Below are 95934 nucleotides of genomic sequence, written 5' to 3'. Positions count from 1 at the left end.
TTGCTCACTTGAAATCCTCCGTGCTGGCGTGGTGTGTTGACGGCCCCACACCACAAGTACCCCGGAAAACGCCGGCGGTTACGCGTTTTTTTCGTGACGCGGCGCCACAGAGGATTCTGGCTATGCTTGTTTAAGGACTAGGGAGCGGGGGTCGCCGGCAAACGGTTCCTGTCCCCAAGGAATGAGAAGTTTCTCTGGTACGTCAAGGACCCGGATGATTACTGCTTCAATCTGGATGCGATCCGTGACCCGGACGTGAAATACCCGTATCAAAAGAAAAACGGCAAACTGCGGTGCAATACGATTGGCAAAAACCCTTCCGACGTTTGGCAAATCGCGAAAGTAACGTCGGGCGAGAACCGGTCGTCGCGGGAGCGCGCGCCGCACCCGGCTCAATTCCCCATAGACCTGACAAAACGGATCCTTCTCGGCTTCTCCGACGAAGGCGATTTGGTGTTCGACCCATTTCTCGGATCGGGCACGACTGCCGAAGCGTGCATTCGCAATAGGCGTCAGGTCATCGGCTTTGAGCTCAGGCGCGACTATTGCCGATTCGTGGCGAAACGCCTCCGACTGGCATCCGACGCGTCTCGCTCAGTCCTCTTCGAAACGTGAATCGCGCAACTCCATTGCGTAGTCCCCGAGCGCCGCCGCGCGAATGCTCGCTAGTTTTGGCGGCAAGTTCTCGTTGCATCTCAGCAGATCACCGATGGTGCGAATCGCCAGCACTTCCGGAGCCGACGCGGCGCTGGGTCCAACGCCGTGAAGCAATTGAACGGGGGCCAACAGGCGGTATCGACCAGGGAAAGAGTCGTAGACCAAAGCCTTTCCCAAGTCACTTCCGCAACCTCGAGAATCGTGGCCGCTTTGAGTGGATGCCGTGCAAGAAGTCGTCGGGTGATCTTCGGCCAATCGGTCTCCGGCCGACCTTGGTAGGGATTCTTGACCGCGCTCATTCCGCCCTCTCGAAGAGGGCCGACGTGGGAACATCGAGCGCCGCAGCGATGCGTAGGATGTTTTTCAGCCCGACGTTTCTCTCGCCGCGTTCCACTCCGCCGATGTATGTGCGGTGAATGCCAGCGCGGGCCGCCAAGGCCTCTTGGCTCAAACCCGCTTGCTCGCGCAATGCTCGAACGCGTGCGCCAAACTCCCTGAGGCCAGGATTCACCATGCCGGGCACGGTAAAAAACAAGATGCCTATGGGTCTACAGCCAATCAGTAGCACAACGGAGGATCTGCCGGGGCGCGACAGTGCATGAGGCCCGGCTGCGCGACTCGAATCATGAGGGAACGTGGCAGAGATTCAGCCGTTAGGTGGCAACTCGCTCTTGCTCCAGACCGCGAACTCCGGGCTGCACCACCCCACGACGCAGTCGAGCAAATCGGCGATTCGCTCTTAGCTGTGTTCGTCGTTTGTTTCTTGGTACATCGATTCAAGCGTCGACTGGACGTCGTCGGCTTCGATGCCCCGCTCCCTGAGCGAACGAAGGATTCGCCAATTGGTCTCGAATGGGACCGCTGCGTTTAAAACCCTGCGCAATTCGTTTCTAAGGTCGATGCTCATAGAGAGCATTCTAGCGGAACACTGCATTCTACCGGAACTGATACACCGGGTTCGACGCGTCGAAATCGCGGTCGGTGAAGCCGTTGTTGAGCTTCAGGTCGAGATAGGTGTATTCCTCCAACAGCGGCGGCTCGCCGCCGGCCTCGCGCGGCCAATCGTAAGCTTCATACCGCACGGGCACGTTGTGCTGGCTGTCGACGTAAATCTTCGCCTTGTGAAAGAGGAACTCCTTGCGCGGCAGCGGATGCAGCACCTGCAAACAGACGCACTCGCGGCCGTTGATCTTCGTGTTGGGGAAGGCCTGCACCTCGCACTCGCCGAACTGCGCGTCGTGCTCGCCCACCTCGATCAGCCGCTCGGTGAGACGCTTGATGCCCATCTCGGTGATCGGGTAGCGGTTGCCGGCCATGGCCAGCATGCTGTCGGGCTTGAGCGAGACGGTGCCGAAGATTTTCCGCATGCCGTTGGCGTGACCCAGCAGGTTGCCTTCGTTGCGGCCCTGGACGAAAAGAGCCTCCTGCCCTTTGACGCGGGCAGGTCCAAGGAACGAGACGTAAACGCTGAACGGCTCATGTCGCACCTTCACAAACATGTATTCGTAGTCCGAAAGCGTGCCGTCGATCCGCTCTCGCTTGACCATCTTGGCCGAGTAGTCTTGGACCGTCTCCATTTTCTGCATGCAGAGCTTGGCCCAGCGCACCGCCGGCAGCAGCTTGTGCTCGCCGGGCGCCGCGCTGTTGAGCTGCAAGGCGATCTGCTGACTGGCGTTTGTGGATGCATCGATGGTCTTGGGCGGTTCGACGCCGGCGATGGGGGCCGGGAAAAAGGCCGGCACGACTCTGCCGGCCACCGAGGTCGGCGTCGGCACGGCGCGCTGGACCGCCGGTTGCGCTCGGCTCGTCGTTCGCGGAGGGCCAGACGGCGCCTGCGAAAGATACCCCCGCGCGCGGCGCGGGCGACCGATGCCGCGCTCGACAGACTTGCCCGCCTGACTGGTCGGCAGCCGGCGCGGCTCGGCGGGCATTGCTTTGGCGGCGGGCCGCCGATCATAGACGGAACGGCCCGGCGTGCTTGACTCTTGCGCGAAGACCGGTGCCCGCCACAATCCACTACAGGCCAGCGCCAGGGCGATGGCGCGACGCGCGCTTGAAGTTTTTGTCCGCATCGGTCGATCCTCCTTTATCTTCTTCTGCTCGCGCGCTTCCCGTCGAGCGCGAGTTTGTCCCCGTCCACCGATCGCCGCTTTCGCGTCCCTTTTTACGGCACAAAGCAAGCCGCGTGCCCTAGGCGCACCTCGCTCCCGGTGTCGGCAACACCGATCGCGCCGAACTGCCGCTTGCGGCAAGCAGTTAGAGCGAGCGGGTCCGGTCGTCGCGGCACAACTTTTGTTGCGATGGCATTGGTATCTATCGCCAGCGTGCTGGGTGGAATTTACAATACCCGCCATGTCGCCGCTTTTGACGGCAGCAGTTACGGACGTCCTAAACTACCTAACATCCGCCTCGGCGCGGAGAGCAATTCATGCATTCCGATAAGTTTCAACTCGCGACCGTGGTCTCCAGGCCCTTTGACGAGAATACCTATATTGCCTGGCTGAAGGGCCGGCACGATTGCCTGATCGTCGATCCCGGATTCGAACCCGATTCGGTGTTCGACGTTATCGGGCAGAACGGGCTGACGCCGGCCGCGATTCTCAATACGCACGGGCACGCCGATCACATATCGGGCAACGAGGCCATGAAGCAGCGTTGGCCCGATTGCCCGTTGGCCATCGGCCACGGAGACGCGCCGAAGTTGACCGATGCCGCCCTCAACCTCTCGGCCAGGTATTGTCTGCCGCTGACCAGCCCGCCGGCCGACATCGAGCTGCGCGAAGGGAAGCAGTTCGAGGCGGCCGGCTTTGTGTTGGACGTTTACGAGATCCCCGGCCACTCCATCGGCCACGTGGTGTTGGTTTGGAAGGCATCTAAGCCGATGTATGTGTTCGGGGGCGACGTGCTGTTTGCGGGAAGTGTGGGTCGCACCGATTTTCCGGACGGGAGTTTCGCCGAGTTGGCCGGCGGCATCCACCGCAAGCTGTTTACGCAGCCCGACGACGCGGTCGTGCTTTCGGGCCACGGCCCCCCGACCACGATCGGCCAAGAGAAAGAGACGAACCCGTTCGTCGGCCGGCCCGCGGGCTGGCAGCCGGGTTGAGGGGAGCGGCATAGCCCGCTCGATCCGTTTTCCGAGGACGTTCCGCGGCTGCGACCGATCTGGAATCGAAACCGGCCGGCAGTGGCGCCCGGCGAGGGTTGCATTCTCGCTTGGCGAGGAGCGCGACCCTCTTGATGCCGCGCTCGTCCGCGTCGGCGATAACGCGCAGGCCGCGCGTTATCGCGAAGTGCCGCCCTCACGTCTGCAGGTTCTTGCGCCGTCGCGGTGGAGAAAACGCGCAGGCCGCGCGTTATCTGAGCCGCGGCGGGGCGCTTCGTCACGTAAACATCTCACGTCTTGGGAGTCAATCGCATGGCCGTAGTACCAACGACAACGACGAACAACGGTGGGACTGAAGCACCCGCGGAGTCATCCAGGCGGCGTTCGAGGAAGAAGGCGCGGCCTTCGGACAAGAAGCGGACGCGATCCATACCCCGGCGTTGACCCTGTGGGCTTTTCTCTCTCAAATATTGTTTAAAGAAGAACAGCGGTCGTGCGCCGCCGCGGTGGCCCGCGTGATCGTGTCGCTGGTGTCGCTGGGACGGAAGGCGTGTTCGGAGCTTGCCAGAGTTGATTCCGACGGACGAGGTGTCCGCTCCTTGTGACTTGCCGCGTTCGAGCCGGCCGGTGCGCGCGCCGGTTCGGATGGGATCTCCCCGCCTGCCGGATCCGCCGTCAACGCCGGCGATGAAGTAAAGGGAGGCAGGCGACCAAGAATCCTGGCCCAAGGTCTTTGACAATTTGATTCACGCCGACCAGGTCCAATGCCGGTCGCTGGTTTGCTGGACTTCGTCCGGATTGTGACCGAGCGTGGCGACCAGCTCACGAATCTCAGGCAAGCTCAGGGCCGCGCGGAGCGAGGCCTCGAACAACCGCCGCTGATGCTCGTTCGCGCCGGCGGCGTAGGATTCGACGAGCCACCGCACCTGGCGATCGTCCGGCGGCCGCAGCAAATCGCGCACGAAGAGCAAGCCGCCCGGTTGCAACACCCGGCAAGCCTCGGCCAATACCCGCTGTGGGTCAGGTATGTGATGCACGATGCTGTTGGAGATGACGGCCGCGAAGCTCGCCTCGGCATAAGGCAGGGCCTTGGCGTCTACGCGGTCGGGCCGAATCTGGGTCGCGAAACCGGCCGATTCGACGTTTCTTCGCGCCAGCGCGAGCATGCTGTCGGCCAAATCGACGGCCAACACCGAGACGTCGTTTCGCAGGCCAACGAGCTCGATGGGGATTTGCGCGGTTCCCGTGCCGAGATCAAGAATCCGCCCGGCGGCCAACCGGCAGCCGTGGCGATCGGCCGCCGCCAGAAAATCGTCGACAAAGCGGCGGTTGACCTCCGAGTGGTCCATGGAATCGTAATCGCGCGCCTCCCGCGGCGAATCCATGACTTCGGGTTCAAGAACACGAACGAGCATGCACCTATGATGACGGGCAAAACGGTCCAGGTAAATCACCCGCCGGGGCCGCCGACAAAAACCGCGGTGGCTGCTGGAGGATGGCCTTCCCAGGCCGTCCAAGAACCTACGGGACGGCCTGGGAAGGCCATCCTGCAGTTTCTCGACGGCTGTTCTTGCGCCCGCGGTAAGCTACAATCGTAGCTGTCGCCCAACCACCTCCCGTTTGCCGATGTCCGAATCCGAACTCGTCTCCACACCGCCGGTTGCCCGACGGCCTGCGCGAAAGAAGAAGATTCTCGCGGCCCTGTTCTGCGGCGTTTTGCTGCTGACGGCGGGCTATTGGGCGAGCGGCCCCCGCTCCAACGCCAATAGCGTTTCGATCGCTCCGGGCATCGACGATCCCGGCGACCGACCGCCGCCGGTCGATCCCGCCGGAATCGCTTTTGCCGACGTGGCGATCGAGCGCGGAGTGACCTATCGACTTCCCCAACAACCGCGGCCCATGAAGTCGACCGAAGCCTTCGGATCGGGCTGTGCCCTGTTCGACTACGACGGCGACCATTGGCCCGATCTCCTGCTCGTCACCGATCCGCACCCGGTCCTATACCACAATCTCGGCGGCGTGCGGTTCGAGGAGGTCACCGCCGCCTCCGGACTGACGGTGGCGGACGCCAACTGGACCGGCTGTGCCGTGGGCGACTACGACGGCGACGGTTGGCTCGACCTGCTGCTGACCGGCGTCCATCGGCTGGCCTTGTTCCGAAACGCCGAGGGGAAGGGATTCCAGGAGGCGACCGGGCAGGTCGAACTCGATCCGATGAATCACGGCCACTGGGGCGCCAGCGCCGGCTTCATGGACTTGGACAACGACGGCGACTTGGATCTGGTCATCCTGAACTACGTCGTTTTCGGACCCGAGTCGAAACAATACTGCGAGCTGTCGCCGGGCGTGAAATCGGGTTGCCCGCCCAAAGAGTATGAGCCGGAGTTCGGCGAAATCTGGCGCAACAACGGCCCGGCGGGCTTTGAGCGGATTCCGCCGGAAATCTCCGGCATGAAAGACACGCACGGCGTGGGGCTAGTGCTGGCCTTCACCGATTACAACGACGATAACCGCATCGATTTTTACATCGGCAACGACGGCGTGCCGGCCGAGATGATGCACAATCTGGGCGACATGAAATTCAAGAACGTCGGCACGCTCAGCTCCCTGTCCGTCGGCCGCGACTACAGGGCCATGGCCGCCATGGGCGCCGATTGGGCCGACTTCAACCGCGACGGGCTGCTCGACCTGAGCGTGACCGACTTTCAGAAGAACTGCTTCGCGCTGTATCGCAACGAGGGGAACGGTTTCTTCGTGGAGGTCAGCAACATCACGGGGCTTTCGGTCTCCACCTGCGACCGGCTGGGTTTCGGCGTCAAGTGGCTCGACATGGACAACGACCGCTGGCCCGATCTGTCGTTTGTCAACGGGCACGTGTATGACAACGTGGGCGACATCGAAGGCCGGGGCGTGCAGTTCCGCCAGCCGATCATGCTGTTTCACAACCTCAACGGCAAGCGGTTCGTCGATCTCATTCCGGTGCTCGACGAAGCGCTGGCCCGGCCGCTCGTCGGACGCGGCTCGGCAACGGGCGATTTCAACCGCGACGGCCGGACCGACTTGCTGGTCGTCGACTATGAAGGTCCGGCCCTGCTGCTGGAGAATCGCTCCACCACCCGCGGACACTGGCTCACGCTCGAGCTGCGCGCGGCGGCCCCGAACGTGTTCGCTTACGGCGCACGGGCCACGGCGCGCGTGGGCAACGAGCGGTGGGTCGGGGAAGTCGCGCCCGCCTCCAGCTACCTATCGTCGAGCGAACCACAAATCCACTGGGGACTGGGCGAGTTCGACCATCTCGACACGCTGACCATCCGCTGGCCGTCGGGCCGAGAGCAAACGTTCAACGACGTTTCCGCCGATCGTTTCCTGCGGATCGCCGACGGAGATGCGGAGTTGCCGGCCGTCGCGCCGTCGAACGATTGAGCGTCGCTCAGGCGCGGGAGAGGAATTCGCCAGTGCGAGTATCGACTTTCACCAGTTCGCCCTGAGCCAGGTATTCGGGCACGTGGATCATCAGCCCGGTTTCGAGCTTGGCCGGTTTGGTGCGGCCGGTCGCGGAGTTGCCTTTGACGTAGGGATCGCATTCGGCGATTTTGAGCACCACCGTCTGCGGAATGTCGATGCCGACGCATTCGTTGTTGTAGAACAGGGCCGTCACGCCTTCCAACTCCTCGTTCAAATAGCTGGCCTGCTCCTGCAGGTCGGCCGCGGGCAAGGAGTGCTGGTTGAAGTCGGTCTGATCGAGGAAGTGCAAGTAACTCCCGTCGGAGTACATGAACTTGACCGGCCGCTTCTCGAAATCGGCTTCGTCGAGCGACTCGCCGCCCTTGAGCGTGATGTCGACCTTCTGCTTGCTGATCAGATTTCGTGCCCGATATTTGTAGTAAGTGGCCGCTCCCCGCGCCGATGGGCTTTGCACGGCGATCGTCTCGATGATGCACGGCGCGCAGCTGTAGTTGACGATCATGCCACGCTTGATCTCTTTGGCCAGCATTCGTTCAAAATAACACATTGCGCCGGTCCCGTCACGTGTAACGCTTTGGTCACCGTGAGGCCGTGAGGCCGTGAGCCGGTTCTGCTTGCGTCGATTCGGCATTATTGTGAGAATGAGGGCGTCTTTAACCTGCGGTGCGGATCGCCTGTCTGTTTTTCGAGAAACCATCATGTCAAGCGACGGTGTCGTGTCGTATTGTAAATGGCTCTGCGCCGTCGGTGCGCTGACTCTTGTCGCCGGCTGTGGGGTCGAGAGTGACATGCCGTCCACGACTGCGGCGCCGGCCACGGCCACGGTGGCCTCAGCGGGCGGGCCCGCCTCAGAACCATCGACGACTCCGGCAGCCGGTAGCACGCCAACCGCAAGTCCGACAACATCGAGCACTTCGGTGCCTACCCCAAACGCGCCTGCCTCCGGTGCGAGCGCGCCGGGAGCGGCTAATATGCCAGGCATGCAAGCGGGCGGACCCGGCATGCAGCAGGGCGGGCCAGGTATGCAGCAGAGCGGACCACCACCAGGTGCGCAGCAGGGCGGACCACCACCAGGTATGCAGCAGGGCGGGCCAGGTATGCAGCAGAGCGGACCACCACCAGGCGCGCAGCAGGGCGGACCACCACCAGGTATGCAGCAGGGCGGACCAGGTATGCAGCAGGGCGGACCGGGCGCGATGCAAGCCGGCCCCGGCATGGGAGGAAACCAGTCGCCGTTTTCAGGCGCCACGAGCGAGGCGGAACTCCTTGCGCAGAAGTTTTACGACAAGCTGATGGCCGACGAGTTGGACGACATGAGCGACTTGTTCAGCAGCAAGGCGTCGGGCAAGGCCAAGGTCTTTCGCGACGGCAAAGCCAGCGAAAGCATGGTCAGCGACATGAAGGCCGCCTTTGCCAATGTCAAGCTGGCGCCCGGCAAGCAGGTTCAGGGGGTGCATATTGTCCTGCTCGAAGAAGGCAACACCAATCAACCGGTCCAACCTGCCGGTGGAAGAGGACGTCCCAAGAGAAAGCTGGGCAAAACCGTTCAATTCAAAGTTGTGCCGGAGGGCGGCAAGCTGGCCATTCAAGGAATCGATATCCGCGACCACTGACGATGAATCGCCCCGCTCCGCTCGTGCCCCACCATCCACGTTTGTCGCGGCGCTGCCTGATCCAGGCCGGCGCGATCGGCCTGGCGGGGCTGGGCATCAACCACCTCGAAGCGCTGCGGGCAGCGACCGAGGCGGGTAGTTCATCCACTCGCCATCGCGGCAGAGCACGCTCCGCCATCTACATCTTCCTCTCCGGCGGCCTGGCGCAACACGACAGTTTCGACCTGAAACCCGCGGCGCCCGGCAACATTCGCGGCGAGTTCAAGCCGATCGCCACGCGCACGCCGGGCCTGCAAATCTGCGAGCACCTGCCGCGGCTGGCCGCGCGCAGCCATCTGTGGGCGCTCCTGCGTTCGCTCACGCACCACTCCAACGACCACTCGGCCGGGCACCACATCATGCTCACCGGGCGCAGCGACCTTCCGCCCGGCTTCAACCCGACGGCGGCGCGGCCGGCCGACTGGCCTTCGATCGCCGCGGTGGCCGGTTGTGCCACGGCCGGCCGCAACAACCTGCCGCCCGCCATCGTGCTGCCGGAGCGGCTCATTCACAACAGCGGCCGCGCCATTCCCGGCCAGTTCGCCGGCATTCTCGGCCAGCGTTACGAGCCGTGGTTCGTCGAGGCTTCCCCGTTCCACGCCACTTCCTACGGTGCCTATCCGGAGTTTCCCTTCGACCATCAGGAGCGCGGCCACGCCGACAACCGGTTGTTCCAGGCGCCCAACTTGAGTCTGCCGCAGGGCGTCGATCGGGCGCGGTTCGGCAGTCGCGTCGGCATGCTGGCCGAGGTCGAGCGGCAGCGCCGGCAGCTCGAGCGGTTGGCCGAGTCGGTCGAGTTCGATCGCTACCGGCAGGGCGCCATTTCGCTGCTGGCCGACGCCAAGGTGCAGTGGGCCTTCGATGTCACGCGGGCAGACGATCGCACACAAGACCGCTACGGCCGCAACTCGTTCGGCTGGTCGCTGTTGATGGCCCGGCGGCTGGTGGAAGCCGGCGTGAACCTAGTGCAGGTCAACCTGGGGAACAACGAAAGCTGGGACACGCACGGCGAAGCGTTTCCGCACCTGAAAGACAAGCTGCTTCCCCCCACCGACAAAGCGGTTTCGGCCTTGCTCGACGATCTCGATGAAAGCGGCCAGTTGGAATCGACGTTGATCGTGATGGCGGGCGAGTTCGGTCGGACGCCGAAGATCACGCACCTGCCGCAGTTCTACAAGCTGCCCGGCCGCGACCATTGGGGCGCGGTGCAGACGGTCTTTTTCGCTGGCGGCGGGGTGCGCGGCGGCACGGTGATTGGTTCGTCCGACAAGATCGGCGCCTTTCCGGCCAGTCAGCCGCAGCGGCCCGAGAACCTGGCCGCCACGATCTATCGCTCGCTGGGCATTCCCTCCGTCGCGGTCTTTCGCGACGCCCTCGACCGGCCGCACCATATCTATGCCGGCGAGCCGATCGAGGGACTCACGTAGCACTTTCTGAACGCTAGGCACGAGTTGACCGTGCCCCACTTCGCCCAGTCGACTGTTTCCGCTCGAATGGCCGTTACTCCGCCACGGTTTGCAACCGCCGCTTAACGAGCGTAGGTTAAGGCGATGTCTCAGGTGGAACTCCCGTCGGCAAACACCGGTTCACGTCCCAAACAAGTCAGCCGCCGTTTGCGACGGCTGGTGGCGACCCACTTGGCGCTGGCATGTGCTCCCGTAGCGTTCTGCCTGCTACCGGCCGACATCAGGTTCCTGCCGTTGATGTGGGCGCTGGGATCGGTCACGGTCGGCCAAATCATGCTCCTGAGTTTTTGGGCCGGCATGGGCCTTGGCCGAACCCGCGGGCGGCTGGGGATCTCGTTGTTGGGATGCACTTACCTGGCAATCTGGCCCGCGCTCGGCTCGGCATTGTCGGGCCCGGCGACCGAAACAATCTCCATTGCGCACTACCTCAGCGAGTTCAGCACCTGTCTCGTTGGAGTTTTCACGCTCGTTCTGGTTATGACTTCGGCATTCCTGGTCGTTCGGCGCTGGTTCAGCGAACTGCGGTCGGTAGCAGGCGACGAAGGCTCGTCGCCGGGGCGAGTGCAGTATTCGATCTTGAATCTCCTGGTAGTCACAACCGTCGTGGCACTGCTGCTGGGTCTGACGCGCAGCGGGAGTCCGAGCGCAGGTTCCGATTGGCGAAACGTGGCGGCGTCTACCCTGATGGCCGTGTGCATTGTCATCGACGCGTTATGTGCTGTATGGGCCGCGTTGGGCATAGGCGGCGTTCGCTGGCGCCTGTTCCTCGTCTTCCTTGTGGCATCGTTATTGGGCCTCCTTGAGGCGATCGTTGGCGGGGCAGGCGCGGTCGCCTGGTGGCTGGTGCCAAGCTGGATTCTGATTTCGCTTCTGCCCATTGCGATCGTTGTGGCATCGCTGTTGGTCGTCCGTTCGTGCGGCTATCGGCTTGTGCCTAAGCTGACGAAAGCGGAATAAAAAGTTTGAAACGCTCGATGGCGGTTTGGCCGCCAGGTGCGTTATAATTCGTCGCTCTGGTTTCTGAACGTGGAGATGAAGCGATGAAAGTCTGGTTCGTCGGCGCCGGGCCGGGAGACCCCGACCTGCTCACGGTGAAAGGCCGCCGACTCATCGAGCAGGCCGACACCGTGCTGTATGCCGGCAGTCTCATGCCCGATGGAATACCTGCGCTGGCCAAAGCCGGTTCGGCCTGGCATAACACGGCCAAAATGGCGCTCGGTGAATTCATGCCGATCATGGTCGAGGCGGCACGGGCGAGGCAAACCGTGGTCCGCCTGGCCTCCGGCGATCCGGCCATCTACGGCGCGATGGGCGAGATGGTCGATTGGCTCAAGCGCGAAGGGATCGACTATGAAGTGGTGCCGGGCGTCAGCTCGTTCTTGGCCGCGGCGGCAGCGCTGGGGCACGAGCTGACCGTGCCCGACGTGGCCCAGTCGATCATCCTCACGCGCACCGAGGGCCGCACGAAGATGCCCGAACGCGAACAGCTTGCCGACCTGGCCCGCCATCGCACCACGCTGGTGATCTTCCTCAGCACGCAGGTCATCCGCATGATCGTCGACGAGCTGCTCACGGCCTATCCGGCCAAGACGCCGGTGGCGGTGGTGTATCGCGCGTCGTGGCCCGACCAGAAGATCGTGCGCGGCACGCTCGAAACCATTGCCGAGCAGGTGATCGCGGCGGGCATTTCGATGACCGCCATCGTGATCGTCGGCGAGGTGCTGGCCGCCGAAGGACATCGCTCGAAGCTGTACGACGAGACGTTCAGCCACGCCTTCCGGAGGGCCAAGGTATGAGAACGGCATTCAAAGAATGGGCCGTGGTCTGCAAGGCACTGGCTGGCGGCCGGCAGTCGCTCATTTTGCGCAAGGGTGGCATCGTGGAAGAGGGCGGCGAGTTCCGGCCCGACCATCCGGAGTTTCTGCTTTTTCCGACCTTCTCGCACCAGTCGCCCGACAGCGTGGTGCCGGACGCCCGGCCCCTGCTGCGCGACTTGAAAGCGGATGAGCCCGAGGCGGGCACGATCGTGCTGCGGCATTACGCCGTGGTCGCCGATGCGTTGCGGGTGAAGAGTTTGTCTGCGGTGCTGCGGTTGCGCGGCCAGCATATCTGGTCCGATGAAGTCGTGGAGGAGCGTTTCCATCGCTGGCGCGAGTTTGTGTATGCCCTGGTGGTGCGAGTCTACGCTCTGCCGCAAGCGGTCGTGCTGCCGCTGGAAGAAGACTACACGGGTTGCAAGTCGTGGGTCGAGCTGTCGCACGATGTGCCGATTGCCGGATCGGATTCGGTGCTGAGTGATGAGGAGTTTGCTCGCCGCCACGAGGCAATCCGCGGGGCGCTGCGAGAATGACTTCCGTTCAAGAAACGCACGAGCCAGCGACGAGCGGCTCGGCGGTACATCGTACCAACGCCCTGGTCTGGCAGTGGCAAAGCTTTTGGGCCGCGGTGCAGTTCTTGACGCAGATTCCGGTGCCCGCGGTTCTGTTGGCCGACGCACGAGATGAGCGGCCGCGTTTGCAGCTCGCGACCCTTTACTTTCCGCTGGTTGGCTCGCTGATCGGTCTGGTCACCGGCGCGGTTATTTGGCTCGCTTCGCATCTCTGGCCGCTCTGGTTGGCCGTCGGGCTGGGCTTGGTTGTCGAAGCGATTGTCACCGGTGCCTTGCACGAAGACGCGCTGGCCGACTGTTGCGATGCACTGGGCGGTGGTTGGACACGGGCCGACGTACTGCGGATTCTCGACGACAGCCGCCTGGGTACCTACGGCGTTTTGGGACTGACGTTGGCGTTGTTTCTGCGGGCCGGCGCGTTGGCGGCGCTCGAGCCGGGGTCGCTGTTGCCGGTTGTCGTCGCGTCGGCCACGCTCGGCCGCTGGGCCATGGTTTTGGCGATGGCGTTGCTGGCACCGGTGCCCGACCGGCCAAGCCTGACGCAGCAGGTGGGTCGGCAAACGTTCGGCCATGTGCTGGGCGGTGCGGTCTTGGCGGTGGCCGGTTCGCTGCCGCTGGCGATGGCGTCGCCACTGGGGCTCGGGCTGTCGGTCGTGGCGGTACTCGCGGTCACGGCAGGTTTTGTTTTTTATCTGCGGCGGCGAATCGGCGGTCTGACTGGCGACGGCGCGGGCGCGATCTGCTACATTTCGCAAATCGCCGTGCTGTTGTGCTGCACCATGCAACTTGGCGCACGGGTGTAGGGTGGGGCAAGCGAGCTTGCGAGCGCCGGTCCACCGTAATCGACGTCGCTATCGGTGGGCCGGCGCTTGCAAGCTCGCTTGCCCCACCCTACGAACCTTGGCTTTCCATGTCCGACTCACCAAGATCATCCCGACGCATCGTGCTTGTGCGGCATGGCAACGTGGCCGAATGTTACCAGGGAGTCTGCTACGGCCGCAGCGATATCGAGTTGAGCCACGACGGCCAGCAGCAAAGCATCGCCCTGACCGAAGAATTGGCCGCCCTGCCCATCACGCATCTGTACCACAGCGGCCTCAAACGGGCAGCCGTGCTGGCCGAAATGATCGCCCTGCGGACGTCCCTCGTTGCTTCTCTGGCGCCCGCCTTGGCGGAAATCAATTTCGGAGAGTGGGAATTGCGACCCTGGCAAAGCGTGTTCGAAGAAGTGGGCGACGCAATGGCCCAGATCCTGCATGCGCCGGAAAGCTTTCGCCCGCCGGCGGGCGAGACGGTGTTTGAATTGCGCGATCGGGTGCTCGACTGGCATCGCCGCTTGCCGCGTGAGGGCTGCATGGTAGCCATCGCACACGGTGGACCGATCGCCGCCCTGCGCGGCGCGTTGGCAGGGATTCCCGTGTCGCAATGGCCGGGGCTGGTGCCGGCCACGGGACAGTGGATCGAACTCGACGAAACCACCGCTTTACAGGGACTTGAATCGTGAACGATGCCTTGACCAGCCGCACTCAATCGCAGCTCGGCCAGATTCTCTTGTGCCGCGGGTGCTGCTGCGGTCAGACGCAGCGCGGCATGCCTGACGTGCCGGTCGAACGGATCAAGGCCGTCTGGAAGGCGGAAAAGCTGAACCGTTCGATCCAGCTCACGGTTTCCGGTTGCTTGGGTCCGTGCGACCTGCCGAACGTGGTGCTGGTGCTGACGCCCAACGGGGCCGAGTGGTTCGCCAGCTTGTCGGGCGACGCCCTTTATGACACGTTCATCGACTGGGCGCGAGCGTGCCACTCGGAGGGCCGGCTTCTGCCTCTTCCAGCGGCACTGAACGATCATCGCCTGTCGCGGTTCCTCCCTGGCGGGTCGGCAGGATTGGGCGCAAGGTTTGCAGTGTAAAAGTGAATTCGGTCGGTGCTAGGGTTCCCGCCGAAGGGGCATGGGCTGGCAAGGTGAGGCAGAACATGATTCCTGCCGGCCAGGGCGGAAGCGGCAGCGCCGGGGGCCTGCCAATCAGAGGAGGTCAGAATCATGAGACGGCTTAGTATATTGGCGGCCATCGCTGCCGTGGCGATGTGGTGCGGTACGGCCTCGGCCGGGGAGAAGATCAAGCTGCCCACCGGGAAGAGCACAGCGCAGATAACCACCGCAGTGCAGCAGGGGACGGCCCCGATCACCAACGTCAACTGGGCAACCAGGGCCTGGCGACGCGGTTACTACGGCGGCTACTCGCCGTATTACTACTCCTACCGGCCGTATTACGGCTACGGCTACGGATACCCGTATGGCAGCTATTACACGCGCCCCTACTACGGTTACTCATACTATTCCCCGAGGTATTACGGTTGGGGACCCGGCTTCCGCGCCGGTTTCGGGCCGCTCGCCTTCGGAGGCTGGGGCGGCTGGTACTGGTAGTCGACGAGGAAAAGGCAGAGGGCAGAAGGAGGAAGGCAGAAAAAGTTTCTGCCTTCTGCCTTCATCCTTCTGCCTTGACTCCTACGGTGGGCCGGCGCTCGCAAGCTCGCTGGTCCCACCCTACTTGTGCCGTAGCGACGCCCGTCCTTAGCCCGCGCAGCCAGGGCCAAACCAGGTGCGCGTTTTCGGCGAACCAGCGGCTGCGAAAATAGTAGCTCACGAAGCACCGCGTATGCAACTCCGCCACCTGCTCGCTGGTCAGGTGCCGGTATTTCATGACGGGAGTGTAAACGCTGTATTTCGTAAAGTCGAAGTCGGCAATGTCTTGCCGTACCTGGTTGAAGAACTCGGTGCCCGGATAGGGCGTGACGACGTTGAAATTGGCAAACGTCGGCCCCACGGCCTTGGCGTATTTCAGCACCGACTCGATCGACTCGCGGGTGTCTTCGGGGAAGCCGATCATGAAGCCGGCCACCGTCCGCACGCCGAGTGCCCGGCAGAGGGCGACGAACTCGCGTTGCCGGTCGTCCTTGATCGGCGCCCGCTTGTAATTGCGGAGCGTCTCTTCGTTCGGGGTTTCGATGCCCACGGTAACGCTCGTCAGGCCCACTCGCTTCAGTTCCTTGACGACATCCACCTTCAGCAGATCGATCCGCCCTTCGATCGAAAACTGGATTTTGCGCGGCAGCCGGCCAATCAATTCCACCAGCCTGAAGACCCGTTTGCGGTCGAGTCCGAACAGCGGATCGCGGAACTTGAACGAGCGGAAGCCGTAACGGGTCATCCCCTCGCGAATCTCGTCAACGACTCGCTGAGGATCGCGGAACCGCGTCGAGTTCTCGACCACAATATACGGACAGTAATTACACGCGAACGTGCAGCCTCGGCTCTGCTGGATGAGCCCCGTGGGAAACTTCCAGAAATCGTAAGCAATGCGGAAGCGGTGCGGCTCGAACAGCGACCAGTCTGGGAACGGCAGCGCATCGAGGTCGCGCACCGAACCGACGTTGACCACCCCGCGCCCCGCGGCGAGCACCTCGTCGAGCTTCCAGAGAAGCCGCTCCACTTCGCCGCGGACCAGCGTCACATTGAGATCGGCAAACGCTTCGGGCAAAGCGTGCGCCAGAATGCCCGTCACGAGCACCTTGGCCTGGGGTGATTCCCGCAACACCGCTTGGATCGCTTGCCGTTCGAGCTCCAGGGTGATCAGCGACGGATGGAACACGTAAAGATCGGCGCCGGTCGGCGCGCGGTCTTCGCTGTATTCCACGTCATGGCCGAGCTGGCGAAAGATCGCGGCCAGATAGGCGAACGCCAAGGCCACCGGGCGTCGATCGCGTTTGAAAGCATGCCGCACCAGGCGGCCCCGCCAGCCGCCACGGACCGGAAATTGGCCGACGCCATAGCCACCGGCGAAGTCTTTCGCCACATCAAGTTTACGCGTGTCCCATAGAACGACCCGCATCGTAAGTCCCCCCCGAGACCGTGAAACGATTCTCCACGAAGTAGTCGAGATTCGACAATGCCGCGTCACGTCGGCGACATCGGCACCGCAACCGGGGCCGGCGTGCGGCTGTGCGGCACCGCTTTGCGTGCCGACAATTCTTTATCGCAGGCGTGCGCGCCAACTGTGGCGGACACCGACTGCGGATGATTGCCGGTCTGTCGTACCTCGGCAGCACGTCGTTCGACCGACAGGACGCGCCCGCCGCGGCCAAGCCGATAGCGGATACCGCGCCACTCGAGCCGGCTGCCGAAAACCGACGCCAGGATCGCCAGCCAATTGGCCAGCGTCACCAACGGCCCCGCCCAAATATCGAGCCACGCGACGCGCTGCATGAGCGGGCTTGCCTCGCGCACGTATAATCGGCCCAAAACCCACCGCTGATGACCGCGCACCAAGGTGCCGGCGTAATAGGCGGGGCAGACCGCGGCCGGAAGCCACGTCCAGGGCGCACCTTGCCAGAGGCCCACCGCCAGCAAAACCAATCCGCCCCAAAAAGTAACCAACGGCACCGTGCTGCCGGCCAGCGCCAGCAACCACCAGGCAAAGGCGTAGGACCGGGCAATGATGTATTGGCGGCGAATGAACTCCAGAGCCTGCCGCCATCCCACGGCAACCGGCGAAGTGACCATCGAGACCGGCTCGAACTCGACGCGCAGCCCCGCCCGGTGTATGACGCGCGTGGCGACCAGATCGTCGCTCAGCGTGCCGCCCCAGGCATCGCGGAGTCGCAGTCGATCGAACACGTCTCGACGGATGGCCCACGAGCCGCCCCAGATCACATGGTGGCCGCCCGGACCAAACCCCGACGCCACCGTGGTGTTGATGCTGTAAAGAAGGCACTGCGCCGCGCTGGCGGCCGTCGGAACGAACCAGCGATAACCGGTCACGGCCCCGATCCTTGCTTCGGGCAGCCGCGCGATGAGCCGCCGCAGCCAATCGGGGCGCGGGCGCGCGTCGGAATCGACGAAGGCCAGCACCTCCACATCGCCGGGCAATTTGGCGGTTGCCGCACGCAAGTTATGGACCTTTTGGCCGCAGTCGGTGGCGATGCCCGCCACCAACAGCCGAGCATCGACGGTTGGGTGTTTGGCCATCAAGCGCCGCAGGCAGCCGCAGACCGGATCGTCGGCGCTTTCGACGACGAAGGTCAGCGTGTAGTTTGCATACTCTTGCTCCAGCAGCGGCCACAGGTTGTCTTCCAGGCCCACGTCGAACCCTTTGCAGGGCGCGAACAGGGCAACCCGCGGCTCGTGCTCGAGGGGCCAGGCTTTGCGCAGCCGTGCCCGGCCAAAGCGAAAGTTTTCCCAGAGTCCCCAGGTGAGGAAACCGAACTGTAGGGCCGCCAGGGCGGCGGCAAACATCCAGGCGAGGAACCACGGCGCGTGCGTCATTGCTGGCTCGTTGAGTGTGGGCAGATCCGTTGCCTCTTGCCGGCAAAATAGCGTGGCACCTTAATCGCAGACCCGCGGCGGCGTCAATGCCAACAGGAGCCGGAGGATGGCCTTCCTAGGCCGTCCCAAGCCGAGGGTAACGGGCTGGGAAGCCCATCCTCCCAAGTTATCGAACCGAGACGGTCGCAGCTTAGGCCAATCTGCGGCGGTGGTGGCGAGACTGTCAGGCAGGCGGTCCACCTGTGACAAGCATGCACGCGGAACCTGTCATGCTGGTCTTGCCGTGGATGCCGACCGTTCGTAGACTTCCGCCCGGCAGCGTTCGCAAATCTTACCGCTACTTTCGCCAAAGCCGTTATGTCCGCTACGGTCGGAACCGATACCAACGCCGGCAGTCGCTCGAACGGCCGAGCCGGCGGGCACGCGGCCAAGTGCGACGCCGACGCCGAAAAACGGCAGTTTTACCTGAACATGCCTTCGCTGCCGATACCGCTCGACCGCGGCCGGATCGCGAAGGCCTGGCTGCCGGCCAACGCGGAGCTGCTCGACATTGGCTGTAGCGCCGGCTATCACGTGCGGCATCTGGCCCGCAAGGCCAAGCGGGTGGTGGCCATCGACGTCGACCGGATCGCCTTGGAAGTCGCTCGGCGTCGGGTGAAGAGCAGCCGCGTGACGTTCCTCGAATACGACGGGCACACGCTGCCGTTTGCGGATTCGAGCTTCGATTCCATCACGATGCTCGACGTGCTGGAGCACGTCCACGACCGCCCGACGTTGGTCGCCGAGATCGTCCGCGTCTTGCGGCCGGGCGGCACCTGGACGGTGACGGTGCCGTATCGCGGAGCGCTGCGTTGGCTCAGCCCCGAAAACATGGCGGCCGACTATCCTCGCCTGTTCCGCTTTCTGAGCGCGGTCTGTCCGGCGCAAGTCTGGGTCCGTTCGCACAATGCCAGCGCTCGGCGGCACCAGCATTTCTCGGTGGCCGACATGAAGCAGCTCGTCGACGGACGGATGGCGGCCGTGCGGCATTCACGGCGCGGCTCGTTGGCCTACGCGCTGGCTTACCTGGCGCTCTGCTTTCCGCCGCCTGTGGTCGCCCGTGCCTGGAGCACGGCCTGCTTCGCCGCGATGGCGGCCGACTATCAAATCGGCTACGGCCCGTTGGCCTACAACCTGGCGATGCAGTTCCGCAAGCCCGACGTGATGGCAGGCGAGGGAGCGCTCGAAGAGCAGCTCCGCCAGACCGGGGAAGGCGAGACCGAACGGCGTGCCGCCAGGGCGGCGTAGGTTGGGGATACTCAGCCAGGTTCTACGTCGCCGGGCAAGATGGGCTCGAACTCGCGTAGGAAGCCGATCGCTGAGAGTTTGTCGTTGAATTCTCCTCGAATGATTTGGCCGAAACGATGGCCGGGAGAGAGTGCCATTAGCCCTCAACCCACAAGCGGCCCTCTTGCAAAGGCACGCGATGTTTGCGGTTCTTCCATTTCACGTTGCGATCGCGAGTTTGTTCAAAGCGGTGAGGGCCGAAACCGGCCGCTTCCGCCAAGGCCCCCAGCCATGGTATGACCGGCACATAGACGCCGTACGGAGCCGAATCGCCTACCACAAAGCAAACATGCGAGTCACTTGTACACACGCGACGGAGTGACTGCCAGACGAGCGCCAAATCGCGAAAGTAGCAGGCGATCATGAGGTGATATGTCTTTTTGCCGCCCTTCGTCATGCGCACTTCAGCTAGTTTCCGGCAGACTGGCTCGATCTCGGCGCGGATGGGTGCAAGCTCGGCGGACGCCAATACCTCGTCAAGGTCGACAGCCTTTTCGGGCACATGTTGAGAACAAGACCGCACCAGATAACGCCTGACCTTGTCCTGCAGGTCGCCCCACCCGCTCACTTCACGCATGAACGACATCTCGAGCCGTGTGGCATCAGCGTAGTCGTAGTTGTTCGGGTACGGAGGTGAAGTCACGACAAGATTGGCCCAGCGATCGGGCACCGGCCCGCACGAGCGCGCATCGGCCTCTTCAAAGCAGGCACGGCTGCCAATGAGTGATTCGCCGACGAGCATGTCACTGTGGAATGTGCGCACGCACTGATCGAAGGCCGAAAAAGCGTCTTGTGGCGACCGCTTTTGTTTCTTGGGCAACACATACTGCCACTGTGCGGTGCCGGCTTTTGACGTGGGCCGCAGGATCGAGACCAGCGTCAGCCAGGCCAGCCTGGAAGCCGGCGATGCATCGAGCACTTCCGAATAGGCGCGCCGGAGGCAGTCAAGGTCGGCCAGTGTCGATTCGTCATAGCACTTGTAGATCAACGGAGGATAGCCGGAGACGTCCGGTTTCGTCTTTTTTGCGATCCGACGCATCTCGTGAGTCTTCTCGCGATAGGCGTCCGACGACGAACGCCAGTCAAGCTTTGCGCGTGCGATCTGGGCGACGAAGGGGTGCGCGTCGATGCCTCGGCACTCCACGCGCTGCATTTCCGCAGCCAAGAGTGTGGTAGCGGATCCGGCAAAGGGGTCGAAAACTCGCAAGGCCTTCCTGCCCTTGAACTCTCTGATCAACGCTGCGGCCCATTCTGCGGAAAAGCCGGCGCTGTAGCGAAACCAGCGATGCACCGGGAGCCGCATATTGCTGACGAACGTCGAGGCCGAGGCATCTGCTACGGCGGGTCCGGCAGTTTCAGGAAAAAGCAGCGATTGCGTCCGCCTCATTTCGCCATCACTCAGGCCTCAACGATTGAACACGCCCGGCGGCGACGTCCGCCAAGCCGGCCTCATTGCCGGCCACCACTTCCTCTCGATCCCGTCGCAACAGAGCCAATGCGTGGGCGATGACCGGGTCACGGTCTGGGAAGCGACCGCTCTCGACCTCTGGTCGGACAAATTGCTCAAGATCGGGCGAAATCGTTGACATGGCAAACAACCTCGTTTTTTAAGCTGACAACCGTATTGTTGAATGGCCTCTGGTCGGCGTCAACCGTTCCTCTACGCTTACCGGCGTGACTGAGCTCGCACGCCGACTCTGGGCTGCATGCCGGCATATTCGCCGGCCGCGTGACGGCGGCGAACGATCGTGCTGACGCGAAGGGCACGGGTGATCTCCGCGGTCAGGTCGGCCGCAAGCGGTTCGCGAAACTCGGTCTGGCCGGTCTGCTGCACCGCCACGAGCCGGCCGTCGATGAGGGCCAGCGCGCCGCGGGTCTTGGCCGTCACGCGAGGGCCGGAAGTGAGGATGCTCGCCAGGTTCAAGGGATCGGCGGCCGAAATCACCGTCCACTTCTGCGAGGGGCCGGCGTCGCGCAGGCGGCGGAGCTCCTCGACCGCGTCCGGCAGGGCATACTGTTCGCCCGCCACGCCCGACACAAACCGCCCGCCCCGCACCCGGCCTTGGGCCTCCCAGCGGCGATAGACGCCCGCCAGTTCGCCCCAGGCGGGAGCGGCGCCCTCGCGGGCCAACAGATCGCGAAACATCACGCCGTAGCGCCATAGCAAGAGCTTGGCCCAATGCTCGGCGCGCTGCGCGGGCTCGACGCGCGGCAACGAGCCGGGAAAGAGCGACCAGCGGCCGCCGCCCGGATAGGCCGCGGAGCCGTTGCGCGAGCGTCGGCCGCGCCGGCCTTGCTGGTGTTGTTCGCGCGTGACGAGCGAGCGAATCGCCGAGTAGCCGTCGGCGGTCACAAGGCCCAACGCGGCCAGCTCGCCCAACACTTCGTCGAGCTGCGTCGCCAACAGACCGGTGAGCGGCATCAAGTCGGCACGGAACAATGCCCCGCGCGACGAGAGTGTTTCGAGCACCTGCCGCGCATTGCCGCTGGCCAGTTCGATCGCCTCGGCCCGGTCGATCGGCAGCAGCCACTCCAAGTTGGTCCGCGAAACGATGGCAATCGGCACCGCACGGTGCAGCACGCGCGGACGCGGCTTGCGGTCGTCGCCGACGCGCGGTGGCTGCAAGCGGCCCCACGACACCTCGCCGCCCAGCGATAGCTCGTCGAGCCAGGCCGGGTCGTAGTCGAGCAGCCGGCCCGGCAGCAGATCGCGCTCCCACGCGCCGGCCGGAGTCTGAAAGCCCTGCAACTGACCGATCGCCTCGCGCAAGCCGAACCGGCTGCGCAGGTTCTTGTCGGCCAACACGTGCTGGTGCGCCAGCAGAAAGCGCCAGAAAACGGCCGGCTCGACCGGCTGCACTCGCTCGCGGGCACTCGTCAGAGTCAGGCGATGAATGCGGGCCAGCAACCGACGATCGCACCATTCATGGCCGTCGCCGTCGGGCGTAAAACGTCCGCGCAAGACCGCGCCTTCTCCTTCAAGCGCTTCCAACGCCGCGGCGATTCGTTCGATCGGCAGGCCCAAGCGTTTCGCGATTGTCTCGGCCGTCACCGGACCGCGGCAAGCGACCTGTCCCCGCACAAGCTCCACGGAAGCCGCCGCCGATTCGTGTTCGGTTCGCATAGCATCGGGCAGGTTCAATGCCGGATCCGGCACGGCATCGGGCAGAACGGCCTTCACAAGCGACCAGCGTTCGGCCGCGACCCAAAGTTCCAAGGTAGCTCCGACACTCCGTGGCGGAGAATGGCCGTTGCCCTCGGCAACGGCCGCGTTCGCGTCATGAAGTGCCGGGCTTGTTTGCTCCCCGTCAGGGAGTGCCGCGGCTGTATTTCGCACCGCACGTGTGGCACGTCCGGCGGCCACCAGTTCGTCGAACCAGTGCCGCCACGGCTCGCCGTCGGCCGCCGGCCAAGCGGCGTGCGAGAGCAGGCAGTCGTGCAATTCGTCGGCATCGCGCACCACGGGCCAGGCTTCGGCCTTCACTCGCTCGATCGCATCGGGATCGAGCCGGCCAAGATCGCTCCAATCGCCTTTTTCCAGCGTCCGCCGCGTGGCGACGGCACGTGCCCGACGTTCTTCCAGCGGAGCGTCGTCGAGGAACGCATAAGGATTGGCGTTGAGAATCTCGTGACTGAACGGCGAAGGCTCGTAAGTGTCTTTGGCGACAAGTTGCGTCCGGCCCGCCTCGATCTCGCCCAGCAGATCCAGCCAGCGGTCGAAATCCATCGCCTCGTGCAGGCAATCGTAAACCGTCTGATTGACCAGCGGATGATCGGGCACTTCGATGTCGCCGGTCACGTTTTCCTGACACGCCGTCTGGGCCGGAAAGACGGCCGTCAGCAGGTCATCGGCACGGAACCGCTGCAACGGCGGAGGCACCTTCTTGCCGCCTCGTTGCCGCAGCACGGCCAAAGCCCGCGTGGCGTTCCAACGCCAGCGGATGCGGAACATCGGCACCGCCAGCAGGGCCTGCACTAGCATCTGCTCGGCGTTTTGCTGATTGAGCATCTTGAACAATTGCTCAATGGCAAAACTGTGCTGGGGACCAAGCGAGAGGACGATGCCGTTGTCGTCGGCGCTGGCCTGCAACTCGAAATCGAAGCTGCGGCAAAAACGCTTTCGCAGGGCCAGGCCCCAGGCCCGGTTGATTCGGGCACCGTAGGGCGAATGGATGACCAACTGCATGCCGCCCGACTCGTCGAAGAACCGCTCGAAGACGATCTGGCGTTGCGTGGGCACCATTCCCACGGCCGTCAACTGGGCATCCACGTAGGCCGCGGCCTGCTCGGCGGCGTGCCGGCTGGCGCCGCAGGCGGCCTCCAGCCAGGCAACGGCGTCCTCCTTGGCGGAAACACCGTCTGCGTCCGCCGCCACTCTGTAGGGAACGCCCTCTGTGGCGTTCCGCGAGGCGGGGCTTGGGAGATCGTTCGGTTCGCCAGGAACGCCACGGAGGGCGTTCCCTACAGAGTCGTCGTAGGGTGGGGCAAGCGCTCCGTCGTAGGGTGGGACCAGCGAGCTGGCGAGCGCCGGCCCACCGTTGGCGACGTCGATTACGGTGGGCCGGCGCTCGCAAGCTCGCTGGTCCCACCCTACATCCTCACGCCTCCCGCTCGCCTCATTCGTGCCTGCCAGCCGCCGCGCCAACTCTTCGCGCAACGACGAAATCTCCGCCGACAACTCAATCGTGCGGCCCGGCGCCTCGCCCAGCCAGAAGGGAATCGTGGCCGGCGCGGCGTGTGCGTCTTCCACCACCACTTCACCGCTGCGAACGTATACGATCCGCCACGACGTATTGCCCAGCAGAAAAACGTCGCCGCGCAGGCTTTCGATGGCGAAGTCTTCGTTCACCGTGCCCACGAACGTTCGGTCTTCGGCGGTCACCACCCGATAGTCGGCCGTTTCGGGAATCGCCCCGCCGGAGGTGATCGCCGCCAGCCGCGCCGAGCGTCGGGCACGCAGGCGGCCGTGAACCCGGTCGCGGTGCAGGTAGGCCCCCTGCCGAGATCCGCGACCGATGCCTTCGCTCAACATCTCGACCACCGCGTCGAACTCTTGACGCGTCAGATCATGATAGGGCCATGCTCTCCGACATAACTCGAACAACTCGTTTTCGCCATATTCCTCGGCAGCCACCGTGGCCACGATCTGCTGGGCCAGAATATCGAGCGGGGCTCGTGGGATTTCGATCTGGTCGAGCCGTCGCTCGCGTACCGCGCGCACCAAGGCACAACACTCCATCAATTCGTCTCGCGTGAGCGGAAAGAGCCGGCCGCGAGGCGTGCCGCGGAGGGAGTGCCCGGCCCGTCCTACCCGTTGCAGAAAGGTGGCGATCGAGCGCGGCGAGCCGATCTGGCAGACCAGGTCGATATAGCCCACGTCGATGCCCAGTTCGAGCGAGGCCGTGGCGACGATGGCTTTGAGCTGCCCGGTTTGCAGCTTCTTTTCGGCCGCCAGTCGGGTTTCTTTGGCGAGACTGCCGTGATGACTGGCCACCGCTTCCTCGCCGAGCAGCTCGCGCAGGCGGAACGACACGCGCTCGGCCATGCGCCGCGTGTTGACGAACACCAGCGTGCTGCGGTGCGTGCCGACCAACTCGGCCAGCCGCCGGTAGATTTCATCCCAGGTTTCGTGCGAGCAGACGGCCGAAAGATCGCTCGGCGGCACCTCGATGCCCAGATCGAGCGAGCGTAGGTGCCCGGCGTCGATAATCTGACAGGCCGGTCGGCCGTCGCTCAATGCCGAGGCGGCTTCCACGTTCCGGGTGCCGACCAGGAAACGGGCAATCTCATCGATCGGGCGTTGCGTGGCCGAGAGGCCGATTCGCGTGGGCGGTTGCGGACAAAGGGCCGCCAATCGCTCCAGCGACAGTGCCAGATGCGAGCCGCGTTTGTCGCGGGCCAAGGCGTGGATTTCATCGACGATCACCGTCCGCACGCTGCGCAGCATCTCGCGACCTTTGGCCGATGTCAGCAACAGATACAGCGATTCGGGCGTGGTCACGACGATGTGTGGCGGACGCCGCACCATTGCCTGCCGGGCACTGGCCGGGGTATCACCCGTGCGCACCATGACCCGCAAGGGGGGCAGTTCGATTCCCGCCGCCCGCGCGCGGGCCATGATCTCGGCCAGCGGCACTTCCAGGTTGCGGTGGATATCATTCGACAGGGCCTTGAGCGGCGAGATGTAGACCACCTGGGTCTCGTCGGCCAGCGTCCCCTCGGCCGCCTGCCGCACCAAGCGGTCGATGCAGACCAGAAACGCGGCCAGCGTCTTGCCCGAACCGGTGGGGGCGGCGATGAGCGTATGTCGGCCGGCCACAATTTCCGGCCAGCCGAGCCGCTGGGCCTCGGTTGGCTCGCCAAAACGGCCGGCAAACCATTCGGCCGTGAGCGGGTGAAAGAGCGTCGACAGGAAGGTCATAAAGGCGTCGGGCGACAGGTGCGAAGGCGCTACATCTGAAGGATAGGGTCCGCGGGGTCGGATTCCAAGTGGGGAGAAGAAGGTTCAGGGTTCAGGGTTCAGGGTTCAGGGTTCAGGGTTCAGGGTTCAGGGTTCAGGGTTCAGGGTTCAGGGTTCAGAACCCTTCTGCCCTGTCAAACTTTACCGGATTTGCCCGGTGCGCGTGGGTCGGGTGGAATGGAAAAACTAGGGGAGCACGATTCTCCGATAGAAAGCATGCTACGAGGAAAAAACGGTCTTCACGGATTGCCGGCCCGTCGGTACGATTACCGACCCGACAGCCGGCAGGAAGCCGGTCCCTAATCAGCAACAGGAGGTTGCCCCGATGCGCGTGGTTCCGCTTGCGACCGAAGTTCGTCAACTCGTCAAGCAGACCTTCGAGGATCTCGGTATCGACGACGATCTGGTCGACGATGTGAACGAGACCATTCTGATCAACGAAGGCACGTACCGTGGCCGCTCGTACCAGACCGAGGGCTACTTTGCCATGTGGCTGGTCGACGCCGGGCTGGTGCAGTTCTACGACGACGACGGCAACATGGTCTGCACCCTCAATCTCTTCAACGAGACCGAGCCGCAGCGGATGGCCGCCTGAAGCGGATGACCTCTGGCCGCTGCTACTCGCTCACGCGCCACTCGGTGTGGAATGTTCCCTTCTCATCGACTCGTTCGTAGGTGTGGGCGCCAAAGCAGTCGCGCTGGGCCTGGATGAGGTTGGCGGGCAACCACTCGCTGTGGTAGCCGTCGAAGTAGCCCAGCGACACCATCATGCCCGGCGCGGCGATTCCCGCTTCGGCCGCCGCACAGCAGACGGCCCGCAAGTCGTCTTGGCGCTTCATCACCGCTTCGCCGAGCGACCGATCGAGCAGCAGATTCGACAGATCGGGCTTCGTCTTGAACGCGCGGCGGATGTCTTCGAGCAGCGCGGCGCGGATGATGCACCCTCCCCGCCAAATGCGGGCGACCGTTTCCGGGTCCAGGCCGTAGCCGTACGCCTCCGAGGCGCGGCGAAGCTGCGACATGCCCTGCGCGTAGGTCAGCACCATGCTGGCATAGAGCGCGCCGCGAAGCTGTTTCACGAACGTCGTGCGGTCTTTTGCCAGCTTCTGCGACGGACCGCGCAAAACCCGGCTGGCCGTCTGGCGTTCGCTCTTGATCGACGACAAGTCGCGCATGGAGACGGCGATGTCGATCGTGGGCGTCGGCACTTGCAGCGACATGGCGTCCTGCGAAGTCCACATGCCGGTCCCTTTTTGCTTGGCGGCGTCGAGGATGACGTCGACCAACCGCTTGCCGGTCTTGTCGTCGACCTGGCGGAAAATATTGGCCGTGATTTCGAGCAGGAACGAGCTCAACTCGCCGCGGTTCCATTCGTCGTAAACTTCGTGCAGCTCGTCGTCGCTGAGCCCCAGGCCGAGCTTCATCAGGGCATAGGTCTCGCTGATGAGCTGCATCAGGCCGTATTCGATGCCGTTGTGGACCATCTTCACATAGTGGCCGGCCGAGCCGGGACCGAGGTGCGCCACGCATGGCTCGCCGCCCACCTTGGCCGCGCAGGCCTCGAAAATCGGCCGCACGCGCTCATACGATTTCGGATCGCCGCCGGGCATCATGCTCGGTCCGTGCCGGGCGCCCTGCTCGCCGCCCGAAATCCCCACGCCGATGAACTGGAGGCCCTTGTCCGCCAGCGTCTTGGCCCGCAGGTCGGTGTCGGTGAAGTGCGAGTTGCCGCCGTCGATCAAAAAATCGCCCGCCGCCAGCCGCGGCAGCATATCGCGGATGACCGAATCGACGGGCTTGCCCGCCGGCACCAGCATCATCACCGCGCGGGGCTTCGTGAGCTTGGCCACCAGGTCGTCCGGGTTGGAAACGGCCTCGACCTTTTTGCCGGCGCCTTCCTGTTTCAGTGCCGCGACCTTGCTCTCATCACGGTCGTAGCCGACCACCGAGAAGCCGTGATCGGCCATATTCAGGACCAGATTGCGGCCCATGACCCCTAAACCCACCATCGCGATATCCATGTTTGCGCTCCTTGATTGTCACGCCTTTGCCATTGGTTCTGGGCCACCGCGATTGTAGCGGAAATCGGGCCAGAAGCATAAGTGCTGCCACCGCTTTCGACCGCGTCGAATTGCCGCCCAGAGCGCTCGATAGTATCCTGAAGAGAAGCGGCGTGGTGGACCTTCGAGCGCCGTCATTACGGCAAGCTAATGCTATTAGACCATTTCCATCCACCGATCAGCCAACGACGCAGTTGGGAAGGCTTTCACGGCCTGTGGGCCGCGGCGCTGGTCGAAAAGCTGAATCGCGACGTCCTCGGCGAGGAGTTCTTCGCGGATATGCAAGTGCATATCGGCAGCCAGGTCGAGGTCGATGTGGCGGCATTCGAAGAACGCGGGTCGGAAGCGGCGAACCGTGGCCGAACGACCGCGGCAGTGGCGCCCGTTTGGACGCCGCCGGCGACCAATCTCGTTCTGCCGGCCGTGTTCCCCGACGACATCGAGGTGCAGGTGTTCGCCACGGCCACCGGCGCCACGCTGGTCGGCGCCATTGAGTTGGTCAGCCCCGACAACAAGGACCGGCAGGAAACGCGGCGGGCCTTCGCGGCAAAGTGCGCGACCTACCTGACGCGCGGCGTCGGGCTGATCGTCGTCGACATCGTGACGAACCGACTGGCCAACCTGCACAATGAGCTGGTTGCCTTGCTCGGCCAGGCCGCGCCGTTCTTGCTCGACCCGGCCGTCACGACCTACGCGGCGGCCTATCGCCCGTCACGCCAAGCGGCTGGCGACCAGATCGAGATCTGGCCCCGGCCTCTTTCCTTGGGCGACGCCCTGCCCACGCTGCCACTGGGCCTGCGCAACGCCGGTGTCGTGCCCGTCGATCTGGACGAAACGTACAGCGAGGCCTGCCGGCGCAGCCGCTTGGAATGACGACGGTCCGCTCAGAAGGAAGGACCGGAGGTCCCCAGGTACCGAGGTTTGCTCGCGGTTAAAGGTCTCTTTGTTGGCCGCGTGGGGTATAATGCCAAAAAACAGCCCGCGGACGCGGCATCATGCCCGAACCCCTTTCTCCTGCCGATCTTGCTGCCCGCGTGCCGGAGGGCGCGACGGCTTCGCAGTGCGTCGAGATGTGGATCGATTTGATGAACGCCTGCGACGAGTTTTTGCTCTCCGCCTTGCGGCGCGAGGTCGGACCCGAGGGCGACGTGATGGCCGCCTATCGCCGCTGGTACTGGCAGCAGATGGATGAGCACGACCAGGCGATGTTTCGCATGCTCCAGCGGCTCGATGACGCATGGAAGGACGATGGTCGCTGACGTACTCTTGAACGCGCTGGGACATGTCTGGCGCACGCTCGACGCCGCGCGGATGACGATGGCCGTGATGGGCGGCATCGCGCTGGCCTCCTGGAAGTACGTCCGGGCCACGCGCGACGTCGACCTGCTGGTCGGCCTCGAAGGAAGGAGCGTCGATGAGTTGCTGGCGGAGCTTCGCGCGGCGGGCGTCCGGCCACGGCGGCAACCGGCCGTCACCAGCCTGGGCCGCTTGCGGCTGATCCAGTGCGTGTACGAGCCGCCCGACGCCTTTATGGATCTGCAAGTCGATTTGCTGCTGGCCGAATGCCCCTATCAGCTTCAGGCGCTCGCGCGGCGTGTGCCGCAGCAACTTGCGGGGTTAAACGTTCCGGTGTTTGTTCTGGCCTGCGAAGATCTGATTCTGCACAAGCTGCTGGCGGGACGAATCATCGACCGCGTCGATTGCGCGTCGCTGATCCGCCTGCAGCGCGAGAACCTCGATTGGGCCTATTTACGAAGCTGGGCCGACACGCTGTCCGTGGCGGACGGCTTGCGGGAGGCCTGGCACGAAACATTTCCGGGCGAGGAATTACCCGCGTAAGGGCGAGTACGGGACGCGCAAAAAGCGGCCGTCTGGCCTTGCCTGCCCGTGAGTAACGGTGAATTGATTGACGATTCTTGGCATAGTAGACTCATTGAAGACGATACCTTTACCTTTGGTGAGGCAAGCGGAACCATGACCATAGAACAGCTTCAAAGTCTGCATCGCGCGATTCCTTTCCGGCCATTCACGATTTACATGGCGGACGGCAGAAGAGTGCGTGTGCCGCATCCCGATTTTCTGTCGCGTTCTCCCAGTGGCCGGACGATTGTCGTTCAGCACGAGGACGACTCCTTCAGTATTCTCGATCTCCTGCTGGTGACCGAGCTGAAGGTCGAAAACGGCCGTGCCTCGCCCAAGCGCCTGCGAAGACGGCCTGCATAGCCCGGATGCGTCTCCGGGCGAGGAAACATGACCACTAGGCTCCAGTTCTCCATACACGGGATTCTCGCAATAACTTCGGCGGTTGCCCGCGTCTTCGCGGCCATCCATTACCATGGCGCATTGGCCGTCGCCGAGGGGGCGTTCATGGGCGGCGTAGACGGCGCTATCCTTGGTCTCGCAGGGGGAGTCTTGCAACAAGGCGTGGCGGAAGAAAACCGTAGCGGGAAATATGGCAAAAGAGGAGCGGCTGCCGGTTCAGCAGTTGGTGCCCCGTTCGTGCCGGTCGGTTCATTTCATCATGCGATGGCGATAACTGAGTGGGCTGCGATTACGGCGATCGTTGCCGCCATTGCGGCGGCCGTACGACGACACTAGGATGCGGGTTAGCGAGCGTGACGCTCTTACGATTGCCTCGCAATCGCTTGTTCCAGCGCGAGAGCCACGAGCTTGGAACGGCTCACTCGCCGCTTCTTGGCGAGCGCCGTGGCCCGCTTTAGCAATCCCTTTTCGAGGCTCACTGAAATGCGCTGATGTCCTTGCCCGACTTTCGGACGGCCCAGCGTCTTGACGCGCTTCCACTGTTTGCGTTCCTCGGCAGTCAGTGGGCGCGATTGATCCGCGGCCAGAGGTTCGTCGAACTGTTTCGTTGCCGCCGCCAGTTCGCCCGCCGTCATCTCCCAGTATTTTTCTTCATCCAACGAAACCGCATAATTGTTATGCAAGAAAATCGACCCTTTGTCAATGTAGCACAGTGAGCGAGCTTGGGAGCGCCGGCCCACCATGAGCGCTGTGGTGGGCCGGCACTCGCAAGCTCGCTGGTCCCACCCTACGGATTGGACTGTCCCAATCGATGCGTAAAGACCACTTCCGTCGGCAGGTGTTCTTCGGCCAATGTCACGAGATGCTCGTGATGGGTGAAGAACACCACCTGCGTGCGCTGCGAAAGGTCGGCCAACACCTTCAGCGTGGCCAGCGAACGCCGGTTGTCGAAGTTGATGAGAATGTCGTCGACCACCAGCGGCACGGGATCGTGCTCGTCGAGATACGTCTCCAGGCTCGCCAAGCGCAACGCCAGGTAAAGCTGGTCGGCCGTGCCGTCGCTCATGCCGTCGACCGTCACCGTGCGGCCGTCACGGGCACGAATGCCCACCAATACCGCCTCGTCGCGATCGTCGTAGTCTGCCCGCAGGCCGGAGAACGAGCCGACCGTCAACTCGGCAAACAACCGGCTGGCCCGCTGCAAAACCGGCCCCTGGTTCTTCTCGCGATAGCGCTCGATCGCCTCGCGGAGCACGGCCGAGGCCAAACGCAGCCGGACATAGCTCTCGACGTCGCCGGCAATCGTCGCCGCCAGACTCTGCGCCAACTCCTCCGCCTCGGCCGCCGCCGCGCTGGTGTCCATGTCGGCCATCTCCTTGCCGTGGAGCGCCGCGGCATTCGACAGCTCGATCCGCCGCGCATCGAGCGACGACACGCGCTCGCCCAATTGCTGAATCTTGTCGGGCAAACCGTCCGGCTCAATACAGGCGATCTCGGCCAAAAAATCGGCCAGTGGCACGCCACCGCTGGAAACGACAAGCTGCTCGTACAGGTCTCGCTGCTGCGCGTGCAACTTCTTGGCCCGCGCCGAGCGCGCCTCCAGATCCGGCAGGCGGTCGGCCGAGTCGCAATTCGCCTCTTGGCACAGCGATGCCAGCTCCGCACGCGACAGGGCCGCGATTTGCTTCGCGTCGGCCAGCGCCGCCGCGTGTTTCTGGCGTTGCTTGCGCAGCGTCTCCAAACGTCCGCGGTCTTCCGTCGCCCGGCGGTAGTCGGCCAGCACCGCGTCGGCCGCCTGGTCGGCACTCATGCGACCGAACAATTCCGCTTTGCCGAGGCTTTCCAGCAACGATCGGGTCTGGCACCCGAATTCCTCCGCCTCACGGGCAATGCCCTCGATCCGCTGGCGAAAGCGGTCCGCGTCGGTGAGTTGATCAAACAGCGCGTCGAGCTGGGCCAGCACCTCGTTGGCCTGGGCCGGCGTGGCGTCGGCCGACAAGCCCAAGGCCGCCACGGCCGAAGACCAGCGTGCCGTCCAGGCCGACAGCTCGCGCTCGGCGGCGGCGGCTTTTGGGCGCTCGGCTTCGAGCTGCCGTCCCAGCGTCGCCGCTTCGTCCGTCAAGCGAGCATGGCGCGCGGCCGCCGCGTCGATCTGCTCGGCCAGAAGCTGCCCGCGTTCGAGCTGGGCCGCCAGCGTTTCGCCCGGTTGCGCCGTCGGCTCATTCAACGCGGCCAGGGCTCGATCGAGTTCCTGCCGGCACTTGGCCGTACGCGAATCGAACGCGTCGACGTCGGTCTTCTGCTTGCGAATCTTCTCGGCCTGCTCGAGCAAACTTTGTTGCCGCCGCTGCCAGCCGCGCATTTCGCGGGGCGACTGCGGCTCGATGCCCAACGGCCGCCAAAGCGATTGCCACTCGGCGGCCACGGCCTCGCGCGCCTCAACCGCCATCTCCTTCGCCGTTGCGATCTTCGATAGCTCATCGAGGCACGCCTGCCGCTGCGCCGCCAGTGTGGCCCGCGCGGCCACGCGATCGGCCTCGTGGCGCAGCCGATCGGCGATCTCGTCGGTCTGCCGGAGCGATTGGTCGAACGCATCGGCCAGACCGTCCGGCCCGACGTTGCGGCCCGCGAATAAACCGGCCTCGGCCGAATCGAGGCTGCCTTCCAGCCAGGCACGCCGGACGAGACGCCATCCTTCGTCTCGGCGTTGCCGGGCATCGTCGAGGGCCGCTTCGCTGGGCGGAACGCCCTGTTCGGTCACCTGCCGCATCTGGCGATCGAACTGATCGCGACTGGCTTCGAGCTTCGCGGTTTGTTCAGCCAGGGCGGTCACCTGGCGGTCCGTTTCGGCCAGTCGGGTCTCGTAGGCGTCGATCGTCTCGACGGACGGCACGGCCAGCGTCTCCAAGACTTCGAGCGTTCCGCGCCACAGGTTGAGTCGAGACAGCGCCCCCGCTGCCTGAGTTTCGAGCCTGGACAGCTCGGCACTCGCCTCAGCCCGCTCTTCTTCGATGCGGCTCTCGCTCTGCGCCCGACGCAGCACGCTTTTGAGCAGATCGGCGTTGCGTGGCGGCGGCAGCCCGGCCAACTCGTCGGTGGTGGCCGCCAGCCGCTGGCCGAGCGAGGCGACGTTCTCGCGCGCCTGCTGGCACTGAGTGGTGAGCGTTCCGTGCTTGTTCCCAAGGTTCTGAATCTCGACGCGTTGCTGCCGCGTGAGGCGCAGTCGTTCGACGTCGGCCAACGTCAGGTCGGGCCGCAACTGCTTGAGCGAGCGGCGCGCGTCCGACTCGACCTGCTCGCGGCCGGCCACCAGCCCGCCCGCGTCGTGCTGCGCCTTGCGATAGCTCCCCAGGTCTTTGGCAAGCTGCTCGATGGCCTCTCCGCGGGCCAGGAGAACTTCGGGCACGACCAGCTTTTCGATTTGTCCGTCGAGCTCGGCGATCGCTTCGGCGGCGGACCGTGCGGCGCTGGAGGCGGTGGCCACCCGCGTGGCGGTTTCGCGGCGTCGCTCGGCAAAGCCATCGGCCAGAATCTGTACGGGACCCAGCTCGGCGATTTCGGCCGTGGCGGCGCTATAGCGGGCGGCGAGCGGAATCGCCTGATGGAGACGCGTCAGCCGGGCGTGCTCGATGCGGGCCTGTTCCCATTCCTGCTCGGTCTTGGCCAATTGCTCGCGCGTCTCGCGGCAGGCCTTATCAAGCCGTTCCCATTCGCTGCTGGGCAGTTGGGCGGCGGTCACGGCTTTTCGGGCGGCTTGCCAATCGGTCAGTTGTGCGTTGATGCGCGGGTTCTTCGCTCGGGCGGCGGGGCTGAACAGGTCGGCGGCTTCCTTTTCGAGCTGGTCCTGCACGCACTTGAGGTTGGCGATTCCCGATCCGGCGGCGAACAGCACTTGGCTGAGGCTACCTTTGCCTTCGACGATTTCGCGTCCGCCGCGGACGAGCGTGGCATGATCGAGGCCGAACATGGTCTCGAAGGTTTCGCGGTCGAGGCGACCCAGGTACTTGCCCAGGGCGCCGTATTCGACGACGGTATTGTCGTCAGGCCCGCGGAGGTCGTTTTTGGCGGCCTTGCGGCGAAGGATTTCGAGCCGGCCGCCGTCGCCGTTGGCCAGCACTCCGCCGATCCGCAGGTTGCCGTAGGGATGAACGAAATCGTCGGTGGTCCGCTGCGGGATGCCGTACAGGAGCTGCTTCAGGGCGCGCAGCGCGGAGCTTTTACCCGCCTCATTGGGGCCATAGACGAGGTGCAGACCGCACTGGCCGGCGCTCAGGTCGAGCGCCTCCTCCGTGAACGGCCCGAAAGCCTTGAGATCGAGTCGTGCGATTTTCATCCGAATCAGTGGACAGGGCCGGGATCGAACCGGCGACACACGGATTTTCAGTCCGTTGCTCTACCAACTGAGCTACCTGTCCAAGTGCCCTGGTTTCTAGGGCTTATCGACCATTGCCCAAAGTAACCGACAAAAAGACGGCAAGCAAGAGTACGCCCCCGAGGCCGCGGCAGACGAAGCGGGCGGACGTTCATGCTGCTCGGGGAGCATCAAACAGGGCGCAAAAAAAATGCTGAAGCGAAGGCACAAAGATGTCGGCGCTCCGGCGAACCGGATTTTGTGGCTTCGCCACGCCCTGACGCCCCAGTCGCGATCGACATCTCGGCTGGTACTTGGGCAAGTGCTCTATATCGCTTCAGCAACAAAACTATACCGCGCGGCGCGAGACCGGTCAAATTTTTTACCGGCCAACCAGACCGCCTGGGCAGGCGGACTAACGACGCTTCAGAATGGCTTCCAGCCGATCGAGGAACTCTTGCTGGTCAGGGTGGATGCGCTGTCGGGCCTCTTCGAAGGGCACAAACTCCGCACAATCGACTTCCCACGAAGCGCAACGCGGCGCGGCGCCGTCCGGAGCCGCTCCGGCAAAGCAATGCACCCGCTTGCGGCTTTTTTTGTACACGATGGAGCCCATCGCGACCAACTCGCCGCAAGTCACACCGGTTTCTTCGATCACTTCGCGTCGCGCGGCGGCTTCGAGCTCTTCTTGCGGCTCCGGCAAGCCCTTGGGAATGCTCCACGGCGCGCGGCGGTTGTAGTTGCCGGATGGATGGACGAGCAGCACTTCCCAGCCGTGCTTGCCCAATCGGTATAAAAGTGCGCCGGCGGACTCAACCATACAACATCCGTTTCAGCGGTGGCTGGCTCGCCAGGCCAGGATGGCTTGGGCATCGATCGCGCTGTCGCTCTCGCGCAACTGCTTGAGCTGGGCGAGCCGATCGGCCGGGGCGATGCGGAGCAGCTCGCGCACGGTCAACGGCGGTTCGCTGCCGTCGTTGCGGGCCGCGACGACTTCGGCCAGATAAATGGTGCGGTCGCCGCCGTCGAGCCGGGCTTCAACGCGGCAATCGAGCCAGCCCAGCGCTTCACTTAAGAGCGGCGATCCCGTCACGCCGTCGTCAATCGCATAGCCCGCAAGCTTGTCACGGTCGCGTCCCGAACCGATGCCAAAGTTCCAGACCCAGTCGAGCTGGCGGGCGGAAATGAGGTGCAGGCCAAAAGCGTCGCTGGCCTCGATCAACCGCCACGTGTGGTGTTGCTTCGCCACGGCCAGCAGTGCGCGGGGCAACGAATCGACCAGCGAAGCATTGCCGACGAACGTCGCCACCAGGCCGCCCCGCCGCCGGCCATCGAAGGACGTGACGACCCAAAGCTCCCGATCGGTACGGCTGAAAAGCTGACTTGCCGCGGAAATGTCCATGGTTCCCGTTATTTTACCGGAATTGCTGTCTGTTGGCATCATGGTTGCATTCATGCGGGCGAAGTTATTTTTTCGCCGCTTCCGTGAAATCCGCGGCCGAATTACTTCTATGGGGCCAACGCGAGGCGTATAATGAGAGCGGCAAATCTCCGTTCATCGCACGTTCCATTTACTTCAGGAGTCCCAGGCATGGCCACGGTCCAACATGAAATGGCCGTCGGAGTTTTCGACAAAGTTCGCATGGCGCAGCAGGCGGTCGAGGAACTGCGCGAGGCGGGTTTTATGGAACAGCAAATCGGGCTGGTAGCACGCAGCGTGGAGGTGACGCAGATTCCCGCGGAACCTTCGAAGCACGACGAAAAGGTCTCCGAGGGCGCGTTGGGAGGCATTCTGACTGGCGCGGGATTAGGGGGCCTGTGGGCCATCGGCATCGAGGTGGAGTTGCTGCCCGCTTTGGGCGAACTGATTCTGGGAGGCTTTCTCAGCACCTTGTTCGCCGGCGCGATCGCGGGAGCCGCGGCCGGCGGGATTGTCGGGGCGCTGATTGCGGTCGGGATGAGCCGCCACGAAGCCGAACACTACGAAGAAGCCGTCAAGGCCGGCCGCATCGTGGTGACCGTACGCTCCGACGACCGCTATGACCAGGCGATCGACATCCTGCACGCCAACGGCGCCGAGATCCAATCGGGCGGACCGCTGATTTAGTGCGGCGTCTGCCGTGTCAGCCTCCTCAAGGGCCGCCCGGACCGCATCAACTACACTTCACGCGGCCGAGAATGAGACATTGGCGGTGGCTGGGGCAGAGTCTGGCCAGGTTGGAGGCTGGCACTTCGTTCATCTCGGCGGCCAGACGATGCCCCGGTGCGTCCAACCGGGGCATCGCTTGGCCGCCATGCCGTTGATGGGCGCCAGCCGCTATCTGGCCAAGCTCTGCCCCAGCCAGCGCTTTTGCTCGCGGAAAAATGTCTCATTCTCGGCCGCGTGAAGTATATCTCGGACAGCCGAGAGATCGCTTGGTGCCCTTTGTGTTCATTGTGGTTCGAGAAATTGCTCACACGGCATCATTTCGTCCGCAGCGCCACGCTGGTATCCTGCTCGACTTCGATCAACCGATCAATTTCCGCGCCCCGCACTTCCTGCCGCGTGCCATCGGGCCAGCGGACTGTGAGACGCTCGACCTTCGTCGCAGCGCCCAGGCCGATCGTCACGGGCAACTCGACCTGCGAGAGATAGCTGCGAGTCGGCATCACTGGCCGCACGAGCGTCTCGCCGGCCACCTCGGCCTCGATCCAGGCGCCGATGGCGTCGTGGTTGGCCCGCGTGCCGCGAAGCTTCATGCGCAGCCAGTGATGCGAAAGCGACTGGTCGTTGCGCAACAGCCGAGGCTGGCTGTTGATAGCCGTGATCAACACGTCCAAATCGCCGTCGCCGTCGATGTCGGCATACGTCGCCCCGCGGCCCACCAGCGGCCGGGAGAAATCGTCGCCGCAGTTGGCTTCTGGCACGAGCATGAATTCCGAATCGGCTTCGCTGCCGCAATTCCAGAACATGTGCGGCGGCTGCTCGTAATGCTGGCTCTGCTGGACTTTCTGAATGTCTTCTTCCAGGTGGCCGTTGGCCGTAAGCACGTCGAGCCGGCGGTCGAGATCGTAATCGAAGAAGAACAACCCGAACTTCAGGTTCAAGCGTGAGGGCGGTCCCAGACCGGTGGCCACCGCTTCGTCGATGAACATCGGCATTTCGCTGGGCACGACCTCGCCCTGCGTCACGTAGAGGGCCGTCGGCTCGTTCGAGAAATTGCCGATGGCGATGCCCAGCGTGCGGCTGTTGCGAAAACAGGCGCAGTCGATGCCCATCGCGCCGCGGGCTTTGCCGTCGGGGTCGAAGGCCACGCCCGCGATCGCGCCCCGTTCGCGAAACGTGCCGTTGCGCTGGTTGTGAAACAGGAGGTTCTGCACCGTGTCGTTGGCCACCACCAGGTCGATCCAGCCGTCGCCGTCGAGATCGACCGGGGCCACTCCCAGCGATTTGGCCAGCGGCACGCCCGTGTCTTTGTTCGTCACCTGCACGCCTGAGGCGGACGAAACGTCGCTGAATTTGCCTTGGCCGTCGTTACGATAGAGATACGGGAACGATCCCTCGAACACGTCAGGGCGGCAGTAAGCCCGGCCCTCGCCTTTGAGCGTGCAGCTCAGCCCCAGGTCGATCTCTTTGCTCCACCGCACGTAGTTGGCTACGAACAGGTCGAGATCGCCGTCGTTGTCGAAATCGAACCAGCCGCAGCTCGTGCTCCACGATTCGCCTTCGCCGGCCACGCCGGCCTGCCCGGTGACTTCGCGAAACGTCCCCTTCTCGTTATGGAACAGCCGGTTTGGGCCGACGGCGGAAAGGAACACATCGACCCAGCCATCGTTGTCGTAATCGCCCACGGCGACGCCCATGCCGTAAAGACTCACGCCCAGCCCCGACTCGGCCGTCACGTCGTCGAAATGGCCGCGGCCGTCGTTCCGATACAGGGCGGAAGTGGGCGAGGCCGCACCGGCCGGCTCATGCCCCGGCCAATAGGTCGAGTTGATCAGCAGCAAGTCCGGGTCGCCGTCGTTGTCGTAATCGAAGAACGCGCAGCCGCCGCCCATCGTTTCGGGCAGCAGCTTGTCGCCATAGGCGCCGTTGACGTGGACGAACGCGATGCCCGACTCGCTGGTGACGTCAGTGAAATGGACTTGCGGAATGGCGACCGCGGCCGATTTGCGCACATTGGCCACGACCAGCTCTTTTTCGGCCGCGGCGAGGGGCGCGGACTTGCGCGTCCAATAATAGTAGGCGCCGGCTCCGGCCGCGACGGCGAGCACAATGACTGCCAATGACCAGCGGAACGCGCGGCCGATAACCGCGTCGTCGCGTTCCAACTCGTCGTGATCGAGGTCCGGACCAGTCACGTTACGTTCGTCAGTCATTCGGGTTCTCCGTAGGGTGGTGCAAGGAATACACGACCACCGATTCGGCGGCGTGATTGGCCGCCGGATACTTTTGGCGGGCCAGCGCCATCGCCCGGTCGCCGGCGTTGTCGTCGGACTTGTACCGCAGGTGCAGCTTGTGATGCTCTTCCGATTTTTGCTTCTCGCCGAGCTGGGCGTAAAGGTGCTGCAGGTTGAAATGCGCGGCCACGTTCTCGCTGTCGAGCGTGAGCGTCTTTTCGAACTCTCCGACCGCTTGCCGCAGATACGCCTCTCGCTGGGCCTGCCGTTTGGGGCCGTGCGATTGCTTGGCCAGGTCGAACAGCGTTTGCCCCAGCAGGTTGATCACCTCATAGTCGAGGCTGAAGTCGAAATTGCGGTCGATCATCTCCTGCGTTTTCTCTTCCAACACGCTACGAAAATTCCTTTCGGCCTCGACCAAGTGGCCTTGCTGGCGATTGATCTGCCCGCTCAGCCAGTTCATGGTCCAGCTCGGTGCGGGTGGACTGGTGAATTCGGCCGCCCGTTTCAGGGCGTCGACGGCCTCGTCGAGCCGCCCTTCGGTGAAGTACACGCGGGCCAGGTTGAGCGGCCCGTCGTAGCGGCCCAGTTCCTCCACGCGATTGAACGCCTCTTCGGCCTGCTTCAGCTCGCCCTTGGCCCCGCCCTGTCCTTCCAACAATAGGCCGATGCCGTAATCGTTCCAGCGCTGCCAGGGGTCGATCTTTGACTCGACGATCTGCGTTTTCGCCTCGACGCCTTCCACCGGCAGCGTCACGCGATCGACCGCCAGCGTCGTCACCGGCAAATCGTTGCGGAACGGCTGGCCCGGCGTGTAGCCGCGAATCGGATTGTCGCCCGGCTTGGCCGACTTGGTGATGTAATCCAGGTACCGCTGGTCGAACTTGCGGTATTGCAGCTTCATCTCGATCGTCACCGGCCGCGTCAGGTCGTCGGGCAACCGCAGCTCATAATGCACCACTTGCCCGGCGCCCGGCGGAATCTGGTGGTTGTAAAGCGGCACAAAGATGTCTTGCGGGTTGCGGCGGTCGATGCGGTTGCCGTCGCGGTCGAGCATGAACACGTTGACGAAGTGCGACCAGGGATCGACTTCGCCGTCGTCGCCGATGCCGCCGTTGCGGCCGATCACGCGGTCGCCGCTGGTCACCGCGACATCGACCCAGACTTCGTTGGAATCGACCGTGCCCTGGGTAAAAAGATGCCCGACCTTGAGCGTGCGGATCACCGTTTCCAGCAGGTAACGCCGGCCCGGTTTGAGCGTGGGCAGCTTGGGCCGCAAGGGCGCGATCAGCTTGCCGTCGATGCCGCCGCCTTCGCGCACGCCGAAAATATCGACCCGCATCACGCCTTCCAAAAACTTCCGCTCGGCGGCCATCGCCGCTGGGGCATTGTTGAACCAAGCCAGGGCCGTGTTGGCCGCCGGAAAGAAATGGCTGTGGATGCTCAGCTCCGTGGCGTCGCCGAACAGCTTCGCCCCGAAGTCGTTCGACTTCTCCAGCGGCATGTGGCACTGGGAGCAGTTGGTCTTGGCCTTGTCGGGATAATAGAAGCTCTTCGCACCATGCCCCGACACGCCGCTGAGCAGGTACGGATCGTAATGGTTCTGCCCGCGGAGAAAATCTTTGTAGTGCGTCACGTCTTTCGGCAGGTTCACCTTGTGGCAGGTCGAGCAGAACTCGGCCGTCTTGTGAAAATCTTTCAAGAACGTCTTCTTGTGGAACGACGGCTTGGCCTTGATGAGCTGGTTGTTGATGTATTGCAGCACGGCGTTGTCGCTGAAGGCGAACGGGTAATGGATCGGCTCCTCGATGGTGTAGTCGGCATTGCCGATCGTGCTGTCGACGTTGGTGATAGCGTGGCAGGCGGTGCAGGTGATGCCGGCCTGCGAGGTGGGGTCTTTCACCACGTCGAACTTCGGATCGTCGAAAGCGCCGCTGAAGAACGGAACCGGATCGTGGCAACCCGCGCACCAACGCGAGGCTTGCACGCTGCCGTCGCGCTTCAGCGCCACCTCGCGCGTCTCGCGCACGCTGGCCAGGTAGGCCGGGTTGTTGAATGAGCTGAGGTGGTGTGCGCTGTGGAACCAGCCCTGGAAGGCGTCTTGATGGCACTTCAGGCAGTAATTGTCCATCATCAGCGTTTTGGCAGGGATGAAGTTGCCCGTGGCCGTGATGGCCTCGGAGGGCTTGAAGTATTTCTCGCCGTCTTTGGGTCCGGCCACGTTCCACTTGCGCGGGTCTTGGGCGTGCAGCGCGACCATGGCCAGCACGACCACGCCCACCACGCCGGAGTAGGCGAAGCCGACTTTCCACTTGATGCGCGGGCCGGCCAGGCGGTGCAGCCAGTAGAGCCAGCCGGCGGCCAACGGGCAGGCCACGTGCAGCCAGTAAACCAGCCAGCGCGTTTGCGGCTGCTTCAGCTCGAACAGGCCGGCGACGCGGGTCAGCAGCACGCCGGTGACGAGCACCAGAATCGAGACGGCGAACAAGGCGTAGCCCACGCGCACCGCGCGGCGATTGCGGCGGCTCCACGAATTGAGCATGTGGATCAAGCCGAAGGCGATGAAGGGGGCGATGAGAACGAAGCCGAGAATGAGGTGCCCCAGAAACATGTATTGATAGAAGTAGTTCTGATACGTGCGGCCGGTGAGGGCTTCCAGGGCGGTGATGCTGGCCAGGTAGCCCGAGTTGGCGCCGAGCAGCGCCAGCAAGGCGAACACCAGATAGAGCAGCTTGCGCAGTCGCGGACCGACTGCGCGGACATATTTTTTTGGCGCCGGCCGTGGTTCCGGCGGCGCGGTTGAAGCGGTGGTCATAGCAACGATGAGGGATAGTGGGATGAGGGATGAGGGATGAGGGATAAGGGATCAACGACGCCGTTTGGCGCGGCCCCGAAGGCTGGTATAAAGCTGAGGAGGAACGATTGCACGCGGGCGTAGGGTGGAAAAAGCGAGCTTGCGAGCTCCGGCCTACCATCGTTCTGCGTCAGGCACCAGGCACCAAGTAGTTTGTCCTGACGCCTGAAACCCGAGGCCTCAACTCGGTGGGCCGGCGCTCGCAAGCCCGCTGGTCCCACCTTACGATGTTTTAGCCATGGGGCCGAGGAGGGTGCTCGATGGGAAGATGATGACCGTCGAGCGGCTTGAGCGTGCGATCGGCCATAAACCAGGCCGTTGCGAGTGCTGGCCGGTCAGAGGTGCTGATCCCGCAGGCACGCTCGATCGTTCGTAGCGTGACAAGACCGCGCGAAGGAGCGGTCGGCGCGGGGGTCTGCCTCTGACAGTTCGGCCCTCGGCATCGGGTCATAGGCGCTAAAGGCGTATGCGAATCGGACGGGGAGGCGAAGTGTCCGTCCACGGTCGTGCCGTGCCTGCCTACCATGACATAGTCACCGCACGACGCATCCACCTGGGATGGCCCGGCCAAGCACAAAGCCACGGCAAAACAGAGCCACGCCGCTCGCCGAGCGGATACAGACAACCTCAGAGCAAGTAACCGCGGCGTAGCAATCACGCTTCGTCGCTCGCGAATAAGACAAACAATGCCGAAATGCAGCGGCAACCTACAGGCTGCCAGGGTTTCATTTTACGACGCCCCATGCGCAGCGTCAAACGGCCGTTTCCTCGCCGATCTACGGCGGCGAGGCCGGCGACGAAGCACCTGCTTGTGGCAGGTCAGGCGGTTCCGGCAAAGTTTGTCAGTTCAACCAACTTCTCCCAATGCACAGGCATTTTCGACCGATTGCCATACAAGGTACGACCTTGTTCTTTTCAGAGGCCCCGACGACGATGAAGCTCTCCGCTCTTTGCTGCGCCGTTTTGGTGACGATGGCCCTGCGAACCAGCGCCGCCGAACAGTACGAACCGCAAACCGCTGATGAGATAAGCAATGAGACCGTTGCCGCGCCGTCGGCTGACGCCGCCACCGCGCCGTCGGGCACTCCCGCCAAAGTGACCGAAAGCGCACCCTATACTCCCTATCCGGCCGGACTTTCCTGGGTTCTCACGCCCCAGTCGTTTCGCGTCCGCTGGATGGATCGCTTCTACTATCCGCCTTCGACCTACGTGCGCCGATGCCCCTACTATCCCCGTGGATATTATTGGGGAGCGAACTGGCGTTTCAACGTGGTGGGTCGCGGCAACCTGTTGTTTTTCGGGCCGTTTCGCTACAACCCTTATCTAACGGCGGCCAAGGCCAGCCACCACCCCGAGTTGCGCGGACAACGCCGCTACGCCCCGCCTCCCGAACCGGTGGGCCAAGCCATGCTGCTCGGCTCCGCCGGCCCGCAGGCCCCCGCGTTGCCGCCGACTTTGGCCGAGAACGAGAAGCCGGAGACAAGCCAAAAGGTCGAAGCGCAAGTCGCCACGGTCCGCCGGGCGCCCGAGCGCCATCTGGCCCAACAGACCACCAGTCGGCGGACCAGGCCACCAAGGGCCGAGAACTCGCGTTGACGCCGAGAGCGGGCCGTTCGATACTCTGGCCCGATCTTCCCGCTCACGCGACCAGTGCATCGAGCATTGATGGACCCGAAGAAGTTGTCGTCCCGGCGCAGCCGCGCCGCCTTGTATTGGGCGGGCGTGACGCTCGTCGCCGTCCAAGCAATCCTGGCGGCGACGATCGAGTTTAGTCCTGCGGTCCGCGACCCGGAGTTTGGTGCCAAGCTCAGTCGCCTCAAGGAGCAGTTGGCCGCGCGACCCCGAGCACCCTTGCTCTTGGTCCTCGGCAGCTCGCGGTCGGCCAGTGGCATTTGTCCCGCGGATATTCTGACGGGAGGCTCGTCGGATGCGCCGCTCGTGTTCAACCTGGCGTTGACCGGCTATGGACCGATTCAACAGTTGCAACTCCTCGACCGTATTCACCAGCAGCGGATTTCGCCCCGCTGGATTTTGGCCGAGATACATCCGTTGCTGCTGCATCAGGAGCCGGGGGAATGGGGCGAAGAGCAGTGGATGCGGCCCGACAGCCTCGATCGGCACGATTTGGCGGTGGTCGGCGGCTATCTCTCGCAGCCGCGGAAATGGCTGCGGCAGTGGGCGCGCTTGCGGCTGGCGCCGGCGTTTTGCTACCGCTTTCAGCTCTTGAACTGGCTATCTCCCGGCTGGCTCGACACCCGCCTGCGACAAGACGGCGCCTGGCGCGAGCTCGACGCCTGCGGTTGGCTGCCGCTGGTCTGCGAGACGGACAGGGAGTCGACCGAGCGGCGGCGTGAAGAGGCCCGGCGTCAATATGCCCCGGCCCTGTGGGACTTTCGCATCACGGCCACCGCCGACCGGGCATTACGCGAGTTCGTCGAGGTGGCCCGGCGCCGCGGCATTCGCCTTGGATTTTATCTGATGCCCGAAGGCGAGGCGTTTCGGAGCTGGTACACGCCGGAAGCTCGCCAGCAAATCGAATCGTATCTGGACCGCTTTGAACGTGAGGAGCGCGTGCCGGTCTTCGACGCCACGACGTGGTGTCGCGACGCCGATTTTTCGGACAGCCATCACTTGCTGTCTCACGCCAGCCCTGGCTTTTCGCGGCGCTTTGGCGAAGAAATCGTGCGGCCATTTCTCGCGCTGTCGCAGGTCGCAGGCCCTGTCGGCGACGAGTTAGCCAGGCCGCCACGGGCAGGCGGCAGGCGTTGACCCCGGTTCGCCGCCGCGCAGGTCCGGCCTCGTTGCCTGGCATTCCCCCGGCGCGCCCAACCGCGCGAGCAGGTTGATCGATGCCCCATGAATTCGGCGACAAAAGTGTCGTTGCTCGGCTGGGCCTTTCGACCAGGGCAGGAACGACCGTGGTTTGCACGAAAAGAAGCCGAGAAGAACGTTGCCCTGATGTCGAGGAATCCGTCTCCTAGCGCGCGCCGCGACGTTGTGTGTTGGCTGGTGATACCTTTATTGCATCGGTGACGAGAAGATGGGCCCGCATCAGGATTGACCCGGAATCCGTTGCGTGTAGGGTAAGACAAGCGAGCTTGCGAGCGCCGGCCCACCAATGCGGGCGATGGTGGACTGACGCTCGTTCCACTCGCTTGTCCCACCCTACCTTCGTGACGCGGCGGCTTTTCCGACAAAGCCTACAGGAACGCTCGATCTTTAAAGCGCCGATGGCATGACCAATAACTCTGCTCTCCGCGTGGTTATCGTCGGCGGCGGCTTCGGCGGGCTGTACGCCGCGAAGGCCATGCCTGCGGCCCTGCGCGTCACGTTGATCGACCTCCGCAATTTTCATCTGTTTCAACCGCTGCTCTATCAGGTGGCCACCGGCGAACTGTCGCCCGCCAACGTGGCAGTCCCGCTGCGGAGCCTGCTGCGGCGTAGACCGCATGCGCAGGTCTTGCTGGCCGAGGTCGTCGATTTCGACATCGCTGCGCGGCAAATCATCCTCGCCGATGGCCGCGTCGAATACGACTCGCTCGTCGTGGCGGCCGGGATGAAGTTCAACTATTTCGGGCACGACGACTGGCGGCCGTTGGCGCCCGGCTTAAAAACGATTGAAGACGCCACCACGATTCGCGCTCGGCTCCTGACTGCCTTCGAGATGGCCGAACGCAGCAACGACCCGGCCGCGCGGCGGCGCTGGCTGACTTTTGTCATCGTCGGCGGCGGTGCGACGGGCGTCGAACTGGCCGGCGCTCTGGCCGAGTTGGCGCGATACACATTGCGGCATGACTTTCGATCCATCAACCCCGCCGACGCCCGCATTCTGCTGGTCGAAGGACGCAATCGCTTGCTGGAAGCGTTTCCCGACGATCTTTCCAGCCGCACTCAGAGCACGTTGGAAACGCTGGGCGTCACCGTTTACACGGGCGCGATCGTCACCGACGTTCGTTCACAGGAGGTTTCGGTCGAGCGCGGCGGTGCGACGGAAGTGATTCCGACGGGGAACGTTCTTTGGACGGCGGGCGTTCGCACCACGCCGCTGGCCGATCGACTGGCTGCGGCGACCGGCGCCGCGACCGATCGACTGGGACGGCTGGTCGTCGAGCCCGATCTGACGCTTGCCGGACATCCGGAGATTTTCGTCATCGGCGACATGGCGCATTTCGCCCATCAAGGCGGCCAACCGCTGCCGGGCGTGGCGCCGGTGGCCATGCAGCAAGGCCGCTATGTGGCGAAGGTGCTTGCTCGTCGCACGGCTGGAAAGCCATCGCCGCCGTTCCATTATCACGATCGGGGGAACATGGCCGTGATCGGTCGATCGGCGGCGGTAGCCGATCTTTACTGCTGCCACTTGGCGGGCTTCTTTGCCTGGATGGCCTGGCTCTTCATTCACCTGCTCTACCTGGCGCAGTTTCAGAACCGTCTGCTCGTGCTCATTCAATGGGCCTGGAACTATTTCACCTGGAACCGCTCCGCCCGACTGATCACCGAGCCGCCCAAGACGCGCGAAGAGCGTTGATGCTTGTTGAATGCTGCGGGCCGAACGCGACTGAGTGGCTCAGGCTGCTACCGGCGAGCAGGCACGGGCTCCTCCAAGAGCTGCACGATTGCCCGCTCAAGGTCGCCGCGCCAGAGGCCGGCAAGACGTACTTTGCCCGAACGATCGATCAAGAACAGGGTGGGATAGTGCGGCACCTTCCACGCCTCGACGGTCGCGTCATCGACATCGGCGGCCATCGGCCACACGATCGACTCTTGCTTGACGTAATCGGGCAAGGTGTCGGCGAAGCGCGTCGTGTGGATACCGACAATCAACAAGCCTTTGTCGGCGTATTTCGCGTGCAACTGCTTGAGTTTGGGCGTCAAAGCGCGGCACGGGCCGCACCAGGTGCCCCAGAAGTCGACCAGCACCACTTTGCCCTCAAGTTGCTTGAGATCGAGGCCCTTCTCGCCGGCATTCAACCAGCCCTCTACGCTGAGCGCCGGCGGCGGCTTGTCTTCCATCGCTTCGAGGACGGCGCGGTCTTCGGCATCGCGACGAATCTTGTCTTTGTCGCTCGAAACGACCTCCTCGCCTCCGTTGGCCGTGGTGCGACGCTCGGCGCCATACCGCAAATTCGGCAGTCTGCGCGCAAGCTCTTCCAGTCCGGCATCGGTGATGTCGGCCGAGGCCACCCATAATCTTTGCAACTCACCAAGGCGTGCCAGGTGCATTAGTCCTTCGTCGGTAAAGCGGCCTTCAATTCCAAGGAATTCCAGGTGCGGCAAGAGCGACAAGTGCTCGAGGCCCACGTCGGTTATGGCGCCGTCCGAGACTTGCAGCCACTTCAGGCGCTTGAGTCCCGCCAGTAATGACGCCCCGTCGTCGTCAACAGGAATTGAAACGTCAAGCCTTTCGAGGTTGACCAGCCCGGCAAGGTCTTTGAGATCGCCGCTGACGAACGAGCCGCCCTCGATCCTCAGATCGTTGATTTGAGCCAGCTTGCCGAGCTCGCGCAGGTGCGGCCGAGGCTGATTGGCGGGTTTTTGATCGTTGGCCTCGACGGACAGCGTCGAAAGCTTCGACGCATCGCGCAAATACCTGAAGCCATCACCGGTGACTCGCGTCCGCAAGAGCACAAGATCTTCAAGGTTCGGCAAGCCGGCGATGCTCTGCAACATGGCGTCGGTAATCGGACAGCCTTGAAACCACAGCTTTTTGAGCGACTTCATCTTCGCGATGTCGCCGGCGCTGGCATCGGTAACGTGGCCGTTGAGCAAAAGCTGCTCCAAATGTGGTAGCGCGGCCAGCAGGGCGACGCCCTTGTCGCCGAAGTGAAACCACCCGCTTAGCGCTCGCAGCGACTTGAGCCGCGCGAGATGCTCCGCGCCGACATCGGTGATGCGGCCTTTGATGTAGTAGAGCCGCAGATCCTCGAGGCTTTCGAGTGGTTCGAGATGGGCGAGATCGGCCTCGCCGATATCGTTGTGGTCGAGGAACAGCCTTTTGAGCTTCTTGAGGTCTTTGAGCCGCGCCAGCCCTGCGCCGGTGATTTTCGTGCTCATCAGGTCGAGCGTCGTCAGATGCACGAGCTGGCCGACCGTTTTCAGAGCTTCGTCGGTGACGCCCTCGTTATCGCCTAACCACAAAATTTCCAACTGCGGCAGTTTCGCCAGGTGGACCAGCCCCGCGTCGCTGATCTCGGTGTCTTCGACTCGCAAATGGATCAGTGATTGACACGCGACGAGCTCGGCCAGCCCCGCGTCGCCGACCTTCGTGCCGTTCAGCTCAAGATGGGTCAGCGAGCGGCAGTTGGCGAGCTCGGCCAGGCCCGAGCCGGTCACCTTCGTCGACCATAGACCGAGCCTTCGCAGCTTGGGCAGCCTCGCCAGCACGCGCACGGCGCCGTCGCCCGCGCCGGAGCCTTCTCGGCCTTCCCCAAATGCTCCCAGATCGATTTCTTCGAGCTTCGTTAGCCGCTCGAAACCTTTGAAACCGGCATCGCTGATCGGGGTCCCATCCAATTCGAGGGCGCGCAAGCCCGTAAGCCGCGCGACGTGGCGCAGTCGCTCGTCGCTGACGTCGGTGCCGCGCAGATTAAGCAGTTGGATGTCATCGGGCTGCAGGTCGTCGAGCCAGGCCAAGTCGCTCGACGCGGCTTTTACCACGTCGAGCCGCACCTGCGCCTCGGCGGGCACGCGCACCGTCCTGCGGGTCTTGCCGATCGGCTTCCACCCCTGGTCATGCTTGGCGTAAAGAAACGGTTTTCCATCCGGCATCCGCCAGTACACGGTTCCGACTGCGCGATCGGCGGGAAACTTTAACGTCCGCCGCGAGGAACCATTCCCACGAGCGGGATCTTGTCGACTCGGCGCGCGAGGCTTCTCCGGCGGCAGCTTGAGGATGTCGTCGCTGATATCGACGCGGGCGCCCGCTTCGGGCACATCGCGCTTCGCGGTCCAAAGAATCGCGTTGACGATGGCGCGGCGGAACGGCTCGCGCTCGAAGTTGCTGTAAAAATGGCCGAGCGTCGTACCATACGCGCGCCCGCCGTCCGGCCGCTCGTAGGCCCAACTCACGACCACGTCTTGCCCCTTGGTCGTCACTTGCAAGAGCGGCCGGGCAGCCTTCGAGATCGTCGGATTGAGGTAATACTCGTCGTGCAGCTCATAGCCGGACCAGCCGCGGCAAATTGGGTGCTCAGGCATGAGCTGCTTCAACTCGGCCGTATCGGTGCTCAGGCCGACGTTGCTGACCCAGGTGCCGCCGAGATAACTGAGCCAACGCTCGCCCAGGCGGTCGAAGTCTTGCTGCATGACCGACGAAGCCCAATGGATCGTGACCAGGCCGACGCCCGCTTTCATCATGCGGTCGACCCGCTCGCGCTGCGGCCCATCGAGCAGCAGCTCGGCCGCGGGGCTGGTGTAAACGACGATCGTTTTCACGTCGCGCAAGTCGTCCTCGTTTTTCGGCCAGCCATCGGAGACGCTGGCCTGAAGGCCATTCAGCCGCAAACACTCGGCCAGCATGCGGCACGTGTGCAGATACATGTGGCTGCCGTAGGGATGATCGGGCTGCTTGCCGATCGATAGCGCCTTGCCACGATCATTGGCATCCGCCGCGGGCGATGCTGGCGCCCCGACAACGACGACGAACAACGCCAGAGAAAAAACGGCAATGGCTTTCATGGTTCTCTTCCCGCAGACGGACGGTGACATTCTGGCTAGCGTAGCCGCAACGTGGTCTACCGGCAACGCGCCATTCTTACACCGCTAAATCGCCGAACTGTGTTTGGCCGCCGCCCTCGGCAGCAGAAGGTCACAGGTCATCCCACGGCCAAAGCGGGCGGGGGATGTTCCGATAAGGATAGTTCCAGAAGTCGGCCGGGGCGCAGCCGGGAGCGCGGACCACGATGATCCGCTTTGCCCGATCGGCGTAGGCCGCCCGGAAGCCGCAGGGGCTTTTGGCCACCACCACGCTGGCCGCGAAGGGGTCGAAGCCGGCCGAACGGAAGAATTCGGGCGCGAAGTGCGGCCCGCTCTTCGACGTCACGAACACCAACACGTCGCCGCACCGCAAGACCGCAGACGGCCCCATGTCGACCGGCAAATTCTTGGCGAGATGGCCCGACAGAACGAACTCGGCCCGGAACAGCCGTTCGATTCGGGCGTCGATTTCCACCGGCTGTGAGAACCGCGCGTCGCGCACACCGCCGATCGCGGCCCGCAGCGGGGCGCCTTCGCCCAGGGCGGTTGCCCGCTCGACAATCTCCGGCGCGACGAGCGGAACCAGAGCGCCGTGGGGCCAGTCGTACGTCAACAATTCCTTGAACACCCACGTGCTGTCGCCCGGAGCGCCGGACGTCGTGGCGTCGGCACTGTCGCTCAATACGACCAGCCCGTCGCCAGCTTCGTGGGCCTCGCGCACGGCCTGCTCGACCGGCACCAGCTCGGGCAAATAGTCTCGCCGCCGCTGCCAGAGTTCTTCGGCCAAGTCTCGGCAGGCCACCTCGCCTGGAGTGTCGCAGACTTCGTGAGAAGTCATGTTTTCAGTGCGTGAAATTCCGCCACGCGGCGGGATGGCGTGAGTGGCGTCGGCCACCACCACAACCGATGAGCCCAATTCGGGCACGTCGAGCCAAGGCTGCACCGTGGCCAGCCCGGCCGCCAAGATGCCGGGCGTCCGTTCCAGCGCCTGAAGCCGCTCGCGAAAGCCGTAGCTGACGCTGGCCGGATCCTGCGTGTTGGCCCGTTCGGCCGGCACGACCATGGACAGCTTCTGGAAGGCGGTCACGGGCCGGGCACCCTCGATGAGGATTCGCCTCAGCAGCCGGGCCCCGCGCTGGCCGGTTTCGAACACGTCGATGTGCGGCGCGGTGTGAAACAGCACCAGCGCGTCCGCCGCGTCGACCATCTTCCGCGTTACGTTGGCGTGCAGGTCGAGCGTGGCGACCAAGGGGACGGCGCCGAGGAGCTGCCTCACCGCTTGCAGGACTTCGCCCTCGACATCCGGGTGTCGGTCGGCCACCATCGCTCCGTGCAAGGCCAGCAGGACGCCGTCGACCGGCATCGCCCGACAAACTGCCGAAGTGAATTCCGACAGGATCCAATCGAACGTTTCCGCGGTGACGACCCCGCCAGGCCAGGCGGGCAAACGGACCAGCCCCACAATTTCCGGCCGCTCGGGCCAGGCCCGCAACGACTGGATGAAGCCGCCCAGCTCGTTCGTGTCGGCCATCTGCTCGATGAGCGCGTCGCCGTGCAGTACGCCGAACTGGTCGAAGTCGGCCCGCGTCGTCGGCAGCGGGTTGAAGGTGTTGGTCTCTTGCCAGAGTTGTCCGACGGCGATTCGCATGAGGGATGAGAGATGAGGGATTACGTTTGCATCTTGGCAATTGCTTGACCTAACCTCCGTAAGGCTTCATCGACGTCGTCCAGCGTCATCGCGGCGCAAAAGCCGTGATGGCAGGGCGCGCCGCCATAGTCGTGAAAGTACACGCCTTCCTCGATCGCCGCCCTGACGAAAGCCAGCATTAGGTCGCGTCGATGTGCGAGCAAGTCGCGGTAGGTTTGGGGCTGCTCGATGCCGAAATAAATGCCGAACCGTGCTCCCAGGCCATACACGCGTCCCGGCACGCCATGCCGCGCGAAGAGTTCGTTTAAGCCGTCCATGAGCCGTTTGCCGAGGGCGTGGATGTGAACGTAAAAGCCGGCTTCGCGGTAGCGGGCCAGCGCAGCCAGGCCGGCGGCCACCGGCACGGGATGCCCGCTGTAGGTGCCGCTGTGCTGGCAGTCGCCTTGCGGCATCAGCCGGTCCATGATGTCGCGGCGGCCGCCGAAGGCGCTGAGCGGAAAACCGCCGCCCACCGCCTTGCCCAAGGTACACAGGTCGGGCGTCACGCCCAGATATTCCTGTGCCCCGCCCGCGGCCATGCGGAACGAACTGAGCACCTCGTCGAAAATCAAGAGAATGCCGTGCTGGCGGGTCAAACCGCGCAGGGCGGCCACAAAGTCGGCTGTGGGGACGATGCAGCCCGCGTTGTACCACACCGGTTCGCAGATCACGGCGGCCAACTCGTGGGCGTGCCGCCGGATAATCCGTTCCAGCAATTCCGGCCGGTTGTAAGGGGCGAGCACGAGTTGTTCTTCGATGCCGTGCGTGATGCCCGTTGAGGCGGGAAACGCGGTCGGCGCCTCTTCCGGGCCGAGCCGATCGGCGGGCGTGCCCAGGGCGAACATCACCTGGTCGTGGTAGCCGTGAAAGTTGCCTTCGAACTTCAACAGCTTGGGCCGGCCGGTAAAAGCCCGCGCCAGCCGGATGCAGTGCATCGTGGCCTCGGTGCCCGAACCGGTGAATCGCACGCGCTGGCAGCAAGGCACCGTTTCACAAATCAGGCGGGCCAGTTCGGCGTGCAACTCGTTTTCATAGGAGCACGCCGCTCCGCGCGCCAAGACGGCATCGACGGCGGCCCTGACCTGCGGGTCGCCGTGGCCCAGGAGCGTGGCGCCGTGGCTGGTGCATAAATCGAGGTAGTCGCGGCCGTCGAGGTCCCACAGTCGGCACCCCTCGGCCCGGTCGAAATACATCGGCCGTCCCAATGCCCGATTGACCCGGATCGACGCCGACACTCCGCCCGCCAGGTACTGCCGCGCGGTCTCAAATTGCTGCTCGGTGCGCATGAGGGCCATTGTGCCGCGGCGCGTAGAGCGTGGCTAGTGGCTGGCTTAATTTTTCGAAAAGTAGGTGAATTGGGCTGGCGCGCTTCACCTCGGGGCGCGTCTTCTGCCGAAATAATCTGTACGCGAGCAGCGACTCCCGCGACCCTCGATTCTCCCGCTTTCCTGTATCAAGATGCAACGCCCACTGGAAACGACAACTCAAGAGTTGGTTCCCACCGAAACCAAGATTCCGCCCACCGCTTCGCCGGCCGCCGACCTGACCGACAAGAAATGGCAGATCGACCGCGGGGCGGGCGTGCCCTCCCCGGTCATTCGCACGAACATGATCTCGTTGCGGCGTTCCTACCAGGGACGCGTGAAAGTGGCCTTTTTTGAGCGGGACTAGGCCGCATTTTGCCGCCAATTGCTAAAGTCGGCCCCCTTCGGCGGCCGATCTCGCTCCCCTGCCGCTCGTTTAGCGTCATCGCCGCCGGCGCGCTGATAGGCTTGTGGTAGGAAGGGGTAAGCCCGTGAATTTTTTCCATTTCTTTCAGCGTTGGTTGGCTCACGATCCACTGGGCACGAACCATATCGTAGCCGCCGTCCTGGCGGTGGCGCTCATTTGGGTGCTTTTCGAGCGGTTGGGGGCTGAGACGCGAAAATTTCGTTGATCGGTTGCCCGAGGGCGATCGACTGCGGCCGGCCCAACGGGTCGACGATCCGCGTTTCGGCGTCGATTCCCATGGCGCGATAAAGGGTGGCGGCGACGTCGTCGGGAGTCACCGGGTCATGGGCAGGATAGGCAGCCCAGCGATCGGATTGACCATAGACAGTGCCGCCGCGGACGCCCCCGCCGGCAAACAGCACCGTGTAGCAGTGCGGCCAATGGTCGCGGCCGGCGGCGTCGGCCCCCGCGCCGCTGGTGATCTGGCCGAGTTTCGGCGTGCGGCCGAATTCACCCATCGCCACGACCAGCGTCTCGGCCAGCAGGCCGCGTGCGTCAAGATCTTCCAGCAACGCCGAGAAGGCCCGATCGAAATACGGCAACAGCGACCGCTTCAAGAGCGGAAAGTGCTGCCGGTGGGTGTCCCACGATTGATCGAACCGCCGGCCGGTGCCCACCGTTACCAGCCGCACGCCGGCTTCGACCAGGCGGCGGGCCAGCAGCAGGCACTGCCCCAGGTGCGGCAGGCCGCCAAACTGCCGGGCTTCGCGCGAACGATCGGTCCGGTCGGGCAAACCGTAACGGCGGCGGAGCGAGTCGGACTCGCCCGACAGGTCGAATGCCCGGCGGGCCTCCGACGAAGTCAAAAGCTGGAAGGCTTGGCGATAATGGGTGTCCATATCGTCGAGCGGCGCGTCGTCAGCCAGCCGGCCCAGCCGTTCATCCAACAATCTCAGCAAGCGGTGCCGGCCATCGAGCCGTTCGATGGGCACTTCGGCGGGCAGTCCGAGACCGGGAACCTGAAAGCCCGACACGCTGGCGTCGCCGGTCACCAGGGGATCAAAGGCGGCGCCGAGAAAGCCGGCCCGTTGTCCCGGCAGGTCGTAGCCGTTGTTCGACATGATCTCCGGCAGATGGACGAATGCCGGCAGCCGCCGCTCGACCGGCAGTAGCCGCGACAGCACCGCTCCGAATGGCGGAAAGTTGTCGGGCTCGTCGCGAATGATGAGCTGACCGCCTTTGACGGGCGAGCGGCCTGTGAGGGCGTAGTAGCTGCCGGCGTTATGATCGACCACCGCGTGATGCACCGAGCGCACCAGCGCAACATGGTGCATCTGCTGCGAGAGCAACGGCAGATGTTCGCACACGTGGATGCCGGGCACAGAGGTGGCGATCGGTTCGAACTCGCCGCGCACCTCGGCCGGGGCGTTGGGCTTCATATCCCACAGGTCTTGATGCGCCGGACCGCCTTCCAAAAAGAACAGGATGCACGATTTTGCCGGCCGCCGATTTGCGGCGCCGGGGGCGCTGGCGCGCAGCAGTTCGACCAGATTGAGGCCGACGAGCCCGAGAGAGCCCCAGCGCAGGATCTGCCGGCGAGTGGTCATGGCAATGGGGTGGTGGATGCCGTGGGTTGTGTTGGCCGAGAGTCTAGGCTGGTCGCGTAACCATAGGCGCACCAAGCGCCATAAGCGGTGCAGGCGGAAGCGATCAAGGCCGACAGTTGATATTCGCGAATAAAGAGCGGCCAAACGCCGATCGCCGCCCACCAGTCTGGCTCGCCGTTGCGTGTGTTCCAGTGTAGCCAGCATGTCTCGGCGATGAAGAATGCCAGGCAGGTGCCGATCACCTGGCTGACGCCGGCGATTTTGCTTGGCCCCCGCGTGATCTTGTGCGACACGTAGCCGGCCAGAGCGCCGCAGGCGGCCAGCGACAGGGCGCCGAATTCGCCGAAATGGCTGATGCACCAGCCGCACGCCAGTCCGCCCACGAAGGCGACTACCAGCGACCAGCCAAGGGCGATCGATAGCAGCCCTGCGCCCGGCGACAGCAGGCCTGTTTTGGACGAGGAGTTAGGATTGGGTTGAGCAGCGACAGACATATCCGCCTCATTCCTATTGAAGCGCCCCCAACTCTCCCTCACCGTTGATCTTACGTCCCGCCGCCGCTAGCATCAATCTTTGTGGCTATACCCGCGCGCTGCCCCGTTTTTTCGAGGTACATCGCAGGCTGTAAGTCGCCTCGGCGGAGGACCGCTGCTCGGCGCGGCGATCGCCGGATCGAATAACCTTAGCTCGACTGAATGGGAAATCGCCATGAATACGTTGCTCTCACGAATCACGCTCGATCCGGCCGTTTGCCATGGCAAGCCGTGCGTCCGCGGACTGCGATATGCGGTCGAAATGCTCTTGGAGCTGCTTAGCTCTGGGATGACGTTCGAGGAACTGCTGAGCGATTACCCCGATCTTGAGCGCGACGATCTCCTTGCGGTTCTGGCCTTTGCGGCCAGGCTCGCGCAAACCAAGCGGTTGCAGCGCGTCGACTCATGAGGTTCCTGGTCGACGCCCAGTTGCCGCGGCCAACACGATCAACGGCGATGCATTGACAATCCAGATCTCGCTCACCCGCGCGACTCCGCGACGATTTCCTCGGCTCCATACTGAAATGGCGAGACATTAAACCGCGCGAGCTGGTCCAGGAACTCGCGACGCGAGAGGCCGGCGATTTCGGCAGCACGACCTTGAGAAATCAATCGAATCTCGTACCATTTCACCGCCGCCGTCAGGCGCATCTCCGCCGCAAAGGCCGTTGGCTCTTTGCCCAAGCCGGCAAGTGCCCCTTCGGGCAGATCAATCGTTAGTCGGACCATGGACCGTCTCTCTGAAAACCGCGCCCCCCCACCAAGTAAAGCTTCGCCGAACCCGTTCCCATTTTCACACTAACCCGAAGCGCAAGCGAGGTTTTGCCGCCTTTTCACGTTCCTCGCTGGCGCTTCGGGTTGGTGTACGGGGTCCGCGTACCGAGTTCGGCGAAGCTTTACCCCACCAAACTCGCAACCCTCCCGCACCGTTGATCTTACGTCCCGCCGCTGCTAGCATCAATCTCTGAGGTCGCCCGGCACCGGCGACCGGCCAAAAAACGGAGGTTCACCGCATGCTCCAACTCACCGGCAAGGGATCCACACAGACCTGCGACGGCCTGACGCGCCGCGACTTTCTGCAAGCGGGCACGCTGGGCGCCCTCGGACTGTCGCTGGCCGACCTGGTGGCCGCCGAGGCCCAGGGCAAGGTGGCGCCGGGCCACGACGACCGCTCGGTAATCATGATCTTCAACCTCGGCGCTCCGAGCCAGATCGACACCTGGGATCCGAAGCCCGACGCACCGGCCGAAATTCGCGGTCCCTTCAAACCGATCAAGACCAACGCGCCGGCCATCGAGATCACGGAAATCTTTCCGCGGATGGCCCAGCATGCCGACAAGTTCTCGCTGGTGCGAAGCTGCTTCCACACCGCCGCCGCCGTTCACGACACCGGCCACCAGATGATGCAGACCGGCCGGCTGTTTACCGGCGGCATCAACACGCCGCACGCCGGTTGCGTGCTCAGCTATCTCCGCGGACGCAAAAGCGACCTGCCGGCGCATGTGATTTTGCCCGAACCGATGGGCCGCACCGGTGGCAACATGCCGCACGGGCAAGACGCCGGCTTTCTGGGCAAGGCGCACGACCCGTTCGCCCTGATGGCCGATCCTTCGCAGCCGAACTTCAAGGTGCCCGACCTGCTGCCGCCGGCACAGATCGGCGAGGCCCGGCTCGATCGCCGCCGCCGCTTGCGGAGCATCGTCGACGATCAGGTCAAAAACTTCGAAGCCAGCGACAGCGCCCAGCTTCTCGACAGCAATTTTCAGGCGGCCTTCCGCTTGATGACCAGCACGCAGGCCCGTGAGGCCTTCGATCTCTCGAAGGAGCCGCCACAGGTGCGCGAGCGTTACGGCATGACGCGGTTCGGTCAAAGCTGCCTGTTGGCTCGGCGGCTGATCGAGGCCGGCGTGCGGTTCGTGACCGTCAACACGTTCATCACGGTGTTCGACGAAATCACCTGGGACATTCACGGCTCGAAGCCCTTCACGTCGATCGAAGGCATGCGCGACATCGTGGCCCCGATGTACGACCAGGCATACTCCGCCTTGCTGGAAGACCTGACGGCGCGCGGCATGCTGGGCAATACGCTGGTTTGCAATCTGGCGGAGTTCGGCCGCACGCCGCGCGTGAACCCAGCGGGCGGCCGCGACCACTGGCCGCAGGTTTGGACCTGCTATTTCGCGGGCGGCGGCGTGCAAGGCGGGCGGGTGGTGGGCCGCAGCGATCCGATCGGCGGCGTGCCGGCCGAGCGGCCCGTCGAGCCGGCCGAGATCGTCGCCACGATCTATCGCAGCCTCGGTCTCGACCTGGAAACCAAGCTTCCCGGCCCGCAGTCGCGGCCCTTCCCGCTGGTCGATTTCGGCAAGCATGAAATCAAGGAGTTGTTCTAACGACGGCCCAAGTCTTTTCTGGCGCGCTGGCCCGTTCGCCATCCACGGTCAAGCAAGCAGCCCACCGGAAACAGTTGTGGGGTGGCATGCGCCGAAATGGTGCTGCGGGCCAAGAATGTTAGAATTGAGGGAAAGGCCGCCGAGATGCTGAGTTCCGCCTTGAGCGAGTTGAGCGTCGCAAGCAAAGGCCTTACTATTGGACGGATTAAGATGACTCTCGACGACGCGTCGATGACCATCGGTGCGGCGATTCGGCTAGGTTTTTCAGTGAGGGAGACCTACGCTAATGGTTTGACCAATCCGGTGCCCCAGTTCGCCGAGCAGGCGTTTTTGATGGCGATGGTTGACGAGGTGGGTCCGCGGCACCCGGCAATTGTACCCGTTTTTTTGGATGCGGACGGCCTAGGGCATGCGGTCGTGGTGGACAAAGTTTTTCAGCGAATACGTGGCAGCGGAGAGTTCGTTGTGTCGCTGCGCGACCCAGCCACGGGAACGCGGCACGTGCCGCCTTGGGAAGAGTTTGCTGAGGCGGCCGGTTCCGCCGTCATGAGGGTTGGCGCGATCGTGACCTTGGCAAAATAGGGCATAACAAAAATGGCAACCGCAGTCTCGACGCTTGAAGACGCCGAAAAAATGTTCCGCGACGTCGGAATGTTTGCTCTGGTTTTGCAGGAAACACTGCTCTTCCTGGGGCACCTTTCGAACGACACGAAGGCGGAAAGCATTTCCGTCAACGGGCAGCAAATCAACGTCATTTGCTACCCATGCGATGGGCGCCAGGGAGAGGACGTCTTGATCGCCGATCCAAGCTTTGTCGAGAACGTTGATGGGCAATGGCAGTTTCGCAACGATCCACCGGCAATCTTTGGTGGCATCAACCCCTACGCTGTGCGGCATCCCACTGATTCGCTTGACTCGGCCATCGAGGTCGCCTGGAACTATTACTTCGGCGAGCCGGTGGTGCTCGAAGGCTGGATCATTCCCATTCACCGGCACCCGGCGTGGGACGTCAACGCGATCCGTGCGGCGTGGGAGCGGCAAACCGCTCTGACGGCGGACGAATGGAAGAAGAGGCTGAACGAGGATTTAGCTGCATTGCAACGCCACGATCGGGCTTCAGACCCTGAGCCAAATTTCAACCCGTTCGCGTTCTATCACCTTACGTCGCCTCTAGCGCAGCGGCACGGTATGCACTTGCGGATGGACTGCGGCGAGGTGTGCCGTGTCGAAAGTTCTGCGTCATCAGTATTCGCTGCGCGAACCACAGCCAAGGGGCCAGTTCAATGACCTTAAGGTCCAGTTTGCCAAGATGCTTCTCGCCAAAGGCCATGAGACGCAAAGCTAAATAATGGAGGAGAACATGACACTTTCTATCCACACCGGCTTCATCAGGCTGTTGCCCTTTGTTCATTACGGAGGTCCTGATGAAGCGTTGGCACGAAGACCGCAAGGTCGCTTATCGTGAATGGAAGAAGCATCGTCGCATCCACGTCGAAAGCAACCAATACCGCAACCGCGTCGGGGTGTCGGCTTACGTTGTTGAATGTGAATGCGACGAACAGGTTGGCCGTTTTCGCAAAACGGACGCTTATGACTGCGGCAATCCGCAGTGTTGGATCTGTCACGGCGACAAGTACCCGAGACGGTCGAAGCACGAGCAAGAGATCAAGTCCGAGGTTTCGTTTTGGGAACAGTTGAGGGAACTTCATGAGGAGAACGGCACAGTGGTTTCGTGAACCAGGGGCGAGAATCGACACAATGCCCATCTTAAGCAACGTTCCGTTCCAAGCACTGGCGGTAATGTCCGCATTGATTGTCAGTTCTTGGTGGGCGGTGCCCACCCTACGCGCGGACGAGGCGCTGGTGTTGCTGCCGGGCAACGTCAAGCTCTCCGGCTCGCAGGCGTATCAAGCGCTGCTGGTCGAGGAATCTCGTGGCGGCCAGTTCGTCGGGCAAGTTGCCGATGGTGTGACGTTCGAGTCGAGCAATCCGCAGGTTGTGACGATCGACGACGGCGTGGCCCGGCCGATGGGAAACGGGCAAGCGACGATCACCGCCAAAGTCGGCGAGCGGTCGGCGACGGCCGCGGTGACCGTCAGCGATATGGAAAAGCCGTTCCGTTGGAGCTTTCGCAACCATGTCGAAAGCGTGTTGGCCAAGGCTGGCTGTAGCTCGGGAGCGTGCCATGGAGCACAGGCGGGCAAGAACGGCTTCAAACTCTCGTTGCGTGGCTATGACCCCGAAGGCGACTTCAACACGATCACGCGCCAGGCGCGCGGCCGACGCATCGTGCCCAGCGATCCGGGCCGCAGCCTGATCCTCACCAAGCCGACCGGCGCCGTGCCGCACAAAGGCGGCCTGCGGTTCCGCGTCAATTCGCTGGAATATCGCGTGCTGGCCGATTGGATCGCCGCCGGCACGCCGCCGCCCACGCCTGACGATCCGCGGCTCGTGCGATTGGAAATCTTGCCCGCCTCCTCGGTGCTGAAGCCCGAGATGAAGCAACAGCTTGTCGTGCTGGCGCACTTCAACGACGGTCACACGGAAGACGTCACCCGCTGGGCGAAGTTCACGTCGACCAACGAGTCGGTGGCCCAGGTCGGCGAACTCGGTCAGGTCAAGGTCATGGGCTACGGCGAGGGGGCGATCACCGCCTGGTATCTGAGCCGCGTCGTCACCGCCACGATCAGCTCGCCCTATCCCACGCCCGTTGCGGCCGAAGTGTTTGCCAAAGCCGAGCGGCGCAATTTCATCGACGAGTTGGTGCTGGCGAAACTGGCCAGTCTCAGTATTCCACCTTCGCCGCCCGCCGGCGATCGCGAGTTTTTGCGGCGGGCCTATCTCGATACCATCGGCGTGCTGCCCACCGCCGAGGAAAGTCGGGCCTTTTCGAACGACGCGTCGGCTGACAAGCGCGACAAGCTTATCGAGTCGCTCTTGCAGCGGCCGGAGTTCATCGATTACTGGGCCTACAAATGGTCGGACCTGTTGCTGGTCAATAGCGAAAAGCTCCGTCCGCCGGCGATGTGGGCGTACTACACCTGGATTCGCAATCAGGTCGAGGCGAATACTCCGTGGGACGAGTTCGCCCGGCAGGTGGTGACCGCCAAGGGAAGCACGCTGGAGAACGGGGCCACGAACTTCTTCGTGTTGCACCAGGACGCTCCGGACGTGACCGAGACGACGACGGTGGCCTTCCTGGGCATGTCGGTGAATTGTGCCCGCTGCCACAACCATCCGCTGGAGAAATGGACGAACAACCAGTATTACGCGATGGCGAACCTTTATGCCCGCGTGAAGCTCAAGGCCTCGCCCGGCGAAGGCAACACGATCGTTTTCGCCGCGACCGACGGCGACCTGCTCCAACCGCTCACCGGCAAACCGCAGCCGCCGACTCCGCTCGACGGGGAGCCGCTGGCCATCGACTCGCCCGACGACCGGCGGCAGCACCTGGCCCGCTGGCTGACTTCGCCCGACAATCCGTACTTCAGCCGGGCGATCGCCAATCGCGTATGGGCGAACTTTTTCGGCGTCGGCCTGGTGGAGATGGTCGACGATATGCGGCTCACGAATCCGGCCAGCAACGAAGAACTGTTGAACGCGGCGGCGAAGTTCCTGGTCGACCATCATTTCGACCTGAAATCGCTGATGCGGGCGGTGCTGCAATCGAAGACTTATCAGCGCAGCAGCCAACCGCTGGCCGAGAACAAAGCCGATGGCCGCTTTTACTCTCGCTATTACCCGCGGCGGTTGATGGCCGAGGTGTTGCTCGACGCCATGTCGCAGGTGACCGGCGCGCCGACGCAGTTCGGCGACTATCCGCTCGGTTGGCGGGCGATGCAATTGCCCGACGCGAACGTCAACTCGTATTTCCTGCGGACGTTCGGACGTCCCGAGCGGGTGATCACATGCGAGTGCGAACGGACGTCCGAGCCGACGATGGTGCAGGTGTTGCACATCTCCAACGGCAACTCGCTGAACGACAAGCTGCAGGCAAAAGGCAATCGCATCGAGCAGCTTTTGGCCGCCAACACGGCGGACGACAAGTTGATCGAGGAGCTTTATCTCAGCGCCCTATCGCGGCCGCCGACCGACGACGAGAAGTCGCGAGTGCTCGGCGTGTTGGCCGAACCGGGCCAGGACAAGCGGCAGGTCGTGGAAGACCTTTACTGGAGCGTGTTGAGCAGCCGAGAGTTTTTGTTCAACCATTAGGATGACACCCAAGGAGGCCGCCGAGATAGTTCGCAGAGGACAAGGGCCAAGAGGCATCGACCGGATCGACCGCCCGAAGATCACGGGCGAGCAGTGGCACGCTCACCTGGGTCCAGGTAAAGGCAGTCCGGCAGTCAATCAAGATGGAACTTGGAAGCACAAAAACGGCCTGACGAAGAAACAGAGAGAGTTCCTACGAGCAGCAGGTTGGAAGGTATGATTTCGTCGCCGATGAGAACGCAATTTGAATCGGTACTGCGCGAGCAGCACCTCCTGGACGACCTCTCAGCTTTCGCGGATCCTGCGTATTTCGATGAGACGCCTCTCTATTCGCGCTATCGGCAGGTTGACTTCTTGAAGCGATACGGTGACGAGAATCTGCTGTTGATTGAATTGGCGCTTGGCTATCTGGATCGGGTAGCCTCCGCCATGCAAGGCGACCGGATCGCGCGGTTCGCCGCAATCACGGTGATTAGCGATGATGGCGGTAAACATCTCGTCCCGCAGATTTTCGTCTGCAACGGTGACGTCGAACACCGGCTTGCCGGCCTGCAACTCGTTGAACCATCAAGCGTCTTAGGGAAACAAGTCAAAGAACTGGTCGCGCAAGCAAGGCCCGGCGGCGACTTCGGCGTGTATGACGATCGCGCCACGGTTCCGGGCGACGTAAGAGTATTCGTGGGCCACAAGTCGCCGCCGCACGGGTTCATGGCTGTGGCCCATCTTGCGGCCTCCTGGGCGGAGGAGACGCAACGGTGACGTCCGCACACTCCGCTATCGATATCAGCAAGTTGCGTTCGTTCGTCTCACAAACGGAAGGACTGCCTTGCTGGCGGGCCTACGCGAGCGCGGGTAATTCGCCGGGGATCTGTCTCGGAGGAAGAATTCGGCGCTCGGTGGCAGATTCAATGCAATCTCATCCGCGCTGGAAGCATTTGCCTCCGGATAGCGATCGCTTCTTTCGAGCTGAGGGCACGTAATGGTGGGTCCGGGCGCGTTATGCAGATATTCGGAAAACGTAGATGTCTAGCGAGGATATTGTGATTGCTTCCAAGCGCTTATTGGATTTTGGTCGTTGGACTTTAGACTTTGGACTGAAGTTCGCCTGCGCTCTTTTTGCCTTCATCCGAGCCGTCGGCGCCGCCGCCCCGCCCGACTACAACCAGCACATCGCGCCGATCTTCAAGCAATACTGCCTTGGCTGCCATAACGCCAAAGATGCCGAAGGCAAGCTGGTGTTGGAAAGCTACGAGACGCTGCTCAAAGGCGGTGAAGGCGGCGCGGTGCTGCTGCCGGGCAAGAGCGATCAAAGCCGGCTGGTGCTCATGCTCGAAGGGAAGATCGAACCCGTCATGCCGCCGGAAGACAACGAGCGGCCGAAAGCGGAAGAGATCGCCTTGGTCCGGGCATGGGTCGACGCGGGGGCGAAAAATCCCAACGGCCAGCCGCCCGACCCCACGATGCTGGTCACACCCAAAGTCGATTTGCTCGCGCCGGCCCGCAAGGTGATCAACGCCGCGGCGGTCAGTCCCGACGGCAAGCTGGCTGCCCTGGCCGGCTACCGCGAAGTGCGGCTGGTCGACACGGCCAGCCGAGCCACGCTTCGCACGCTCGCCGGCCATCGCGGCAGCGTGGCCGACGTCGCCTTTTCGTCCGACGGCGCGAAACTCATTAGCGCCGCCGGCGAGCCGGGCCTGTTCGGAGAGTTGAAGCTGTGGAACGTCGCCGACGGCGCTCTCGTGCGGACCATCGTCGGCCATCGCGATTCGCTCTATGCGGCCGCGATCAGTGCCGACGGCAAGCTGATCGCCACTGGCGGCTACGACCAGGACATCAAACTCTGGGACGCCGCCACCGGGCAAGAAGTCCGCACCATCACCGGGCACAACGGCGCCGTGTTCGATCTGGCTTTCAGTCCCAACGGCAAGCTCTTGGCCAGCGCCAGCGCCGACCGCACGGTCAAGCTGTGGGACGTGGCCAGCGGCAACCGGCTCGACACCTTCGGCCAACCGCTCAAGGAGCAATACGCCGTTGTCTTCAGTCCCGACGGGCGGCGCGTGGCGGCCGGCGGCGTCGATAACCGCATTCGCGTCTGGAATCTGAGCGACTCGGCAAAGGAAGGAACCAACCCGCTGGCCATCACGCGCTTCGCGCACGAAGGGGCGATCATCGAACTGGCTTGGTCGCGCGACGGCAAAACGCTGGCCAGCTCGGCGGAGGACCGCACGGTGCGGGTCTGGAATGCGGACCAGGTCATCGAGCGGCTCTCGCTCGTCGCCCAGCCCGACTGGCCGGCCGCGTTGGCACTGACCGCCGACAACAAGACGCTGCTCGTGGGCCGCCTCGACGGCTCCTTCGCTTTTTATGACGACACCAACGGCCAGATGATTCCGCCGCCCAAGCCCGAACTGGCCGCGCTTTGGCCGCGCGGCGTGCAGCGAGGCACAACCACCCGCGTGAAGCTCACCGGCAAATATCTCGTGGGGCGGCCTTCCCAGGCCGTCAAAGATCCGGTCCATGACGGGCCAGAAGCCCGCCCCACGAATGGTCTTGCCGGCACACTTCGCATCGAATTCAACCACCCGAAGCTGCAAGGCAAGGTCGTATCGGCTGAAACCGAGCGGGCCGACGAAACGTGGGTCGAGATCACGCCGGCCGCCGATTTGCCGCGAGGCTCCTATCAGGTCGGCATCGTAACCGAGGGCGGCAAGAGCGGCAGCATGCCGATCGAGGTCGACGATCTGCCGCAGGTGGCCGAAACCGAAGAGAACAACTCGCCCAAGAACGCCGCGGTCGTCGCCTTGCCGGCGGGAATCTGGGGAACGCTCGCCGCCCGCGGCGACGTCGATCATGTCGCCTTCGAGGCCAAGGCCGGGCAAACGATCGTTTGCGAACTGGCGGCCAAGAGCCTCGGCTCGGCCCTCGACGGCGTGCTCACGCTGCTCGATCCGGCGGGCGAAGTCGTGGCCGGCAACAACGATTTCGACGGGCGGCAAGATCCGCTCGTGGCCTACACGGTTCCGGCCGACGGCCGCTACACCGTCCGCATCAGCGACCTGGCGTTGACCGGCTCCGACAAGCATTTTTATCGCCTCTCGGTCGGCGAACTGCCCTACGTCACCGCCTGCTATCCAGTCAGCGTGCCTGCGAATCAAGAGGCCGAAGTCGAGCTGGTCGGTTACAACGTGCCGCCGGGCACGCGCCTCAAGCTGCCTGCCGGACCGCCCGGCGACCGGCCCGTGCCGATCGATACGAATCGCTTCCGCGTCGGCCGGCCGCTGAACGTGCTGGCCAGTGCCGCGTCGGAATTGGTGGAGGCCGAGCCGAACGACGCGGCCGACAAGGCGACGCCCATCGCCGTGCCGGGCAGCGTCAACGGCCGCATCGCCTCGGCGGGCGACGTCGATCTGTTTCGCTTCGAGGCCAAGGCCGGCCAGACTTGGATAATCGAGACGGAGGGCGAACGGCGCGGCTCGCCGATCGACACGCGATTGGACGTGCTGGATGCCAAGGGTATGCCGGTCTTGCGGCTGTTGCTGCAAGCGGTGCGAGACAGCTACCTGGAGTTCCGCGGCATCGATTCCAACAGCGGCGGCTTGCGGCCAAAGAACTGGGAGGAGATGGAGATGAACGAGTTCATGTATGTGCAGGGCGAAGTCTGTCGCGTGTTCCGCATGCCGCAAGGCCCCGACTCGGAACTCGCCTTCTATCAACTCGGAGGCCGGCGGCGGAATTATTTCGACACCAGCCCGACGAGCCACGCTCTGGGCGACTCTTGCTACACGGTCGAGCCGCACCCGCCCGGCGACAAGCTTGTGCCTAACGGCCTGCCGGTCTTTCCTCTTTACTATGCGAACGACGACGATATGGAGCGGAAGCTCGGCCGCGACTCGCGACTGACGTGTACGGTGCCGGCCGACGGGGCGTACCTGGTGCGTGTCAGCGACGTGCGCGGTTTCAGCGGCGACCGTTTTGTCTATCGGCTGACAGTGCGCGGGCCGAAGCCCGATTTCGAGGTCCGCCTGGCCGACGTCAACCCGACCGTGGCCCGCGGCAGCGGCCGCCGGCTGTCGTTTTCGGTCGATCGCCACGACGGCTTTGACGACGACGTTACGATCGAAGTGGCCGGGCTGCCCGCCGGATTCGCCATCTCCACGCCGGTCGTGATTCAGGCCGGTCACGTGGAAGCCCGTGCGGTGCTCAACGCCACGGCCGACGCCGCGCAGCCGCCGCCCGAAGCCTGGCAGCAGGTGAAGATCAAAGCCAAAGCCCAGATCGCCGGACAAACGGTGACCAAAGAGGTGAACGGCCTCGGGCAGGTGAAGCTGGCCGACAAACCAAACTTGATCGTGCGGCTGGAGCCGGCCGACCTGACGATTGCACCGGGCACAACCATCACGGCCACACTGAAGGTGGATCGCAACGGCTTCAAAGACCGCGTGCAGTTCGACGTCGACAATTTGCCGCACGGTGTGATTGTCGACAACATCGGGCTGAACGGCGTTTTGATTCCCGAAGGCCAGGATGAGCGGCAAATCTTTCTGACCTGTGCCCGCTGGGTGCCCGACATCGATCGCAAGTTCTATGCGTTGGCCAACAACGCCGGCGGTCAGGCCTCGCAGCCCGTCACGCTGCACGTGCGGCGGCCCGGTCCGCTGGCGAAGAAATAGTCGGCCATCGAGAATACGCCCATCCGTTTTATCCGGGTTTTTTCCCTCTTTTACGGCCATGCTGGCGTGCCTAAGAATTGAGCAGCCGAACCGCGCGGCGGTCCAGCGCGGCACCTCGGCGCACGGCTTTTGCAAATTTGCAATAGCCGGTCAAACACGGCGTTTTTTAGCATTTCGTACCTATTTGGAGGGCAATCCGCGCGACTGCCTAATCTGTACGCATGCGGCTATTTTTGTGCATATATATTAGGCAATCGTGGATAAAGATGAGGGATGAGAGACGAGGGACCGGAATCAGCCAAGCGGTGGACGAGCGCATCGCGAGAGCCATGCAAGCCAATGGCCGTGCAAGATGAGTGATGAGCCAGCAGGGATGAACCGCGCTCAAAGAGACGGATGACAGAAAAACCACCTGACAGAAAAATGAGCCAATGGCGCCTCGCTCGACGGCCGCGTTCCCCATTTTTCTGCCAGGTAGTTCTTCTGTCAGCATCCGCGGCCGAAAGGTTCCGTCACGGCGGAGCGTGATGCCTACGATACGTGCCCAAGCCAGTCGGCGAGTAAAGTGCAAGAAGGCAGGACCGGACCACCGCGGAACGCCCCTCAACGCCCAACTCGCGACTTTATTTTGGCCATCCCTCATGCCTCATCGCTCATCCCCTCTTCAGAGCTACGAGATGATGAAATCCCTCGGGTTTTTCTCGCTTGTGCAAATTTGCACGAACGAGGAGCGCTCTGTGGGGAACGCCCTCTGTGGCGTTCCGCGCAGCGCGGTCGGCGCCAACCCGCACGACCTCGGAACGCCACGGAGGGCGGTCCCTACAGAGCCGCCAGACCTCGGAACGCCACGGAGGGCGTTCCCTACAGAGCCGCCAGATGGTTCCGCGCTTGTACAAGTCAGCGTCGATGCTTCCTCGAATCGCCGCAAACCACGGGCCTCGAACAACTTAGATGGCCCAGACGGCGCGCTTGATTCTTGTTTTTCACAAGCAAACCGGCCCCCTGAACCCTGAACCCTGAACCCTGAACCTCGGAGAACCCAACACCATGCCCAAGCGAGAAAAGGCGCAGACACCTGCCAACCGGACGACGGCGGACGAACGGCCGCCCAGCCAGCGCGATTGCGGAATCTACGAACAACACATCCTGCGCCACGACCCACACACGTGAATTGGCCGCATCGGGTATCGAACGCGTCTATTTCGCCGTCATCGGCCGCGGCTTCCGGCACGACGATCTCGACAAGCTCGCCCGGTTCATGACCGGCACGCCCATTCGCGGCGTCGTGTTCATCGAAGCCGAGGCCCTGATGCGGCTGGTCAACGAGAGCATCGGCAAGCGGCGCGAGTTCCGGCTGGCCGAAATCGACCGACTTCTGTTCGGCAATAAAATCATCGAGTGAATCACTACTACCACAAAGCGCGGTCGGTCAGCAAAATGGAACTGATGACGCTTCCTACCAATATCGTGCGGCTTTCCATCGCTCCCATCCTCGGATGGTGGCTCGTCGTGCCGCTGGCCGTCGTGCTCCTGGCGCTGTTGTTTTTCGGCCCGGCCCGCGATCGGACGAACCGCCGCCGACGCGCGGTGCTGGCCTTGCTGCGGCTGCTGGTGATTCTGCTGGTGATCTTCGCCATGCTGCGGCCGACGCTCGTCTGGACCAAAATCACCAAGCAGGCCGCCACGCTGCTGGTTCTGCTCGACCACTCGCGAAGCATGCTGGTCACCGACATGGTCGGCAAAAAAAGCCGCTGGGACGCCGCCCAGGCCGCGTTGAAAGAGTCGCTGCCGGCCTTCGACGAGCTGGCAAAGGATTTGGAAGTCCGGGTATACGAGTTCGACGAACAGGCACGGGCGGTCGATTATGAGCCGGGCAAGCTCGATCTGGGCGGCGTGCCCGACGGAGTGCAAACGGCCATCGGCTCGTCGATGGACCAGGTGCTCAAGGCCCAGGCCGGCAAACGTCTGGCCGGCGTCATCCTGCTGAGCGACGGCGCCCAGCGGGCCTACGCGCCGCGCGATCTGCCGCCGCAAATCCCCGTGCGGCGGATGGCCGATCTCGGTTATCGACTTTATGCCGTTCCGTTCGGCCAGGGGCGCGGACCCGGTCAAACGCGCGACGTGGCCCTCGACGAGCTGTCGGTGCCCAGCGGCGTGTTCGTCAAAAACCCGCTACTCGCGTCCGCGTCGGTGCGTTTGGACGGCCTGGAGAACCAGGTCGTGCCGGTGCAATTGTTGGTGGAAACCTCGCCCGGCAAAATGGAGGTCGTGGCCACCAAGCAAATCACGGCCCGACAAGACGGCGAGCGGATCACGGTTGAGCAGCAATACGTGCCGGAAGTGCCCGGCGAGATCAAAGTCACGATCAAGGCGCCGCCGCAACCCGGCGAGCTGCTGACGACGAACAACGAAATCAGCACGTTCGTCACCGTGCGCAGCGGTGGGCTGAACGTGCTGTATCTCGAGGGGAATTGGTCCGCCGAGCAGAAGTTCTTGCGCTGGTCGCTCGACACGTCGCCCGACATCCACGTCGAGACGCTCATGATTCGGGGCGACAAACCGCAAACGCGGCCCGCCGATCTCGCCGAAAAGCTCGTGGCCGGCAACTACGATGTCTATCTCATCGGCGACCTCGATTCGCAGGTGTTCAAGCCGGAAGACCTCGATTCGTTGACCAAGGCCATCGAACGCGGAGCGGGCTTCATGATGCTGGGCGGGCTGCACAGCTTCGGACCCGGCGGCTACGGCAATACGCCGCTGGTCGATGTGTTGCCGATCGAGTTCGACCGGCTGGAACGGCAGAACTTCGGCGAAAAAGTCCGCGAAGACTTGCACCTGCCGGGACCGCTGCGGATGGTGCCCGCGAAGCAGGGACTGCGGCAGTACGTGATGCAGCTTTCGTCGAGCGACAACGCGGGCGCCTGGAGCCGGTTGCCGCCGCTGACGGGGGCCAACCGCTTCAGCGGACTCAAGCCGACGGCCAACGTGCTGGCTGAGTCGCAAGGCGGGCAACCTCTCTTGGTGGCCGGCGATTATGGCAATGGCCGCGTGTTGGCCTTCGCCGGCGACAGCACCTGGCGGTGGTGGATGCAGGGGCACGAGAGCGAGCACAAGCGGTTTTGGCGGCAGGTCATCCTGTGGCTGTCCCACAAAGACGAAACGACCGAAGGCGCCGTGCAGATCAAGCTGGCCCAGCGGCGCTTCATGCCCGGCTCGCGGGTCGACTTTTCCGTCGGCGCCGAAACCGCCGAGGGCGAGCCGGTCACCGACGCCCAGTTCAACGCCCACGTGTTGACGCCCGACGGTCGAAAAATCAACGTGCGGCTGCGGCGGGATGGCGAGGCGAAAGGCCACTTTTCGGGCACGTTGCTCGAAACGCAAGCCGTGGGCGATTACACTCTGGTGGTGGAAGCGGCCCGCGAGCAACAACCGATCGGCACGGCCAAAGCCCGGTTTCTCGTGTTCGAACAGGACCTGGAGCTCAACAATCCCGCGGCCGACGTAGGCTCTCTGGAAAGCCTGGCGGCCATGACGTCGGGCAAGACCGTGGCTCCCGAACAGCTTCCGCGGTTGCTGGACGAGATCAAGGCGGGCACGAAAGAGTTGGAGATCGAAACCCAGACCAAGGACACGCTGTGGGACAACTGGAAGTTTTTTTTGTGCTTTGTCGGCTTGTTGGTGTTAGAGTGGTTTCTAAGAAAAAAGTGGGGCCTTGTGTAGGGTGGGACCAGCGAGCTTGCGAGCGCCGGCCCACCATCGTCGTAATTTTGGATTTTGGATTTTGGATTTTGGATTGACCATAATCGAAAATCCAAAATCCAAAATCCAAAATCGCGTGGGCCGGCGCTTGCAAGCTCGCTGGTCCCACCCTACGCCGTTTATGGGTGCCGAATGTTCCGTACTAACATCCTCTGCCTCGTATTCCTGTGTCTTTGCTGGGCCGCGCCGGTTCTTGCGCAACCCTCGCCGAGCGCTTTCAAGCAGCTCGACCGCAATGGCGACGGCAAGATCACGCGCGACGAGTTCCCCCGGCAGATTGCCCGGCTGTTCGATCAGATTGATGCCAACGGTGACGGTGCGATTTCGCCCGAAGAAGACGCGACCTTTCGCCGGGCCACCGCGCCCGGCGACGCGCCCCGCTTGCCGCCCAGCGTTCGTGGCGAGTTCAACCTGGCCTACGCCGGCACCGACAACGCCCACCAGAAGCTCGACCTGCTGCTGCCCAAGGAGCCTGCCAGCGAAGAGCCGTTGCCCGTCATTGTGTATATCCACGGCGGCGCCTGGCGCGACGGCGGCAAGCGCGACGGAATTGCGTTTCTGCGCCCCTCGGTGGCCAGTGGCAAGTATGCCGGCGTGACCATCGACTACCGGCTGACGAACGAGGCGATCTGGCCGGCCCAGATCCACGATTGCAAGGCCGCCCTGCGATGGCTGCGGGCGAATGCCAACAAGTACAACCTCGATCCAAAGCGGATCGGCGTGATCGGCGGCTCGGCCGGCGGGCACCTGGCCGCCATGCTCGGCGTCAGCGGGGGCGTCGATCGTTTGGAAGGCACGCTCGGCGGCACCACTGCCCAGAACAGCCGCGTGGCGTGCGTGGTCGATGAATATGGACCGACGGAATTGTTGGCCATGAGCGAATTTCCCAGCGACATCGAGCACGACGCGCCCGATTCGCCCGAATCGCGGCTGATCGGCGGCCCGGTCCAGGACCGCAAAGACGCCGCTCGCAGCGCGTCGCCCATCACCTACGTGTCGTCGGACGACCCGCCGTTTTTGCTGATTCACGGCACCGACGATCCGCTGGTGCCGTTCGATCAGTCGGAGCGATTCCTCGGCGCGTTGAAGGAGGAAGGCGTGGATGCGATGCTCATCAAGGTTCAGGGCGGCAAGCACGGCGGTTTTCGCAGTGCCGAGCTCGACCGCCGCATTCGCTTGTTCTTCGACAAACACCTTCGCGGCCAGCCGGAGATCGAGATTCCCGGCGATCCGATCGAGCCGGGCCAGAAGCGGGTCGAAGTGCGGCCGGGCGAATGACAGAGGGAGAAATGTAGGATGCAGTCCAGAGAACCCGATAGACTGGGGCGAGAGAGCTTCCGACGATTTTGGATTTTGGATTTTGGATTTTGGATTGACGGGAATCCAAAATCCAAAATCGAAAATCCAAAATCGCGATCCGTTCGCCGGCCCTTCCCTACGTGGGCGGTCATTCTCGCGCTTTTGGCCCTGATCGCTTGCCCGGCCGCGGCGAAGGAGCCGGCGGGCGTCTATGTCGTGCTCTGGTTCGACACGGAAGACTACCTTCTGCCGGCCAGCGACGACGCGGCCCTGCGGCTGGCACGATTTCTCAGCGAGCAAGACATCCGGGCCACGTTCAAGGTGGTGGGCGAAAAGGCCCGCACGCTGAAGCTTCGCCAGCGCTACGATGTGATCGACGCGCTGAAGAAGCACGAGATCGGCTATCACTCCAACTGGCACAGCGTCCAGCCCAGCCCGGCCATGTATCTCTCGGTGCTGGGTTGGGACGAGGGCGTCGCGGAGTTCGACCGTCGCGAGGGACCAGGCCGGGCGGACGTCGAGCGGATTTTCGGACAGGCGCCAAGCTGCTACGGTCAGCCGGGCAGCTCCTGGGCGCCGCAGTCGTTCGGCGGCATGCGGCGTTGGCAGATGCCGGTCTATCTCGACGCCGGAGGGCACGTCGGCCTCGACGACAAGCCGCACTACTACTGCGGCGTGCTTACGCTCTACCGGCTGGCCCACACCTTGCGCACCGGGCTGAACGCCGAAAGCGACCTGCGCGCGGCGGAAGACCGCTTTCAAAACGCCCGAGCGGCCTTGCGCGAGCAAGGTGGCGGCGTGGTGAGCATCTACTATCATCCTTGCGAATTCGTTCACAAAGAGTTCTGGGACGGCGTCAACTTCCGCCAGGGCGCCAATCCGCCGCGCGACGAGTGGAAGCTGCCGCCGCGGAAAAGCCCCGCGGAGTCGGCCCTCGCCTGGCGCAACTTCGAGGGCTACATCCGCTACCTTCGCGGCTTCAACGACGTGCGGTTCATCACCGCTTCCGAAGCGGCGCGGCTTTACCGCGACCAGGCGCGCGACCGCGAATTTGGCCCCCGCGACATCAAGACCATCGCCCAGCGTGTTTCCCGCGAGGTCTCGTTTCAGCGGCACGATGGCTTCACGCTGGCGGCGAGCGAAGTTTTCGCGCTGCTGAATCAATTTGTGGCCGAGAGCGGCGGTCCGGGCCAGGCGACGCTACGTTTGAAAACCTCGCCGCTCGGCCCCACCGGGCCGACGCCGACGCTGAGCGGCGACTTGACCGTCGATTGGTCGCAGTTCTCGCGGACGGCCAAAGACATGGCCGACTACGTCGAATGGCACAATCGAGTACCGAACGCCGTTTGGCTGGGCAGCAAGTCAGCGCCGCCGGAGAGCTACCTGGTTGCGTTGGCGGGCGCGGCCGCTGATTTGGCTGGCGGCGGGGTTCCGCCCGAGTCGGTCGTGTTGAAGCCTGCCCACCTGGCGGCGGAGCGGTACGTGGCCGACGACGGGCCGCAACTTTGGGGCTGGGTGATTTTTCCACCCGGCTTTCGTGCCCCGGCCATGATGGAGTTGGCCAAGCGACAGGCCTGGACCATCAAGCCGGCCTTGCTCCATGAGGAGTGATGCATGGCCGTGTCCGGCCGTCAAGGAGCGAAGGGATCAATCACTTTGAAGTACGGATCTATCGAAACCAGGGCCGCCTTGCCGCTTGTCGCTTGGCCCATGTTATTGAGCCGAGGACGCGTTGTTATGAAAATTCGTGTCCCGTCGGTAGCCGGAGAACTGAAAAGTTCTGCGCCCCTGAGAGGCCGATACTTCCAACGCAGCTTTCCGCTTGCCAGGTCCAGAACGTAGACCTGTCCCTCCCCCGCCGCAAAGCAGACCGCATCGCCGAGGATCAACGGATCCGAATAGATGGCCGTGGTGCGTTCATGGTCGGTTTCAACGTCGAACTTCCAAAGCAGTGTGCCCGTTAGACGGTTGACGCAATAAAAGCCGCCATCACATGAGCCGAAGTAGACGCGTCCGTCCTTGGCGGCGGCGCTCGATTCGATGCGGCTTATCGTTTCAAACTTCCAAAGGAGCTTGCTCGAATTGCGGGCGACGCAGTGCAACGACTTGTCTTGACTGCCGATGTACACGCGATCGCCGTCACGGAATGCCGCATGAAACACCCACCCGCCGGCCTGATAATCAAATCGCTTCGCTCCGGTAATGAGATCCAACCCAACGACTCGCGACTGGTCGAATAGACTAACGAAAACGAGTTTGTCGTCGCACATTGCGGCGGTGGGCCTCGCGGGTTTCCCTTCGAACCGCGCCCGTTTGCCGTCGGCGCCCGGCGGATCCTGGGGTGCATCGCTGAGAACATCAACCTTCCATTTCTGATCGAATGTGACCGCATCGTACGCCTCGATCATGCCGTCGAATCCGCCTAAGATAAGCAGCCTACGCTCCGGGCAGACGGCGAGAGCGCCATACCCCAAGCTCGATGGCTTATTCCAAGCGACTTTTCCATCGTCGCGCTTCAGCGCGACGACGCCGTCGAACTGCGCGAATGCATAAATATGCCGTTCGTCGCACTCCGGTCGCTCATAAATGCGGGCTGCATGTTGGTACTGCCATACCTCTTGACCGCTCGCCGAATTGAAGGCGTGTAACACGCCTGAGTCACTTCCGACGACGACCAGTTCCCCGGACACCAAAGGGTCGCTCAGTCCCGGATGTTCATCCGTATCTTCAAACGCCCACGCCGTTGCGGGTGTCGGCTCCGCTGCGGCAAGGCCGCCAATCGAAAGAATATGAAATAAGACCGACAGACCCGCGGTCTGAAGCTTTTTCATCGTCAACGCCCTTTTCTGATTCACCACAGGTAACCGCAATTTGCCGTACATTATCGGCGGCACAACGCCAGCCAGCGGCGATGCACACCTACTTTTCGAACTTCGGAATTTCCGGCGTCGGCAACTCGGCCAACAGCCGCTCGACGATGCCGTCGTTGGTCATCCCCTCGGCCTGGGCCTGAAAGTTGGTGCTGATGCGGTGGCGGAGCACCGGAATGGCCACCTTCTTGATGTCGTCGATGGCCACGGAGAACCGCCCCTCCATCGCCGCCAAGGCCTTGCCGCCGTGAATCAGGAACTGCCCGGCACGCGGCCCCGCGCCCCAATCGACCAACTCGCGTACGAAGGCCGGCGCGGGCGGATCGTCGTTCCGGGGCCGCGTCGAGCGCACCAGCCGGGCCACGTATTTGATGATATATTCGCTCACGGCCACCGAACCGACCAGTTTTTGCAGGTTCAAGATCGCCCGGCCGGATAGCACCTTGCGCACCTCCGGCCGCTCGCCCCGCGTCGTCGAAGCCAAAATCCGCTCTTCGTCGGCCAGGCTGGGATAGTTCACCTTGATGTTGAACATGAAGCGGTCCAACTGGGCCTCCGGCAGCGGATACGTGCCCTCCTGCTCGATCGGGTTTTGCGTGGCAATGGTGAAGAAGGGATCGGGCAGATTGAACGTCTGCTGGCCGACGGACACTTCCCGCTCCTGCATGGCCTGCAACAAGGCGGCCTGCGTTTTGGGAGGCGTGCGGTTGATTTCGTCGGCCAAGAGAATGTTGGTGAACACCGGTCCCTCGACGAACCGGAAGCTCCGCTTGCCATGCTCGTCTTCTTCCAGCACGTTCGTGCCGGTGATGTCGGAAGGCATCAGGTCGGGCGTGAACTGGATGCGTTTGAAATTGACGTCGAGGATGCGGGCCAGGGTGCTGACCATGAGGGTCTTGGCCAGCCCCGGCACGCCTTCCAACAGGCAGTGGCCACGAGTGAAAATGGCGGCGAAGAGCTGCTCGATGACGTCGTCCTGTCCGACGATGACCTTTTGCAATTCCTCCTGCATCAGGCGGCGGTGGTGGCTGAATTCCTGCAGAACATCGCCGAGGCTTCTCTGTTTCGGAGCGGTAGACAACGTAAATCCTTGATTTGAGGCGGAGCGTTGAGCGCCCTCGCGGTGCGAGCGCCTGGCTGGCATTTTATAGCCCACACGTCGCGCCATCAAACGCCCAAGTACTGTAGGAGACGATCAAGTGCCAACGTCGACATGGCAAGCCGTGATTCTCGATGATCTGCAATTGAGGAGCCAATCCGGCCCTCACGGTGCGAGCCAGTCATCCAAACGCAGGCCGGGGATGTGCTGGAAGTCCACCGTGTTGTGGGTCACAAGGGTCAGGCCGTGGACCAGTGCGACTGCGGCGATCATCACGTCTGGTTCGCCGACCGGCATGCCCTGGCGCAGCAATTGTCCTCGCCTCCTCCCGTATTCTTCAGCACATGAGGAATCGAAATCGAGGACCGCGACATCCAGGAGTAAGTCGCCGTTGATGAACTTTCAGCAGCGGCTTTGGATCGTCCCGCCGATAAGCCCAGGCGAAAAGCTCGCCCAGAACAATCGTCGGGACGAATAGCCGACCAGAATACTGCATGAAACGATGCGCAAGACCCGCCGGCCGACGAAAGTGGGCCGAACAAATATTGGTGTCCAGCAGGAAACTCATTCGGGAATCTCTCGCCGGCTGCTTCGCGTTCGGTCTTGGTATATCTCATCGAGGATTCGGTCATCCTCCTCCGTCCAATAGGGCGCCATAGCGCCCGCACTGCGAAGAATGCCCTCGCCCCATTTCTTCGTCGGCGCGACAACTTTCACCTGCACTACAACTTCCTGACCATCTGCCACCCCAAGCTCATCAGTCAGCTCGATCGTCTTTCCGCGGACAATTCCATGCAACGGTTTGATCATTTTCACCTCTCACCTGAGATGCTTGTTCGGTGCCTCATATAGTTTACCGCGCCACGTTGCCGCAGCATACGTGAGTATTCTGCTTGGCCGCATCGCGGGTCCGGGCAATTACGGCCAAGCTCTGCCCCAGCCACCGCCTGACTTCTCACGAAGTCAGCTACGGGCCGCCGGAGCGTCCGGCGGGGTGAAACGAAACCCGCGGCTCTGACTGAAAAACTTAATGGGGTTTTCATACACGACGCGGCGGATCAGCGACTGGGGATGGCCGCGCAGCCGCATCGCCAGGATGAAGTCGGGCACGGCCGTCGGCTTCGACGGTCCCCAGTCGCCGGCAGAATTCACCAGCAACCGCTCGGGGCCGTACATCTCGACCATGTCGACCGCGCGCTGCGGCGTACACTTGCTCACGGGATAGAGCGTCATGCCGGCCCAGAAGCCCGCCTCCAGCACGGGACGGATGGTATGCTCTTCGACGTGATCGACCAGCACGCGGCCGCGGTCGATGCGGCGGTCGCCGCAGAGCATGTCGAGGATCATCCGCGTTCCTTTGTATTTGTCTTCCAGGTGCGGCGTGTGTATCAGGATTTGCTCGTTCGTCTTGGCCGCCAGATCGAGGTGCTCCAGAAAGACGATCGACTCGTTGCGGGTGTTCTTGTTCAGGCCAATCTCGCCGATGCCGAGCACGCCGGGCCGGTCGAGGAATTCGGGGATCATGGCGATCACTTGCCGCGAGAGGCTGACGTTCTCGGCCTCTTTGGCGTTGATGCAGAGCCAGGTGTAATGTTGGATGCCGTACCAGCCAGCCCGTTTCGGCTCGAACTCGGTGAGCTGGTGGAAGTAATCGCGAAAGCCGTCGACGCTGCCGCGATCGAAGCCGGCCCAGAAAGCCGGTTCGCTCACGGCCAGGCAGCCCATCTTGGCCAGGGTTTCATAGTCGTCGGTGACGCGCGAAACCATGTGGATGTGGGGATCGATGTAATATGACATGTATTTCCCTCGTCGTGGATTAGTCGCTGGGAACGATGCCTTTTGCCCCAGCGATCTGCATGGGCAATCGAAACACGGCCGCCACACGGTCAGCCAGTTGTTGGGGCGTGGCGAACGAATCCGTGGGCGTGTAGACTGCCGTTAGCAGTTCGGCCAAGCGCTCGCCGATCCGCGCATTACAGACGTTTGCCGTGTCGTCCAAGAACCGCTTCAAATGGTTAAGGTCGCGGCGCGTCGGCGCCAGAATTTGCGGGGCGTCTACGTTTTCCTTCGTCCACAGCCGCATCTTGACGGCATCGGAATTCGTGATGACACCGACGTTATGCACTGCTGTGTGACGTATCTGCCAAATCAAGTTCATCGGCTCGAACCGCCACTGATGCTCCGCAGGTTGCTGGCTCTGCTTGGGAAAAAGATCGAACGACTTGCCGCCTATCTGGAATGGATCGGAGAGCAGCCTCCGGAATCGCTTGTTGATCTCTTCGCAGTCGAGCCACGTCGAAGATTCGCAAAGAGATTTGCCGAGCGTTGCCGCACCAAAATGCGATGCGATGGCGCTTCCCTGAATCGCAAAAACGTTAAAGCGGTCATCGACGATGAAGTCGGCGAGAACATCGACGCATTCTGCCGCGATCTCTTTAAGAAAACGCTCAAAGGTTGACGCCAGATTAACGAGGACCATTCCGTACAGTCGCCCGAGGTGGCGGGAGCCCACGGACGGTCGTCGCTCACCGTCGCGCACCGCTCGCTCAAGATATGCCAGAGAAACCCAGGTATCCGCACCCGTCCGCCAGTAGTGCAGAATCGGCGCTTTCGCCTCGTCCGGAAGCGGCTGAACGTGTTGCAAGACGTCTTTAATCTTTCGGGCGAGATCGATGGGTAGTCGCGGCATGGACTGCTCCTAGTTTGCCTTCGGTACGGTCTCTTCGCGAAACTGCTCGGCGGTTAGGCTGTCTTCGACAAGCAACCATTCGTGATTCGCGCCTTTCCACCGCAAGCTAAGGTATTTGTCATTGGATAAATCGGGCGGCAACTTCGAGCGATACAAGTCGCCGACGGAGCGTATTAATCGTGGCTCTACCTCATCGGCACGAATCAATTGCCCTCTTGCCTCGCTGTCAGCAGGTGATGCCTCGGCTATCAGAAAACGGTCGATCTTCCGGAGCTCAGCAGCAAGCTCGTCGGCGGGCGCAGGGAACGGCATTCTGCCCGTCAACAGGGGATCACCATCTACGTTCCACCAGGTTTCAGCCGCCTTCTCGTCGAGCCACTTGGCAAGTTCCATAGAGTGAATCTCGTAGTGGGGACCGTCTTCGATACTAGCCATTTCGTCCTCCTTATGCCGTCTTATCGGGCGTAAACAGATCACAGTCCCGAATGGCATCAAATTAAGCCGAACCGCATACAATATGTTGTGCAAGCAGATGGCTGCTAGCACAACCTATTGTGGCTCAAATTCCTTAATTTGATGCCATTCATCACGGTCCCTTTTCCATCCCGAAATCCCTTTGCCAGCCTTCCTGATAGGCGAGCGAGAAAATCATCTGCACCTTTTCCGCCCGGCCCGCTCCGGATTCGGCGAGCACGGCTAGTCCCTGCTCGATCCGCTCGATACGAGGATCGGCGGCGACGGAACCGTCGGCCCGGTCGATGCGATCGAGCGAGGCAGCCAACTCCAGGATTTTGGCCCGCATCTCCAAAAACTCCCGATTGAGGATCTCCGGTGCGGCGGTGGTGGAAGACATATGAGGTTTCTCGGCAAGTCGAAAAGGCGGGGTCAGGGGCACGCGCGGAACCGGGCAGGACAACAACCAGCGCGGCCGTGCGTGACGATTGTAGCAGTTCTAGGCCCCCGGTTCCGCGTGCGGAGCAAGCGGGCTACGGTTCCGGCGGTCTCAGCAGCGTCGAGAGCCGTTAGTTCCAATTTGAACGGAAACACGGGCTAAATCAAGTAACCGTTTGGCGCCTCGCGCCGCGTCTATCGCCGGGCAGCGATAAAAACCTAGAGTTGCGTGACTTATTACGCGCCAGGAGCAACGGCGGTGCCGCCCCACGAAGGACTTTCGATTACATTTGACCTGCTTGCCCGCACCGAAAACGAGGCGGCGACGGGCCTGCTTTTGCACGCGCTTGAATCGCCCGATCGCCACGTGAGCGAAGCGGCCCTGCGGACGCTGCTGAAGCGCCACAGCCTGGCCGGCCATCAACAGTTGCTGCGCCGCCTGCACGCGCTCGACCCGCACTGGCGGGAAATCCTGCACGAATATCGCGGCACCATGTCGCACGCGCTGCGAGACGCACTCGTTTCCAGCGACGGCCAAAGCTGCGCCAACAGTTGCCAGGCCATCCTCTGGTTCCACGAATATGACTTGATGCCCGCACTCATCAACGTGCTGGAGAATGAATCGAACCCGAACGCTCCCTTGGCGGCTGAAACGGCCCTGAAACTGGCCGAGCTGTTCTACGACGACCTGGCCGGCACCCATAATTTTCGTCCGCGACAAGACCCGCGGACGCTCCGCGGGCATTTGGTCAGCACCCTGGAAGCCTCGGTCATGCGCTACGCGCGTCACCGCCGCAACGAGCCGGTCGAGGCGTTCTTGATGCTCTGCGAACGCGACAACGCCACCCTGAAGCAGCTTCTGTTCGATCCGCTGCACGCCAGTTATCGTCCGGTGATCGAGACCCTCACGCACGGCACGCGTCCGGGCGTGCTGCGGCTGCTGCTGAGCTCGATCGACGATCCGCAGGCGCCCTCGGCCGCGCTCACCGCCATCGCTCATCGCCGCGACGCTCCGTTCGTCAAAGCCCTGCTCCGCAAGATCGGCAGCGAGCCGTCGGCGACGGCCAAACGCAACCTGGCCCGCATCGAGCATTTTGCCTGGCTGAGGCCGAACGAGGCCCTGCTCGACGAGCTCGACGATGCCGCACAGCACAGCGTGGTCGAACTGGTGATGGCCTCCGGCATGAACCGGCTGGAAGCCTTCGACATCATCGCCCACTTGATGGCGGCCGGCACCGTGGGCGGACGCCGGGCAGCCGTCGCGGCGCTGGCCCAATTTCACGGCAGCGAGGCCAACAATGTGGCCCTCAAGGCCCTGGCCGACGATGATCCGCAGGTGCAGTCGGCCGTGCTCAGCCAATTGCGCGAGCGAGGCATTCCGGGCGCGGTTTCACTCCTGGTCGAACTGGCCGAGAGTTCCGAGCCGTCGGTGCGGCAGGCCGCCCGGCAGAGCCTGTCGGAGTTCAGCTTCGCACGCTATCTTGCCGCCTTCGACATGCTCGAAGACCAAGTCCGCCGCAGCACCGGCATGCTGGTCCGCAAAGTCGATCCCGACGCCGTGCCTCAGCTCATTGAAGAAATGCAGGCCCTTTCGCGCCGCCGACGCATTCGGGCGCTGCAAGTGGCCGAAGCGATGCAGGTGGTCAAACAACTCGAAGCGGCCGTCATCGCCCGCATCGAGGACGAGGATCATCTGGTCCGGCTCGAAGCCGCACGGGCACTGGGGCAGTGCGACTCGGCCAACGCTTGCCTGGCCCTGCGCACGGCCGAGCGCGACACGAGCTTGACGGTGCGCGAGGCAGCCACCGACAGTCTGGAGAAGCTTTATCGCCGGCGGCCGGAGATGGCACTCTTGGCGGATTCCATCGAAGCCGCGGACAACGAACCAGCCGTCCCGGTCGAACAACTGGAGCAGGCACATGGATAACCTCGTCGGGCGGCTGTACCCGGTCTTGTTCGCCGATCAGCATGCCATCCGCAACGTGATGCGCGGCATGCACCATCGGCAGACCGATTTCGACACCAGCGGCCTGGCGACCGCGTTGATGATCTTCTGCCTGTTTTTTGTCAGCGTCTGGGGGGTGGCCCGCGTGTTCGTCAAATCGGAAAGCCAATCGAACAACAACAGCTCGCAGGCGCTGTTTCGCGAGTTGTGCCGAGCTCACCGGCTGAGCTGGCTCGATTGGTGGTTCTTGCTGCGGCTGGCCCGCCATCACCACCTGAGCGAGCCAGCCCTGCTCTTTCTTGAGCCGCAACGTTTCGACCCCGCGGCTTGCGGCGACCGCTGGCGGAGTGCGGCGCCGCGGCTGCGCGACTTGCAGCTTGAGCTTTTTGCCGACCTGGCTTCGCCCGTGGGCCGATCGACGACATAAGTTCGTGCGAGTGACAATACGCCTTTATCCAATGTGGGCCGCCAAGCGGCGTTGAACATGGCGTTTCAACCGCAGCGCTTGAACGCGGGGGGCGCGGGACGCGAAATGCGTGTAGCGATAGCTCGTTTCGACCGACGTCTGCCAGTGCCTTTTGCAATCGAGCGAGGCGGGACCAAGGTCGAAGGTGTGGTCGCCGCGGCGGAAGCTGTCTTCGACCATCCGCCGCAAAAGCACCGTGCCGCACCCGTGACGACTGACCGCGGCATCGTAACCCATCCGCAGGCCAAACAGATGACCGTGATGGTGAAAGTTATAGGCGAACGCCGCCGGGCGGCCGCCCACCGTCAAGAGATTCAGATCGAGGCCGCCGGCACGTGCGGCCGCCAGGTGGGCATCGCGCAGGTACGCAGCCAGCGAGTCGTGCGAGAGCGTCGTGCCATGGCGCACGCCCGCTTGCCAACTCTGGCGTGCCACCCGCAGGCACTGCTCAAACAGATCCCAGCGCGGGTCGGCGTCGCCGTAGGCGATGCCCGCCGGTCGATAACGGACATAGTCGATCTCGCCCTGTTCGGACAGCCTGCGTTGGCTGCGGGCCACGTTGCCGCGCCAATGGCCGTCGCGCGTCGACCAATAGTCGTCCCACGGACCGCTCATGTCGATGACGGGAACCTGTTCGCCAGGCTCTTCCAGCGGGGTCCAACCGACGAACCGCATGGCCCGTAGCGTCCGTCCCCGATCGCCGCCGTCGCGATGCACCCAGCGCAGCGAGAGCAAATCCCAATCTCGCGGCCGCGTACGGAGGTATTGCAAGGCGGCGATCAAGGTGGCCGCGGGCTGGGCTCCGATCGGGCCATAGAAAGTGCCCCAGTGATCGAGCGGATAGGTGAGCACCCGCGCCCTGCCCAGTTTGGCTTTCTCGGTGCGGACGACCAACGGCACGATGCCGAGGGTCTCGTCGCCGGCGCGGACCACGAGCACGCGCAGCTTCTGGTCGTGCCCGAAATGCCGCCAATAAGGCTCCAGCCAGTCGAGCGATTGAAAGAACGTCGCACCCGGTGTTTTGGCCAACAGCGACTTCCAAAGGACGCGGCAGCCCGCGAGTTCTGCCGGATCGTTGATTTCTGTGACGTGGAGCATGGAGTGGGAAAGGCGATGTTATGTTAGGCGTCAGGCATCAGGTGCTGGACTCGTACCGCAAGGCGAATGCCGCGCGAGTGCCATCGCATGTAACCAGCGGCGGCGAAGCAGGTTACTTCCACTTGGTATCCTTAAGCTCGCCGACGAGAGTTGCCGGAAGTCCACCGCGTGTTGTCAAAAGGCAACGCCTGCCGAATGCAAGGCAACTTGGGTACAATTTGGCGTTCTTCAGCCTCTCCCTGCGACGTCCTCTTTTTGGACATGCCGCCGTCGTCCCACTACGATCAGGTCACCTAACTTAGACCAGCCATGAACATGCCGTCCGAGATTCGGCTCCTCGATCATTGGCACGGAATCGAGGTGAGTGCCGCGCTCGTCGAGCTAACGCGAACATTGGCTGCAAACAGAATTGACGCACAATGGTGGCAGCTCGAGGGCGTCTCGAAATCTAAACGTGCGCAAGAGGGCGACCACCATTGGGTCTGGCGAAAGCTTGTTGGCGAGCACCGAAACTCGCTGGTCTGGGACTTCATCGGGGCGCAAACCGATGACGGCGACATCCAAGGGGCAATCAGTTATCGCATTGACGCGCGATCGTTCTTGTCGCCCGAGTTCGGAACGGTGTACGTCGACCGGCTCGCCGCTGCACCAAGAAATCGCCCCTGGCTTGTTCCGTCGCCCCGCTTCGCAGGGGTCGGAAAAGGGCTCTTGCTGCGCACCGTCTGCCATAGCTACTGGCTCGGCTTGAACGGACGCGTGAACTTGATGTCGCTTCCAAGCGAACGGACTCGTGCGTTCTATGAAAACCGCGGCTTCATCGCGACGCGGGAACGCGACGATGGTATGATTGAATATGAACTGCCCGCTGAATCGGCCCAAGCGTGGCTCACGCAGGAAGGATTGCTCTGATGCCTACATTTCACGATGACTTTGTTCCAGTGACCGGCGGTGTCGATCTTCCCGCCGATCGGCTTAGGCCCGACGTCGACCGCCTGCGCGGATTGGTCCTCGACTGCGATCTTGACAAGCACATCGTCCGGATTCTGGCGTTGCACCCCGACTTGCGCGATCGGTTTGGGGACCGGGATCTGACGAGTCTCGATTTGCTGGCAAAGAGAGCATTGCTCGATGAAATGAACGAGATTCTGGGCATTCGCCCGCCCAGCCATTCACGGCCGTAGTGGGACGGTTCTGACGCCAAATGCTGGGCTGAGCGCGACTTGGGCCCAATGCGGCGGTAAACCGTCCTCAGAGAAAAGGAATGCTTGCATGCTGAACCTCGCCCGCTGGCTTTTCGGTGGTCTGTTGATTCTTTTACTGGCGGCGAGAGCGCAACCCGCCCAAGCACATTTCTTGTTCATCCGCATCACGCCGCCGGCGGAGGGCGGGCGTGCGGCCGAGGTCTATTTCAGCGAACATGCGACGGCCGGCGATCCGCGATTCATCGACAAAGTGGCCCACACGACGCTGTGGCGGCAAACGACGCCCGGCGAGCGGCTGCGGCTTTGGTTCGGCGACGATGACGTGCAGCACCCGCTGGGCAGGTTGCTGCTGTTCGACGGCGGCGACTTCGCGTCGAGCTATCGCGTGAAAGACCGCCAGATCAGCGTCGTGAATCGTGCCCTGGGGCGGCAGAACATGACTATCACCGTGCTCGACAACCAGCGGACGGCCGACGGCCACTTTCTGCCGCGGAGCTACACCGTTCATTACTGGGACGACGCCGGCGGCCGGCTGCTGCGCAGTGAAGCGATCGACGACCGCTGGACGACGGTCGGTGGGTTCGACCTGCCCGCCGCCCACACCGTGACCGTTTCGACCGATGTCGGGCAGTCGGTGCGCAGCTTTACGATGTCCGAACACCACTTGCTTGCCGGAAGTGGCGGCGAAGCTTTAGAATAAGGGTGTCGACCGCCGAACGAGCGCGGCCGGTCATCTCGTGCTTGCTCAGGAGTCTGCGGCCATGATCGAATGGATTGCCATTGCGGCCGGTGCGTGCGCGGTGGTGGGCATCCTCGCCGCGATCGCCTACGGTCCAGTCCGCTCGGCGTTGCGGGCGTCTCGCTATGAACGCGCTCGACGCGAGTTCCATCGTTGCCGCGAGCGGCTGGAGGCCAAGTTCTTTCAGCTTGCGGCCGCCAGCGGCAAGCCCCGCGGCCTGCGTTGGTCGTCTTGCGATTTCGAAGACGACGTTTCCTACGCCCGCGATCGCCGCAGCGGGGAATTGTGCGCCTTCGTGGCGGTGACGATCGGCTTCGAGGCCGTCGAGGGCGGCGGCATGGAGCACGTTGAAGCGGTCGGCAGCCTTCGCGCGGCGACCGCCGAGTTTCGCCTGCGCGGCGTCCGCTGGGAAACCGAGGGTCGGACCATCTTCAACCTCAATCCAACAGAAGCGATCGACTACTATCGCGATAACCTGGAAATCGTCGCTCAGGAAACCGTTGGCGGACGACGCTGATCGCGGCTCATAGGTTCGGGCGCCGCCGTATTCTCCAATTCCGCGGACCGTGAAGCGCGGCACCGAAAAGTAAGCTCCGTTTCGAGCGCGGACATTCCGCGCGCGCTTCATGATCTTCGTCCCTTTTTCGCAACTTGGCGACCGTTCCCCGCCGGCTTGGCGTGGCCCCCTTTTCGACCTTTACTTAATCCGGCGGCTACGGCCTTCGCCTGCACGAACTTGGGCAACCCCTTTTGGATCACCACGTCGACCACTTTTGCAGTTCGCTCTTCGCCCTGATTGTAAACCACGTCTTCGGCGACGTTTCGGCGCATAATTTCTTTGCGGTAGTCTTTAACTCCCTGTCTCGCAACCTTCGAGGGATGGCCGTACTCCTTGGTCAAAAGGCATGCAACGTCCTCCCAAAAAGTCGCTGCCATTTCCTTCCTTGATGCAGAATTCATTGTCACTCAACCGTTTCGGACTTAAAAAAATTGCTCGATCCTCTGCCGATTAACTGCTGAAGCAATCGGACACCGCGCGGGGTGTGGAAACTGAACTGGTCGGCATCATGCATCGCCGCCCTCTGCCGCCAGAATGCTGCGACCGGTCCACAAACCATATCGTACCACCGGGTTCCGTCTTTGAGAGCAACCGGCCCGCGGTGGTCATTAATGACTGCAGCGGTACTCTGCCGGCAGCGTTGGACAAGGCTCCAGAATGCGATTTTCCGCCTCGCTCCGACAACAAAGCTAATCGACGTTAATTCTGCCAAATCATGTCGATCGACTCGGAACTGAAGAACCACAGGCATGGTATTTCGTTTGAACCTGGACGACGGATCGTAGAGCCGTGCCCAGGCCCAGTCACGAGCCTGTTGCTTGCTCGACGTTGTGTAAAAACCACGACCGAAGTCACTGTCGGGGCGGCACCGGAACAAATCGATCCCGGAAGCGACTATGTTTGCTGCGTCGTCACTCGTACCATCCGTGATACAGGTGAATATAGCGGCTTCGCGGCGGGTTCCACGGTGGGGCCGGTTTATAAATTGGCGGCATGTCGATCAGGAGGGGCATCGTCGGTCTGGATGCCCAATTTCACTTACGGCGTATTGCCATACGCATTCAAATACTGCTGAATGTGATTCCCAGTGCTCACGCGCGCTGGCCCCCGGCCGGTCTGTTCGGTATAGTTGATTCGTGGTCCGCTTTGGGCATCCCAGGCATCCCAGAGTTGTTGCACTTTGGCCTCGCTCCTCCCAAGAATAGCGGCGACTTCTTGCCGACTATACGACCTGTTTGGGTCAATGGCAGCGCCAACGGTTTGGGAAGCGGTCGGTTTGGCGCTGCCCAACAACTTTCTGAGTACCGTCGGCAAGATTCCGCCGTGGCGGTAGTAGTCACGCTCCACCGGCGAATCGATCCGCACGATCGCCTCGAACTCCTTCACAGAACCGTCGGCGGCCTTTGCCCGCACCTTCAGCTTGCCGCGGGGCTGCACATTGTCATCGAGGCCGAAAATGTCGTATAGCTCTTCGCCCGTCAGGCCGAGCGATTGCCAGGTCTGGCCCGGCAAAAACTGCAACGGCAAAATGCCCATGCCTACCAGATTGCTCCGGTGGATGCGTTCGTAGCTGACCGCGATCACCGCCCGCACGCCCAACAGCAGCGTGCCCTTGGCGGCCCAATCGCGACTGCTGCCGCTGCCGTATTCCGCTCCGGCCAGAATGACCAACGGCACGCGCTCGGCTTTGTACTTGATCGAGGCGTCGTAGATCGTCATCGGCTGGCCGTCGGGCAGGTGCCGCGTTACGCCGCCCTCGGTGCCCGGTGCAAGCTGGTTGCGGATGCGAATGTTGGCGAACGTGCCGCGGGTCATCACGCGATCGTTGCCGCGGCGAGCGCCATAGCTGTTGAAGTCGCGTGGCTCCACACCATGCTCTTGCAGATAAAGCCCCGCCGGACTCGTGGCCGCAATCGACCCGGCCGGCGAGATATGGTCGGTCGTGATCGAGTCGCCCAGCACCGCCAGCACCCGTGCCCCGGTGATCGGCTGAATCGGTCCGGGCTGCGGCGGCAAGTCGATGAGAAACGGCGGCTCCTGAATATACGTGCTCGCCTCGTCCCAATCGTAAAGATCGCCCCCGCTGACCGGGATCTCGTTCCAGCGTTCGTTGGCGTCAAACACATTCGCGTAGCGTCGGCGGAACATTTCGGGCAGCACCGTCTCGTTCACCGCCTGCGTCACTTCTTCGCGCGAGGGCCAGATGTCGCCCAGAAAAACCGGCTGGCCGTCGTTGCCGGTGCCGAGCGGCTCGTTGAGCAGGTCGATGTCCGTCGTGCCGGCCAGGGCGTAGGCCACGACCAGCGGCGGGCTGGCCAAATAGTTGGCCTTCACCAGCGGGTGAATGCGGCCCTCGAAGTTGCGGTTACCCGACAGAACCGCGGAAACCACCAACGAGCCGCCGGTCACCGCTTTGGCTACAGGATCGGGCAAGGGGCCGCTGTTGCCGATGCAAGTCGTGCAGCCGTAGCCGACGGTATAAAAGCCGAGCGCCTGCAAATCGGCGGTCACGCCCGCTTTGTCCAGATAATCGCTCACCACGCGCGAACCGGGGGCCAGACTCGTCTTCACGTAGGGCTTGACCTTCAGCCCCTTGGCCACGGCCTTGCGTGCCAGCAGTCCCGCCCCCAGCATGACGTTGGGATTGCTCGTGTTCGTGCAGCTCGTGATGGCCGCGATCACGACCGCGCCGTGGCCGATCTCCATGCTATGCCCGTTTGTCTCGATCTTCCCTTTGCGTTTCACCGCCGCTTCGTCGAGTGCAAAGCCGCGCTCGCTCACCGGCGCCCGCAAGGCTTTCTCGAACGACCGCTTCATGCCCGCCAACGGCACGCGATCGTGCGGCCGCTTGGGCCCAGCCAGCGAGGGTTCGACCGTGCCCAGTTCGAGCGACAGCTTGGAGCTGAACGGCGGGGCCGGCGTGTCGTCGGTGCGGAACAGGCCCTGTTCCTTCGCATAACGCTCGACCAACTGCACTTCGTCGTCCGTGCGGCCCGTGCGGCGCAGATAATTGAGCGTCTCGTGGTCGATCGGGAAGAAGCCGATCGTGGCGCCATACTCCGGCGCCATATTGCCGATGGTCGCCCGGTCGGCCAACTGCATGTTCGACACGCCCGGCCCAAAAAACTCGACGAACTTGCCCACCACGCCGTGCTTGCGCAGCATCTGCGTCACGGTGAGCACCAGGTCGGTAGCCGTCGCGCCGGGCCGCAGCTCGCCCGTCAGTTCAAAGCCGACCACTTCGGGCATGAGCATGAACAGCGGCTGGCCGAGCATGACGGCCTCGGCCTCGATGCCGCCCACGCCCCAGCCGACGACGCCCAGGCCGTTGATCATGGTGGTATGGCTGTCGGTGCCGACGAGCGTGTCGGGCAAGGCGACGGGACCACGATCATCCTCGCGCACAAAGACGCCCTTGGCCAGATATTCGAGGTTCACCTGGTGTACGATGCCCACGGCCGGGGGCACCACGCGAAAGTTGTCGAACGCCTTCTGCCCCCAGCGCAGAAACTCGTACCGCTCGCGGTTGCGCTCGAATTCCAGGTCGACGTTGCGATCGAGCGCCTGCCCGTCGGCGAAGTAATCGACTTGCACGGAGTGGTCGATTACCAAATCCACGGGGATGAGCGGGTTGATCTTCTTCGGATCGCCGCCCAGCCGCTGGATGGCACTGCGCATGGCCGCCAGATCGACCACGGCGGGCACACCCGTGAAATCTTGCAACACCACGCGGGCCGGCTTGAAGGGAATCTCGATTTCCGGGACCGCGCTGGCCCGCCAGCCCGCCAGGTCTTTGACGTGCCGCTCGGTGACCTCATAGCCATCGCAGTTGCGGAGGACCGATTCCAGCAGCACACGGATGGAGAACGGCAATTCGGCCACGCGACACAGCCCGGCCTGTTCCAGCTTCGAGAGCCGATAGATGCCGACCCGGCCGCGGCCTGATTCAAAGGTATCGCGCACACCGAAGGCATCGCGTTTGGTGGTATCGTTCATAGCAAGCTCCGTGACATTTGCGATGGCGGCGTTTAGTCGGAGGATGGGCTTCCTTGCCCGTCACGTCGAGCGGTGACGGCCTAGGAAGGCCATCCTCCCCGTCGATGCGGTCTATGTTTATGGACGGCAGTTTACCTCAAAAGCGCCGCCTTGTCTGGGGGCCTTTCACGTTCCATCACTCTGCTCGAACCAGCGAGTCTTCGGCTACGTCATTTGACGCCACCCTTGCGAAACCTACATTTAAGCTGCAAGCGACCACCTCGCGACCGGCAGGATCTCTGGTTTTATGGCGGAAACGTCTCCCGAAAGCCTTCTGGAAAGCCTGATCGGCAAAGATTCATCCGCCGGCGATGCCTGGGCCGCTCTGGCGGCCACACAGCCGCAAAAGCCGACCGTGCCACCCAAGGCCGACCGGCCCGCCGACAAGAAGCTCGACGATCTCCTGGGCCGGGTGAAGCAGCTTGTATCGCCTGCAACGAGCCAAACGACGGATCCGGCGTCGGGCGAATTCCTGCCGTTGGAGCCCGCCTCGCTGCGCGAAGCCCGTGTCAGCGAGGGCCTGCTCGAAGCCCTGGTGATGAAGTTCCTGCTGGCCAACGGCACCGCCAGCGGACGCGAGACCGCGACGCAGGTCAGGCTGCCGTTCAAGCTGGTCGATGACCATCTTCACCAGCTCAAGAACGACCAACTCCTCGTTTATCGCGATACGGCGCCGATGAACGACTATGTGTACCAACTCACGGAAATCGGCCGCGAGCGTGCCCGACGTTACACCGACCACTCCACCTACTTCGGTTCCGCGCCGGTCGCCCTGGAAGATTACGCCGCCAGCGTTCGGGCGCAATCGCTCACCCGGCTGCGGCCCACGCAGGCCGATCTCGACCGGGCGTTTGCCGACTTGCTGCTGAACAAACGCATGATGGCCCGGCTCGGCCCGGCCATCAACTCGGGCCGGGGCATGTTTCTCTACGGGGCAGCGGGCAACGGCAAGACGAGCATCGCCGAGCGAATCACACGGGCCTTCGGCAACTGCATCTGGATTCCCCGCGCCGTGGGCGTCGAGGGCGAAATCCTGCGGCTGTTCGATCCCAGCAACCACGAAGAGATGCCGCTGGAGAAAGCCGACGGGCTGATCGACAACCGGCAGATCGACAAGCGTTGGGTCCGCATCAAGCGGCCGACGATCGTCGTGGGCGGCGAACTCACCATGTCGTCGCTGGAGGTGACGGTGAATTCGGCCACGAACATCTGCGAGTCGCCGCTGCAAATGAAAAGCAACTGCGGCACGCTGGTGATCGACGACTTCGGCCGTCAGCGGATGACCACCGACGAACTGTTGAACCGCTGGATTGTGCCCTTGGAAAAGCGGTACGACTATTTGAACCTACCGAACGGCAAAAAGATCGAAGTGCCGTTCGACCAGCTCGTCATTTTTTCGACCAACCTCGAACCGAAGGACCTGGTCGACGACGCCTTCTTGCGGCGGATTCCGTACAAGATCGACGTGCTCGATCCGACGGAGGAAGAATTCCGGCAGCTTTTCCGCATCATTGCGCCGAAAATGGGCTTCGTCTACGTTGAAGAGGCGGTCGACCACCTGGTCCGCGCGCACTACGCCAACCGCCCCTTCCGCTGTTGCCAGCCGCGCGACCTCCTGTTGCAGATCAAGAATCTCTGCGACTTCCAGGGGCAGACGCCGGTGATGTCGGCCGAGAACTTTGACTTCGCGGTGGAGAATTACTTCGCGGTGATGTGAGTCTACCAAATTGTCAAAGACCTGAGCCGGCGCTGCGCGCCGCCTGCCACCGGGAGGGACGGGTGAGGGCGTCCCAGGATTGGATGCGGTGGTCGCTCCAGGCGACCGGTTCCGCATCGACGTGCGGTTGGGTGGCCTCGAATTACCCTTGTCATAAAATATTTAACCTTGTCAAAAACAACGCACGTGTCCGGTTTGCCCTGCCCGCGAGCCCTTGGCCCGCTGGGCTTTGCGCCGATATTCTCGGGCGGCTCATTTTGGCGCCGCAACGATAAATCTGGGGGGCGGGGCTTCAATTTTGGATTGTCGATTTTCGATTTTGGATTGGGGGTTTCGTCGCTCATTTTTTCTGTCTGATAATCTTTCTGTCTTGCTGCCGTTCTACCGCGCGACTGGCTTGGCATGCTTCGCGTCCCGGCGTATCACGCTCCGCCGTGATGGATGCCGTTCCGCCCCGTTCGTGCAAATTTGCACTAACGGGAAAAACCCGAAGGATTCCATCATCTCGTAGTTCCGCGGTGGTATGTTTCCGGCGCGGGCTTCCAGCGTCATCCGCTCGGAACCGAAACATTCTTGTGTTCTATCTCGCGACTGGCTTGGGTTGGATCGGTTGCGGGCATCCGCGCACGTGGCTCCCTGTGTTCTACCGCGCCGTTGGCTTGGACAGGATCTTTTCGACTTCTCACCGCAGCTCGACGAACGCCAGCGGGCTGCTTCGCCGCACGGACAAAAGTATTGCTAAAATAATCGGCCAACTGGGGCAACGGCGAATGTCCATCACCAACCCGTTGACGTTCAGCATCCAAACCATGATGTTGTCGTCCATCCGACTCGGCGGCGTCCAATGGTGGTCCATCGGCCTTATTCTTAGCATCGTGCGAATCTCCTTCGACTTGCCTTGGCCGGTGCTTTCGCCGACGCCGAATGCCTTGTCGATGGCGGTCAGCTTCATGTGCGGATCTTTGCTGTTGTCGTCGAGGAAGTTCACCCATCCAATCGTGCCGCACAATGCCGCAGGCCCAAGTGGTCGGCTTGCCGCTCACCAATGGCGAAGGTCGCTTCCGGGCGAGCTTCTCTGTCAGCTTGCGGCATAGCTCGGCATATTCGTCATTCAGATGCTCACGGCAGAACGCATCGACCAGCCCAGTGATCTGCTCGAAGACAGGCTGAACCTTGTCAGACATTCCTGCACCAGCTTTTTTCTGCTTTGCTATTGGCGACTGCATTGCTCGAATAATCGGGATGATTGCCCACTTCAAGGCTAAAGGTGACTGGCGATCTGCTCCTGGGGCGAACCCAGGCCGAGCTTATCCTGCATCATTTTCACGAAGACCGCCTGCTCCTCTGGGGGAAGCACGAGCCGGTTGAGGAGCGATTCAAGGGTTAGGTGGAAGTAGGCGACCGTAGCCTTGCATTCTCGCAGACTTTGGAAGAACCAGTTCATTCGGTAATGCTCTTCAGGGTCTTTCAGGGTCAGGCTCGCATCCTGTCCCAAACCATCAAGGCTGTTGAAGCACCGTTGCAGCCAGAGTTTATGGCGCAACTCCACCGGGACTAACGCCTCCCAAGATTCCACGCTTGGTGGCAAGGAAAGCCCCTGCCCATGCTCTAGGAGGCCGGTAGCGATCCGGTTCCAGCCCTCGCAGTTCACTTGCTCGTGACAATCAAAAGTGCGATACGGCTCAATCAGCAAGTGCGGCACGATTTTCTTGAAGATGACGTACCAGGGTTCACTAGGCCGGGGGATTTCGTCAATGTAAAGGATTGCACCGTCTCCGACATCATTGAAGTTCAGCAGACCGCCCAATCTCTTCTTCTGCCTGGGCGTGAGGGGGATGTCTTGCTCTTCACAGATGACCGCCTCCCACGTCAGAAAACAGCCCTCTTCCAACCACCAGACGAAACTATCGACGGCTTCTTCGAGGTTCCCCAAGTCATCCAGGGAACCGCCTTCAAAGAAGTCGTGCGTGGGGATGTCTGGGTCAAACTCCCATGAAAGCGAGGCTGGTCGCTTCGATGCTCGGCTCGTCTTTTTTGGCACGGTTCTAGTCCTTTCCTTGGGTTTACAACATCCGTAACTGGGCAGCGACCGACGCAACCTTCTTCGCCGCATCTTTGCGAGACACGCCCACCGTCTTCTGCACGAATTTGATTGCTTGCTCTCGTTCTCCCATTCTCACCAGCCCGAAGAGCTGCATCTCCCACTTTGAACTGACTCCCGGAGTGGCGGGAACCATCCATTCCACACGAACCTTGCTTTCAGGCGTGGTGCCGCAGGCGAGAATTCGTCGTTTGTCATTCGGGTAATGTTCTTGCTTGAAGCGAATGAGTTCGTCGATCATGGCGTCCACGTCGTTCGACTTCAACTGGTTCCACAGTGCGGGGTTCTCCGCCTCGATCTGTTCCCAAGCCGAGCGGTAACCCTGTCGAGCGTTATCCAGGCCGACAGTTTCATTCCAAGCGATGTTGGCGAACATGAGTGCGACGTTGAAAGCCTCCGACGATGGAACGCCGTCGGGTTCACGAAGCAAACGCTCCGCCATTTCCTTGAGCATCTCCGACATCTTGTCAGGCTCTTTCATCACACTTTCACCTTCCTCATTTCCCTCGTCGCCTTCTTTGCATCAAAGGCTTCGGGATCGAACGGACCACGCCACCGAAGCATGTCCTTGTGCTCTTTGTGCTTGGGGTTAGAAATGGCTTCCAGATAATCGACGTAGCCCCAAGGGCCGCCGCAATCTTCGGGTGGGCACGCCCGTGCGCCTTCAAGGCACACCGGATATTTTGCCTTGGGGTCGGCCGTCGGGAAGCCCTCGAACAGAACCTCGTGCCGCCAGCCATCGCCGAAGTCGTATTCATAAAGCCAGCGAGTGCGCTCGCCCGACTGAGGCAGCAGCTTGCTGATGAGGATGCCCCGCTCGTCCTCGAATTCCATTCCCCAGTCGTCGCCATCCGGGTCCGGCTCCATGTAGGTCGTGCCGGCGATCTCGAACTGGTGCAGATGGTAATTCCACCAGCCGAAGGCGGCTTGGATGTACTCGTGCAGGTCGGGCAGTGTGCAATCGTGGATTTGAATCCGCCGCCAGATCGCCGGCTTGATTTCGAGAAGACTGATCTTGAACTGATAGATCACGTCGCCCTTCTTCGGGGCCGTCTTGCGGGTCTTCGGCGCTTCCTCACCGGCCAATTTCGGCCGGTCAGAGGCGATGAGTTCAGCGACCTTGCGCATTACTGCCATAAGCCGCTTCTTATGCGGGCCGGGGGCATAAACGGCGGCGGACGGTATCTCGTCGTCTAGGTGATCGAGTTCTTTCCGGGTGATGCTGACGACCTGCGTGCCTTCTCCTGCTTCCTTGAGTCTCTCCTTGAGCTTGTTCTTGAGCCGAGTGCGGTGGATCAAGCTGTCTCGTTGCTGTTGGGTCAGTTTCAACGGGTACATTTCGTCGGCCTTCTTGGTCGGCTTGAGGCGGAACAAGATCGTTTCTGGGTTTTTGCCGGACAAGTGGTCTTCGAGGCCGTACTGGACCTTTTGCCGGGCCTGGGCGGGCGTCAAGGGTTTGTCGTCGTCTTTGGGCACTTTCATGTCAGCGAACAAATACCGCCGTCTAAGCAGCGTTATTCTTTCTCTTCCCTCTCGTCCTCCGTTCCACCCTCCTTCCCAGGCATAAAGGCTCTTTTTGCTGCCTCGATTGTTACGGCATGCGTTTGAGCCAACTGCCACAAATAGAACTTCAGCCTCGGACCCAACAAGCCATCGCTTTCAGACAGCGTGTCAGTCCTTTCCAGCTTTGCTGACTCGATCCGCCCCGCAATCGGAATGTTGCGGAGGATGAAGTGCATCGCCTCGTCGAGCAACCCGAAGGCATGGCCCTGAACCTGCCGATTATCAAGAAACTCGGTCTTGTCGATTCCCTTGAAACGAGCCAGCCGCAACTGGCATTGCGGATAGTTGCCGGACGGCTTCTTGCCGAACAGCACGACTGCCGCCCGCAACAACCGCGCGTGAGCCCGCAATTGGAAACGGTCGAGCGCCTCGATGGGGTCAGCCACGTCGCTTTCACTGCTCGGCCGTGGGGATGACGCGCAGGATGCCAGTAGACCGTGGTTTCGCCGCCTGTCAAACGGCTTACCAAGATTTAACGCCGTGCTAACGGAAAGCTCGCTGGTCCCACCCTACGGCCTTGTACACGCCCTACGGCGGCGGCGCGTTGCCGAAGAAGGCCCGGTCGCGGGCTTCGTAGTCGTGGTAGCGCAGCAGGTCGTAAAGGTCTTGACGCGTCTGCATCAGATCGAGCAGGTCGCGCTGCGTACCCTCGGAGGCGAGCATCGCCAACGCGGCCTCCACCGCCTTCATCGCCACGCGCATCAGCGTCACCGGATAAAGCACGGCCGAGTATCCCATTTCGGCCAGTTGATCGAGGGTGAATAATGGGCTTTTGCCGAACTCCGTCATGTTCGCCACCAGCGGAGCGTCGATCTCGCGAGCGAAAGTCGTGAACTCTTCTTCGTCGGCCAACGCTTCCGGAAAAATCCAGTCGGCGCCCGCTTCGAGATAGCGCCGCGCGCGGACCAGCGCCGACGAGAAATCTTCGACGCCACGGGCATCGGTGCGGGCGACGATCACCAGGTCGGGGTCGCGCCGCGCGGAAGCGGCCGCCCGAAGCTTGGCGCACATTTCTTCGATCGACACCAGGCTCTTGCCGGAAAGGTGCCCGCAGCGTTTCGGAAGCCGCTGGTCTTCGAGCTGGATAGCCGCCGCGCCGGCCGCCTCCAGCTCGATCACCGTGCGTTCCACGTTGATCGCTTCGCCAAAGCCGGTGTCGGCATCCACGATCAGCGGTATGCCGAGATTGCGGGTCGTGCGGCGGGCTTGCTCGGCCAACTCCGAGAGGGTAAACAGGCCGATGTCGGGCAGGGCCAGCTCGCCGGCCGAGAACGCCGCGCCCGACAGGTATGCGGCCTCGAAACCCATATCTTCAATCATTCTCGCGACCAGGGGGTTAAATGCCCCCGGCACGGGAAGAGTGGCGTCGGCGACCGCTTCGCGTAGTTTACTGCCCGGTGAAGGTATGGCCATGCGATTGTCAATGTGGTTCGAGATACCCGGCTGAGAGAATCATACGCAGGAGCCGGTTCGCACGTAAGGTGGGGCCGGCGAGCTTGCGAGCGCCGGCCCACCGTCAAAGGGTTCAGGGTTCAGGGTTCAGGGTTCAGGGTTCAGGGTTCAGGGTTCAGGGTTCAGGGTTCAGAAACACTTGAATTGACTTTTTCCTGACGCGTGACGCCTGATGCCTAACGATGATGCGCCGGCGCTCGTCCCG

General features: G+C 62.9%; 81 protein-coding genes and 1 tRNA gene. 42 read left to right on the top strand and 40 right to left on the bottom strand.

Annotated elements, in window-relative coordinates:
* Nucleotides 1–952: 952 nt before the first annotated feature.
* Both VNH11_09370 and VNH11_09365 read right to left on the bottom strand, forming a co-directional pair.
* Nucleotides 953–1171 (bottom strand): helix-turn-helix transcriptional regulator, encoded by a 219-nt coding sequence (locus VNH11_09370; GenBank protein ID HVA46571.1) that lies wholly within the window; start codon nucleotides 1169–1171, stop codon nucleotides 953–955.
* A 421-nt stretch (nucleotides 1172–1592) separates the two neighbouring features.
* Complete coding sequence (locus tag VNH11_09365) at nucleotides 1593–2729, bottom strand: DUF1571 domain-containing protein (GenBank protein ID HVA46570.1); 1137 nt, start codon at nucleotides 2727–2729, stop codon at nucleotides 1593–1595.
* 356 nt (nucleotides 2730–3085) lie between these two features.
* On the opposite strand from VNH11_09365, the gene VNH11_09360 reads away from it, so the two are divergent.
* Nucleotides 3086–3760, top strand: coding sequence for an MBL fold metallo-hydrolase (locus VNH11_09360; GenBank protein HVA46569.1), 675 nt, complete (start codon nucleotides 3086–3088; stop codon nucleotides 3758–3760).
* Nucleotides 3761–4506: 746 nt separating this feature from the next.
* On the opposite strand, the gene VNH11_09355 is transcribed toward VNH11_09360, so the two are convergent.
* Nucleotides 4507–5145 carry a class I SAM-dependent methyltransferase gene (locus tag VNH11_09355; protein HVA46568.1) on the bottom strand — a complete coding sequence of 213 codons (639 nt, stop codon included), beginning with the start codon at nucleotides 5143–5145 and terminating at the stop codon, nucleotides 4507–4509.
* Between the two features lie 241 nt (nucleotides 5146–5386).
* Between VNH11_09355 and VNH11_09350 the strand changes: the two genes are divergently transcribed.
* Nucleotides 5387–7183 carry a CRTAC1 family protein gene (locus VNH11_09350; GenBank protein HVA46567.1) on the top strand — a complete coding sequence of 599 codons (1797 nt, stop codon included), beginning with the start codon at nucleotides 5387–5389 and terminating at the stop codon, nucleotides 7181–7183.
* Between the two features lie 7 nt (nucleotides 7184–7190).
* Here the strand turns inward: VNH11_09350 and VNH11_09345 are convergent, their stop codons facing one another.
* Nucleotides 7191–7772: an elongation factor P gene (locus VNH11_09345; GenBank protein HVA46566.1), complete on the bottom strand. Its 582-nt coding sequence runs from the start codon at nucleotides 7770–7772 to the stop codon at nucleotides 7191–7193.
* Between the two features lie 424 nt (nucleotides 7773–8196).
* Here VNH11_09345 and VNH11_09340 point away from each other — a divergent pair, with 424 nt between their 5' ends.
* The 9 genes from VNH11_09340 to VNH11_09300 all read left to right on the top strand — a co-directional run bounded on the left by VNH11_09340 (nucleotide 8197) and on the right by VNH11_09300 (nucleotide 15153).
* Nucleotides 8197–8838 (top strand): hypothetical protein, encoded by a 642-nt coding sequence (locus tag VNH11_09340; protein HVA46565.1) that lies wholly within the window; start codon nucleotides 8197–8199, stop codon nucleotides 8836–8838.
* A gap of 2 nt (nucleotides 8839–8840) precedes the next feature.
* The gene (locus tag VNH11_09335; protein HVA46564.1) at nucleotides 8841–10304 is read left to right on the top strand and encodes a DUF1501 domain-containing protein; all 1464 of its coding nucleotides are present in this window, start codon (nucleotides 8841–8843) and stop codon (nucleotides 10302–10304) included.
* 123 nt (nucleotides 10305–10427) lie between these two features.
* Nucleotides 10428–11300 carry a hypothetical protein gene (locus VNH11_09330; protein HVA46563.1) on the top strand — a complete coding sequence of 291 codons (873 nt, stop codon included), beginning with the start codon at nucleotides 10428–10430 and terminating at the stop codon, nucleotides 11298–11300.
* 83 nt (nucleotides 11301–11383) lie between these two features.
* Nucleotides 11384–12139, top strand: a complete 756-nt coding sequence (gene cobM, locus VNH11_09325; GenBank protein HVA46562.1) for a precorrin-4 C(11)-methyltransferase — start codon at nucleotides 11384–11386, stop codon at nucleotides 12137–12139.
* Nucleotides 12136–12693: a DUF1802 family protein gene (locus VNH11_09320; GenBank protein HVA46561.1), complete on the top strand. Its 558-nt coding sequence runs from the start codon at nucleotides 12136–12138 to the stop codon at nucleotides 12691–12693. The genes cobM and VNH11_09320 overlap by 4 nt, the downstream gene beginning before the upstream one ends.
* Complete coding sequence (locus tag VNH11_09315; GenBank protein ID HVA46560.1) at nucleotides 12690–13535, top strand: adenosylcobinamide-GDP ribazoletransferase; 846 nt, start codon at nucleotides 12690–12692, stop codon at nucleotides 13533–13535. The genes VNH11_09320 and VNH11_09315 overlap by 4 nt, the downstream gene beginning before the upstream one ends.
* A 140-nt stretch (nucleotides 13536–13675) precedes the next feature.
* A complete protein-coding gene (locus VNH11_09310) occupies nucleotides 13676–14236 on the top strand; it encodes a histidine phosphatase family protein (protein HVA46559.1) in 561 nt (186 codons plus the stop codon).
* Complete coding sequence (locus VNH11_09305; protein ID HVA46558.1) at nucleotides 14233–14637, top strand: (2Fe-2S) ferredoxin domain-containing protein; 405 nt, start codon at nucleotides 14233–14235, stop codon at nucleotides 14635–14637. The genes VNH11_09310 and VNH11_09305 overlap by 4 nt, the downstream gene beginning before the upstream one ends.
* 132 nt (nucleotides 14638–14769) lie before the next feature.
* A complete protein-coding gene (locus tag VNH11_09300) occupies nucleotides 14770–15153 on the top strand; it encodes a hypothetical protein (protein HVA46557.1) in 384 nt (127 codons plus the stop codon).
* 61 nt (nucleotides 15154–15214) lie between these two features.
* Here VNH11_09300 and VNH11_09295 read toward each other — a convergent pair whose 3' ends face one another.
* Together VNH11_09295 and VNH11_09290 are read right to left on the bottom strand one after the other, a co-directional pair.
* Nucleotides 15215–16618 (bottom strand): B12-binding domain-containing radical SAM protein, encoded by a 1404-nt coding sequence (locus VNH11_09295; protein HVA46556.1) that lies wholly within the window; start codon nucleotides 16616–16618, stop codon nucleotides 15215–15217.
* A gap of 65 nt (nucleotides 16619–16683) precedes the next feature.
* A complete protein-coding gene (locus VNH11_09290) occupies nucleotides 16684–18051 on the bottom strand; it encodes a glycosyltransferase (protein HVA46555.1) in 1368 nt (455 codons plus the stop codon).
* 357 nt (nucleotides 18052–18408) lie between these two features.
* Here VNH11_09290 and VNH11_09285 point away from each other — a divergent pair, with 357 nt between their 5' ends.
* Nucleotides 18409–19338, top strand: coding sequence for a class I SAM-dependent methyltransferase (locus VNH11_09285; GenBank protein HVA46554.1), 930 nt, complete (start codon nucleotides 18409–18411; stop codon nucleotides 19336–19338).
* 136 nt (nucleotides 19339–19474) lie between these two features.
* On the opposite strand, the gene VNH11_09280 is transcribed toward VNH11_09285, so the two are convergent.
* The 3 genes from VNH11_09280 to VNH11_09270 all read right to left on the bottom strand — a co-directional run bounded on the left by VNH11_09280 (nucleotide 19475) and on the right by VNH11_09270 (nucleotide 25798).
* Entirely contained in the window at nucleotides 19475–20584 is a 1110-nt protein-coding gene (locus tag VNH11_09280) for a hypothetical protein (protein HVA46553.1), read from the bottom strand.
* A 187-nt stretch (nucleotides 20585–20771) separates the two neighbouring features.
* Nucleotides 20772–20966: a hypothetical protein gene (locus VNH11_09275; GenBank protein ID HVA46552.1), complete on the bottom strand. Its 195-nt coding sequence runs from the start codon at nucleotides 20964–20966 to the stop codon at nucleotides 20772–20774.
* Nucleotides 20967–21043: 77 nt separating this feature from the next.
* The gene (locus tag VNH11_09270; protein HVA46551.1) at nucleotides 21044–25798 is read right to left on the bottom strand and encodes a DEAD/DEAH box helicase; all 4755 of its coding nucleotides are present in this window, start codon (nucleotides 25796–25798) and stop codon (nucleotides 21044–21046) included.
* A 364-nt stretch (nucleotides 25799–26162) separates the two neighbouring features.
* Here VNH11_09270 and VNH11_09265 point away from each other — a divergent pair, with 364 nt between their 5' ends.
* A complete protein-coding gene (locus tag VNH11_09265; GenBank protein HVA46550.1) occupies nucleotides 26163–26432 on the top strand; it encodes a hypothetical protein in 270 nt (89 codons plus the stop codon).
* A 22-nt stretch (nucleotides 26433–26454) separates the two neighbouring features.
* Here the strand turns inward: VNH11_09265 and gndA are convergent, their stop codons facing one another.
* The gene (gene gndA / locus VNH11_09260) at nucleotides 26455–27858 is read right to left on the bottom strand and encodes an NADP-dependent phosphogluconate dehydrogenase (GenBank protein ID HVA46549.1); all 1404 of its coding nucleotides are present in this window, start codon (nucleotides 27856–27858) and stop codon (nucleotides 26455–26457) included.
* A 189-nt stretch (nucleotides 27859–28047) separates the two neighbouring features.
* Between gndA and VNH11_09255 the strand changes: the two genes are divergently transcribed.
* The 4 genes from VNH11_09255 to VNH11_09240 all read left to right on the top strand — a co-directional run bounded on the left by VNH11_09255 (nucleotide 28048) and on the right by VNH11_09240 (nucleotide 30120).
* Nucleotides 28048–28770: a DUF4058 family protein gene (locus VNH11_09255; GenBank protein ID HVA46548.1), complete on the top strand. Its 723-nt coding sequence runs from the start codon at nucleotides 28048–28050 to the stop codon at nucleotides 28768–28770.
* Between the two features lie 122 nt (nucleotides 28771–28892).
* Nucleotides 28893–29156: a hypothetical protein gene (locus VNH11_09250; GenBank protein HVA46547.1), complete on the top strand. Its 264-nt coding sequence runs from the start codon at nucleotides 28893–28895 to the stop codon at nucleotides 29154–29156.
* Nucleotides 29146–29736, top strand: coding sequence for a hypothetical protein (locus tag VNH11_09245; protein HVA46546.1), 591 nt, complete (start codon nucleotides 29146–29148; stop codon nucleotides 29734–29736). The genes VNH11_09250 and VNH11_09245 overlap by 11 nt, the downstream gene beginning before the upstream one ends.
* Nucleotides 29737–29799: 63 nt before the next feature.
* Nucleotides 29800–30120, top strand: a complete 321-nt coding sequence (locus VNH11_09240; protein HVA46545.1) for a hypothetical protein — start codon at nucleotides 29800–29802, stop codon at nucleotides 30118–30120.
* Between the two features lie 401 nt (nucleotides 30121–30521).
* On the opposite strand, the gene VNH11_09235 is transcribed toward VNH11_09240, so the two are convergent.
* The 5 genes from VNH11_09235 to VNH11_09215 all read right to left on the bottom strand — a co-directional run bounded on the left by VNH11_09235 (nucleotide 30522) and on the right by VNH11_09215 (nucleotide 35912).
* Nucleotides 30522–30902, bottom strand: a complete 381-nt coding sequence (locus tag VNH11_09235; protein ID HVA46544.1) for a hypothetical protein — start codon at nucleotides 30900–30902, stop codon at nucleotides 30522–30524.
* A gap of 44 nt (nucleotides 30903–30946) precedes the next feature.
* A complete protein-coding gene (locus VNH11_09230) occupies nucleotides 30947–34492 on the bottom strand; it encodes an AAA family ATPase (protein HVA46543.1) in 3546 nt (1181 codons plus the stop codon).
* A gap of 9 nt (nucleotides 34493–34501) precedes the next feature.
* Nucleotides 34502–34574 (bottom strand) — tRNA-Phe (locus VNH11_09225).
* Between the two features lie 351 nt (nucleotides 34575–34925).
* Nucleotides 34926–35330, bottom strand: coding sequence for an NUDIX domain-containing protein (locus VNH11_09220; GenBank protein ID HVA46542.1), 405 nt, complete (start codon nucleotides 35328–35330; stop codon nucleotides 34926–34928).
* 12 nt (nucleotides 35331–35342) lie between these two features.
* Nucleotides 35343–35912: a flavin reductase family protein gene (locus VNH11_09215; GenBank protein HVA46541.1), complete on the bottom strand. Its 570-nt coding sequence runs from the start codon at nucleotides 35910–35912 to the stop codon at nucleotides 35343–35345.
* 189 nt (nucleotides 35913–36101) lie between these two features.
* On the opposite strand from VNH11_09215, the gene VNH11_09210 reads away from it, so the two are divergent.
* The gene (locus VNH11_09210) at nucleotides 36102–36617 is read left to right on the top strand and encodes a hypothetical protein (GenBank protein ID HVA46540.1); all 516 of its coding nucleotides are present in this window, start codon (nucleotides 36102–36104) and stop codon (nucleotides 36615–36617) included.
* Between the two features lie 356 nt (nucleotides 36618–36973).
* Here the strand turns inward: VNH11_09210 and VNH11_09205 are convergent, their stop codons facing one another.
* A complete protein-coding gene (locus VNH11_09205) occupies nucleotides 36974–38869 on the bottom strand; it encodes a CRTAC1 family protein (GenBank protein HVA46539.1) in 1896 nt (631 codons plus the stop codon).
* Entirely contained in the window at nucleotides 38862–41705 is a 2844-nt protein-coding gene (locus VNH11_09200; GenBank protein HVA46538.1) for a multiheme c-type cytochrome, read from the bottom strand. The genes VNH11_09205 and VNH11_09200 overlap by 8 nt, the downstream gene beginning before the upstream one ends.
* 972 nt (nucleotides 41706–42677) lie before the next feature.
* On the opposite strand from VNH11_09200, the gene VNH11_09195 reads away from it, so the two are divergent.
* The 3 genes from VNH11_09195 (at nucleotide 42678) to VNH11_09185 (ending at nucleotide 46269) form a co-directional block, all read left to right on the top strand.
* Complete coding sequence (locus tag VNH11_09195) at nucleotides 42678–43340, top strand: hypothetical protein (GenBank protein ID HVA46537.1); 663 nt, start codon at nucleotides 42678–42680, stop codon at nucleotides 43338–43340.
* A gap of 69 nt (nucleotides 43341–43409) precedes the next feature.
* Nucleotides 43410–44513: a hypothetical protein gene (locus VNH11_09190; GenBank protein HVA46536.1), complete on the top strand. Its 1104-nt coding sequence runs from the start codon at nucleotides 43410–43412 to the stop codon at nucleotides 44511–44513.
* Nucleotides 44514–44979: 466 nt separating this feature from the next.
* Entirely contained in the window at nucleotides 44980–46269 is a 1290-nt protein-coding gene (locus VNH11_09185; protein ID HVA46535.1) for an NAD(P)/FAD-dependent oxidoreductase, read from the top strand.
* Between the two features lie 47 nt (nucleotides 46270–46316).
* On the opposite strand, the gene VNH11_09180 is transcribed toward VNH11_09185, so the two are convergent.
* The 3 genes from VNH11_09180 to VNH11_09170 all read right to left on the bottom strand — a co-directional run bounded on the left by VNH11_09180 (nucleotide 46317) and on the right by VNH11_09170 (nucleotide 52418).
* Complete coding sequence (locus VNH11_09180) at nucleotides 46317–49418, bottom strand: ThuA domain-containing protein (GenBank protein HVA46534.1); 3102 nt, start codon at nucleotides 49416–49418, stop codon at nucleotides 46317–46319.
* Between the two features lie 130 nt (nucleotides 49419–49548).
* A complete protein-coding gene (locus VNH11_09175) occupies nucleotides 49549–51084 on the bottom strand; it encodes a M81 family metallopeptidase (protein ID HVA46533.1) in 1536 nt (511 codons plus the stop codon).
* 20 nt (nucleotides 51085–51104) lie between these two features.
* Nucleotides 51105–52418, bottom strand: a complete 1314-nt coding sequence (locus VNH11_09170) for a glutamate-1-semialdehyde 2,1-aminomutase (GenBank protein ID HVA46532.1) — start codon at nucleotides 52416–52418, stop codon at nucleotides 51105–51107.
* A gap of 163 nt (nucleotides 52419–52581) precedes the next feature.
* Here VNH11_09170 and VNH11_09165 point away from each other — a divergent pair, with 163 nt between their 5' ends.
* The gene (locus VNH11_09165; GenBank protein ID HVA46531.1) at nucleotides 52582–52794 is read left to right on the top strand and encodes a hypothetical protein; all 213 of its coding nucleotides are present in this window, start codon (nucleotides 52582–52584) and stop codon (nucleotides 52792–52794) included.
* Nucleotides 52795–53006: 212 nt separating this feature from the next.
* Here VNH11_09165 and VNH11_09160 read toward each other — a convergent pair whose 3' ends face one another.
* Both VNH11_09160 and VNH11_09155 read right to left on the bottom strand, forming a co-directional pair.
* On the bottom strand, nucleotides 53007–54440 hold the full coding sequence (locus VNH11_09160; protein ID HVA46530.1) for a DUF1501 domain-containing protein: 1434 nt from the start codon (nucleotides 54438–54440) through the stop codon (nucleotides 53007–53009).
* The gene (locus VNH11_09155) at nucleotides 54437–54934 is read right to left on the bottom strand and encodes a hypothetical protein (GenBank protein ID HVA46529.1); all 498 of its coding nucleotides are present in this window, start codon (nucleotides 54932–54934) and stop codon (nucleotides 54437–54439) included. The genes VNH11_09160 and VNH11_09155 overlap by 4 nt, the downstream gene beginning before the upstream one ends.
* A 214-nt stretch (nucleotides 54935–55148) precedes the next feature.
* Between VNH11_09155 and VNH11_09150 the strand changes: the two genes are divergently transcribed.
* Nucleotides 55149–55382 (top strand): DUF433 domain-containing protein, encoded by a 234-nt coding sequence (locus VNH11_09150; GenBank protein ID HVA46528.1) that lies wholly within the window; start codon nucleotides 55149–55151, stop codon nucleotides 55380–55382.
* A 71-nt stretch (nucleotides 55383–55453) separates the two neighbouring features.
* Here VNH11_09150 and VNH11_09145 read toward each other — a convergent pair whose 3' ends face one another.
* Nucleotides 55454–55702: a UPF0175 family protein gene (locus VNH11_09145; protein ID HVA46527.1), complete on the bottom strand. Its 249-nt coding sequence runs from the start codon at nucleotides 55700–55702 to the stop codon at nucleotides 55454–55456.
* A gap of 284 nt (nucleotides 55703–55986) precedes the next feature.
* Here VNH11_09145 and VNH11_09140 point away from each other — a divergent pair, with 284 nt between their 5' ends.
* The 12 genes from VNH11_09140 to VNH11_09085 all read left to right on the top strand — a co-directional run bounded on the left by VNH11_09140 (nucleotide 55987) and on the right by VNH11_09085 (nucleotide 72914).
* Entirely contained in the window at nucleotides 55987–57363 is a 1377-nt protein-coding gene (locus tag VNH11_09140; protein ID HVA46526.1) for a DUF1501 domain-containing protein, read from the top strand.
* A 96-nt stretch (nucleotides 57364–57459) separates the two neighbouring features.
* Entirely contained in the window at nucleotides 57460–57945 is a 486-nt protein-coding gene (locus tag VNH11_09135) for a hypothetical protein (protein HVA46525.1), read from the top strand.
* 12 nt (nucleotides 57946–57957) lie between these two features.
* Nucleotides 57958–58650: a hypothetical protein gene (locus VNH11_09130; GenBank protein ID HVA46524.1), complete on the top strand. Its 693-nt coding sequence runs from the start codon at nucleotides 57958–57960 to the stop codon at nucleotides 58648–58650.
* A 137-nt stretch (nucleotides 58651–58787) separates the two neighbouring features.
* Nucleotides 58788–59099 (top strand): hypothetical protein, encoded by a 312-nt coding sequence (locus VNH11_09125; protein ID HVA46523.1) that lies wholly within the window; start codon nucleotides 58788–58790, stop codon nucleotides 59097–59099.
* Between the two features lie 64 nt (nucleotides 59100–59163).
* Nucleotides 59164–61575, top strand: coding sequence for a DUF1549 domain-containing protein (locus tag VNH11_09120; GenBank protein ID HVA46522.1), 2412 nt, complete (start codon nucleotides 59164–59166; stop codon nucleotides 61573–61575).
* A gap of 231 nt (nucleotides 61576–61806) precedes the next feature.
* A complete protein-coding gene (locus VNH11_09115; protein ID HVA46521.1) occupies nucleotides 61807–62334 on the top strand; it encodes an Imm15 family immunity protein in 528 nt (175 codons plus the stop codon).
* Nucleotides 62335–62597: 263 nt separating this feature from the next.
* Nucleotides 62598–66245 (top strand): pre-peptidase C-terminal domain-containing protein, encoded by a 3648-nt coding sequence (locus VNH11_09110; GenBank protein HVA46520.1) that lies wholly within the window; start codon nucleotides 62598–62600, stop codon nucleotides 66243–66245.
* A 1047-nt stretch (nucleotides 66246–67292) separates the two neighbouring features.
* Nucleotides 67293–67415, top strand: a complete 123-nt coding sequence (locus tag VNH11_09105) for a hypothetical protein (GenBank protein HVA46519.1) — start codon at nucleotides 67293–67295, stop codon at nucleotides 67413–67415.
* Between the two features lies 1 nt (nucleotide 67416).
* Nucleotides 67417–67647: a hypothetical protein gene (locus VNH11_09100; GenBank protein ID HVA46518.1), complete on the top strand. Its 231-nt coding sequence runs from the start codon at nucleotides 67417–67419 to the stop codon at nucleotides 67645–67647.
* On the top strand, nucleotides 67644–69965 hold the full coding sequence (locus tag VNH11_09095) for a glutamine amidotransferase (GenBank protein HVA46517.1): 2322 nt from the start codon (nucleotides 67644–67646) through the stop codon (nucleotides 69963–69965). Before VNH11_09100 ends, VNH11_09095 begins: the two co-directional genes overlap by 4 nt.
* 171 nt (nucleotides 69966–70136) lie before the next feature.
* Nucleotides 70137–71282 carry an alpha/beta hydrolase fold domain-containing protein gene (locus VNH11_09090; GenBank protein HVA46516.1) on the top strand — a complete coding sequence of 382 codons (1146 nt, stop codon included), beginning with the start codon at nucleotides 70137–70139 and terminating at the stop codon, nucleotides 71280–71282.
* 183 nt (nucleotides 71283–71465) lie between these two features.
* Entirely contained in the window at nucleotides 71466–72914 is a 1449-nt protein-coding gene (locus VNH11_09085) for a hypothetical protein (protein ID HVA46515.1), read from the top strand.
* Between the two features lie 20 nt (nucleotides 72915–72934).
* Here the strand turns inward: VNH11_09085 and VNH11_09080 are convergent, their stop codons facing one another.
* From VNH11_09080 to VNH11_09045, 8 genes are all read right to left on the bottom strand, one after another.
* Nucleotides 72935–74134 (bottom strand): PQQ-binding-like beta-propeller repeat protein, encoded by a 1200-nt coding sequence (locus VNH11_09080; GenBank protein HVA46514.1) that lies wholly within the window; start codon nucleotides 74132–74134, stop codon nucleotides 72935–72937.
* A gap of 88 nt (nucleotides 74135–74222) precedes the next feature.
* Complete coding sequence (locus tag VNH11_09075) at nucleotides 74223–75185, bottom strand: MoxR family ATPase (protein ID HVA46513.1); 963 nt, start codon at nucleotides 75183–75185, stop codon at nucleotides 74223–74225.
* Between the two features lie 252 nt (nucleotides 75186–75437).
* Complete coding sequence (locus VNH11_09070) at nucleotides 75438–75650, bottom strand: type II toxin-antitoxin system VapC family toxin (GenBank protein HVA46512.1); 213 nt, start codon at nucleotides 75648–75650, stop codon at nucleotides 75438–75440.
* Nucleotides 75651–75836: 186 nt separating this feature from the next.
* Nucleotides 75837–76082 (bottom strand): hypothetical protein, encoded by a 246-nt coding sequence (locus VNH11_09065; GenBank protein HVA46511.1) that lies wholly within the window; start codon nucleotides 76080–76082, stop codon nucleotides 75837–75839.
* Between the two features lie 153 nt (nucleotides 76083–76235).
* Nucleotides 76236–77069, bottom strand: a complete 834-nt coding sequence (locus VNH11_09060) for a metal-dependent hydrolase (protein HVA46510.1) — start codon at nucleotides 77067–77069, stop codon at nucleotides 76236–76238.
* Between the two features lie 19 nt (nucleotides 77070–77088).
* Nucleotides 77089–77961: a hypothetical protein gene (locus VNH11_09055; GenBank protein ID HVA46509.1), complete on the bottom strand. Its 873-nt coding sequence runs from the start codon at nucleotides 77959–77961 to the stop codon at nucleotides 77089–77091.
* Nucleotides 77962–77970: 9 nt separating this feature from the next.
* Nucleotides 77971–78396: a hypothetical protein gene (locus tag VNH11_09050; protein HVA46508.1), complete on the bottom strand. Its 426-nt coding sequence runs from the start codon at nucleotides 78394–78396 to the stop codon at nucleotides 77971–77973.
* Between the two features lie 151 nt (nucleotides 78397–78547).
* Nucleotides 78548–78814, bottom strand: a complete 267-nt coding sequence (locus tag VNH11_09045) for a hypothetical protein (GenBank protein ID HVA46507.1) — start codon at nucleotides 78812–78814, stop codon at nucleotides 78548–78550.
* Nucleotides 78815–79111: 297 nt separating this feature from the next.
* Between VNH11_09045 and VNH11_09040 the strand changes: the two genes are divergently transcribed.
* The gene (locus tag VNH11_09040; GenBank protein ID HVA46506.1) at nucleotides 79112–80779 is read left to right on the top strand and encodes a HEAT repeat domain-containing protein; all 1668 of its coding nucleotides are present in this window, start codon (nucleotides 79112–79114) and stop codon (nucleotides 80777–80779) included.
* Nucleotides 80772–81224, top strand: a complete 453-nt coding sequence (locus VNH11_09035; GenBank protein HVA46505.1) for a hypothetical protein — start codon at nucleotides 80772–80774, stop codon at nucleotides 81222–81224. The genes VNH11_09040 and VNH11_09035 overlap by 8 nt, the downstream gene beginning before the upstream one ends.
* Before the next feature lie 24 nt (nucleotides 81225–81248).
* On the opposite strand, the gene VNH11_09030 is transcribed toward VNH11_09035, so the two are convergent.
* On the bottom strand, nucleotides 81249–82361 hold the full coding sequence (locus tag VNH11_09030; protein ID HVA46504.1) for a GNAT family N-acetyltransferase: 1113 nt from the start codon (nucleotides 82359–82361) through the stop codon (nucleotides 81249–81251).
* A gap of 309 nt (nucleotides 82362–82670) precedes the next feature.
* Here VNH11_09030 and VNH11_09025 point away from each other — a divergent pair, with 309 nt between their 5' ends.
* From VNH11_09025 to VNH11_09010, 4 genes are all read left to right on the top strand, one after another.
* Complete coding sequence (locus VNH11_09025; protein ID HVA46503.1) at nucleotides 82671–83270, top strand: hypothetical protein; 600 nt, start codon at nucleotides 82671–82673, stop codon at nucleotides 83268–83270.
* On the top strand, nucleotides 83270–83542 hold the full coding sequence (locus VNH11_09020) for a DUF4230 domain-containing protein (GenBank protein HVA46502.1): 273 nt from the start codon (nucleotides 83270–83272) through the stop codon (nucleotides 83540–83542). Before VNH11_09025 ends, VNH11_09020 begins: the two co-directional genes overlap by 1 nt.
* 88 nt (nucleotides 83543–83630) lie before the next feature.
* Nucleotides 83631–84263: a DUF3386 family protein gene (locus tag VNH11_09015; GenBank protein ID HVA46501.1), complete on the top strand. Its 633-nt coding sequence runs from the start codon at nucleotides 83631–83633 to the stop codon at nucleotides 84261–84263.
* A 61-nt stretch (nucleotides 84264–84324) separates the two neighbouring features.
* Nucleotides 84325–84819, top strand: a complete 495-nt coding sequence (locus VNH11_09010; GenBank protein HVA46500.1) for a hypothetical protein — start codon at nucleotides 84325–84327, stop codon at nucleotides 84817–84819.
* 107 nt (nucleotides 84820–84926) lie between these two features.
* Here VNH11_09010 and VNH11_09005 read toward each other — a convergent pair whose 3' ends face one another.
* The gene (locus VNH11_09005) at nucleotides 84927–85262 is read right to left on the bottom strand and encodes a hypothetical protein (protein ID HVA46499.1); all 336 of its coding nucleotides are present in this window, start codon (nucleotides 85260–85262) and stop codon (nucleotides 84927–84929) included.
* A gap of 637 nt (nucleotides 85263–85899) precedes the next feature.
* A complete protein-coding gene (gene acnA, locus VNH11_09000) occupies nucleotides 85900–88857 on the bottom strand; it encodes an aconitate hydratase AcnA (protein HVA46498.1) in 2958 nt (985 codons plus the stop codon).
* Nucleotides 88858–89143: 286 nt separating this feature from the next.
* On the opposite strand from acnA, the gene VNH11_08995 reads away from it, so the two are divergent.
* Nucleotides 89144–90613, top strand: coding sequence for an AAA family ATPase (locus VNH11_08995; GenBank protein ID HVA46497.1), 1470 nt, complete (start codon nucleotides 89144–89146; stop codon nucleotides 90611–90613).
* A 682-nt stretch (nucleotides 90614–91295) separates the two neighbouring features.
* Here the strand turns inward: VNH11_08995 and VNH11_08990 are convergent.
* From VNH11_08990 to prpB, 6 genes are all read right to left on the bottom strand, one after another.
* Nucleotides 91296–91622 carry a DUF6398 domain-containing protein gene (locus VNH11_08990; GenBank protein ID HVA46496.1) on the bottom strand — a complete coding sequence of 109 codons (327 nt, stop codon included), beginning with the start codon at nucleotides 91620–91622 and terminating at the stop codon, nucleotides 91296–91298.
* 252 nt (nucleotides 91623–91874) lie between these two features.
* Complete coding sequence (locus tag VNH11_08985) at nucleotides 91875–92654, bottom strand: hypothetical protein (GenBank protein HVA46495.1); 780 nt, start codon at nucleotides 92652–92654, stop codon at nucleotides 91875–91877.
* A gap of 22 nt (nucleotides 92655–92676) precedes the next feature.
* Nucleotides 92677–93198, bottom strand: coding sequence for a hypothetical protein (locus tag VNH11_08980; GenBank protein ID HVA46494.1), 522 nt, complete (start codon nucleotides 93196–93198; stop codon nucleotides 92677–92679).
* Nucleotides 93195–94088 carry a plasmid pRiA4b ORF-3 family protein gene (locus VNH11_08975; protein ID HVA46493.1) on the bottom strand — a complete coding sequence of 298 codons (894 nt, stop codon included), beginning with the start codon at nucleotides 94086–94088 and terminating at the stop codon, nucleotides 93195–93197. The genes VNH11_08980 and VNH11_08975 overlap by 4 nt, the downstream gene beginning before the upstream one ends.
* 140 nt (nucleotides 94089–94228) lie before the next feature.
* Nucleotides 94229–94663, bottom strand: a complete 435-nt coding sequence (locus tag VNH11_08970; GenBank protein ID HVA46492.1) for a hypothetical protein — start codon at nucleotides 94661–94663, stop codon at nucleotides 94229–94231.
* Nucleotides 94664–94805: 142 nt separating this feature from the next.
* Nucleotides 94806–95690 carry a methylisocitrate lyase gene (prpB, locus tag VNH11_08965; GenBank protein ID HVA46491.1) on the bottom strand — a complete coding sequence of 295 codons (885 nt, stop codon included), beginning with the start codon at nucleotides 95688–95690 and terminating at the stop codon, nucleotides 94806–94808.
* Nucleotides 95691–95934 lie beyond the last annotated feature (244 nt).

It is taken from the genome of Pirellulales bacterium (genome assembly GCA_035533075.1).
Taxonomy (GTDB): Bacteria; Planctomycetota; Planctomycetia; order Pirellulales; family JAICIG01; genus DASSFG01.
The sequence above is the reverse complement of the archived record's forward strand: the minus strand, read 5'-3'. Positions and strand labels throughout refer to the sequence as shown.

Bases quoted from the DNA above. Each gene is read 5' to 3' on its own strand.
- VNH11_09330 (HVA46563.1), top strand. From the start codon at position 10,428: ATGTCTCAGGTGGAACTCCCGTCGGCAAACACCGGTTCACGTCCCAAA.
- VNH11_09345 (HVA46566.1), bottom strand. From the start codon at position 7,772: ATGTGTTATTTTGAACGAATGCTGGCCAAAGAGATCAAGCGTGGCATG.
- VNH11_09300 (HVA46557.1), top strand. From the start codon at position 14,770: ATGAGACGGCTTAGTATATTGGCGGCCATCGCTGCCGTGGCGATGTGG.
- VNH11_09245 (HVA46546.1), top strand. From the start codon at position 29,146: ATGGTCGCTGACGTACTCTTGAACGCGCTGGGACATGTCTGGCGCACG.
- VNH11_09045 (HVA46507.1), bottom strand. From the start codon at position 78,814: ATGTCTTCCACCACCGCCGCACCGGAGATCCTCAATCGGGAGTTTTTG.
- VNH11_09350 (HVA46567.1), top strand. From the start codon at position 5,387: ATGTCCGAATCCGAACTCGTCTCCACACCGCCGGTTGCCCGACGGCCT.
- VNH11_09035 (HVA46505.1), top strand. From the start codon at position 80,772: ATGGATAACCTCGTCGGGCGGCTGTACCCGGTCTTGTTCGCCGATCAG.
- VNH11_09290 (HVA46555.1), bottom strand. From the start codon at position 18,051: ATGACGCACGCGCCGTGGTTCCTCGCCTGGATGTTTGCCGCCGCCCTG.
- VNH11_09220 (HVA46542.1), bottom strand. From the start codon at position 35,330: ATGGTTGAGTCCGCCGGCGCACTTTTATACCGATTGGGCAAGCACGGC.
- VNH11_09340 (HVA46565.1), top strand. From the start codon at position 8,197: ATGCCAGGCATGCAAGCGGGCGGACCCGGCATGCAGCAGGGCGGGCCA.
- VNH11_09370 (HVA46571.1), bottom strand. From the start codon at position 1,171: ATGGTGAATCCTGGCCTCAGGGAGTTTGGCGCACGCGTTCGAGCATTG.
- acnA (HVA46498.1), bottom strand. From the start codon at position 88,857: ATGAACGATACCACCAAACGCGATGCCTTCGGTGTGCGCGATACCTTT.
- VNH11_09235 (HVA46544.1), bottom strand. From the start codon at position 30,902: ATGGTGGGCCGGCGCTCCCAAGCTCGCTCACTGTGCTACATTGACAAA.
- VNH11_09275 (HVA46552.1), bottom strand. From the start codon at position 20,966: ATGTCAACGATTTCGCCCGATCTTGAGCAATTTGTCCGACCAGAGGTC.
- VNH11_09105 (HVA46519.1), top strand. From the start codon at position 67,293: ATGCCCAAGCGAGAAAAGGCGCAGACACCTGCCAACCGGACGACGGCG.
- VNH11_09210 (HVA46540.1), top strand. From the start codon at position 36,102: ATGGCCACGGTCCAACATGAAATGGCCGTCGGAGTTTTCGACAAAGTT.
- VNH11_09365 (HVA46570.1), bottom strand. From the start codon at position 2,729: ATGCGGACAAAAACTTCAAGCGCGCGTCGCGCCATCGCCCTGGCGCTG.
- VNH11_09205 (HVA46539.1), bottom strand. From the start codon at position 38,869: ATGACTGACGAACGTAACGTGACTGGTCCGGACCTCGATCACGACGAG.
- VNH11_09320 (HVA46561.1), top strand. From the start codon at position 12,136: ATGAGAACGGCATTCAAAGAATGGGCCGTGGTCTGCAAGGCACTGGCT.
- VNH11_09180 (HVA46534.1), bottom strand. From the start codon at position 49,418: ATGAAAGCCATTGCCGTTTTTTCTCTGGCGTTGTTCGTCGTCGTTGTC.
- VNH11_09060 (HVA46510.1), bottom strand. From the start codon at position 77,069: ATGTCATATTACATCGATCCCCACATCCACATGGTTTCGCGCGTCACC.
- VNH11_09005 (HVA46499.1), bottom strand. From the start codon at position 85,262: ATGAATTCTGCATCAAGGAAGGAAATGGCAGCGACTTTTTGGGAGGAC.
- VNH11_09055 (HVA46509.1), bottom strand. From the start codon at position 77,961: ATGCCGCGACTACCCATCGATCTCGCCCGAAAGATTAAAGACGTCTTG.
- VNH11_09265 (HVA46550.1), top strand. From the start codon at position 26,163: ATGCGCGTGGTTCCGCTTGCGACCGAAGTTCGTCAACTCGTCAAGCAG.
- prpB (HVA46491.1), bottom strand. From the start codon at position 95,690: ATGGCCATACCTTCACCGGGCAGTAAACTACGCGAAGCGGTCGCCGAC.
- VNH11_09120 (HVA46522.1), top strand. From the start codon at position 59,164: ATGTCCGCATTGATTGTCAGTTCTTGGTGGGCGGTGCCCACCCTACGC.
- VNH11_09010 (HVA46500.1), top strand. From the start codon at position 84,325: ATGATCGAATGGATTGCCATTGCGGCCGGTGCGTGCGCGGTGGTGGGC.
- VNH11_09255 (HVA46548.1), top strand. From the start codon at position 28,048: ATGCTATTAGACCATTTCCATCCACCGATCAGCCAACGACGCAGTTGG.
- VNH11_09165 (HVA46531.1), top strand. From the start codon at position 52,582: ATGCAACGCCCACTGGAAACGACAACTCAAGAGTTGGTTCCCACCGAA.
- VNH11_09200 (HVA46538.1), bottom strand. From the start codon at position 41,705: ATGACCACCGCTTCAACCGCGCCGCCGGAACCACGGCCGGCGCCAAAA.
- VNH11_09025 (HVA46503.1), top strand. From the start codon at position 82,671: ATGAACATGCCGTCCGAGATTCGGCTCCTCGATCATTGGCACGGAATC.
- VNH11_09145 (HVA46527.1), bottom strand. From the start codon at position 55,702: ATGGTCCGACTAACGATTGATCTGCCCGAAGGGGCACTTGCCGGCTTG.
- VNH11_09115 (HVA46521.1), top strand. From the start codon at position 61,807: ATGAGAACGCAATTTGAATCGGTACTGCGCGAGCAGCACCTCCTGGAC.
- VNH11_09110 (HVA46520.1), top strand. From the start codon at position 62,598: ATGTCTAGCGAGGATATTGTGATTGCTTCCAAGCGCTTATTGGATTTT.
- VNH11_09195 (HVA46537.1), top strand. From the start codon at position 42,678: ATGAAGCTCTCCGCTCTTTGCTGCGCCGTTTTGGTGACGATGGCCCTG.
- cobM (HVA46562.1), top strand. From the start codon at position 11,384: ATGAAAGTCTGGTTCGTCGGCGCCGGGCCGGGAGACCCCGACCTGCTC.
- VNH11_09140 (HVA46526.1), top strand. From the start codon at position 55,987: ATGCTCCAACTCACCGGCAAGGGATCCACACAGACCTGCGACGGCCTG.
- VNH11_09075 (HVA46513.1), bottom strand. From the start codon at position 75,185: ATGCAGGAGGAATTGCAAAAGGTCATCGTCGGACAGGACGACGTCATC.
- VNH11_08995 (HVA46497.1), top strand. From the start codon at position 89,144: ATGGCGGAAACGTCTCCCGAAAGCCTTCTGGAAAGCCTGATCGGCAAA.
- VNH11_09250 (HVA46547.1), top strand. From the start codon at position 28,893: ATGCCCGAACCCCTTTCTCCTGCCGATCTTGCTGCCCGCGTGCCGGAG.
- VNH11_09295 (HVA46556.1), bottom strand. From the start codon at position 16,618: ATGCGGGTCGTTCTATGGGACACGCGTAAACTTGATGTGGCGAAAGAC.
- VNH11_09360 (HVA46569.1), top strand. From the start codon at position 3,086: ATGCATTCCGATAAGTTTCAACTCGCGACCGTGGTCTCCAGGCCCTTT.
- VNH11_09050 (HVA46508.1), bottom strand. From the start codon at position 78,396: ATGGCTAGTATCGAAGACGGTCCCCACTACGAGATTCACTCTATGGAA.
- gndA (HVA46549.1), bottom strand. From the start codon at position 27,858: ATGGATATCGCGATGGTGGGTTTAGGGGTCATGGGCCGCAATCTGGTC.
- VNH11_09130 (HVA46524.1), top strand. From the start codon at position 57,958: ATGGCAACCGCAGTCTCGACGCTTGAAGACGCCGAAAAAATGTTCCGC.
- VNH11_09270 (HVA46551.1), bottom strand. From the start codon at position 25,798: ATGACCTTCCTGTCGACGCTCTTTCACCCGCTCACGGCCGAATGGTTT.
- VNH11_09125 (HVA46523.1), top strand. From the start codon at position 58,788: ATGAAGCGTTGGCACGAAGACCGCAAGGTCGCTTATCGTGAATGGAAG.
- VNH11_09285 (HVA46554.1), top strand. From the start codon at position 18,409: ATGTCCGCTACGGTCGGAACCGATACCAACGCCGGCAGTCGCTCGAAC.
- VNH11_09230 (HVA46543.1), bottom strand. From the start codon at position 34,492: ATGAAAATCGCACGACTCGATCTCAAGGCTTTCGGGCCGTTCACGGAG.
- VNH11_09355 (HVA46568.1), bottom strand. From the start codon at position 5,145: ATGGATTCGCCGCGGGAGGCGCGCGATTACGATTCCATGGACCACTCG.
- VNH11_09315 (HVA46560.1), top strand. From the start codon at position 12,690: ATGACTTCCGTTCAAGAAACGCACGAGCCAGCGACGAGCGGCTCGGCG.
- VNH11_09185 (HVA46535.1), top strand. From the start codon at position 44,980: ATGACCAATAACTCTGCTCTCCGCGTGGTTATCGTCGGCGGCGGCTTC.
- VNH11_09015 (HVA46501.1), top strand. From the start codon at position 83,631: ATGCTGAACCTCGCCCGCTGGCTTTTCGGTGGTCTGTTGATTCTTTTA.
- VNH11_09135 (HVA46525.1), top strand. From the start codon at position 57,460: ATGGTGCTGCGGGCCAAGAATGTTAGAATTGAGGGAAAGGCCGCCGAG.
- VNH11_09155 (HVA46529.1), bottom strand. From the start codon at position 54,934: ATGTCTGTCGCTGCTCAACCCAATCCTAACTCCTCGTCCAAAACAGGC.
- VNH11_09175 (HVA46533.1), bottom strand. From the start codon at position 51,084: ATGCGAATCGCCGTCGGACAACTCTGGCAAGAGACCAACACCTTCAAC.
- VNH11_09090 (HVA46516.1), top strand. From the start codon at position 70,137: ATGTTCCGTACTAACATCCTCTGCCTCGTATTCCTGTGTCTTTGCTGG.
- VNH11_09080 (HVA46514.1), bottom strand. From the start codon at position 74,134: ATGAAAAAGCTTCAGACCGCGGGTCTGTCGGTCTTATTTCATATTCTT.
- VNH11_09065 (HVA46511.1), bottom strand. From the start codon at position 76,082: ATGATCAAACCGTTGCATGGAATTGTCCGCGGAAAGACGATCGAGCTG.
- VNH11_09150 (HVA46528.1), top strand. From the start codon at position 55,149: ATGAATACGTTGCTCTCACGAATCACGCTCGATCCGGCCGTTTGCCAT.
- VNH11_09335 (HVA46564.1), top strand. From the start codon at position 8,841: ATGAATCGCCCCGCTCCGCTCGTGCCCCACCATCCACGTTTGTCGCGG.
- VNH11_09215 (HVA46541.1), bottom strand. From the start codon at position 35,912: ATGGACATTTCCGCGGCAAGTCAGCTTTTCAGCCGTACCGATCGGGAG.
- VNH11_09030 (HVA46504.1), bottom strand. From the start codon at position 82,361: ATGCTCCACGTCACAGAAATCAACGATCCGGCAGAACTCGCGGGCTGC.
- VNH11_09020 (HVA46502.1), top strand. From the start codon at position 83,270: ATGCCTACATTTCACGATGACTTTGTTCCAGTGACCGGCGGTGTCGAT.
- VNH11_09170 (HVA46532.1), bottom strand. From the start codon at position 52,418: ATGGCCCTCATGCGCACCGAGCAGCAATTTGAGACCGCGCGGCAGTAC.
- VNH11_09190 (HVA46536.1), top strand. From the start codon at position 43,410: ATGGACCCGAAGAAGTTGTCGTCCCGGCGCAGCCGCGCCGCCTTGTAT.
- VNH11_09160 (HVA46530.1), bottom strand. From the start codon at position 54,440: ATGACCACTCGCCGGCAGATCCTGCGCTGGGGCTCTCTCGGGCTCGTC.